Consider the following 115,343-nt stretch of genomic DNA (forward strand, 5'->3'; position numbering starts at 1 on the left):
GCCCTTCGTTAATGACAACCGGCGTGCCGATCTCCACGATATCGATAAACTCGGCGACTTCAGCCACCACTTGTTTTGCTTCCGGAATATTCACCAAATCCAATGCCAATTGAAGTTCCATATTGTCAATCTCTCCTTATGAGTGTATTGGTTAATAACTACACAATTATTGTAGAGTAGACAGTTTACTTTACGGAAGTACGTACTTATAAGTGAGATACTTACGTGGAAGTAAGTAATATGGAGGGACAAGGGTTAGTTGCTTCATTTTTTTCTGTTATGCATGCTGTCTCAATGCGGCTGGTAAAAAACAATTAAGCCTGTTTGTTCACTTTCGACTGACATCCGGCTGTGGTTTAATATAATTGTCAGGCCGGACAAAATGATCGGAAAGGAGGCTGAACGAATTGATTCAGAATATGGAGGTGGCATCCGCATAAGCGGGTGTCACGTTTAGGGGAGCCCTATATAGGGCTCCCCTTCATTTGAAAACTGGAGGAAACGCGATGTCATATTTAGGTCAACCAGCCGTTATCGTCGTCACTGGCGTCATGGCCTCTGGTAAGTCGACGGTAGCCCAGCTGCTAGCGGAGAAGTTTGAACGCGGGGTCCATTTGCGAGGGGACTCGTTTCGGAAAATGATAGTCAGGGGCAGAGAAGAAATGCTTCCGGATGCTTCGCTAGAGGCGGAGAGGCAGCTCGCATTACGGTATCAGCTATCCGCCTCCGCTGCCAGAACCTATGCTGAAGCCGGTTTTCATGTCGTTCTGCAGGACGTCATTCTCGGCCCGGCGCTGCACCAAATAACCGAAATGCTAAACGACCTTCCTGTCTTCGTTGTTGTACTGAACCCATCCGAGAATGCCATTAGCGCACGCGAGCAGATACGTGACAAAAAAGGCTACGGGGTATGGACCATCTACGAGCTGAACCGGCGGTTGACTATCGAAACGCCAAGGATCGGCCTGTGGCTGGATACCTCCGATTTATCTCCTGAAGAAACGGTTGAAGAGATTTGGAAGCGGATGTGGGACGAGGGGCAGATCCGTTAAAATAAACCCGGTATCATTCATGACAAGGCTTCCTGGTAAAAAACAATTAAGCCTGTTTATTCACTTCATTCCCGCCGTCAGCCATGGTTTAATATAGATGTCCGGCTGGACCAAATGATCGGAAAGGAGGCTGAACGAATTGATTCAGAATATGGAGGTGGCATCTGCGTAAGCGGATGCCACGTTAAGGGGAGCCCCGTATAGGGCTCCCCTTCATTTCATTTTACTCATAGATCACGGCTTTGATCTCGTCGCTATCGATATTGTTTTTGTCGTACCAGTAGAATCCCGTATCGATCTGCGGTTCAACCTTCTCCCCTTTGATGGCTGCCACAGCGGCTTTTACCGTCTCGTATCCGATGCCTACCGGATTTTGCGTGATGGCTCCCGCCATTGTCCCGTTCTTGATTGCGTCAATCTGTGCTTTTCCGGAATCGAATCCGACCACGATGATCTGACCTTCCTTTTTCATCTCCGTTACTGCGTTAATGACGCCAACCGCAGAACCTTCATTCGCCCCGAATATCCCTTTCAAATCCGGATGCGCCTGCATCATCGCCTTGGCCAGGTCTGTCGATTTCAGGTGATCCCCGCCTCCATATTGAATGTCAACAATCTCGATATTCGGATACTTCTCTTCGATCTGCTTCTTAAAACCGTCGCGGCGGCTAACCCCCGTTACGCTGGTCTGGTCATGGACCACCATGGCGATTTTGCCTTCATTTCCGATGAGCTCCGCCATTTTGTCTGCCGCAAGCGCGGATGCAGCCATATTGTCCGTCGATGCCGTCGTGACCGGAATGTCGCTTTCCACGCCCGAATCGAAGGCGATGACAGGGATGTTGTTTTCCTGGGCTTTTTTCAGATAAGGTATGGAGGCCTGGCTATCCAATGCGGCAAAGCCGATCGCGCTTGGTTTCTTGTCGAGTGCTGCCTGCAGCATTTCGATCTGCTTATCCACCTGGGATTCCGTCTCCGGTCCTTCAAAGGTAATCCGTACGCCAAGCTCTTCCCCTGCCTGCTCGGCACCCGCTTTTACCGCCTGCCAGAATTGGTGCTGAAAGCCTTTGGAAATGATCGGGATGTAGATTTCTCCTTCGGCTGCAGAACTGGAACCTGAACCCGATCCGCCCTCGCTTGGACTGTCGGTTCCTCCGGCAGCGTTATTGCCCGTTGAACCGCAAGCCGCCAGCATACTTGCAGTTAGCATGAGAATCAGAGCCAATACGGATAGCTTTTTCATAATCTTCATCTCCCCTTGTTTATCAAAATAGTACATCTATAGAACTTCCATCCATGGAAGCTTCTAACCCGTTAACATTCGGCTAACTTAGCGCGGAACGCAGCTCTAACAAAAGGCTTACGCTTTGCGTCTGCGCAAAATATCCGCATACACCGCGAGTATGATAACGAACCCTACGACAACGGTTTGCCACTCCTGCGGCACGGACAGAATGCGTAATCCATTCGTCAGCACACTCATGATCAAAGCTCCGATCACCGTACCGATGATGGTCCCCTTCCCTCCGCTGAGCGAAGTTCCCCCGATCACGACCGCCGCAATGGCTTCCAGCTCATACCCGGCACCCAGGGCCGGATTGGCCGAGTTCAGCCTCGATGCCATCATGACACCGGCCAAGCCGGTAAAAGCGCCGGTTAGGGTGTAAATGACGATTTTCCAGAAGCCCACATGGACGCCGGACAATCGGGTCGCCTCCTCGTTGCTGCCCAGTGCAAAGTTATACCGGCCGATAATGGTCTTCGATAAGATGAGGTAACCCACAACCGCCGCAATGAAGAAAATAACGACCGCATTCGGAATATCGAGGCCCGGTATCAACCAGCCCAGCACACTGCCTTGGGACACCTCGGCAAAGCTTTCCGCGTCGTTGAAATAGACCGGCTTGGCTCCGGAGATAATCAGTGCCAGTCCTTTGGCAATCATCATCATCGCCAGCGTTGCGATAAAAGGCGGGATCTTCATCTTCGCCACCGCCGTTCCGGACAGAAGCCCGCACAGCGCGCCCGTCAAGATGCCGCCAAGGATGCCGACAGGAACCGGTAATCCCCAGAAGGTGATGCATACGCCGGTCATAACACCGCTCAGCGTCATGACCGTCCCGACGGACAGATCAATGCCGCCGGTAATGATGACAAAGGTAGATCCCAAAGCCAGCACGCCGATCACCGCGGTCGAGAGAAGAATGCCCACGATATTGGAGAACTGAAAGAAATTGCTGGATGAGAACGTAAAGAATAGAATGAGAACGACCAGGCTGGCTAGAGCCAGCACTTGCTGCAGCGCACCCGATTTGATTTGAATGTTCATCTGCTTATTCCTCCTGACGTGTATGGATAACGGCTTACATTCTCGCTGTAGCCAGATGCATAATGCTTTCTTGGGTCGCCTCTTCATGTTCCAGCTCGCCTGTAATCCGGCCTTCACACATCACGAGAATCCGATGACTCATTCGAAGGATTTCAGGCAGCTCCGACGAGATCATGATGATTGATTTGCCCTGTGCCGTTAGATCGTTCAGCAAACGGTAGATTTCGCTCTTGGCCCCTACATCGATCCCGCGGGTCGGTTCGTCGAAGATCAGAATGTCGCAATCGCGGGTCAGCCATTTGCCGATGACGACTTTCTGCTGATTGCCGCCGGAGAGGTACTTTACTTCCTGGTCCACATGTGGTGTTTTGACCTTCAATCGCGACACTATTTCCTCTGCCTGCTCGCGAATCCTGGCCGTACTCATCCAGCCCCCGGGACACACGAAGTTACCGTATGACGCGATAGCCACATTGCTCTTCACATCCAGATCGACAACGCATCCATAGCGCTTACGATCCTCGGATAGATAGCCGATCCCTTGGCGCACCGCATCGTGGGGGCCCTTGATCGTTATCTTGCGGCCATGAACGTGGATCTCGCCGGATTGAATGCGGTCGGCACCGAAGATCGCCCGGGCAAGCTCGGTCCGCCCCGCGCCAACCAGCCCTGCAATGCCAAGGATTTCTCCCTTTTTCAGAGTGAAGTTAATGTCCTTCAAAGTTCGACCTTGATTCAGTCCTTTAACCTCCAATACCGTCTCACGTTCACCTGCGCTCCTCTCCGGCTTCGAGGTCTCGTAGATTTGCCGGCCAACCATCTTGGAAATAATGTCCTGGGTGGTAACTTCAGCTGTGGATACCGTATCGATGTACTGCCCGTCACGCATGACCGTAATGCGATCCGTAATTCGCTTGATCTCATCCATCCGATGGGAAATGTAAACGATTCCAACTCCGCCTTCTCGAAGCTGACGAATGATGCGAAACAAATCCTCAATCTCGGTTTCGCTTAAAGCCGCAGTAGGCTCATCCATGACCAGCACGTCGGCGCTATAAGACAATGCCTTGGCAATCTCCACCATCTGCTGCTTGGCAACCGTTAGTTCCGAAACCTTGATGGATGGGTCCATGTCCAGTCCCATCCGCTCGAACAGTTCCTTCACTTGTCGGTTTAGCGCCTGCTCATCCAGAAACAATCGGAGCTTTCGTCGCGGCTCCCGCCCGATGAATATATTCTGAGCAACTGTCAGATCGGGCGCCAAGTTCAATTCCTGATGGATCATGCTGATCCCCGCGTCTTGTGCCGCTTTCGGATTCGTTAAATCCACGGGCTGCCCCTTGTACGTGATCGTTCCTGCATCCTTCTGGTATACGCCGGTCAGGATTTTCATCATGGTTGATTTGCCAGCACCGTTCTCACCCATAAGCGCATGAACCTCACCGCGCAGCAGTTCAAATCGGCAGTTATTTAATGCAAGCACGCCCGGAAATCCCTTCGTGATTCCTTCCATCTGTATCAATACTTCGCTCAAAACCCCTCACCTCTCAAGCTGGCACCTTTTATGAATCATTGTACAAATCGTTCCCCTTGCGGAGGAATGGAATATTCTCTGATCGATGTTGAATAATCTATGATCTGTTAACAGGACCCCATAAAGGAAGAAGCTACTCTTCCACAAAGGGAAAGAGCAGCTTCTGGTTCTCCTCGGTATACATATTGTCTTTGTTGATGACTACGGAATCGGTGTACACGTTGCGTGACACCTTGTCTCCTTCGATGATGGATACGGCTGTTTTGATGCCTAAATAGCCGATGTTGAAGGGTTTCTGAACGATCGTGGCTTGCAGGACTCCCTCTTCGAGCAGCTTGACTTCCTTCACCGAGCTGTCGAATCCGACCAGCTTGACCTTGCCCCCCAGCCCCAGTTCTCGAATCGCTCTGCCTGCCCCCACCGTAGAAGGCTCATTCAGTCCCACGATTCCATTCAGGTCAGGCCTCTCCAGCAGCAGCTTCTTCGTGATTTCATAGGCTCTCTCCTCCTTGCCTTCGCTATAGTAAGTGCCCACAATTTCCGTGCCGCTGCGCGACTCCAAAATACTTCGGACCCCTTGTTCCCTCTCGATCTGCGTCGAGGTCCCCTGTACGAAACTGACGATAGCAACCTTGGCATCTGCCGGGAGTAATGAAGAGAGCTCTTTGCCTGCCTTCTGTCCAGCATTCACATTGTCGGTCGCGATCAAGCTCTGCGCATAATCACCATTAACGGCGGAATCAATCATAATTAGCGGGATGTCAGCCTTACGAATGGACTCTGCTACGGGAACAAGGCGGTTATAATCTCCAGCGGCCATGACAATCGCATCCGGCTTCTGTTTGATGGCTTCCTCCAGCAATTGGATCTGCAAGTCCACTTCGATTTCCTGGGTGGGTCCTACCACCGAGACATCCACACCGAATTCACGAGAAGCCGTGTTCACCCCTTCAATCAGTACCCGCCAGAATTCAATTTCATCCAGTGCTTTAACACCCACGATGATCTTCTTGGCACCAGGCTCTGCCTTGGACCATTGAAAGGCGACATAACCCAGGATTAGCACCGAAATCAGCAGCAGTAAAATATATCGCAGTCTCATGTACGACTTCATGGCACATCCCCCTCCAAGCTCCGCCATTCCTCCGGATGAACAGCTGGAATGAGCACCTTTACGCATGTCCCCGATCCGGGCTCGCTCGTATAGCTAAGGCCATATTCCGCTCCAAAATATAACTGAATCCGCTGGTGGACGTTCGCAATCCCAACGCTGTTTCTCGCTGGGTTGCCTTCTTTGGACGTTAGCAGAGTCTCAACCTTGGACTGATCCATGCCGATGCCGTCATCCCTGACTTGAAACTCGATCCGGTTATGTTGAAACTTCCCTGTAATCGTGACCGTTCCCGGACCTTCCTTGTTCTTGATGCCATGATAAATGGCATTCTCCACCAGCGGCTGCAGCAGCACCTTCAATGTCAGATACGGGTAAAGTTCGCGATCGATAGCCAGGGCAAAACGGATTTTGTCCTGGTATCGCATTTGTTGTATTTTTAAATAATTCGTTATATGTTCCACCTCGGTAGCAATCGGTATCATCTCCCTCCCTTTGCTGAGCGAAGCTCGAAACAACCTTGCTAAAGCCGATGTCATCAGAATCACCTCATCATGCTTCTTGCTTTCGGCCATCCATATGATGGAATCCAGCGTATTATAGAGAAAATGGGGATTGATTTGGGCTTGCAGGGCATTCAGCTCGCTTTTCCTCTTAATTTCCTGCTCTACCACGATCTGATCCATCAATTCCTTAACCTTCAGCACCATCACGTTGAAGCTGCGGGCCAGGCCGGAGATTTCCCTGGAATGCCCCACGGGAACCCGGATATCGAAATTCCCCTTCTCCACTTCCATCATTTTCTCTTGGAGTTTCTTGATGGGACGCGTCAGGTTCCGGGAGATGACAACGGAAAACAGCACGCCCACGCCAAGACATAACAACCCCGCTATAGCAAAAGAAAGCTGCATTTGCTTCTTATTGTCCACCAGCTCATTCTCATAAAAAACGCCAACGATTTTCCAGCCGAAATCCGTATCCTTGATGCTGTATATCCGGCTTGCCCCGCCCTCCTTCACGACAAATCCCCCTTGCTTGTCCGAAATTACCCGCTCTAATCTCTCCGTCTTCAAATTGCTGTAGAGCAGCTGCTGCTGCGGGTGATACACAATCCGGCCTTGACGGTCAATCACAAACACGTAACCCCGGTTCCCCAGATCCAGCTTGCTGAGCATATCGTTAATCACCTTGAAGTTGAGATCGATCAACAGAATGCCCAGCCCATTCGAAGGATTCACGCCGCTGAGCTCGCGGCTCAGTGATACGACCCAGCGGTACTCTCCCTTGATGACCGGCTGTACATGGGACGAGGAGATCACTGTCTGTCCCTTGTTTTCCTTCGCCTGCCGATACCAGGGCTGCTCCGATAACGCAATATAGGGATTCAGTTCGGCGTCCGCCCGATCGGAGATAAAGGTGTCGCCGGCTCCAAAAATATTAATCGACGCAATATCTTTGCGCGAAACCCGAATCGAGTGGAAATATTCCGATATCTTCGCTTTCAATATAGCCAGTTCCGCAGGCTGCAGTTCATCGGCCGAGGCCAGATATTCTCTGACGTTCGGATTGTTCATCGCTGCGAGCGAGATGTCCTTCATGCCCGTAATGTAGGTTTGGATATTCGCATTCACTTGATTGATCAGCTCGGAGGTATAACTCTCCGCCGTTTCGCGAACAGCCGATTCGGACAGCCGATAGGAGATGAAGATCAGCAGCAGCGCCGTAAACAGCACTAACATCACGAAGGAGCTGGCGATGCGGGATTGAATGGTTTTGATTCGCTGCGGTGCCTTCATGGCCATACCTCGTCTGACGCCATTTTATTTCGGTACTCGGTCGGGGTATCTCCGGTATGTTTCTTAAACAGCACGCTAAAATATTGTGGATCCTGATAACCGGTCTTTGCCGCAATTTCATAGGTTTTCATCGAGGAATGCTTCAGCAGTTCCTTTGCTTTTTCCATACGGACTTCCGTTACGTATTCAACGAAGGTTCTCCCGGTATGCGTTTTGAACAGAGCGCTGAAGTAACTCGTGCTCATGAAGATCCGGCTGCACACGGTCTTAATCGATAACTCCGGATCCTCGTAATGTCGCTGGATGAAATCGACCGCCTCCAGCATCTGGGAGCGGGTCAAGTCCTTTCTCGTCTTGGCAACGTCCCTTAGCGCCTGCTCGCACACCTCGTTTAACCAACCCTCGATCTCATCCAAGGACCGAAAAGAATGTAGATCGGATAGCAGACTTTTCTCTTTGCCGATCAACTCGTTCTCATTGCAGCCGATTTCCATCAAAGTTTGAAGAACCGCAAGCATCACTCGTACGATCCGAACATAACAGAGCTCGATTGAAATTGAAGCGCTTCCAAGTTCGCTGATCAACCGCCGGATGCACGTCTTTACTTCGGAGTCCGTACCAGCCCGGATCGCGGAGATTAGCGCTGACTCGGTTTCGATCCCATCCAGGAGAGGAGCGTCCCCCCGCTTTTCAAGATCCGTGATATGGACCACCTGATCGCGGCCGATCAGGAGCCGGTATTCCAATGCAGCCTCCGAAGCCCTGCAGGAATAACGGATGTCCTGAAGCTCACGGCAAATCGTTCCGATGCCCAGCGTGACCGTGAATTTCATGAACTGTTTCGTAGATCCGCGAATTCCCTCCGCCAGCTCCTGCGCCCGAGCGTGCAGCTCCTCCTCGCCGAAGCCCGACAGAATGGCCATAACCTTGTTCTCCTTGTACCGAAAAACGGCTGCACCGGGCTCACCCGCCAATAATTCCTGCATGATATTGTATAAGGCAAAAGCATACAGCTCATTATCGACGTGCTCTTCATCCGAACGAAGCTCATCCCTATCCGCTGCTATTGCGATATAAAGCGGCCCCGGAAGCGGAATATCAAAGTAAATCAGCTTGCTCTCGATCTCGGATCGCTTCATCGGCGATGACGCCAGTCGTTCGAGAAATCGTTCCTTAAGCAAGACCAAGCTCTCATTCAACTGATATTTGAGCCTCTTCAAGTGCTCCGTACGTCCGTGTTCCTCATCCATCTCCAGCTTGAGTTTATCAAGCATCTCCCTTAATTCCGCCGAGGTAACCGGTTTCATAATAAAATCCGTGACCTGCAGCTTCACCGCCTGCTGGGCATATTCGAAATCGTCAAACCCGGTCAGAATGATGATCTTCGTCTTAGGAAAACGTTCTGTAATATGGCGGGACAATTCCAGGCCATCCATGTACGGCATGTTGATGTCCGTTAACACCACATCAGGTGGTTGGCGGGTGACAGTCTCCAATGCATCCCTGCCGTTCTCGCAAACTCCGATGCATTCAAAGCCATGGTCCGCCCACTGAATCTGGTTTCGAATCCCTTCCCTTACAATCGGTTCGTCGTCCACAATAAGAATCGTATACAATCAAAGCTTCCCCCGTTCATAAGCAAATCCCATTTGCTTAGGTTCTATCGTGTTACGAGGTGAATATACAGGAAAAGCCCTTTGGCAAGCAACTGCCAAAGGGCTCCATGACTTCATATTTATTTGCGGGTGTTCATCCATGTAATGAAATTGTTCACCACAATATCGAGGAAACCGATGGTTGGCTCATGGATTAACTTGCCAGCCTCATCCATCTTCTCGTGTACCGCGCCGATGTATACTTCATTGTTCGGAAGCAGCGGCGAAGTAATGCCGACAGAAAACAGAATATCCCGGAGATGCTCTTGAGCGCGAACCGTTCCAAGCTGTCCCATCGACGCCCCCATAATCCATGAAGGCTTCCCGTTCATGACCTTATCAACGCGCGATAACCAATCGAGCGCGTTCTTGAGCACGCCCGGTATGGAGTAATTATACTCCGGTGTGATCCACAATACCGCATCGGCGGCAGCAATCCGCTCTTTGAAATCCTTAACAACCGCAGGAGGATCCAGCTCAATGTCTTGATCATAAAACGGAAGATCTCGAAGCCCCAAGATTTCAAACGCAATCTGATCCGAGTAGCGCTGCTTCAAATATTCCGCCAGTTTCATATTGTACGACTCTTTTCTAATGCTTCCTACAACGATTGCGACTTTCATGATACCCTCCAGTTCTATGCCTTCTAAGCATATTTCAATCTATTTTTAACAACTAATTTTTAGCCTAACACCATATTTTACCAATGTCAAAATATCCTTTGTCCTACTTCATCAACGAGAGCAGTTTACATACGCCGCGTTCCATATCTGCTCTTCTCTCTGGCGGCACGTACCGCATCAAGGACAGTGCGGCATATGGCACCTTGATTGCATGCGGATCTTCATACAGCCCGCTCCAATAGGCCGAATCCGTAATCGAAGCTTCCTCTGCAGCCTCAACTCTCTGATTCGATAGCGCTTGTGGCTTTAAACGGTTGAGTTTTATTTGCAGCCTGTGATTGTTTTGACCAAGCTTGGCAAGCTGAGCATATCCGAGCCGTTCCAGCTCAATCAATGCGTGGGCGTGGGTAATGCCATGCTCAAGCTCACCAGCAAAAAAGTAGTACTTCCCTTCAACGTGTTGATCCGGCAGCACATGATCCAACTCGGATAAAGCACGAATGGCCAGATCGGATGCATTCCGGTACGGCGGTATTTCCGAGAGTGAGATCTCCGATCGATCCAGCTTCGTATAATCATCAATTCCGTAATACCTGGCAAGCTTGTGTTCAACTGCTGCATCTTCCATCAGCTTAAGTAAACCTCGCACGATAGACGGCGTCAGTAAGTCCGGACGCTCACGCAATGCTTTCAGTCCCAAGACGGCCAGGGTTACCCCGTGTCCGGAGGTACTCAGATTCGTCAGGTTAGGCAGCAGTCCTTCAATAAATCGATTCATTAATTCAGGCTGCGCAGGTTCGGGAGGATAGGGTTCGAACCAATCTTCATGCTGACTGCGCAAGTGCCAGCAATTGGAAGCCAACCCCTGCAGTACATCTTGCGGCAGATCAAACTCCTTCTGCATGTAATAAGCCGCCAAATACGCTCCGCCAACATGTCCTTCAAACCAGCCAATCTCGCCGCCGCGGCTCAAGGCTGTAAGACCATCCTCCAAATACCGGTCACTAATGACCGAATTCACCTCCTTCCCTTCAATTGCACTTGGCAGATTCAGCCTGACTGCAATGTCTTTAGGAAAGCTTGTGATCTTTAGTCGGATGCTGTAACCATACATTCTAAAATGCAAACCATCCTCGGTATCCGAAACCATCATCCGCCGATCCAGAGTGGATCGAACCCGGTCCAGAAACCGTTCGTCGGTTACTCCATAAGTTATCTCCAGGGATGGTGCCAGCGCATACATCGAAATCGGAATCCATTTGCGCTTTGTTGATACAACAACGGCATGGGCTGTTCCTCCAATGACAAAAGCGAATTGCTCCGACTCCTTGGCGATCGTTAAACCGAGCGTCTTCTGCATCCATAATCTTGCGGCTATCGGATCCTCCACAGGTAATCCCACCTCCCGCAAATACAGGACGCCATAGGTGCCGTTCGGCGCCAGTACCCCTTCCTTCAGATCATCGTGCGCGATAAACTCAAGCAAGTTTCCATCGCCATCCTTGAAGTACACATTCACGCCGGAATCAAACCGCTCAACCACTTCACCATCAGGCCATTTCAACAAAGGTACCTGCTCTGCGAGCTTCTGGATCATGGATTCAAACTGGGAATAAGGCACTTCAAACGCGATATGGGCAGGAGCTATAGATTCATACGCTTCTTCAAATGCGAGTGTGAAATCCGGTGTAGGCTGGAATACGATCTCAACCTCGCTTTCGCTTGCAATCGGGAAATGAAGCAGTCCGTTGTAAAATTGTTTCACACCCTGAATGGAGACCGTTTTTAATTTCAATCCGGCAAAATGAGTGATCATGAGGTTTCAACCTCCTCTTTACCGCTGACCTTCTTTACCAGCTCCATAAAGATGGATAGCGCCTCTTTAGCCCGATAATCCAGCACAATCGTGCCTTCTGCCGCTTCGGATTCGTAAATGGTCCGCTGAGAACCGCCAATGGAGATCCATTCCGGACTATTAATTCCGTGCAAATTGCGTATGGTAGCTTGCATTTGCTGCAGTGAACTCACACCGACCGCCCCTCCCGCCGAGCTTACCGATAACACCGGTTTACCTGAGAAATGCATCTGTCCCAAATGATCCAAGGCGTTCTTCAAAACCCCACTCATTCCTCCGTGGTACTCCGGTGTCGTCAATATAATTCCATCCGCTTCCATTAACAGACGCTGCAGCTCGCGCACGCCAGCATGGCGGTTGAATATCTCGTCTGGTGAATAGAACGGGAGCGGTGTCTCATACAAGTTAAACAGCTTCACCTCCACGAACAACGTATTCATTTGCGCTTCCAAGGCTTTAGCCAGAACGGTGCTTGTTGCTTCCTTACGATTGCTGCCAGCTATAATCACAATCTTCATGGTACTGCCTCCCTTATGGATATCGAATGTTTTGTTAAGTCCATTGTAGAGGAGGCAAGCCATGGAAATCGTCAACATTTGGAGTGATTTTACGAGCAAAAGCTCTCATGCCTTCGGCTGAGAGCTTCTACAACTATAGTCTTAGATATGATCGTTATGTACGCCAAATACAGCAATCCTTATACGATTCCATGCTTGAGCGCATAAATGGCCGCCTGTGTCCGGTCGGCAACCCCCAGCTTATCGAGCAGATGGCTGACATGGGTTTTAACCGTCTTCTCGGTGATGTAAAGCGCTTCGCTGATTTCCCTGTTGTTCATACCCGATGCAATCAGCTGCAGTACCTCCTGCTCCCGGCGGGTAAGTTTATCCAACTGTGCTGCCTGTTCCTGATGGCCGGACCCGCTGGTCTCATCTGCTCCCGCTGGCGATGTAACATGCGTCATGAGCAGGCCTGCCGCATCCGGATGCAGTTCAACTTGGCCTTCATACACGCGCCTGATCGCAGCCACCAGATCCTCAGGCTCAATATCTTTAAGAAGATAGCCGCGTGCGCCTGCCCGAATGGCGGGCAAAACATGGTCATAATCGATAAACGAGGTCAGCACGATGACTTTAATGTGAGGCTGTTCTTTTGTTAACCGTGCGGTCGTATCGATTCCATTGAGGATTGGCATATTCAGATCCATTAATACGACATCGGGATTTAGATGTTTGGCCGTCTCCAGCGTCTCCTCGCCATTCGCGGCTTCGCCAACCATCTCGATATCCGGCTGCGTAGCCAGAAAAACCTGCAATCCCCGGCGTACCATGGCATGATCGTCAGCGATCAACAATCGGATCATCCGTTATCCCCCCCCTTCTCTGTTGATCTACCCCTTAAGGGCAGCGAAACCTCAATGATGGTTCCCTCTCTGTACACACTGTATAGACGGAATTGTCCTCCGAGCGATTCGGCCCGTTCCCGCATGCTCGACAACCCAATTGAATGCCGCGTCAGCTCGTTCAATCGTTGCTTGGTAATCCCGCGGCCATGATCTTCGATCCGAAGTTCAACTTCATTTTCCTGTAGAGTTAATACGACCGTTACTTCCTTCGTATCCGCATGCTTGCTTACATTGTTCAGCGCCTCTTGACCGATCCTCCACAAGGCTTCTTCCACGATCCGGGGCAGGTCCTGTATCCCGCTGATATGTGAACTTACATGAAGCTTCAATCGTTCGCCGTATTGTTTAAGGCCTGTCATAAGCCCTTCCTCAAGTCCGGGTGGGCGAAGCTGCATGATCAGTTCCCGCATTTCCTTAAGGGCGCTTTGCGATAAAAACTGTATATCATGGATGGTGTCCTGCAGCATGCTTTTCCGCTCATGCGGCTCCGCGGCAAGCATTCCCCCCACCCCCTTGGACATCATGACTAACGAGAACAGGGTTTGACTTACCGAGTCGTGCAGGTCTCGGGCTAGACGATTGCGTTCATCCATTCTTGCGAGCTCCCGCCGGTTCTCCTCCAGACGGATACGCTGAAGGGTCATGCCGATATGTTCAGCCAGTGCCTCGAGCACCTCCATATCCGCCCGGTACGCATCCCCGTAATGATCGTAGCCTATCAAAAGCAGTCCAAAAGAGGTATCTTCCGCAGCCGCCAGCGGAACCGCAACCGCTCGGGTGATGGAGGCTATCCATCCCTGTTCAACCAATAAATCCGCAAGCCGCTGCGCGTCTTCGGCACTGACCGAATCCGCAGAGACCTTTCCATTGCCAGACCGGATTCGTGCGGTTTCAGGAAGTGGAAATTGGGCATGGGGCAGCGTCGTCTGACCTCCGCTGTATAGGGCACGCAGTGTCATTTCGTTACCGATAGGTTCCAGTAATGCGGCAACATGCCAGTCAAAGTAACGTCCCATTAAACTCATGACTTGCTTCGTTAATTCGGCCCGGTTAACCGCCTGGGAAGCATAAGCACCGAGAGCACTGCTATATTCCCCAAGCCGGGCAAACAAATCCGCGCGGCGCTGCTCAGCTGCGTACAGCCGCATGCGCTCAATGGCGCTGCCGATTTGGTAGGCTACCGATTCCAGCAGTGCCAGTTCCTCTTTGGTGAAATGCAGCTTCCCGGGCGCAGCCACATTCAGTACGCCGAACCTGCGGCTGCCAGATCGCAGCGGAACGGTTGCATGGTGGGTTATGCCCTCTGTATCCCCCCATTGATACCGAACGGCGTTATCCAGACGCTTGCAATTCAAAATGTTCACCGCATTTTTCAAGCGTCCGTCATCGTAACGCTCCAGGCACCAGCAGCTGCCGCATCTCATCGGTTCGTTATCATCCCGGCTCAGGGCAGGCGGCAAATTCCGGCTGGCTACGAATTCATGCGTTCCCCGATCTTCCACCAGGAACAGCCAGCCGGTCGTAAGTCCCGTTAGCTCCAGCAGCTTGGCAATAACAACGTCCAGCATGGGAGCAAGCTCATTGGACTCGTTCAACGTTTCTGCGATCGTTTTCAGCGTAATTAACTCCTGAATATGCGGATCGTGATTGGACATACACGAAAGCTCCTTCTTTTTTGCATTCTGAAGTAACTATATTATATAATCCTGTCACACACCATCAAAATCCCCTATGAGCCCTTTGGGCTTTTCACAGATCATTCACCCCATGAATTTTGGTAAAAAACAATTAATATTGTTTTATCTCTTGCAAATTTCCACCTACATATGGCTTAATATAGAAGTCGGGGCCGACGAAATGAGCTGAAAGGAGGCTGATTGCAATGATTCAGATCCGTGAGGTGGTATTCGCGTAAAGCGAATATCCGTTAAATGGGAGCCCGCTGCGGGCTCCCTATATCTATTTTTAAATCCAAAAATCTAAAAACCCAAAAAAACCAATATCACGAAAGGAGGAGGGCAAGCATGATCAATGCAATTGTTTTGAAACTCAACGATAGCTTAAATATGTATACAGAAAGAGGAGGGCATCGATGGGCCATTACAAGAACGGAAGAGAAGTGCTTCCCCCCGAGCTGCTGCAGCAAATTCAACAGTATATAGATGGAGAATTACTCTACATACCGAAACAGAGCGAGCAAAGAGCCGGCTGGGGAGAGTTAAGCGGTTCCAAACAACGCATCGAAAGTCGAAATAAAGAAATGTATCGCGCTTACTGCAAAGGACGGTCCATTGAGGAATTGGAACGGACCTACTTCCTGTCTGGAGAAAGCGTGCGCAAGATCATAAGTAAACTTACCCGCGTAGGGACCTGAATCGATGAGATTTAACGGTCTGTACACGGATTAACATAGGACTGTTCCCCTGGGGCGCAGTCCTTTTCACGTTGTATTGCATTAAAACTCACTTGTATCTGGCTAAAAACGTCAGCGCTATTAAGCATATCGATAACAAAGCATAATGAAGACTTAAAAATGCTGATCTTTGCATCCGGGATAAGCCAAGTAAGGCATAAGTATCGGATATAAACCGTGACTTGAAAATACTATTACGGAAGACAGTAAAAAAGGAGAAAATGAGACATTGAGTTAAACTTATTTGACCACCGAGTTCTTTGCGTCAGCGAAAAAGAAACCACGAAGTAGTGGTTTGTCACAATGACTTTGAAAAGTCCAAAACAGGGTAAAATTGTTGTTTTATGAGCCAGCCTTGTTCGATTCAAATCAGTGATTTCAATAACATGACACAAACTACGATAAGCATTTGACTGAGTAAATGAGAAAAACTGAGCATAAGCCGATGAGGGCAGTTGCTCTGAAATGACTGTGTATACCTTTTTCATTTCAAAAACGACGAAATTAGTCAGTGAAAATATATTTAAAAGAAAATACGGCGACCCTTCCCAAGTCAATCTCGGGAGAAGATCGCCGCATATTAAACTCTCTTTCTATGTCTAATCTAACGGACATTGAATAGCAGTCCATTCTCTTGTTTAACTGAGACTATGTTTTCATTGGATGATAATTCTTAGTCTGATCCAATTTATTTTCTAACGATCTAATCTATTGATTTTTTTCGCAGTGACCTGACCTGGATATGAATCTTCTATAGAATTATATACAATCTCAATTTCCTCACCGACTGTAAACATAGCAGGATCTGTTCCAGTTACCCATAGTACATCTTTATACTTTTTTGACTCGATTAAGACGTTAGAATCTTCATGTAAATCCTCATTCTTCAACCCAGAAATGACTAGGATTTTTTTATTGTCTATATCAATCTCTTTAACAACACCAATTAATGTCTCATAATCAGAACTTGAACCATTACAAGCAGTTAGTAAGCATAAACATAAACATATTAAAAATGCTTTTTTTTTATACATAATTTCGCTCCCAGTTAGTATTACTTAGAAAAAGCTGATTTAATTTAATATGGCGTTCATTTGAAGCCGACTTAATACATTGCCAACATGTGAATATGTTCCATCCCCATTATATCTCCCTTTATGAACGCCTTTTAAAATCGAACTATAATAGATTGGTCCTCCACTATCTCCTGGGTTTGAACTGTAACTTGCACTTCTTAAACCTGTAAAATTCACACCTTCAATCGTGTAAGAAACAGATTTACTTTTCAGCACTCCACAAGAAACTGGATTGTTAGATGAAGAAGCGCCTGAAATACAAATCATCTCCCCAACAAATTCATTACTACTATTTTGAACAAGATCAAAATATCCTCCTCTTGAATTATTAGTGTACAGATTATTACTATATGTTAATGAAGATATACCAATTGCCGCTGCATCTACATTACCACCGTATATTCTTGCACCCATTGAGCCAACGTTATTTGTCCCTTGTTTAAAATTATTTCCAGTACTTCCACAATGTGCTGCCGTAATGATATATCCAGAACTTGTACTTGGATATTTGGCCATAAAGCCAAGCGTACAAAGACCACCATTAGCATTAGTAATGGAAGTACCGGCTTGAAGAGGATTATATCCCAAACTTCTATTTTGATCTCTAACTAATGAAGATTCTCTTATCAATAACATATCAGAATTAAACTCTTCTTCCAGCACTTTTCTTTTTTCTAAATCTAGATTTTTGACTCCTACTTCTACTTTCTGTTCTGGTAGATTTATCAATGTATCAGTTATTATCACTCCATTATGCTCTACATTTAATAGCGTTAGTAATCTTTCATTAAGTTTAATCAGTTCTTGCTCAGTATACTTAGTTATGAAAACGTTAATTAACGTGGGATCACCATAAATTTGTTTCAAATCAGATTCATACTTTGCTTTATCGTCCTCATTCTTAATTCCAACATTTAAGACTCCACCTAATTTTTGATCAATAAATACGATAGTATCATTTTCATAATTATTGGTGTGCAGGTAATTTTTCACCAAAGGCAACTTTTTTAATTGATGTTCAATACGTAACGATAGTTGCTCTTCCTCAACTCTTGTTAATTTAATACCAAATTTAGAATCATCCGTTTTGTCATTGTTAAACAGAATTATATTATCTTCGCTTAACTGAGTTTTCAATCCAAATTCTTCTCTGAATTTCAATTCATTTAAATAGCTATAGTAGGAATCAGTTTCGACTTCGTTTGCAATTACATTACCCGAAGAGAAAATAAGACTTATTATTACTATGAATGTAAAAGCTAAGTTTTTAATTTTCATGTTATTCTCCTTTATTTTAGATTTCAAAAATGTGTTTCGTTAGCAACCTTCTATCACTCTAAGGCAACCAAAAAATCCATACATATCATTTCCTTCCTAATTTTTACACTACACTATTAATGACTACTTAATTCAAGAGAAAGTTAAGGATAATTTTATTTTATTTTATTTTATTTTCAAAATTATGTATTTAATTCATTTAATTAAACACCAGAAAATGGGGATTAGGACTACTCCATTGGTGGCTCACTCTGGTTGCCAACACAAAAACACCTCCAAGGTGACACCCATATCTTACGACATGATTTGGCAGATTTCTCTTGAAGGTGTTTGGATTTATCTCGATTAAGAGGTCAGTCTCCTCTGAGGAGAGTACCTTTTTAGTTTGCTATGCCTTCTCCCCCGCGACATCCCAACGATGGCGAAATTTCTCCAATCGCGGATGAAGCTGCGGCGGCTCGGACAAGAGGATGAGCCTCAGCTTCACAATCCATTCCTCGAATGAAGAAAAAGATGCAAACACATTGGCCATCTCAGGTGTCAGTATAAGAAAATGGGGACTTCCGTATTTCTCTACCAGATGACGAAGCGCGGTATCAATCGGCGTGTATTTTTTCCGTTTCGACTCGAAGGGTTCAATCACAACCGATGATCCTTCATGCTCCTCTATCCATTCCTCAAGCTGTTTCTCCCGCTTGTAATAAGGGCTAACCGGCTCCTTGAACATCCGCCTGGCCGTCTCTTCATGCAGCGGATACAGCACCAATTTTACAAATGACCGTTCTTCTAAAATGGCAGCAGCCTGCTCCAAATCCTTCTGGATCTGCTCGAAGAGATCGTAGAATATTAAGGTCCCTTTGGTTGTCGGCTTCGGGGGCTCGTAACCGTAAGGAACATACTCCAAATTGCGCGGCATGATGGAACTTCACCTCTCTTTTACTCTGATGACTGGGATGAAAGCTTTGGTGGAACCCGATGCTGGGTAGCCTGCTCAAAGCCGTAAGCTAATTGGATCAGTACGTGCTCGCTATATGCCGTCCCGATGAACGTAATGCCCTGTGGTCCCTTCGTAATATAGCCTCCAGGTGCAATGACGCCATTCTCGGCATAACCGCCGGGAACGGTAACCGATGGATACCCTGCCCGGGCAGCCAAATCTGGTCCATATTCATTACCCAGAAACAGCAGGGCGTCCAGCTGATATGTCTGCAGAACATGGTCAATCCCTCTCGTTCCCGCCATTTCTTTATTCTTCTGCTTGCTCTCAAGATACTCTGCTTCGGTTAGCGTACCGCTCGTCTCCTCGGCCCAAATCAATGTCCCCTGTCCATATTTCAAGGCAGCATCGGCGTGTGCCTCATTATAAGCGATAACTTCAGCCAACGAATGAACCGGCAGAGACGCGTCTAGGTTCGCCAAATAATCATTGACATATTTCTTGAACTCATAGCGAAGGACATTGGCATCCCACTTGGTATCCTGGCAAGGCAGCTCCACCGGATCAATAATAGTGGCTCCTTGATCCCGCAGCACTTCAATGGCGGACTCTACAATTTTTAGTCTATCCCGATCCAGGTGGTTATAGTAGTATCGGGGAATCCCGATTCGAGCTTTCTTCAAAAACTTTGAATCCAGAAACTTCGTGTAGTCCTCAACCCTTTTTTGGGGATCTATCTGGGTCACTTCGTCCAAATCATCGGTTCCCGCGATCACGCTAAGCAGAATTGCGGCATCTTCCACCGTTCTGGTCATCGGACCGGCCGTATCCTGCGTATGGGTGATGGGGATGATACCTGACCGGCTTACCAGTCCGATCGTCGGCTTAATGCCAACCAGACTGTTCTGGCTGGAAGGGCTGATAATCGATCCGGATGTTTCCGTCCCGATGGCCGCTGCAGCCAAATTCGCCGCCACCGCAGCACCGGAGCCTGAGCTTGAACCTCCAATGAACATTTCGCCAGGGCCGTATGGATTTAACGTAAGTCCATGTCTTGATGAGTATCCGGCCCACATCGTCGATGACATGAAATTCGCCCACTCGGTCATATTGCTCTTACCCAAAATAACAGCACCCGCCTTACGCAGCTTCGCTGCAACAAAAGAGTCTTTCGTGGCAAACGAATCCGCAAGGGCGATGGAGCCGGCGCTCGTATGCAGCCGATCCCCGGTGTCGATATTGTCTTTGAGCAGGATGGGAATCCCGTGCAGCAATCCTCTTGCTCCCTGGTCTTTGCGCTCCCGATCCAACTCCCCGGCAATTTGCAGCGCTTCAGGGTTCACTTCAAGAACCGAACGAAGAATTCCATCGTATAACCCGATCCGCTCCAGATACAATTGAACTAGCTCAACTGAAGTCATCCAACCCTCTGCCATCGCCTGCTGCATATCCGAAATGGTTGCTTCCACAATCCATGTTTTTTTATCCATGATCATATATAGTCCCCCTGACTACTTATCTTTCTGACCTTACGGTAGGTGATGGGGATTAATGTTTCATATTTTAGCCTCCAGTCTGTTTATATCCTTATTTAATTCGGAATTCAGGAGCAAAATTCCTCTTATTATGCGTAATCCAAGCGGTACCTGTATGTTTCCGTCTTCCCTGATCTCTGCTTGCTATCTCTTTAATCGCCAACGAAACACAAAACGCGGACCAAGAATAGTTCTTGATCCGCTCCTGTCCCCATTCGAAATCTTCAACTTAAGGTACGATTCTACCGATACCATTGAGCCTGCTTGTTGAACATCTCGGCATAGTGGGCACCCTGCTCAATTAACTCCTCGTGTCTTCCCTCTTCGACGATTCTCCCATCCTTAAGGACAAGAATGCGGTCCGCATGTCTGCAGCTTCCCAATCGGTGGGATATGAATATGGCAGTTTTGCCATCGGTCATGGACATCAGATTCTCGAAAATGGCGGATTCCGTCAACGGGTCTACTGCTGCTGTCGGCTCGTCCAGATAAATCACTTCGAAATCCCGATAGAACGCCCGAGCGATCGCTACCTTCTGCCATTGGCCCTGAGACAGTTCACGCCCTCCCGAGAAACGCGTTCCAAGCTGGGTTGTAACACCATCCTGCAGCGAATCCGCAAGTGAGGTCATCGATGCCTTTTCCATGGCATCGTTCAATTGGTAATGCGCTTGGCGATCATCCGGATCAATCTCCCGCAGCGCTATGTTGGCCTCAAGGGTCAATTCATATCGGTAAAAATCTTGAAAGACCGCCGTTACTCTACTGCGAAAGCTCGCAGGATCATAATCCTGTATCGGGACGCCGTCATAACGCACGACGCCATGCGTCGGTTCATATAGTCCCAGCATAACTTTTACGAGGGTACTCTTCCCCGCACCGTTCTCACCGACAATCGCGATCTTCTCTCCGGGCTTGATGCGAATCGTCAAATCCTCAAGAACAGGCTGTTTCTGATTCGGATATCGAAATGTTACGCCTTCCACATCGATTCCTTCCCGTAAAGGCGTGTCCATCGGCAGGGCTTGATCCGTTTGCGGAACCGGCGTATCCAGAAATTCAAACAGTTCGTGGATGAACAAGCCGTCATGATAGATTTGCCCGATGTTCTGACTGATGTTTTGTATGGAATAACGGGTGTCCTGTACCGCTTGATAGAGCGCGACATAGCTGCCGATGGTTAGTTTGACGCGGGAGGCGATCCATATGAATACAGCTAAAATACTAAAAGAAAAAATCGTGACGGCCGATTCCACGATCAGGCGATTCTTCATATTTTTCCGTTCGACGCCCAGCATTTCATACGTATTCTTGAAATAGATGCCCCGCCATTTGTTCAATAAGTAGTCTTTAGCATGAAACAGCCGGATTTCCTTGGCCGCTTCCTTCGTCTGCAGCAGCTGGTTCATATACGCCGCCATCCTGGATGAAGCGGTCTGCTGATGGATCACCACGAATCGGGAAGTGCCCTCTTTCTTCTGGATGATCAGCAGTGGTATGATCAGAAGCAGCATGACAATAGGCAATATGTAATGAAAGCTAAACAATAGAATGAGCAAACCGACCAGCGTAATGACGCTCTGTGCAATCGAGAACATGTAGAACACCATGTTAATACCGCAGATATTCAGATTGCGCAGAGCCCGCTGCAGCTTGTCATAGCTTTCTGGAGATTCAAAGAATACGAACGGAAGCTTGCTTAACTTCTCAGATACCTGAAGGTTAAACCAGAAGGAGACATAAGCATTCATCTTTCGCTCGGTATACTTTTGAAGGGAAGCCAGCACAATGCCAATCAGCATAGCCATCAGTTGAAGAGCCAGCCAATATAATGCATTGATTGGAGCTTCGCCCCGAGTAAGAACGCCGGTAATGGCGTTTATGACTTGAGCTGTAACGTAAATCTGTGCTACAGGTAGAAAAGCTTGGAGTAAATATATCATCGTAGATCTAGTAAACATGCGTGGTGAGACACGGTACACCTGCTTCATAACCTCAAACATCAGGTTTGCATATTTCATGTTGTACAACCTTGAGCCTCCTTCGTCATTAAGCCGATTTGTTAAGGGCTGAAGGTTTTGCCTGCGGCAGCTGCTTGATCATTTGTTCAAAATGATGCAAGTAATTGGTTACGCTTTTGTTAATCACGATCTGCTCCTCAGATAAATAGAACGCCAACGGAAACCGGTTCACCTTAAACGAATCGATCAAAGCCCGATCAGCCCAGACCACCTGCAAATCCGTTAATCCGTTGGCACTGGCCATTTCAGCAGCCTCCTCGGCATCCTGGGCGTACAGAAACAACGTAATCGGAAGTTCCGGATGCGATGTCATGAACGTTTTGATGGCCCCGTATGTTTCCTTGCATGCATTGCAATGATTCATCGTGAACAGGAGGATTTTGGACTTATCGTCATACAGATTAAGGGGGTCCCCGTTCATACTCACATAGGTTGTTCGGGGAATCTGCATGCCGAGCTCTAGTCCCTCCTTCGGAACGGTCGGTTCCTCATCACCGCTTACGGCTGCCTGCGGCCTCAACTTCAACTCTCGAACATGCCGGTACAGCTTCATAACGAAGAAGGCCAAACTGAATATCAAGCCATATTGAATCACGAGTACAGTTGTAATCAAATCCATAGATTTTATTCTCCCCTCGCCTGTATGGAATCAAGAGTATAAACATTCAATGCGATTAACGAAATAGCGGCAATCCCGACGGAGGACAGCAAGGTGAGAACCGCCTCTTGGACCGGCATACTGAGTGGATTCACGGGTTCTGAAAAAAGCCAAATTAGCGCATTTAATAAACCTAAGCATGCAACTTTAACAACCGTATTCCTGCCGAGAGTCTCATTAGACCATGAGCCGAAGCAGCTGCATGTTATCACCTGTTTCTGCACGATCCTTGCTTGGTAAACAGCGTAGCCGAACCCTGCCAGCAAAATAAAAATCACAATTTGCGCAAGCATCCTGCTCCAGGAAAACAATAAACCTACCCCAGCTGCGATCTCAGCGGTGCAAATGAGAACAGCTACAATCGGTAAGTGACCTGCAGGCAGCTGCAGTCGTTCGATTGTCATCCTGAAATCCGCTAACGACAACAGTTTCGACACTCCCGAAAACACAAAAATCAAGCTCAGATACATTAGGCATAGCGCACTCATGGACACCGTTCATTCTCCTTCCCGACAACCAGGGAGACCAAGCCCCCATCCGATGACATTGATATCTTGCTAACACTGCTCGTTGCTGTTCTTCTTCGCTGTTCACTGTCTCTCTTTCATATTGCAATTGCAATGGACCCGTCATCATAATTGATACCTCACTCTTCAACGGTGATAAGAAACCAGAGGACCGGCGCTAAATATAAACAGCGGAACAAGGAGTTCCGCTGTTTATGCATGCGCTTTCATAAAATGTTAGCAACCGCAAGTATATCTCTCTTCGGAACCATTGCCGCAGTCCCATACCTCAAGACGAACGCCAAATTTATCACGTCCGCATTGCTCCGTTGTGTTACAGGAAGTATGACGAAGAATACACATAAATGTTCACCTCCTTTCAAGTCATGAAATTCATCCATATATATGAAAGGTGTTGCCGTGCTGAAGGATCGAGGTGTATTAAACGCTGGATGTAGGAGCTTTCATTTCATAAGCCGAAAACACTGTAAGCGGGTTCAATTCAGAAGTAGCGTAAGAGGAGCTTGTCCTAACTAACTAGCTTTCAAGATACTACAAATATACTATATTTGTAATTTATTACAAGGATAATATCTTACAGTAAAATAATAGAATATTATCCCTGAATAGAAAGAGGAGTCGACCGTGCAAATCCAGATCCGATTATCCAACCATCATCCGAAAGGCATCCAAGGATTACCCGGTAGCGTGATTGTGCCGGAGATCATTGTAATACCGACCACGCTTCGTAATTTTTACGTTTTGATGTCCGAAGTTAATCTGGATGTTCCCTTTGTCATACCTGTCCAGCAATTTACGGATGATGACGGAAACCATACATTTCAGAGCATTGAGGTCGGTCCGAACACCACATCAACGTTTTATATCAATGGCATGATTCAGGAAGGCCGAATATACACCCTCACGCCGGGATCACTAACCTTGTATTCTCCCGGCGATGTACTCCTGGCCGGCACGCCGATCTTGCTGGAGGTTTTATACCTCACCGTTCAGGTGGTGGCTTAACACACACAAAGACCCCCCACTCCATTTAGGCAGTGAGGGGTCTTTAGCATAATTAAATGACAACGCCTTTTTTGAGGATCACATTTGCATACAGCGCCTTTTCACCTGTTGACACGATGGCATAAGCATTCTTCGCCCGTTCATAGAACGAGAATCGCTCTACCTCATCAAATTCTATGGGAACGCTGTGAAACTGCTGAACGATCTCACGGTATTCACCCCAGATCGGAGTTTCCACGGTATCCCCAGGCGTCACAGCCATCAGCGCTACCGGGGACTCAACATACGTATCCAGCGGGAATAACGGCAATATCGCGTTTAATAACGCAGGAATCCCGTGTCCGTCTGCCCGGACCAACCGCTGGGCATGACTGGCTGCCGGAAAATTGGCATCACCGAGCACAATTTCATCCGCGTGACCCATCTCCATCAGAATCTTCAGCAGCTCAGGCGAGAGCAAATGAGATATGCCTTTTAGCATGGTATGACATCCTTTTTCATCAAATTAAGATGCAAAGATTAAATCTACGCCAGGAACGTCAGTCCCAGGAGTCGATGAACCTCACTGTTGTACCTGCTGCTGCTCAACAATGGTCTTGTAATGTTGGAATGCTGCCTCCCAATCCTCGTTGGACTCAGGCTCGTACCAGGCAAGCGGAAAAGACCGCTTGACGAGTTCTACTCCCTCTTCCCGAGTGCGCAATGTACCATTCGCCACAAATTGAACCAGCATATTCCCGATAGCACTTGCTTCGATCGGTCCGGCCCACACCGTACGGCCCATGGCATTGGCCGTATACCGGCATAACAGCTCGTTTTGTATGCCGCCGCCAACCATATGAAGCCCATCGTAATACTGTCCTGTAAGAACCTCCATCCGCTCAAGCACTTCACGGTATCTTAGGGCCAAGCTCTGCAGTATACACTGGACATACTCTCCGGTGCTATGCGGAATAGGTTGCCCTGTCTCCCGGCAGTAATCCCGAATTTCTGCCGTCATATCCGCCGGATTCATGAAGCGCAGGTCATCCGGGTTTATGAAGCTGCGGAACGATTCTGCAGCCTGCGCGAGTTCAACCAGCTCTGCAAAAGAATACGTTAATCCTTGATTCTCCCATTGACGCTTGCACTCCTGAAGTATCCAAAGGCCCATGATATTCTTCAGCAATTGAAAGGTTTGATAAGCTCCACCCTCATTGGAGAAGTCTGCTTCCAGCACGTCCGTATGGACAAGCGGCTCCGGAAGCTCGGTGCCAAGAAGCGACCAAGTTCCACATACAAGATAGGCAAAACGGGATGTGTTTGCCGGAACGGCTACCACGGCGGATTCCGTATCATGCGAAGCTACAGCAATCGCTTTAATCGCCGGAACGCCCAGCTCTTGCGCTACGGTATCCTGCAGCCTTCCAATCACGGTTCCCGGCTGTACGGGTTCAATGAACAGGGATGCGGGAAGCCCCAGTTCCTCCATTAACGGTTCATTCCACTTGCCTTCAGTAACATGGTATAGCTGAGTAGTGGTTGCCATAGTAAACTCGCACGCCTGGACCCCCGTCAGAAAATAGTTCAGAAGATCCGGAGTGAGCAGAAACTTATCCGCAATTTCCAGCATCGGGGATTTTGATTTCAGCATCGCATTTAACTGGAAGATCGTGTTAAACGGCATGAATTGCAGACCGGTTTCTTGAAACAGACGTTCTCTGCCGACCTGGTCGCAGGTTTCCTCCACCATGCCTTCCGTCCGCAGATCCCGGTAATGATAAGGAACTCCGATGAGCTCTCCATTACGGTCAATCAGTCCATAATCGACGCCCCATGAATCGATGCCATAACTGACCGGTTGATAGCCGGCCTGGAACGCTTTGCGGATGCCATGCTTAACCTCCTGCAGCAGCATCGGGAAATTCCAGTGCAAATGCTTTCCCATCTGGACGGGTATATTGGCAAAGCGGTGAATCTCGGTAATCTTCAGCGTGCCGGGTGATTCATGATCAGAAGAGGTGATCTCGCCCAGCAGCGCCCGGCCGCTGCTGGCCCCCAAGTCAAACGCAAGCACCGCAGATGATTTGCTCATAAGCCGCATCCTTTCTCACCTTTAGTACTATACCGATCCGAGTTTTGAACAACCGGATCTGTTCCACAATCTTTCTATTTCATCTTCTGCAGAAGCTGAATACGATAATCTTCGCTCTCCAGCGCAGCAATATCGTCCACTTCCTGGTCTGTCAGCGGCACCGGTGTGCCGGCTGCCTTGGCGCTCAGATAAATTTTGGCGCTCTCTTCAACTACCTGAGTTCGGTAATACGCTTCACGCAGATTCCGGCCAGTTGTGACCAGTCCGTGGTTCCCCAGCAGGATTGAACTGGCTGCAGTTACTTTCTCCGCGACGGCATCTGCCAGCAAATCCGTCGTAGGAATGATGTAAGGGATATAGGCCGTACGTCCAACCAATGCCGCCTGATCCGGGAACATCACCGGCAGTTCCTTCTCCACCAACGTAAAGGCAATGCAATGCGATGGATGCGTATGCACCATCGCCCCGATATCGGGGTTGCTGCGGTATCCATACAGATGCATCAGCACTTCGGAAGATGGTCGTAGACCTATATCGGTAATATCGCCGGTCGGGATATCCACTTCAATCCATTGCTCCGGTTCAATCTCCTCCAGCGCAAAACCGCTCGGGGACAAATACATTTTGTCCCCGGCTCTGGCGCTGATGTTTCCTCCCGGTCCTACAACGAGTCCACTGTCGACGATTTTTTTGGCATACTTGCAGAGCTCGTTTCTCGTGTCCATATTCAGCATGATGTCCTACTCCTCTCGATTGACCTTATTTATATAGAGGACCGAAGTTCTGACAAGCGCGGAAATCGGCGCTCTCCGGATCGGTCGTTCCAAACATCCCCCATGCACGCGGGCGGAACACCTCTTCGGCAGGTACATTATGCATGTTGACCGGAATACGCAGGACCGAAGCCAGGGTGATAAGATCCGCTCCGATATGTCCATAACTGATCACGCCATGGTTAGCCCCCCACTGGTTCATGACCTCATAAACGCTTGAGAACGCACCCTGTCCCGTAAGGTTCGGTACAAACCAGGTCGTTGGCCATGTTGGGTCGGTACGCTTGTCGAGCGTGTCGTGCACCTCCGCCGGCAGGTCCACGGAATAGCCTTCGGCGATTTGCAGGACGGGACCAAGCCCTTTTACCAAGTTTAGACGGAACATCGTCATCGGCATGCCGCCGCGCGTCAAGTAGTCGGTTGAGTAACCGCCGCCTCGGAAATACTCCAGGTTAGCCGGTCTCCATTGCGTGGCCTTCAGCGTGCGATCAACCTCTTCATCCGTGATCTCCCAGAATGGTTTCATAGCCGGTTTGCCGTCAATCTCCTGCTCGCCCGTTCCATCCAGTGCAGCCGAGCCGGAATTGATCAAATGCAGGATGCCGTTCTCCGCTTTGCCTTCAAGCTTATAGCCGGTCACCCGTTCCACCGAAGCCGGACTCCAGTACGTCCGTACATCCGCAAAAATCTGTGCCGTATTGGTTAACAGGTATCCGAACAGCATGCCGACTCCATTGAGGCTGTCATTCTCCGTTGCCACGATATAAGGCGAACGTCTGCCGTTCCAATCGAAGGAGGAATTGAGGATGGTCTCCAGGAAGTCACCGTTAGGGGAATGATCCGTCCACTGGCGCTGACCTTGGAATCCGGAAGCGATTGCGCTGTGGCCCTGAGCTTCCTCTTCGAAGCCAAGCTCCTTCAGACGCGGATTGCCGATCATCAAATCGCGGGTGATCAGCGTCATTTTGACGACGGTTTCCCACTCCAGATCCTTGCGCTCCCGGCTGTTCTGGAGATGATCCGGATTGTTATCCGCTCCTTCGGTACAGTTCTCCTTCACCCAAGCGAGCGCCTGCTTATACTCTTCAGGGTCATAAATGCCTTCTTCCAAGCGGCGCGTAAACTCGCTCATGTCCACATATTCATTCCGCATGCCCAGATACTCCTGGAAGAAGCTGTCGTCCACGATCGAGCCGGCGATGCCCATCGACACCGAGCCCATAGATAAATACGATTGTTCGCGCATATACGCAGCAGCCAAGCCGCTCCGTGCAAAACGCAGAAGCTTCTCTTGAACGTCATCCGGAATACGGGTATCCCCTTCATCCTGAACGTCTTCACCATAGATACCGAATGCAGGAAGCCCCTTCTGGGCATGGGCCGACAATACAGCGGCCAGGTAAACCGCCCCTGGACGTCCTGTTCCGTTGAAGCCCCATACAGCCTTCGGACGGGAAGGATCGGCATCCATCGTCTCGGTGCCGTAACACCAGCAAGGCGTAACGGTTATCGTCAGGCCGACCTCGGCATTCTTGAATTTTTTGGCGGCTGCAGTCGCTTCGGCAACACCACCAATGCACGTATCCGCAATCACGCATTCAACCGGCTCGCCGTTCGGATATTTGAGCTCCTTCGTCAACATCTCGGCGACAGCCTTAGCCAGATTCATGGTCTGTTCCTCGAGAGATTCCCGTACCCCTCTCCGTCTTCCATCTATCGTAGGGCGAATGCCGATTTTCGGAAATCCGTCCCGCCATCTGTAATCGTTTTCAATTGTCATGTGTGTTACGCCTCCCTATAAGGATTATGACATCATTGTAAGATTATTCGGTGCAAGAGATAACCCACTATTTTGTTATATCGAATCATAATTTCAGCAAGACAGTGAACCATTCCGAATAGCAGATGTAAACGATATCCGCATCGAAGGGCGTTTTGCATTATAATAGGTAGAGGATGTTGCTTTCCAGGAGGGACAAGAACGTGCCAAAGATCGAAATCTCGCATAGCAAAAGCGATCACTTCCGCTTCATCAAAAATCCGCAGCTGCTCTTTGCCGGGCAGGTCGTGGACGAGGACTTCTTTTATGGACCGCCGCAAATTCATGATTTCTGCGAGATCATCTATGTTGTAGAAGGACGCGGAGAATTCACTATTGCAGGAAAAGTATACGAACTCCACAAAGGCGATGTCGCGATTTATAACCCCGGCATTCCTCACGAGGAGAGATCTATCACGGACGGGCCTTTTAAGGTGATCTACTGCGGCGTGGATTCGCTTCACATTGAAGGGGTTCCCCAGGGCATGCTGCTCCCGGCTTATGTGGAGCCGGTCATATCCTGTGAGAAATACGCCTATAAAGTGGAGAGCTATCTTTCCGAGATCCTCCGTGAATGCGATTCTCAGGTGCTGGGGTATGAAACACTGAGCACCAACCTGCTGATGTCATTGATTACCGTGATCTATCGCATTGTGGACGTGAAGCACCAATTCCAGTCCTTGAAGGGCAAGAACGAAATTGCGCTGCGGACCAAACACTTTATCGACACCAATTATACCCAGAGCATCAGTCTCAAGGACATTGCCGATACGATGTATGTCAGTCAGCATTATTTATCGCATCTGTTCAAAAAAGAAGTCGGCGATTCCCCCTTCAATTACTTGATATCCCGCCGGATTGAAGAGGCCAAGCGCCTGCTGGCAGATTCCGAAATGCCGATACATGAGGTTGCTTCTCAAGTAGGTTACGGCAACGACAAGTACTTCTCGATGTTATTCAAGAAAATTACCGGACAAACGCCGAGTTCGTTCCGGGAACAGAGCAAAATGGGTACGGAGTAAGGGATTGCAATTTTATCTTTCCAGCAAAGCAGGCAGCCGTTGTGGTACGGCTGCCTGCTTTTTTAAATATGAACGGCATCCGCCTTCTATGTCGTCAAAAGTATGGGGCATGCTTGATTTTGATGGGACCGACCGCTTCGATCTTGCTCTGGCATCCCAGACGATATCCTTCTTCGATCTCCTCAGGATCCAAGCGTTGTTCTTCGGCCAGATTGGGCTCGGACAAATACTCGATTCCCTCCGCCACCATGCAGCGGCAGCGCGCACAAGTTCCTCTTTTGCAAAAAGAGTTCCAGTCCACGTCATTCCGTTCGGCCAGATCAAGCACTGTCATGCCAAGAACAGGCGCCACACTGCGGCGAACCTCGCGACCTGTTAGTTCAATGATCCGATCCGGTACGGCTTCGATCATCTCTTCCGGGATGGACGAGTTGTTGGCTTCGCTATTCCTACCCTTTTTGTTTTTCCAGAATTTAAACACGCGCGTTATCCCCCTATGCATGTAATCATCAGGTTATGTATAAAATCCTTCATTTATTATACCGGAAAGTTTAAAAAATCAACATGCTTACTCTTATCTATTCTATGACATTGACATCATGGAATTGGAACTCTATGAAAATTTTGCTATACTAGCGTATGCTAGACCTAATTCCATATTCTATGAAATCATTCTATTATTTAATGGATCGGAGGAAATACCAAAGCATGCTGCATAAACAAATAGGAAAAACAGCTGTCGCTGCCGTTCTTGCCTTATCCTTGCTCGGCACCGCACCCCATGTTGGTCAGGTATATGCTGAGCCTGCCATATCGGTAAAGCTGGATGATGTTACGCTAACCTTCGATGCGGCTCCGCGGGTAGACAAAGGGGTCACCTACGTTCCATTCCGGACGGTCGGTGAAGCGCTGGGCATTCAAATCACTTGGAATAGCAAGACGCAAACCGTAAAGGCCATCGGCAGTGTGAAAGGCCAATCGACTGAAGTGTTACTTCAGGTGGGAAGCACGACAGCAACGGTCAATGGAAAACAAGTGAAGCTTGCGGCCCCGCCGGTTCAACGGGAAGGCCGTGTACTGATCCCGCTTAGCTCGTTCAGCAGCCAATTCGGTGTCGATGTGGGCTGGAATCAGGCAACTCGCACGGTCTCCCTTGTATCGCCGCAGCGCGAGATGCATTTGAGAGCCTTCTATGCATTGCAATCTTTCCAAGAACGGGATCTTGTTGCATCTATGAATTCAGTCGCCTTTGGATGGAGCCGCATCGATCGTGAGGGTCAGTTCACGCTTCAAGGCGACGAGTACCGCCTGCCCGCTGCGGCCGGTGACGTTACGCCGCAATCGATGGTAGCAGATGCTGCGGACCAGAAGATTAAACCATACCTCATGGTCTACGCCTTGGATGGAAACGGCGAATTAACCAAAGTACTGAGCGATAGCAGCCTGCGCCAAAAGTCCATTGAAGGCATCACAGCCGCGGTAACGGAGAACGGCTTCGGCGGCGTCGTACTTGATTTTGAAGGGCTCGGTTTTAAACTGGATGTCGTAAACCAGCAGAAGCTGCTCAATGATTATGTCAAGCAATTAAAGGCAGCATTGCCGCATGACATTGCTCTGTCCTTAGCGGTGCCGCCATTGAACAGCGCCTATAAAGGCTATGATTACAAAACGCTTGCTTCCATCGCCGATGATCTCATCGTTATGGCTTATCAGTACAATCCGGTCGGAACCAAATCTCAGGTTCCCGAACCAAACAGTCTGGTGGACCAAGCGATCCAGTTGGCACTCCAAGCAGGTGTCCCGAAGCAGAAGCTTTTGCTTGGCATCAGCTTAAGCAGCGAAACAGCCACTTCCGTGGACGATAAGCTCGGTTTGGCCAAACGCTATGATCTGAAAGGCGCTGCTTTCTGGCGTCTTGGCTTGTTCCGTCTCTATAATAACGGGATGGAAGCAGCTGTGAATGCCTCTGTTGTTAAGGAGTAACCGAACAACCCCTGTGGGATTGACAAACTTATAGTAAGAAAAACTTCTATCGACGCTACTTTCACAGATGACAGACCGCAGTTAGTAGACGTTTTTCTTGCGATATCAGGAAGTCACAAGCTTCGAAGTTTATACTTTCTGATATCTAAAAAAAAGAAAGCCTGACAAGGACAACCCTTTGTCAGGCTTTCTGGTTATGTATTGAACCCTAAACTGCAATGTAATCCAATTAGCTTGCGCTTCCTACCAGCCTCGCATAATTTTCTTGACTCAACACACGACGTGCCGTGACATAACGTGGCTCGTAATATGAATCGCTAAGCTTGCTGATTCTGACTCCCTTGCTGCTGGAAGCATGCGCAAATTGTCCGTCACCAATGTAAACGCCTGCATGAGAAATTCCGCTGCCGCTTGTATTGAAGAATACCAAATCTCCAACCCGCAGATCTTCGCGATCTACATGTTCACCGGCTTGAGCCTGGCTTTGGGAAGTGCGTGGAAGATCCATATCGAAATTTCTAAACATGTACAGAATAAATCCGGAGCAATCAAACCCGCTAGTGGTCGTTCCGCCCCATTTGTATGGCGTTCCTACCAATTGCTTCACTTGATACTGAAAATTCGGTTGTTGATCAGCAAATGCTGATACGGCACCAGAAGAAAAAATAATTGCAGACCCTAGCAAAGTGATGACAAACTTCTTCAAAATATGTTCTCTCCTTCGATGCCTACGGAGTTAGCTAAGGGTTCGGTTGAAGGTTCCCTATACTCTCTATACAAGAGTAATTCACCCAAGACGGTTCCCCCGTTTTCCAAACGAAATTCGGCAAAATTCATTAACGTTTTGTAACCTTCTCTTAATATAGTATACAAGCAAGGATGCTGTCAATCATATCCTAAAAATCTATCGTTTTATGTTTGGAGCTGTCGTAAAGATGGTTAATTTCGTCCGACTATTTTTTAACCATCTCACACAGTCATGACAATTATGTAACTCTGCTTTCCTTCTCGAACTGCTTGTTACTCTCTTATTCTGTTCTCTTAAGCTGTTAATCTTTTATCTTTTGAACTTGGGAGTTTTACCCACCCAGCGGAGGTTTGAGGATAGCCGATCCTTTGGGAGTCCGTTTCTACCCTACCTATTCATTCCGGAAACGGACGGACAACAGAGCGGATAGCATCAAACCGGAGCGCCCTATGAGTCAAATCACGATGGCTGAAGCTTTGGCAGTCCGGGCAGCAATCAACCGTCTCATGAATCAATTGATGTCGGAACGCTTAAACAACAGCAGCACAATCATTGAAAAAGGGGAAACGGCGGAATATCCTGCACGCAGTGTGGATGCCATTACGGAAGAAATCGAAGCCGCCGCCGCGGATTACAGAAAGCTGGATTTGCTGATGGCAATCTCCAATACAACGCAAACCATTAGCTGGAACGGCGCCGACATGACCATCATGGAAGCGATCGAGCTGGCCAAACAGATCCGCAGCGATATCGGACAACTTGCTCATCTCGGCTCCCGTAAGAAGCTGGAGCGGCAGAGCAGCCGTGGCAGCGGAGATGGTGCCGTAACGCTGTTCAACGTCGCTTTATATGATCCGGAAGCTTATCAGGCGCAAGCGCGGAAGAAGGAACGCGAAGTAACCAAGCTCTCTTCACTGATTGAACATGCCAATCATACGTCCATGATTACGTTTGACGCATCCAAGTACATGGAATAGCGGCAGCCGCCGGCTCCAAGCCTGCAGGTCACCCCACGTGCGGGTTTGGAGCCGGCGGTTTCCGCCGGCATCGCGGGAAAGTGTGAGCAACCGCTTATTGTTTGTCGGATACAAACAAACCTAACCAGGAAACCAAAAACTCGCCTCCAGTGAAAACGGATGACGGCTTACGGTTCACGCCTATCACTTGTCACATGTTACGGACTTATAACGAAAAAAATGATCGCTCCGTTTCCCGCTCTCTATGAATAATTGGAAAGCCGCCCCCTGAAGGGCGGCTTTTGTCTAATTCGCTTAAGCTCGGTTAAAATGAAACTAAGTCGCCGATCCGAACGCTTATCTAACCTCTATTCCATCCTTTATCCTATCCGTAACGTTCTCTTTACACCTATGCTACTGGAACAAGGCCGCAGCTCCAACCAGACCAACATCGTCCCGAAGTCCTGCAGGAACGATCTCGTACGTGCCTAAATAGGATGGCATGACCAGCTTATCTGTCATTTCCCGCAGCTGCGGGAATAAAAGATCGCCTGCTCTGCTTACTCCCCCTCCAATCACGATGCGATCGGGGTTAAAACTGTGAATGACGTTAACCAGACCAAGCGCCATGTAATAAATAGCACGATCGATGACCTCCACTGCGACGGGGTCATAAAGACGTTTAGCCTCGAATACATGTTTAGCGTTCACTCCCACCTCGGCTGCGGCCAGTTCAGAAATTACGCTGGGCTGGGTGAGCATCCGCTGGGATGCTGCCTGGCCGATGGCCGTTCCTGAAGCAAATACCTCCCAGCAGCCGTGGCTCCCGCAATTGCACTGCGGACCGCTGGGATCAATGATATGATGTCCCAGTTCCCCAGCAAATGAACTGCTGCCCAGGAACAGCTTCCCATCCAGCACGATCCCTGAGCCGATACCGGTGCTTAGCGTCACGTACACCATGTTCGTCGACCCTCTTCCGGCACCTCTTACATACTCTCCCCATGCGGCTGCATTCGCGTCATTCAGCACCTGTACTTCCGTATAAAGATCACGTTCCATCCAGGCTTTGAGGGGGACATTCGTCCATTCCGGCAGATTCGTACCATGAATGACAATCCCCTCCCTACTGTTAACTGTTCCGGGTGAAGCCATCCCTACGCCTCGAAGAGGGTGGCCGTCCGACACGCTGCGGATCATGTTCGTAATTCTCGCGACCACTTCTTCAGCCGTACGCGCACCCGCTGTCTCCATTTGCTCCCGGTTCAGCAGCTGTCCTTCGGAATCAAAGAGCGCTGCCGCGATCTTCGTACCCCCAAGGTCAACGCCAACCACAAATTCTTGCTGTTTATTCCATACGGTTTGCAATTTTTGTTCACCTGTTTCCGATAGGTTTGCTACTTCTATTGATGTATGCTCTCAGCCAGCGATCGCAGCTCGACCGGATCGATGGGCTTCAGCCCTGATCGACCGTACCGAACAGCTGAGCCGAAATGGACCTCGCTCACACCGGTCCGGTCGATAAAATCGTGTATGATTTCCCACTTCAGACCATTGCCGGCCAATATTTTAAGTTCACTGCCTGCCGTTTGTTCTACAAGCTCCCGAATTCTCGGGATGGCCTGCGGTGCAGGCTGCGGTCCTCCTGACGTTAGGACACGGGTAACCGACGGGTATTTCTGCAATGTACGCAGTCCTTCAAACTGATCCTTCAGTTCATCAAAAGCCCGGTGGAACGTGACTTGCATATCTCCTGTCCATTCCAGCATTTTGACCAAGGAGTCCTCGTCAATCTTCCCTTCCGGAGTCAGCATGCCAAGCACAACGCCAGCTGCACCTGCCTTGCGGATCGCCTTAACCTCCGCCATCATGGTAGCTATATCATGTTCGTTGTACACAAAGGATCTGCTATGTGGTCTGACCATGACATGAACAGGAATCTGAACGGCTTTCACAACCTCTTCAACAAGCCCGATTCCCGGCGTAAGCCCGCCTTCGGTTATCGCCGTGATCAATTCCAGACGGTCCGCGCCATTCTTCTCTGCTGTGATGGCATCATCCACGCATGTTGCGATTATTTCAAGCAGCATCGTCGTCACTCCTTACTGAAGTTGATTCTTTATGCATGGAGAAACTGCTTCTCCACATAATCGGCGAGCAATCTTGCACCATAGCCGGTAGCCCCCGCTGCGGAGTGGGGGAATTCCCTTTTATACTGGACCGTGCCCGCCATATCGATGTGCACCCATTTCATGGAATCCGCCACAAAATGACGGATAAACAGCGCAGCCGTTATAGCGCCTGCCAAAGTTGACGTACCCACATTTTTCAGATCGGCATAATCGCTTCTGAGATCCGATTCATACTCGTCCATCAGCGGCATAGGCCATAGGCGCTCTCCGTTACGCTCACCGATCTCAACCAAATCGGCCGTAATCTGTTGATCGCCCCAGATGCCCGCAATCTCCAAGCCCAGTGCGGCTCCGACATTACCGGTAAGGGTTGCGATATCAATCACCTTATCTGCGCCAAGTTTCGCTGCATGCAGCAGCGCATCCGCAATGATCAATCTCCCCTCCCCATCCGTATTCGCTACCTGAACGCTTAAACCATTCGGATAATGAACAACGGAAGAAGGAAGCATTGCATCCGGTCCCGATAAATTATCCGCAACGGCTATAAGCGCCGTTACGCGTACCGGAGCTTTTTGCGATACCAGAATATCCATTGCACCCACGACGGCTGCAGCGCCTCCCATATCCATACGTGCATCGCTGATGTCTCGGCCGATTTTGACGTTCATCCCGCCCATATCAAAGGTTACGCCTTTGCCAATGAGCACAATATGAGGACTTTCCTTCTCGGAATCCACCCCATTATAGGAAATCTCAATCATGGCAGGCTCGTATTTGCTGCCAGCACCCACAGCGATCAGACCGTTCATTTGCCGATCATGGAGCTCTTGTCCGCGATACGCATGAAGCTGAACGGGTGCCTTCTTGAAACGATCCTCGACAACCGCAACAAACGCCTCCGGATTTAGCGTTTCCGGTGATTCATTCACCAGGTCTCGGGTGAGCTGTGTCCCTACGATTCGGATTTCTGCCGTCTGGATGATGGCTTCCATCTCTACACGGGAAAGCCCCTGCCAATCTTCCTGTCGAAGATTTAGGGACAGAACTTGCAGATTGGCCGTAACCCCACGATGCTTATTGAATTGATACAATCCATACATCCAGCCTTCAACCCACGCCTGGAGTTCTTCTTCTATAGATATCCGGGAAGCAGCCCCACCATCACGGGCTGAAGCTCGGATCAGCGCTGCACTTGATTTGTTTTCCTTGAGCAGTGCTCTCGCAGCGGATGCGCCTGTTCTGCGCACTTGCTCCAAGGTAAGGTTCGAGCGCTGCCCCATTCCAACAACGAGATCGTCCGCTTCTTGATCAGAGCGGCCATAGAACCAAGTCAGCTTCATGCTATGCTTTCGAGATTCCGTTAAACGGAAATGAGACTCCTCGCCCTCATAAACCACATAAATCGAAGTATCTGCCAATGAAGCTTCATCTATTGTGATATTCATATCGAGACATTCCCTCCTGTATAAGAGAATCAACGCTGTTAAGCATTTTTCATGATTTCTTCGTCATATAAATGACATGCCACCTGATGGCCCGGCTCCACCTCACGATAAACCGGCGTAATCTGTTTGCACACTTCCATGCAGGATGGACAGCGTGTATGGAAGCGGCAGCCTGTCGGCGGATTCACCGGACTCGGCAGATCTCCCTTCAGAATGATCCGTTCCTTCTTCTGCTTCGGATCCGGAACAGGTACCGAGGACAGCAGGGCTTGCGTATAAGGGTGCAGTGGGCGGTCGTAAAGCGTATCTTTATCGGCCGTCTCCACGAGCGCGCCCAGATACATGACACCAATCCGATCGCTGATATGCTCAACCACGCTGAGATCATGGGAGATGAACAGATAAGTCAGGCCGTATTCCTCCTGAAGATCCTGCAGCAGGTTCAGCACCTGCGATTGGATGGAAACATCCAGCGCTGATACTGGTTCGTCGGCTACGATCAGATTCGGACGCACGGACAGCGCTCTGGCAATGCCGATCCGCTGCCGCTGACCGCCGCTGAACTCATGGGCAAAGCGTTCGGCGTGGAAGCTGTTCAATCCGACCGTTTCCAGCAGCTCGCAAGCCAGTTTGTCCCGCTCTTTGGTGCTCAGCTTGGTATGAATGAGCAAGGGCTCCGCGACCAGTTCTTTGACCTTCATTCTTGGATTTAGGGAAGCGTATGGATCCTGGAAGACCATCTGCATGTCTTTGCGCAGCGGGCGCATCTGATTCTCATTGTATCCGCTAATATCCGTTCCGTTAAACAGAACCTCGCCGCTATTCGGCGTCAGCAGACGGGTCACCAGGCGACCGGTCGTCGATTTTCCGCAGCCGCTTTCGCCAACCAGACTGAAGGTCTCGCCCTTATGGATCGCGAAGGAGATTCCATCCACGGCACGAAGCTGCTTGGACGTACCGAAGAATCCTTTTTTCACCGTGAATGATTTCTGCAAATTCTTTACTTCTAATAGAGGTGTTTCTTTCATGCGGTTTCTCCTCCCTTCGAGTGACCTTCCTGTGTCAGCCAGCAGCGGCTCTTGCGATGTTCTTCATGTGCGACAGGGAGAAGCTCCGGCTCCTGGGAGAGGCACTGCTCCATCACGAACGGACACCGCGGGGCAAACTTGCAGCCTTTCGGCATGTTCCGCAGATCCGGCACATTCCCTGGAATGGATTCCAAACGGCGCACCTTTTGTCTAAGCTTGGGCACTGAATTTATGAGTCCTTTGGTGTACGGATGCTGAGGATTCTCGAACAGCTCTTCAACCGTCGCCTCTTCCACGACTCTGCCTGCGTACATGACAACCACCCGGTCGCACATTTCGGCCACGACGCCAAGATCATGGGTAATAAGCAGCATGCCCATTTCCTGCTCGGTCTTCAGTCGATTCATCAGATCCAGGATCTGAGCCTGAATCGTGACGTCAAGGGCGGTGGTCGGCTCGTCGGCAATCAGCAGCTTCGGATTGCAGGACATCGCCATCGCAATCATGACCCGCTGTCGCATACCGCCGGACAATTGGTGCGGATAGTCATCCACAACTTCATCAGCCCGCGGAATACCCACGAGTTTGAGCGAGTCGATGGCATGCTGCCGCGCTTTCTTGCGGCTATAGCCCAAGTGCAGCATGATGGATTCCTCCAGCTGTTTCCCGATACGAAGGACGGGATTCAGCGATGTCATCGGCTCTTGGAAGATCATGGCCAGCTCGTTTCCACGATAGCGGCGCATTTCTTTTTCCGACATTTGTACGAGATCCTTACCCTCAAAGCTTACCGAGCCCCCGGATATTCTGCCGGGCGTATCTTTAAGGAGCCTCATGATGGACAGGGAGGTCACGCTTTTGCCGCATCCGGATTCACCCACGAGTCCAAGCACTTCGCCTTTATTGATGTGAAAATCGACCCCTGCTACGGCAAGCACCGATGAGCCATCGCGTTTGAACTCGGTTTTGAGGCCTTTTACTTCAAGCAATGTTTGCGTCACGATCTATCCCCCCTATTAGTTTTTCGTTTTCGGATCAAGGGCATCATTCAGTCCGTCACCGATCAGATTGAATGCTAGCACGGTCAGGAATATCAGAAGTCCCGGGTAGTACACGATATGCGGTGCAATACTTAAGTAATCGCGCCCCATACTGAGCATGGCGCCCCAGTCCGGTTCCGTCGGCTTGGCACCGAGTCCGAGGAAGCTTAACGAAGAAGCAGCCAGAATGGCGCCGCCGATTCTCATCGACACGTTGACAATGATGCTGGGAACCGTCTCAGGAAAAATATGCTTCCATATAATCCGGTTATGTTTGGCGCCCATGGACCGTGCTGCCTCTACATATAAAGACTCCTTCGCGGAGAGTGTTACGCTTCGGATGATTCTGGCAAACGACGGGGTGCCGAAGACCGCCACGGCGATGACCACATTCGATAAGCCTGGTCCCAGAATCGCTACGATACCGATCGCAAGCAGCAGATCGGGGAAGGAGAACATGACGTCACTGCCTCGCATGATAAGACGGTCGATCCAGCCGCCATAGTACCCGCTGATCAGTCCGAGAATCGTACCGAGAATTGCGGATATAAATACGGCGCTTAAGCTGACCACCATGGTCAACCTTGTTCCGTCAATCAAGCGGCTCAGAATATCACGACCGTACTCATCCGTACCTGCCCAATGGGCAGCCGACGGGCCTTGCATCATCGCATCATAGTTCGGCTCATTCGGAGGATACGGAACGATTTGCGGACCGATCACCGCCAGCACTAGTAGTAACAAGATAAATCCGCTTGATATAACAGCAAGCTTTTGTTTCATGAATTTAGACGTGAACGCTTTAAATTTGCCAGTTGCCTGACTCTTCGCAAGCGTATCCTCCGGTACGGAGGAATTGACCGTCACTGTTGAATTGTCGCTCATGGGTTCCCCCTCCTATTTCGATGCATACCGGATTTTTGGATTCAGTACACCGTACAATAAATCGACAATCAGGTTAATCAGAATAAATTCGGCTGCAAACAGCAGTAATAGCGCTTGAATGACGGTATAATCACGGAACGCGATCGAGTCTACCAGGAGTCGCCCCATGCCAGGAATACTGAATACCGTCTCAACCATAACTGAGCCGCCCAGCAAAAATCCGAACTGCAGTCCCGCTACGGTCACGACCTGAATCAGGGAGTTGCGCAGTGCGTGTCTTCCGACTACAACGAATTCCCGCAGACCCTTCGCGCGTCCCGTCCGGACATAATCCTCACGCATCGTCTCCAGCATCGATGTACGGGAGTACCTTGCCAGCATGGACATAATTCCGGCCCCCAGCGTAAAGGAAGGCAGAATGTAGGACTGCCAGCTGTCGACACCGCCTGTCGGGAACCAGCCCAGCTCAACGGAGAAAATTTGAATAAGTACAAGACCAAGCCAGAAACCTGGCAGGGAAATACCGGATATCGCCGTCAACATCCCGATATAGTCCGGCCATTTTCCGCGGTTGACGGCAGATACGATACCAATGATCAGACCAATGACCAGTGCCCAGCCAAGGCTGGTAAAGGTCAGGACAATCGTCGGGAAAAAGCGGCTTTCCAACATGTCCGTCACCGGCAAACCGGAAGTAACGGATACACCCAAGTCACCCTTCAACAGATCACCCATGTAGTTCACATACTGCTGCCATAGCGGCAAGTTTAAGCCTAGCTGCTCTCGAATCCCGTTGATCTCCTCAAGGGTGGCATCCTTACCTGCAACAAGTCGTGCCGGATCTCCAGGAATAAGGTGAATGAACATAAATACAAGAATAGATACAACGAACAACAGCGGGATAACACCCAGCAGCCTCTGAATTGCATATCTTCCCAAAGGATGTGCCTCCTTTCAACATGCCAGCTTTTAAAATACGATGGGCCGCTTCCTTATTGATTCAAGAGGCGGCCCACCACAAGGTATACGTTTAGCAAGCTCTTCGCTGCCTGATTATTTGACTTCTGCGTTAATCACGCTGATCGATCCGTCCGGAAGAGCTTTAACGCCTTCAAGATAAGCTCTCTTGCCGGTGATGACCTGATCGACCCCGAGGAATGCCCAAGGAGCGTCTTCCCAGATTTGTTTTTGGATGTTTGCATAGATTTCTTTTGCATCTTCAGCTTTTACGGATGCGTTGGCATCCTTGATCCATTGGTCTACATTGTCGTTCTTGTAGTAAGCCGTATTGGAACCGGCCGGCGGGAAGAATTCGCTGCTGAACAGACCTTTTGTCGCACCGTCAGCATCACCTGACGAAGGGGACCAGCTTACATACCACATTTGAATTTTTGCGTTTTCCGGCGTAGCCGAGTTAATCTGATCAGACAGGGTAGCACCCTCCATCGATTTCGGTTCAACTTTGATTCCGACAAGCGCCAGCTGCTGCTGAATGAACTGCATGCCTTTTACCGTTTCGGAATCGTTTTCTCCCCAAATCTCAGCTTCGAATCCATCTGGATAGCCTGCTTCCGCCAAGAGGGATTTGGCTTTCTCCGGATCATACTCATAACCGGATTGCTCAGCGTAATACTGCGTCATGGAGGACATGGAAGAGTTCAGCTTCGAGCCCAGTCCGGATTTAACTACTTTAATGTAAGCATCTTTATCGATAGCATAGTTGATGGCTTGACGAACCTTCAGATCGTCATAAGGTTTCTTCATGGTGTTAAGCGTAATATAACGAACGATGGTGGAATCGGTCTTATCAATGACGATATTGGAATCGCCTTCTACTTCAGAGACTTGCTCGGTAGGCATTGGATAGATGAAATCCGCTTCGCCCGTCTTCAGCATCGCGATCCGGGAACCGTTCTCCGGTACCGGTTTGAACGTAATGCTGTCTACCTTCGGAAGACCTTCTTGCCAGTAATCTTCATTCTTTACAACAACAAGGCGGTCACCTTGAATCCATTCCTTGAACTTGTATGCCGCCGTACCTACAGGGTTCTTCGTGATGTCGGCACTTTCTTTAAGCGCTTTCGGGCTGATCATCAACGCCATTGCGGTTTTGTTCAAGAAAGCGTTGTACGGCTGGCTAAGGGTGATGACAACCGTGTGGTCATCCGGAGTTTTAACATCGGCGACGGTAGAGAAGCTTTTACGCATTCTAAGATTGTTCTTTTCATCCATGATGCGATCCAGGTTGACTTTTACAGCTTCTGCATTGAAATCCGTTCCATCATGGAACTTTACGTTCTGGCGCAGATTGAATGTGTAGGTCAAACCGTCTTCACTGATCTTGTAGTCTTCAGCCAGCACAGGAACAAGTTCCATCTTCTCGTTGAAGCCCATCAAACCTTCGTACATCGTGCGTGCACCGGAAATGGAGTGCGTGTCTCCGGCATTGTGAGGGTCAAGCGTAATGAAGTTGGCGTTAATCGCAATGACAACATCTTTGTTATCTTTTGTCACCGGCTTACTCTCGCCGCCGCCTTCACTTGCCCCTTTGCCGCTTCCGCTGTTTCCGCCGCAGCCTGCCGCAACAATCGTAAATGCGAGCAGCAGCATGAGCAGTGACCATGTTCTACCTTTGAATCTCATTGTTTTACTCCCCCTTTGATGTAGTGAATATCTATAGATTCACTCGCCACGTCAGCATATAACATCCTGCCGATCGCCTTGAGTTCCTCACAGCTTAAACATTCCATTCATACACCGCGCGTCGCTTCCCAACCAGCGTACCGCCATCATTGAAAATCTCATTCGGAACAAGCGCATACAAGCGGTCGATCGTAGCCTGATCGCTGTAGCCGAGACGCTCCAGGATGGAAGCGATGATGCAAGGCCATACTTGCTCGGAGCCATCGGATACTTTAAGCGAGATCGCCAAGCGTTCTTTCCGAAGTCCGATGCCATACACACCCTTAGCGCCGCCCTTGGCTGCCAGATTGTGGTCCCGGAGCAAGGCGGAGCACACAAACTTCGTGTCTGCAATGATATCCGGATACTCATTCATCAGCTTTGCCATTCTGGCAGCTGCATCCGCCGTCTCCGCGTCCTTGATCAAATCCGGGCAGGCCAGCTTAAGGAAAGCGTATCCGATACGGTCCAGCGGGAGCGCAAAAATGGGAAGCCCACAGCCATCAATGCCTTGCGGAATCGAGGAAACCGGAACTTCGGCAAAATAAGCCAGCGTCTCGATGATCTCTTGCTGAACCGGATGCTCCGGCTTATAATACGTGCTCTCGTCCCAGCCCATATGCTTACACAAAGCAATCAAGCCGCTGTGCTTACCCGAGCAGTTATGGAAGATCCGCCGCTTGTCCTCATGATCTCGATGGCGCTGCGCCTTGGCATCCTCGTTCAATGGATAAGTTGCGCAGCAGTGTAGCGTTTCTTCCTGAATCCCGGTTTTCTTCAAAATAGATTCCAAGGCATCAATGTGGAAGCGTTCGCCCCGGTGGGAAGCGGCAAACAAGGCCGTTTCTTCCCCCGTAAGTCCGTACACCTCGTCAATCCGGCGTTTCATTACCGGTATTGCTTGGAATGGTTTAGCCGCCGATCTCAGAAAGGTCATATGATGCGGATCACCCGCTGCATAAACCACCTTTCCGTTCTCGTCTACAACGCTGATCGCTCCGTAGTGAATGTTCTCCAGTACGTTTCCGCGATATTCCTCTACCAATGGCACAAATCCCATGATTTTGCTCCCCCGATCTCCAGTTGTATTAATTCAATCGAAAATAACGATCCTGTGCGACAAGTCCCGACCCTATGATGACCCCATGTTCGTGAAGCTCGGAGCGGACAATCGTGAAGGAATCCTGAAGCGGTTCCCAGATATACTGTGAGTAGCACAGGTCGGTGATCTCTTCATATACTTCAGGAAACTTGTCCAGAATCTCACCACTCAATATGACGCTGTCCGGATTGTACATGCTGACGACGTTATTAATCGTAATCGCCATATACGCGAGTGCCCTATCGATTAAATAGGTCGCCCATCGTGTTCCAGCCCGTCTTTCCGCGAACAGTTCCTCAATCGTACGAACAGGCTTAATCTTGCTGGCTTCCGACAACAAAGACGGTATATTGATATAAGTTTGGAGGCAACCGGCTTTTCCGCAGTCACACATCATACCTTCAGGATCAACGGTCGTGTGTCCGATTTCCCCCGCGCTATTGGTCACCCCGCGGTAAATCTCCCCTTCCAGGATCAGCGCTGAGCCTACGCCATTACCGAACCCAAGGAGAACCGTCCGGTTGGAGCCGTATGCCGAGCCTTTAAGCTGCTCTGCCAACGCCTTTACCTTCAGCTCATTGTCTACGACCGCTTGAAGCCCGGTTAATTCCTTGAGCCTCTCGGCAAGCCTCACATTCTTCCAACCAAGCTGTACCGAGAAATTAACCACTCCGGCATCAACATCGATGATGCCCGGCAGTCCAACGCCAATGCCCACCACCCGCCTGCGATCGATATCGCATTCCGCGATGAGTTCTTCAATGGTGTCTGCAATTCGAGCCACCGTGGCTTCGGCTGTATCCTCCGACGATCTCGGAAAACTTCCGCTGCACAATACATTTCCCTGAACATCGATGAAGCCAATATGGGCTTGATGGCGATCGAGCTCAACGCCAATCGAGATGACCGCCGTATCCAGCAGTCTTATTAAGGAAGACTTTCTTCCGCGTCCCGCCGAGGCTTGTTCTTCCGTTTCGTGAACGTACCCTTCTTCCGTCAGCTCTGACACGATCCGACTGACCGTTGTCGGACTCATTCCCGTCTGTTTGGCAATAGCTGCTCTTGAAATCGGCTGTTCGTTCTTGATGATTTGGAATACTGTGAGTCTGTTCTGCCGCTTCATAAAGTCTTGATCATGCTTTTTCATGAAGACATCCCCTATTTAATTTCACCAGTAGATTAATTAGATCATTTTTCCAAATAAAACGATCCGAAATCATCAAAAAACCGTGATTATTATCAAATTTATTATTTTTATTCTCCAGTGATATTAATAATAAAACGTGTTTTGTAAATGTGTCAATATATATGACACATTTAAATTAATATTTTTTTGCTTCTGGAAATGTAAGTGTTTCAATCTTTTGCGAAAGAAATTCATTCTCGTACATACATACAGATGACCGCGCTTCGTGCACAACATGACATCAACTTAACACGAAGTCTCCTAAAATGTAGATAACAACGTCGTTCCACCTCATAAATAAAGCCATCTGAGGAAAGAATGATTGGGGCATTCTTCATCTCGGATGGCTTCAAAAGGAGGAAATCTATGATATTTCCGGTATTGTCCCAGGTCTTTAGTTGCTTCCCGGCATGATCCGCCTAAAACGAATTAAACCACCCGAGAAATAAATTCGAGGTGACCCTCAAATGATCCCGGATGGCTTATGTATAGAGAACACGCATTTTGATTATCATGAAGCAGGTTAACGCTCAATTTTCCAACTAATTATCTTAGCCGCCTTTATTTGTTTACTAGTCTTCTATCTTTAATTAATCTTTTAATCTCTTATCTCTTTATCTTTAATCTTTTGATCTTTCCCACCAGCGGAGGTTTGAGGATAGCAGATCCTTTGGGAGTCCGTTTCTACCTTACCATTTCATTCTGGAAACGGACGGACAACAGAGCGGATAGCCTCAAACCGGAGCGCACGGAGTCCGTTTCTACCTTACTTATTCCATTCAGGAAACGGACGGACAACAGAGCGGATAGCCTCAAACCGGAGCGAACCAAACCGGAGCGACCTACTTGTTTTTGTAATATTCAACCGCTTTATCAAAATAATGCTTCTGGTCTTCCGGCAGATCCTCAAAATAGAAAATGGCCGCAACCGGACAAGCCGCTTCGCAAGCCCCGCAGGAAATACAAATATCGGTATCGATATAGAACTGGTCATCTCCTTCTTCTATGCAATCCACAGGGCAAACGTCAACGCATTCTCCCGCTTTCTCTTCAATACAAGCTGAGCCAATAACATACATCCGTATTCCACCTTCCGTAGTGTAATAATCTTTCAAATATTCGACTGGCTATCATTGCAAAAAGCTCAAACTTCATCAATTCCTTAGTTTTCTATACTTTTTATACTAAAATATATCATAATTATGTGGTTAATCATGCCAATTGTCAATAAACCGCGTGATGATAGCCTCAAAACAGCCATTCCGGTTGACTTATAGAAAGTAAAGACATAAGATGAGACATATTGCTTTTTAACCTTTTTTGTTAAAAAAGAAAGCATTCATCGAGAAACAAGGCGGTGATTATAGTGGATCAAGAAGTCGCATACAGTACTCGCGAGTATATCATGCAAATGTTAAAAATAAATGGTGAACTCAGCACAAAATCCATTACCGAGGCACTGGGCATAACAGGGATGGCCGTTCGGCGCCATCTGGAGAGCTTGAAGAGCGAGGGTTACATCACCTATCGAACCGTGAAACAACCGATGGGAAGACCCGTCTCCTTATATAGTCTTACGGAATCCGCCGAAGATTTTTTCCCTAAGAACTATCATGCACTTGCACTCGATCTGCTGAACGAGCTGCAGGACGAGGCCGGTGATGAAATGATTTCACGGCTGTTCGACAAGCGTAAGGATACATTGCTGAACAAGTACACGCCTACGGTGAAAGCCGATGCGCTCGAAGATCGAGTTGCAGCCCTGGCCCAGGTTCAGAATGACAACGGATATATGGTGGATTACAAAAAAGTCAACGAAGAAGAATATCTCCTCGAAGAACTGAACTGCCCCATATCCCAAGTAGCCAACCGGTACCAACACGCATGCCGCTGTGAGCTTGACCTGTTTCAATCCTTGCTGGAGGCGGATGTGGAACGTACCGAGTGCCTTGCCAAGGGTGACAAAAAATGCGTCTACCGTATTCGAAAACAAACCGAAGCCAAACAAACATAATATCTGTTATTGCCACTTCAGGCTCCTTCCATACAGGAAGGGGCCTTTTTTTGTTAAGAGATAAGAAAGTATAAACTTCAGAGGCTTACCCACCTTATCTCGCAAGAAAAACTTCCGCTATATGCGGTCTGTCTTCTGAGAAAGTACGTCGATAGACGTTTTTCTTATTGTACTTGTCCTATCTTATTCTCTTAAATTGCAAGACATGTACAATTCTTTGAATTATTTCAGCACCAGCAGTCGATCATCCTGATCGGAGGGCACCCCACGGCCATCGGTATTGTTGGTAATGACATAAGTTTTGCCATCATGGACTTTGACGTCTCTTAATCGGCCTTCCCCCTCCAATACCAACTCAAGTGAGGCATTCTCCGGCTGAAATCGGTACAGCTTCTGGCCGCGAAGGGTGGCCACGTACATGTGATCCTCCTCATCAAAAGCGATGCCTGATGGAGCAATAGCCGTTTCACTGCTGTGGTAGAGCGGGGATTTCATTCCCTCTTGCTGTTCATCTCCAATAATCTCGGGCCAGCCGTAATTGCTGCCAGCCGTGATCTCATTAATCTCATCATGTCCGCCGGGTGTGCCGGACGGTCCATGCTCTGAGCTGTAGAACTCACCTTCCGAATTCCAAGCCAACCCCTGCGAATTCCGATGCCCTAACGTATAGACATAAGAGCCTGCAGTGGGATTATCCGCCGGGACCTTGCCATCCAGCGTCAATCGCAATATTTTGCCTGCTAGACTTTCCTGGTTTTGCGCAAGCTCTCCTTCACCTGAATCTCCCGTTGTTACGTAGAGCATCTCGTCGGGTCCGATCGCAATTCTGCCGCCGTTATGTACGTTAGAGCCGGGAATGCGCTCAAGAAAGACATGCGACTCTGTCCATTGATTCCCCTCCTGCTTTAGAAGGACCAACCGGTTCATGACTTTTCCATCCTGATTATAGGTGTGGTAGGCGAAGGCCTTGCCGGAATTTTGAAAATCAGGGGCTAACGCAAAGCCCAGAAATCCGCCTTCTCCTTGATGAGCGACCGGCTTCTCGGTATGTACCGACTGTCTGGTAAAAGTGCCGTCCTGGATCTGAACGATATTTCCTTCCCGCTCGCTAATATAAATCGTATCGCCGTCAAAATCGATAGACCAAGGTGTCCTCAACTGCTCTGCAAGCACTTGATAAGCGGAATCATTTTTTTCCTCCCGATGATCTTCCTGCCTCCCTTCTTCCTTAGAAGGAGAAGACTGTGTACAGGCAGTAATAAGCAGCAAAGCTGCAATTAAAGTTGCCCCAACCACCATTCGTTTCAAAATCCAGCACCTCCCGGGTAATTTTATAGCTCCGGTGTCATCATCTGGATGCCTTGCTCCATGTCCAGCAAGGAACGCAACACAATATCCTCATCGCTAAACGATTCGATCTGGCTGCCTGCTACATAACGGGTCTCATGTCCTCGTCCGGTAATAATGATCCTGTCCTCGTCACCTGCCAATTCCACAGCTCGTTGAATGGCTTCTTTACGATTCAGGATCACCTCCCAATTCCCCGCTTCATGCGAGGTTAAGCCACCCAGCATCTCAGCCATAATCTGCTCCGGATCCTCCGAGAACGAATTGTCTGTCGTGAACAATACATAATCCGAATACGAAGCTGCAATGTCCGCCATGAGCGGACGTTTCAAGCGATCTCTTTCGCCCCGGCAGCCCATCACGCATATCATTTTTCCTGAAGTGATTTCTTTGGCGGATTGCAAAGTTGCCTTAAGTCCACCTGGATTATGCGCATAATCCACAACCACGTGAAATCTTCGTCCTGTTTCTATTTCTTGAAATCGTCCATGAACCCCTGCAAATTGGTGAAGACTTCTACGGATTTCTTCAAGCGTTACCCCTTCCAGCAAACAAGTGGTCATGGCAGCAAGTGCGTTATACACATTGTGAACACCATGCACCTTCAGACTGAAGTCGCCGTGTCCCCATGGCGTTTCTACATGGAATGTGCAACCTTCACGCATGTTTTGAATTTGTGTTGCCCGAACATCAGCCTCGTTACGAATGCCATAAGTTACGATCTGTGCGGATGTACGTTTTGCATAATAGGACGATGCTTCATCATCCGCATTCAGGACTGCCTTCTTCAGCATATCACGGTTACTGTTACCGATCTGGGCGAACAAAAGCTCCTTCGTATTGCGATAGCCCTCCATATTCTGGTGGAAGTCCAGATGATCATGCGTTAAATTCGTAAAGACCACGGTCTGAAAATCGCATCCGCGCACTCTCCCCATATCCAATCCGTGCGAAGACACTTCCAACACGGCATAGGCCCCGCCATGAGTGACCATCGTGTGAAAATAACGCTGCAGTTGGATCGTATCCGGCGTGGTATTCAGCGTCTTCTCCATATGATCTCCGATCTTCATGTAAAGTGTGCCAATAATGCCCGTTTTGCGGTGAGCGTCATTAAGTATTTTTTCTACCATATGGGTTGTCGTTGTCTTGCCGTTCGTCCCGGTAATTCCGATCAGCTTCAAAAAAAGCGTTTGCGAGAATCGGCAGAATTCTTCGGGTATCCGGTACCGTTATACGCGTTACGTTTCCTGGAAGCACTGGCAGCTCCCGCTCAGCTACAATGGCAACTGCGCCGTTGCTTATCGCATGCCGGGCATAATCATGGCCGTCCACGTGAAAGCCCGGAACACAGACAAACAGGCCTCCAGGCCGAATCTCTCTTGAATCTGTATCCAAGTTCGTGATATCCACGGAAGTACTGCCCGTTATCGTCTTAAGTATCAGCTGATCCGTCAGTGATTTCAGAATCATGTCAGGTTCCTCATCTCGTGATGTAATCAAAATCCCATGGTCAGTGGCAGTATGATATATAAGATGTAGAATTTACGACGATGTATCGTTTTAACCAGTATTTCTTATTAACCTAACCAAGCAAAGGCATTCTGAAACTGAAAAAGGAGGATTCCGTGATGATCAAGCTCGATCGTGCGCACAGGGAGCAGTGCGCACGATGTCTACTAACCCTCCCATATACTGGAACCTCCATTTGGCTCCTGCGTATTTAACATCAAGGGGTTGATCTTATGTTTTACTAATACTCTATGCTCTGATCATAACGGTCAACGTTCTGATCGTTTTGTTCGGCTTGTATGTCTTCAATCATCCAGATAATGATTGGTTACGAATGTTCAATGGAATTCCTGAGGATGTAGAACAAGATGATATTGATTTATTGAAAATTAAATTCAGGGCTGTAATCGCAATAATAGTCGGTCTGATCATGGGTTCGTTTTCGGTATTGCAGGTCATCGTTACACATATTGGGTAGGGAGGTAAATCATTTGTTTCCAATGCTAGTTGGTGTGATACTGAAATAGACGATCATGACATTTTAAAGGTGCAAGCACTTGGAATTTTAATTCCAACAAATTCATTTGAAATGAGGTAAATATATCATGAGAAAGATTAACTGGCCCGGACGAACCAAGTTAGAAAATTCATCTGGTAACGCCTCTCTGGTTCTGGATGTAATTCTCTATATCCCTCGTTGGATAATGAGGCTTTTTTAGTGGAGGGTATTCGCTCCATCACCTTGTCCGGTTGCAATCGGGAATCACTTAAAGAATGTGATGACTGGAAGTCTTAACCATGTTACGCTGGAAGTAAGCGGTTGCAACACCAATGTTGCCAGATGTTAATGCAGCCTGCCAATAAAGGATGTGTACAGAGGATCCGCTACGCTACTCCATATCTGCTTGAAAGGAGAACCATCGATGGGACCGTTCACTGACGATTTGCTTCAAAATAAAGTCGTATTGATCACGGGAGGCGCCACGGGGCTGGGGCGTGCCATGGGGGAGAAATTCGCCCAGCTTGGCGCCAAACTCGCCATCTGCGGACGCCGTGAGGAAGTTCTGCAGCAAACGGCCGAAGAATTAAGACAGCAGGGCTGTGAGGTATGGTACAAGAGCTGCGATGTACGGGACCCTGCACAGATCTCGGAACTTGTTGAAGCGGCAGAGCAGCATTACGGAGGCATTGATGTGCTTGTCAACAATGCAGCCGGGAATTTTATCAGCCCCACGGAGCGTCTCTCCCCTCGGGCTGTAGATGCCGTGCTGAACATTGTGCTGCACGGCACCTTCTACGCAACCCTTGAAGTCGGCAAACGCTGGATTGAACAGGGCAAAAGCGGAACGATGCTCAACATCGTCACAACATATGCCTCGACAGGCTCTGGCTACGTGGTCCCTTCGGCAGCTGCAAAAGCGGGCGTGCTTGCGCTGACACGGTCCCTCGCGGTGGAATGGGCTCCTTACGGCATCCGTCAGGTAGCGATCGCCCCGGGTCCGTTCCCGACCGAAGGCGCCTGGTCAAGATTATCGCCCACACCGGAACTGGAACAGAAAATGATCGACCGCATCCCCCTGAAGCGCGTAGGGGACGCAGAAGAACTGGCCAATCTCGCCGCGTATCTCATTTCCGATTATGCCGGTTATATTAATGGTGACGTGATCACCATCGATGGCGGCGAATGGCTGAGGGGTGCGGGGCAATTCAACGACTTGGCGGAAGTGACCCATGAGCAATGGGACCGTCTGGCCGAACTGACACGCAAAGGCAAATAACCTCATATTTAAGAAAGACATCTATCGACGTACTTTTACTACAGCAGACAGACTGCCTTTAGAGGTTTATCGAAATTTTCAGCTTCACTGAAAACTTATACATTCCATAATCTTATAAAAGCCCCAAGCCGTGAGCATGTCATAACTGCTCCCGCTTGGGGCTATCCGGTATCCTGTGTTTCCTATGTTATTCGTTAACTCTCATAGGTATCGACCAGCAGGGCATACACGATACCTGGCCCGTGAACGCCAATCGTAAGATCATTCTCGATATCGGCGGAACGGCTCGGACCCGAGATGAAGTGGATTCCCGCCGGCAGCTGCTCGCGTCCGGACTGATCGAACTGAACCAGAATCTCGCCTAGTCGGGTAACCATCCGCTCTACGGGGATGATAGCCATCAACACGGTCGGTAGCAGGCTGACGGATCTGCCTTTATGCGGGGCCGATTTCACCGTAATCGAACCGGTATAAGCCGCTGCGTAATCCGCCATGACGACGCCAAAATCAGCCCTGGCCGCTACAGCCCTCCAGTCCGTGTCCGCTGCATCATTCCAGGAGAGAACAAGAGCCTCCGGCAGGCTCTCCTCCAGCCCCAGGCGGTCCAGTGCCTCTTCCTGCTGACGAAGAATCGTAGCCGCACTCATCTCCTTCGCTTTGTCCCTGATAAACCGGCTGACCTCTTCGCGATTGCTCAGCCTTACCACATGGCCCCCGGCCGCTTCAAAGTTGGCGGTAAACTGTGTAATCCTCTCCTCAAGCGGCCACTCAAATTCATTCCAGAAGTCGGGGGCACCGCGGAAAGGGTGTTCCGGGGCGGTGCGAACCCGGTCTCTCCCCAGCTTCGCGGCGATTCCATCCATGAACTGCTCCTGCTTCTTGCGAGACTGTTCTTCAAGACGGTTCAGCCAGCTGCGATCAGTTTCGTTAGTCATGTGCATTCTCCCCCTTTCCGGACTTCTGCTGCTGAAGCCGCTCCTTCAATCGGTTTGCGATTTCAGGGTCCATCGACCCGGAGGTTCTGCGAATATCCTGCTCCATCTCCGACCATCGGTCACGGAAGGATTCCTTAGGGAGACTCGGCGTTACCCTGTACGAATTCCACCCCTTCAAAGGACCGATCCTCGTTCGGATCTCCCCGCCTCGCACCACCAATTTCTGCCCCCACTTTCCGAGGGATACCACACTACGGTAACGCTTGGCATTCCCCATAATCGCCGAGAAGCCCTTCATTCCCATCGCTTCCAGCTTGTCACCGCGCCCAGCTTCAATCTTCCGGCGGCGCAGGGAAACTAGCATATCATGCAGCGGAATCTTCACGGGGCATGCTTCATAACAGGCCCCGCACAGGCTGGATGCGTTGGCGATATCGTCCCATTCCGCGACATTCTTGTTCAAGGCCGGCGTTAATACGGCACCGATGGGGCCGCTATATGTGCCTCCATAGGCGTGCCCGCCAATATGGCGATATACCGGACAAGCATTCAGGCATGCGCCGCAGCGTATGCAGTTGAGCAGCTCCTGAAATTCGGGGTCGCCGAGCTGGAGAGAACGTCCGTTATCGATGATGATAATATGCATTTCGTCCGGTCCATCGGCATCCAATTCTCTCTTCGGACCACTGATTCCAGACATGTAGACTGTCAGCTTCTGACCGGTCGCCGAGCGCGGCAGCAAGGTAGCCATCACTTCGAGATCCGCCCATGACGGGATAATCCGCTCCATGCCCATCAGGGTAATCTGTGTCTTGGGCACCGTCGTCACCATGCGGGCATTGCCCTCATTCTCAAACAATACCATCGAGCCTGTCTCGGCGATCGCAAAATTACAACCCGTCATGCCAATGTCCGCTTCTAGGAATTTCTCGCGCAGCTTCATGCGGACAAAGCCCGCCATAATCGCCGTATCGGGCGGCAGCGTTTCGCCTGCCTCTGCGGACAACAGCTCCGCGATCTGATAACGGTTCTTATGGATGGCAGGAATGATGATATGAGATGGCGTTTCATCCGCAAGCTGAATAATATACTCACCGAGATCCGTTTCGACGGCCTCCACCCCGATCGAGTCGAGCGCCTTGTTCAGATGCAGCTCCTCGGACACCATCGATTTTGATTTTACGACGGACTTGGCCGCCTTATGCTCCGCAATCTGCAAGGAGATCGTGACCGCTTCTTCCGCCGTCTCCGCAAAATGGACATGGGCTCCGTTCGCCCTGGCCTGTTCAGCAAACTCATTCAAATAGTAATCCAAGTGCGCAATGGTATGGAGCCGAATTTGGCGTCCTCGTTCCCTCCACGCATCCCAGTTGCCATGTTCCTCCGACGCAAGCTTTTTGCCAAGCCGCAACCGCTCTGTCGTAAACTTCACCGCATTGCGCAAAAAATCGTTATTAAGGGCGTAGCCTGCACGCTCCTTAACTGTCTGTGCTTTCGATTCAGCTGTGCTCATGTACACTCATCCCCTCATACAGAAGCTCGGCCAAATGTTTAACCTGAACCTTCTCGCCCCGGTGACGCAGATTGCCGGCAATATTCATGAGGCAGGCCATATCGAGACCGACAAGCACGGACGCCTCGGTCTCCAGCACATGATCGCTTTTCTCTGTCACCATGGCCCCCGAAATGTCCGCCATTTTCACGGCAAACGTTCCACCGAACCCGCAGCAATCCTCGGCAAAAGGCAAGGGAACAAGCTCCAGCCCCTTGACGTGGCTGAGCAGTTTCATCGGTTGCTCCTTAACGCCGAGCAGGCGGCTTCCGTGACAGGAAGGATGATAGGTTACCTTTTGCGGATAAACGGCGCCTACATCGGTCACGCCCAGCACGTCAACAAGGAATTGCGTAAACTCATAGCATTTGGATTGAAGCGCTTTCGCTTTATCCAGGTATATGGGATCGTCCTTGAACAAATCCGGATAATGATGAATCATATACGTGCAGGAGCCGGAAGGGGACACAACGAAGTCGCTATCGTCAAAAGCGTCCAGAATCGTCTTGGCACTTATGCGTGCATCATCCCAATAACCACTGTTATAGGCCGGTTGGCCGCAGCAAGTCTGGATTTCGGGGAATTCCAGCTGCACGCCGTACCTTGCCAGCAATCTTGCCATCGATTCAGCTACCCGCGGGAACAAGGCGTCGCTGAGACAAGTGACAAACAATGAAATCTTCAACCTCTTCACCCCGCTAATCATCAGGATATGGACCGAAGAATCGGCCTCTAGCAAGAACCCCCCGGAACGGGGGGATTCCATGTGATACGTTATAGTAGTTTGCTCTACACAGATTCGATCTTGATGCCCAATGCTCGATAAGGTGCCGCTTCCTCTTCCTTCAAGCTGCGATCGGTAATGATCAGATTCACTTGGGAGAGATCGGCAACCTGCGCAAAAGCCTGCGTGCCGAATTTGCTGGCATCGGCGAGCAGAATGGTCTCATCCGTCATTCCGATCATTTTATGCTTGATTCTCGCTTGAAGCTCATTGGATTCGCTAAGGCCCCGCTCGATGTGCACACCCTTGCATGACAGAAAGGCTTTATCCACGTAGTATGCATCCAGCGAGCGTTCTGCGAGCGGACCGACAAAGGACAGGGAGCGATGAGCCAGAATGCCGCCTGTGGAGATCACCTGAACCCTCTCCTTGGTGCTCAGCTCAGCAGCCACCTTTATCGAATTCGTCAGCACGGTAATCGGAATATCCGGTATGATTTTCGCCATGTACCAAGCCGTAGAGCTTGCATCCAGCAGGATGCGATCATTCGGATGGATTCGCTTGACCGCTTCCTCCGCGATTCGCTGCTTCTCCAGCGCATGCATGATTTCCCGCTCAGCATACGGTATTTCCGGCTGCGACCGCTGAATTTCCGGTTGATCCTTCACGCTAACCGCTCCGCCATGGGAACGGCGCAGGCGCCCTGCCTGCTCCAGCCTGTCAAGATCGCGGCGAATCGTTTCTTCCGTTACACCGCAGAGCTGACTCAGCTCGGAGACTCGGATGCTCCCTCTTTCGTTGACCAACTGTACTATTTTCTCATATCGTTCTGCAACCAGCATCATACCGCCCATCCTTACTGTTCATATATTCTATCGCTTCCCGGTCCGCTGACCGAACACTCCGTAAGCTTCCTCCCATAAGGGAGTTTCCTTCGGCTCATAAGTCTTGACCGGGAAGGACTCTCTAATGACTGCGCGTGCTTCCCATATATCGGATAGCTCGCCTTGAGCGATCCATTGCACGGCCATATTGCCGATAGCACTGCCCTCTGCGGGACCTGCCCAAACGGGCTTCCCTATCGCATTCGCAGTCCACTGACATAATGTTTCATTATGAATGCCACCACCTACCATATGCAAGCCCTGAAATTTTTGCCCGGACAATTCCTCAGTCAACTCCAGCACATAACGGTATTGCATAGCCAGACTCTCCATTATGCAGCGCACAAGAGCACTTATCCCCTGCGGAACGCTCTGGTTCGTGCGGGCCGCATATTCCACTACCCGCTTCGGCATATCACCTGCAGGGAGGAATACAGGATCATCGGGATCAATGAAACAAGCAAATGCTGGCACCGCATCCGCCATATTAACCAATTCGGGGTAGGAGTACGTTAACCCTTCCCGTCCCCAGGTCCGCTGGCATTCCTGCAGAATCCAAAGTCCCATGATGTTCTTGAGCAGCCGGTACGTACCGTACGCTCCTCCCTCATTCGTGAAGTTCAGCTCTCTGGCCCGTTCATGTATGACAGGCTGGTCGACTTCGGTTCCCATCAGCGACCAGGTACCACAGCTTAAGTAAGCAAATGATCGTTCCAGTGCCGGAACCGCGACAACGGCGGAAGCCGTATCATGCTCTGCAACCGTATAGAGCGGAATGGATGGAATCCCCAGCTCCTCTGTTACGGATGACCTCAAAGCCCCAACAAGCGTACCGGGTTGAACAACAGGATGAAATAACTTAGGAGGGATATTTAATGATTTCAAGAGATGATCATCCCAGCTGGCCAAAAGCGGGTTAAACAGCTGCGTTGTGGTAGCATTCGTAAATTCATTCGCCAGTTCGCCGGTCAAGAAGTATCGCAGCAAATCGGGAATCATTAGAAAACGCTTGGCCTCTTGAAGCAGGTAGGGCTTCTGCCGTTGCAATGAAGCCAGCTGATAGATTGTGTTAAACGAGAGGAACTGAATCCCCGTCCGATCGAAGATCTCGGCAGGCGGCACATCCCGGAAGACCTGTTCCATCACGCCATCCGTACGTGTGTCCCGATAATGATACGGATTCATGAGCAGCTCCCCGCTCCGATCCAGGAGTCCATAATCCACCGCCCAGGAATCAATGCCGATGCTCGACGGCAAGTTATGCTGTCCCTTCAACCGGAGCAAGCCCTGCTTCATCTCGTGGTAGATCCGTAATATATCCCATTGGAAACGGTCGCCGATTCGAACCGGATCGTTCGGGAACCGGTGGATTTCCGTTACGTCGATGGTTCGGCCATTCCATTGACCCAGCATAGCCCTGCCACTGCTTGCGCCCAAATCAAATGCAAGAATGCTCAACGCTCCCCAGCCTCCTTGTCAGATCAAAATCAACGATTCGGGCACCAACCCGAGGGTACTCCGTCTTCTCATCCTTACGAACGCTTCAGCAATACATCCTGCTCATACTGTTTCACTTCGGACAGCCACTCTTCTCTGATGGGTACACCCATTCGTTCGCAGTAATAATCCCACACCGCTCCAAACGGATAGGACTTAAACTCTTCCGATATCGCCAGGCGGGTCGTGTAATCGCCTTCAAGTTCAGCCTGCTTCAGCCTATCGATGGGTTCCAGCTTGGCACGCAGCAGTGCCTTTATCGTATTGCGTGTGCCAATAACCCACGCCGCGATGCGGTTAATGCTGGCATCAAAAAAGTCCAGTCCGATATGGGTAACTTCCAGCAGGTTATTGCGAACCAGCTCGCGTCCAATCTCGATCAGTTCATCATCCATGATGACAACATGGTCGCTGTCCCAGCGCATTGGCCGGCTGACATGGAGAAGAAGTCCATCGGTGAAAAGAGCAAGCGACGACAGTTTGCCGGCAATGCTCTCGGTTGGGTGGAAGTGGCCCGCATCCAGGCAGATCAGCTTGTTGTTTCGAATGCCGTACCCCATATAAAACTCGTGGGAACCCACAACATAAGCCTCAGAGCCTAGTCCGAACAGCTTGCTCTCGACGGCATCGAGGTTCCATTGCGGATTCATTTCTTCAGCAAAAATCTCATCCAGCGCATCCTTCAGCCGCTGCCTCGGCGCCATTCGGTCTACCGGCATATCCTTGTATCCATCCGGAACCCAGATATTCGTTACACAGGTTTGACCCAGCTGTTCCCCGAAGTAAGCCCCGATTCTTCGCGACGCCTTGCAATGCTCAATCCAAAATTGACGGATTGCTTGATCGGCATGACTCAGCGTAAATCCATCCTTCGATTTGTCGTGGGAGAAGCAGGTCGGATTAAAATCGAGGCCAATGCCTTGCTCCTTGGCCCAATCCACCCAAGACTGGAAGTGCCTCGGCTCGAGCTGATCCAAATCAACGGACTCGTCGGTATCCGCGTAGATTGCATGAAGGTTCACTTTGTGGGATCCCGGAATGAGCGACATCGCTTTTTCCAGATCGGCCCGCAGCTGATCCGGCGTACCTGCAGCCCCGGGATATTCCCCAGTCACGGAGATGCCCCCGGATAGCTTCTGATCGCGGAACAGAAATCCTCGGACATCATCTCCTTGCCAGCAGTGGATGGAGATTTTGATGCGCTCAAGTTCCGTCAAGATTTCGTCCACGTTGATGCCATGCTGCCCATAGAGCTTTTTAGCTTCTTCAAAGTTCCTTGCAACATCCTGCCTCATCACATATCCTCCCGTATGATGGATAGCCGGGTCATATTAGACCCAGCGCCCCATCTTAATAAGAAACCTTGATTCCTTGCGGTAGATGTGTCATACCTTCATTCGATTAACGAGTAAATGCAGCAGGTACTCCGCCGTCAATCGTCAGCATGCAGCCGGTCGTCTTCGAAGATCTTGATGATGCAAAGTAAGCGATGCCTTCGGCAATATCCTGCGGATAGATGTTGACAAGAAGCGTTGTGCGTTTACGATAATGCTCTTCCAGCTGATCGGGTTCAATCCCGTAAGCTGCTGCCCGCTCGTTTCTCCAGTTCGAATTCCAGATCGCGGAACCTTGCAGAATGGCGTCCGGCAGAATGGTGTTGACTCGAATGCCGTATTCTCCGCCTTCAGCAGCAATGCAGCGCGCCAGATGAGCCTCCAGTGCTTTTACAGAGCTGTATGCGGTCACGTTCTTGCCGGCATAGACGGAATTCTTCGATCCGACAAACACCATGCTTCCGCCAACGCCCTGTGTCTTCATCAACGAGAAGGCTTCCCGCGCAACCAGGAAATAACCTGTGCCCAGCACGTTCATGTTCAGGTTCCATTCCTTCAACGATGTCTCGTCAAACGGGCTGGATGTTGCAAGGCCCGCATTGTTGACGATAATATCAACACCGCCATAAGTGATGGAAGTTTCTCGATAGGCGCGCTTCACCGCCTCTTCGTCGGTTACATCCATCTTAACAGCAAATGCCCGATTCTCCCCGTGTTTTGCGTTGATCTCCTCGGCAACCTGCTGCGCCCCTTCCAGGTTCAAATCCGCCAAAACGACATGCGCACCTTCTGCTACTAGCCTGCGGGCTGTGGCACTTCCGATACCGCCTGCTCCCCCGGTAATAAAAGCGATCTGGCGGGAAAACTCCGCCTCAGCCGGTGCAAGACTCAATTTATACAACTCAAGCGGCCAATACTCCACGTTGTAGGATTCATTTTCACTCAGGGATACAAAATTGCCCAGGGCCGTCGCACCGCGCATGACCGCAATCGCCCGATGATACAGGGCGCCGCTGACTTGCGACATCGCCCAGCTCTTGCCCGTGTTGATCATTCCGATGCCAGGAATAAGAATGACGCGCGGAGCCGCCTCGAACATGACGTCCCCTTCATGATGGTTGCGTTCAAAATAAGCTTTATACTGCTCTTTGTAAGCAGCAATCCCATCGATAAGCTTTGCCTTAAGACCTTCCACATCTTCGGCGTCAGGTGTCCAGTCGATGAAGAGAGGAACTACCTTGGTATGAACCAGATGATCGGGGCAAGCTGCGCCTACCTGGGACAGCTTCGGCGAATCGGCACCGCCGACAAAGTCCAGTACATCATCTTGATCGTCGAAGGAGAGGATCATTTTCTTCACGTCGCTGACGGCGCCGCGAACAGCAGGCATCACTTTGGCAGCGATGCTGCGACGCACTTCCGATGCAAGCGGTGTATGCTTCCGGCCGCCGAACAGCTTGTCGTTATCTACTCGAGCTTCGATGAAAGCTTCCGCTTCACTAATGATACGAATCGTTTGCGCGTAACAGGCTTCCGATGTATCGCCCCATGTGACAAGCCCATGCTTCTCCATCAATACCAGCTCGGCCTTCGGATTAGCCAACACCCCTTCGGCAATCATCTTCGACAAGGTAAATCCGGGACGAACGTAAGGAACCCACACAAATCGGTCGCCAAAGATCTCCCGTGCTAATTCTTTGCCGTTATGGGCGCAGCATAAGCTGATAATGGCATCCGGGTGGGTATGGTCCACATGCTGAAACGGCAAGAACGCATGCAGCAGCGTTTCAATGGATGCGCGCGGGTGTTTCGCATCGACCATGCAATGCCCCAGATAAGCCACCATTTCCTCATCCGACATCGAATCCCTTTCGAATAACGGCCGAATATCCTCCATGCGCAAGCCTGTGAAATTGCCCGATTTCATGGTAGCCAGATCGGAACCGCTGCCTTTCACGTACATAACCTCTATGTCTTTGCCGCGAAAATCCTGAATCGTTGTTTTGCTGGATGTGTTGCCGCCGCCCCAGTTGCATACGCGCCGGTCGGAACCGATCAAATTCGAACGGTAGACGAGCTCATCCAATGTATGTTGTGCCTGCTGTGCCTTTGACTGTTCCCATAAGCTTTGAACCATGAAGCTTCCCCTCCGATTGACCCTATGAATTTGCTTTCATTTGTTTCCCATAATATCACGCCCGTTTATCTTTGAATAGTGTATTTTCAAAAATAAACAAAGATTCATATGCGTTTATTCAGAATTCCATCTTATAAATCTGTTGCAAACAAAAAAAAAGCCCTGCCAGAGTTATCTCTAGACAAAAGCTGCTAAATTACAATCTAAAGATGGGTCTGAGCCTGCGGCTGCCATTTGATCCGCCTTCGCAATTCCTTCCATTAAGGCATCACGAAAGGCGATTTCATCCTCATTGACATAACCCATAAATACAATTTCCGAAATGTCCTTATGGTTGAAAAAGATATTTGAATCTGCGGTAAGATTAACACTTGCTTCATCCCCGGCTTTAGTCCAGCCCAGAAATCATTCCGGGGTACAGGGTTCTGTTACATCCCCAGCCCGTTAAAGTCACCCCCATTCTCCTGTAAATTATAAACAATTCATCATTACGGAGAGGGTGTCATTCATATGAATCAACTTGCACGTGAAACGACGAACTGGGCGTTCAAGCTGTATAAGCAGGAGACTTGGCTTTTGCTGACAGGGCTGCTCGGGTTTTTGTTAGCCGGAATATGCGGGATATGGGTATTGCTGAATGGAGGGTCTGTCTCGCCGGATGGAGATATCTCCAAAGCGTTTTCCTTCAACGCGGCTCTGGGGATCTTCATCGTATCAACCGCAATCATTTTGCCGGTTTCCGGTATGAGGCCACGAAGCAAATCGTTCTACCGCTGGTGCTATATTCCGCTCGTTCTGTTCTCCTACTTCGCCGAAACCGTTCAAAATTTCCGCGGTGTCGATCCGCGATTCGTTCAAAACGGCTCGACCTTTGATTATGTCATCTCGACTATTTTCCCTGCCGTTGCGATGCTGCTTGTCGTGTTCTACCTGGCCCTTGGCGCCCAATACTTCCGCAAGCATGTAATGGAAGCCCATCCGGAACTCGGACTCGGCATTCGTTATGCCATGATCGCGGTGCTGGTATCTTTTGCTGCCGGCATATGGATCTCCATCAATGCGGGACGCTTTACCGGGATCGGCGGCAATATCATCTGGCTGCACGGACTTGGGTTTCATGCGCTGCAAGCGATCCCTTTTGTGGCGTGGCTGTCCATGAGGAAATCCGTCAATCCTGCAGTTAAACCGATCCTCATCCATATTAGCGGTCTGGCATATTTGCTCGGATTAATCGCCATCGGATGGCAGACGGTTCTTGGATACTCCATCGCTGAATGGTCCTTGCTTCCAATTCTGGCGGGCAGCTGTTTTCTCGTCGCATTCACGCCAGTTATATGGCTGCTCAGTCAGACCAATGCAACCGCTGAACCTGTCCACCATGCCCAATCCACACGTAATGTATAAGACTTGCATAAGAAAAACGGCTATCGACGAACTTTCTCAGAAGACAGACCGCGTTTATAGGATGTTTTTCTTGCGATATCAGGAAGGCCCATGCTTCGAAGTTTATACTTTCTGATATCTAAAGAAAAACGACTATCGACGAACTTTCTCAGAAGACACACCGCGTTTATAAGATGTTTTTCTTGGAGATATCGGGAAGGTCCATGCTTCGAAGTTTATACTTTCTGATATCTAAAGAAAAACGACTATCGACGAACATTCTCAGAAGACACACCGCGTTTATATGATGTTTTTCTTGCGAGATATCGGGAAGGTCCATGCTTCGAAGTTTATACTTTCTGATATCTAAAAAAAAAAGACAGTACTGGGATATTCCCACCTGTCTCTTCTATAAAAACACTGCGCCCGTGATCTAAATTCCTTGACGTTTAGATAAACAAGAACGGAATGAGGAACAACAGCGCTATGGCTTCCCAAGCAAACACATTGCCTCCCCAGCCGTATCCACCGTATGCACCGTAGCCACCGCCGTAGCCGTAAGGTCCAAATGCGGACGTTTGCGCACCGCTTTTAGCTGACTTCGAAGACTTTTTGCCCTTTTTACCTTTTGTGGACAATGTATATACGGATGGGTTCGCAAATTCGAGTTCAAGGCCTCGATCATGTACACCGCGAATAGTCCCCACGACTTCTGTTCCATCACGCATGACAGCGCAAACGGTTTTGCCGACGTAACCTCTGCATCCTTCTGCCGAAATTGGTATTGGTTGCACTTATTTTCCCCCTCCCCAGCGTTTGTGTATTATATTCCGCCTGGGGAGAAGACGGCAGAGATAGGTGTCCACATCTCCAAAAATCCGCCATTTAACCTCACTTAATCGCGCTAGCTTTTCGGTAGGCTCTAATCATTAAATCTTCGTCAACCGCGCCTTGAAACCGCTCAGATATCAGACCGTCCGGCGAGATGACGTAGGTGGTCGGATAGGCTACCACCTCGTACCGTCTGGTGCTTGCTCCGTTCGGGTCGTATAGGACAGGAAAGGTTAAACCGTTCTGCTCGACAAAAGACTGTACCTCACTCATGCTATTTTCCAGATGCGTCATATTTACAGCTAGTATTATCACGTTCTCATCCTGATGTTTATCGTAAAAATCCTGCATATAAGGCATTTCTACCTTGCAAGGCGGACACCAGGATGCCCAAAAGTTCAGAAGAACCGTTTGCCCACGATAATCGGACAGTTTGATCCCCTGCCCTTCCCGATTCATCAGCGTAAAATCCGGTGCGCGAAGCCCGGGCTTCAACCCTTCAGCAACGGCTTCGGGATTGTTTTTGTCATTCGGCGATACGAGTGCTTCTCGTTCGCTGACCGAGGTGGAAGCGAAGTCATAGATTGCCCACACGAAAAGAGCGCCTATGATGAGTTGCACCGCTCCATTTCTCCCTAATCCCAGGGTAAGAAAACGGGTGAGAGGAGAATGGAATTGAAGCCAGCTCATCGTCAGCAATGTACCGAATAATAGCATATAGAATAAGGAAGAGTTTAGACCAGCCCCGTCCGCCCACAACCACTGAAATACATACCCGGCCCATCCGCTCGCGAATGCCGACAACAGAGCGGACTTCAGCAGTAGACCTGAATCTTTTCTATTCTTGTTCCAGCGCAGAGCTATGTAGATCAGGGATAAAACGACCCCAATCCATATTCCCTTCGTTCCGCCCGTCATGTAAATAAGCGAGGTCGGATGCTGCAAGGTGCGGATCGGATCGAACATCAGCATCCCGAATTTCCATGAAATAAAACCGATGATAAGTACAGATAAATAGGTGTCCAGGATCCATTCCCGCTCCGGCATCTGACGCAAACGAATTCGAAGCGCAGCGAAACCAGCCGCCGCGCAGATCAGAAAAATCACAATGTCGGCCCTCACCATAAAAGGACCTATCGGAATTATACTCAAATGCGAACCTCCTATGGTCGGCAAAGCAATTGTAAGCATCGCTATTACCCTCCGGGGTATAACCCCATCATAGTAGATTCCCTCTCTAATGTAAACTCAAGCGGAGCACTTTTTAAGAGAAGGACCGAATCCGGTCAATGGAACTCCACAGCAACGCCATTTCAGTATGTGTTTTTCCGCCGATGACAATCTCTTTTCGTTTCAGTTCCTGGCCGCCCATATATTTATAAAAATGCTCAGCCTTATTGCCTTCCAACACCCAGACCAATAATGAACGATATCCTCTAACTTGCAGAAGTTCCTTCAGCCTCGCAAACAGCTGCTTCCCCCAGCCCTTCCCCTGAAGCTCTTCCAAAAGATAGATCGCGTAAAGTTCTCCTTCATGAGAAATCTTCTGCTCTCGCTCCGTGCCGTAAGACATGAACCCGTATACCTCGCCATCTTCATCTGCAATGACCAGCAGTTGTTCGTCCTCCGGCATATTGGCAAGCTTCCAGCGCCAGCCTTCTATCCGATCCGCAGCAGACAAATTTTCTAAGAAGCTATCATCCACGATTCCTTTATACGTCGTTTTCCAGCTATTCACGTGGACGTTAGCGATGCCTGCAACATCATGTTCATTTGCGTGTCTAATATGCATAAACTTCCTCTTCCTCCTGCTCATATCTTAATCTCTATGTATTCGCGGACACGATTCTGCGATCCTCTTTTTTTATGAACGCTTCATCCCTGATGACGCAATGCCCATTCCCGTCATACATATATCGAGATCGGTACTCCGAGCAGCTACCTATGGAAGGAGCGCATCTTGATGAATAAAGCATTGATACGGCTTGAAGATATCGGACCGGGCGGCTGGTATGAGACGGAGGAACAACAGGCGAAGCTGCTGGTCATCGCACAGTTCCTGCATCATCAACAGATCCCCTTTCACCTGGCCGTCATTCCGCGATATGTCGATCCGGTGCACCGTGTGGATCGATCGATAGATGATCTGCATGATGAAGTTTCCCTTCGGTTTGCAAGACTGCTACGAAGGATGGTAGCCCTTGGAGCCTCGCTAGGTATTCATGGATATACGCATCAGTACGGGGAATCGGTAAGCGGCGACGGATTCGAATTTGCTTATCCCGAATGTTGCGCCAATTGTCCTCCGGATGATCCGCCCGAGGCGCTCCATTCGCTCCGGCAGCTGCAGCAATCCTATGCTTATCAGCAGGTACAACGGGCTCATAAGATGTTTCAAGCGGCTGGTCTTACAGCGGTCTGGTATGAAACTCCCCACTATACCGCTTCATCTGTCCAGCGGCATATTATTGAGATCTGTAACGGCATCCTCTATGAATCTCCGCCTTCCAGCCCGGATGCAAGGAGAGCCGCACTCCAGCACACCCCGGACGATCCGATGACAAACGGAACGATCTACGTTCCCACTCCGCTTTATTATGTGGCAGGTGACAAGATCGAGGAAGAAGTCACTCGTATGGAACGGACATTACAGGATTTCACAGGCGATGGTGAACTGGCCTCGTTCTTCTACCACCCCTATCTCGAATTCCCCTATATCCGTTTCCTTGCTAACGGCACTGTACATTATGAAGAGCATTCGCCGCTTAGAAGAATCATTCAGTCCTTCAATAGGGAGCGTAAATCGTTTGTGACCATAACCTCAATCTTGCCCTTCATACCGGATTTCAGGGAAACCCGATGGCAGGACAGGATGACCATGAAACTCCCTAAGTTTCTGCACGCCACGAGAAAAGAGCAGCCGGATCGATGGATCGTCCGGGACGAGGCCAACAACTTATGGTACGACGCTTCTTTTGGGGTCTTGTCCCCCATTAAAATCCATAATGGGATACAGTATATACGCCCGCTGTTGGCAGGCTGGCCGCTTTACCCCGGTGGAACTGCGATGGCAGGCGATTATGATGGAGATGGCAGCGTCGATGCGGCTGTATGGCATGCGGAGCTGGGGATCTGTGAGGTTGCCTTGGGTTCAGGCAGCCGTTTAGTACCATCGGGTCATTGGCTCTGTGAATTTGGAGCCGTGGACTGGAAAGCTCTTACGGGGGATTTGGACGGGGACGGCAGACATGATTTATTTCTATGGGACCCTGTCACAGGAAAAGCCGCCATTGCTTATGGCTCCGGGTGTCATTTTTATTCTCCCCTCATTCAGCATGAGGTTTCCGTACAGGGTGAAGGCGTGATTCCCTCCATAGGAGATGTGAATGGCGATGGACTGGATGACCTGGTTGTGTGGAACTCCGACTCAGGCACATGCCAGGTCTGGTTAAGCAGCGGAAAACAGCTCGTGGACGCCGGAAATTGGTATTCTGACAAAGATTCTATCGGTTCACCCATATCTGTGATGTTAGGTGACGTGGATGGGGATGGGCTGAAAGATTTGATTCTCGTTGAACATATCGCAGGGAGATGGCTCGTTCTCTATAGCTCGGGAACCGCCTTCGGGCGGCAGGAAGAACGGTTTGGGCCTTGGGTTGCCGGTGAATCAATGACACCTCTCATTGGCGATCTAACGGGCAATGGCCGTGTCAGTCTGCTGGCATGGTCTCCGAATCGGCTCGGCGGAACCTTGGACGCCGCCATCAATTCCAGGGACCGGACAATCGGATAAGGACATGATATACTTCTATACAACATAATCAGGTTTATTCAGAACTCCCGTAATATGCGGTCTGTCTTCTGAGAAAGTACGTCGATGGAAATGATTCTTATAAGTTCTCATCTCTATACTTATTTCTATGTTCGGAGGAGAAGTCATGTCATCCAAAAGCGAAAACCATACCAACAGCAATACAGCCAGTCCATCCCCCTCAGTCAAAATTGTGAAACCCAAGCTCCCCAAACAGCTTGAGCCTATGATTCTATCCGATGCCGGCGTTGACGATGAATCCTCGTTCATTCAATCCACTTGTCAGGACGAGACCCTGTCTTATATTTCAGCCGACAAGGTTCAATTCGATCAAATGATATTCCATAACGTTACGTTCCAGCACGTCACGCTCCACCATGCCGAACTAACGGATCTGGTATTTAACCATTGCGACTTGTCCAATGTAGATCTCAGTGAGGCCATTATGTACCGCGTACAATTCAATCATTGCAAAATTCTGGGGCTCGACTTGACGGCAGCCACCATCCGTAATGTCGTGTTCGATCATTGCACGGGCGACTACGCTACGTTCCGTTTTGCTAACATGAAGCAGGTGTCATTCCAATCCACCTCCCTCGTAAAGTCGGATTTTTATCATTCCGAATTAAGCAAGGTGGAATTTGTGGATTGTCAGATCGACCAATCGCAGTTCTCCGGTACGAAGCTTGCGGGGATCGACTTAAGCCGAACCGATTTCCATAATATTGGCGTGACCCTGGAGGATCTTCAAGGATGCATCATTTCACCGCATCAAGCTATCCCGTTAACCAAAATATTCGGTCTTGTCGTCAAAGAATGACCGTAAGTTATATGTGCCTAAATCATCGAGTTCGTTCGTTTATATGGAGAACGTATCCGTGCATAGCATAAAGCGGCTTACTCCGAGGTCCGCTTGGACCTTTCGGGTTAAGCCGCTTTTTAGATCATCCTGTTATTGATCAAGAGTATACTTCTGCAAATCCAGCGGCAGTGGTGCCGGGATGTCACAGGTGCTGACCATCTCATAGCGCTTGCCTTCATCGGAAGCATCATGGAATCCCCACATAGCTTCAAGCACATGGTAGGCAAGCTCGCCACTCGCACGGTGAGCTCTCCCGCTGCGGATAGCATAGGCCATATCCGCTGGGCCGATCCCTCTTGTATTCTCGTTATACCCCGGAAGCAATGGTTCTTCCGTCCACTCGGTTTCTCCGGTCAACCGATATTGAACCGAGCCGCCAAAGCCGTTGGGATCTGGGACGAGCATTGTACCCTTGGTGCCGTAGATTTCAATATTAGGAAGCGTGCTCCCTCCAAATACATCAAAACTCGTAATCAGCGTGCCAATCGCACCGTTATGAAACTCCATAAGTCCAGCCACGTGAGTAGGAATGTCCACCTGAATCTTCTGACCCTGTTTCTTCTCACTGGTAATCGTCCGTTCCGTAAGGGCCGTTCCGGTCATGCCGCTAATACGGCGGATGGGTCCCAGCAGCTGAACCAGCGCTGTCAGGTAGTAAGGCCCCATGTCAAACATCGGACCACCGCCAGCGGCATAATAAAATTCCGGATCAGGATGCCAATGCTCGTGTCCGCGGCTCATCATAAATGCGGTCGCTGCAATCGGCTTGCCGATGCGTCCGTCTTTAATGAGTTTCAGTGCCGTTTGGATACCGGCTCCAAGGAATGTCTCAGGAGCGCATCCGACAAGCAGCCCTTTGGACGCAGCCATATCCAGCACCGCCTTACCCTCTTCTCGGGTCACGCCAAGCGGCTTTTCCACGTACACATGCTTGCCGGCTTGCAGTGCATCCAGCATAATTTGCGCGTGAAGTGCAGGTATCGTCAGATTAATGACCAGCTCAATCTCCGGATCTGCAAGCAGTTCCTCGGTAGTGTATACATTCGGGATATTATACTTGGCAGCCTGTTCCTCGGCACGCGCACGATCGATATCCGCACAAGCCGTCAGCTCCAGGATATCGAACTTATGGCAGTTTTCCATATATATGCCGCTGATTTTTCCGCAGCCGATGATGCCAACCTTTACTTTCTTCATGATCCAAGTCTCCTTCTGCCTTATTGGCTGTCTCCCATGCCTGTGTAGCTTTGACCTTCCGTAAACACAGTCATGTCCGAACCTGAATACAACGCTTTGCCTTCAGCAGCCCAGAGCAATCCCCTGCGTATCATTTCCTTTACCTGCGGCATATCGACGATATCCGCATGATGGCCGAGGGAATTGTAATAGACCCGTCCATATCCCCAGCGCTTCGTCCACGCCACCGGCATGTCGACCGCTTTGTTAAGCAGGTGCGGTCCGGCCGCAACCGGAAAACGAGTGGTTGCCAGCACTTCAACGGCCGGATCCACATGCAGATAATACTGCTCGGAGGCCACCGTGAAATCCTGCATTCCTGCTACCAGCGGACTGGAGCTCGATTTAATCTCAACCCGGTATTTCACGCCGTCGTTGCCTGGATGCGCAACCCAGTTTCCTCCTGTCATGAACTGCCAATCCACATTGTTGCGGAACGAATCACACATACCGCCGTGGCAGCCCGCCAAACCGGTTCCCTTCTGTACGGCAAGCGATACGTTCTCCACCTGCTCCTTCGATATTTCGCCCATCGTCCATACCGGCACGATCAGATCCAAGGCTTGAAGCTTCTCTGCATCATTAAAAGCATCCAGCGTGCCGGATACTTCTACCTCATATTGCTCATCCCGAAGCAATTCCGCGAAAATGCCGGCAACCTGCTCGGGTTCATGTCCGTCCCAGCCGCCCCATACAATTAAAGCCTTTTTCATGATGATAGCACTCCTTTTTTATGTGTCCGGCCAAGATCGGCCGAATGACTTGATTACATTTCCGACAGCTGCACCCAGCGGCGCTCTGCAATGGATTTATCCACGGCTTCCAGCACTGCCTGGCATTTCACGCCATCCTCGAAATTGGGCATAGGCTGCCTTCCCTCGGATATAGCGGTCGACAGCTCCAGAATTTCATGCGTAAAGGTGTGCTCGAAACCAATCGTATGTCCCGGAGGCCACCATGCTTCCATATAATCGTGAACGGGATCGGTTGCGAGTACGCGGCGGAAGCCCTGAACATCCTCAGCGTCGGATGTAAAGTAAACCTCCAGCTCATTCATCCGTTCAAAATCGAATTTAACACTGCCCAAGCTGCCGTTGATCTCGAAGGAGTTGGTGCTGCGGTGACCCGCAGCAAAGCGAGTCGCCTCAAAACTGCCCAGCGCCCCGTTCTCAAAGCGGGTCATGAACAGCGTAGCGTCATCTACCGTCACTTTCCCCATGGGACCGCCTGTGCTTCCTTTTGCGCTTAACCCGGTCATCTCGCTGGCAATAGGACGCTCCTTGATAAAGGTTTCACTCATTCCAATCACTTCCTGCATATCGCCGACCAGATAATGGGCGAGATCGATCAGGTGAGCACCAAGATCCCCGTGCGATCCGGATCCAGCCACTTCCTTCTGCAGCCTCCATACCAGCGGAAACTGCGGGTCCATGATCCAATCCTGCAAAAACCAGGCGCGAAAATGATAGATCTGACCCAATCTTCCACCTTCAATCAGCTTCTTGGCCAGTCTTACGGCTGGTGAAAATCTATAGTTAAATCCGACCATATGGGTGACTCCCGCTTCTTCCGCTGCCTGCAGCATCTCTCTGGCGTCCGCCAGGGTCAAAGCAAGCGGCTTCTCGCAAAATATATGCTTGCCCGCCTTGGCCGCGGCAATGGCAATCTCCTTATGGGCATCGCTTGGAGCATTGATATCGATCAGATCGATATCTTCCCGATGGACAAGCTCCTTCCAATCGGTAACGCTTTCACTCCAGCCCAGCTGAACCGCCGCTGCTTGAACGGCCGACACATTACGGCCGCAGATTGCTACCATTTCTGGCTTCAGCGCCTCTGGAAAAAACATCGGGAGGCTCCGGTACGCATTGCTGTGGGCTTTACCCATAAATTTATAACCAATCATGCCGATACGTAATTGTTTCATCCTTCATTCCTCCTTAAATAAGGGTTCATTGATTTCGATGAAGCGAAGATGCACGGATTACCAGGCGAGTTGGAAGTTGGCGATGGAGAACTGCGTTCGTTACGTTACCTGCTGGCAAATCGGAGGCTTCCAGCATCCGAAGCACATGCTCCGCTGCAAGGCATCCCAGCTCATAAAACGGAACTCTCACGCTGGTAAGCGGCGGAGTACACAGCTCGGCGGCATCCGAATCGTCATACCCGACAAAGGCAGGCATTCGTTCTTCTGAAATGCCTAATGCCCGCAGTCCCTGCTGAAGTCCAATCGCCATGCGGTCATTGGCGGCAAATACGGCTTCAATCCGGTCCAACTTCCCGGCGATTAACTCGGCTGCGGCATAACCGCTTTTACGGCTGAAGTTGCCTTCGAACAGCAAGGATTCATCCAGCACGATTCCCGCTTCATTCAGTGCCCGGGCGTACCCCTTCAACCGGTCGCGACTGTTGGAATACTGAGGCGGCCCATTCAGAAAAGCAATCTTCCGGAATCCCTGCTGCGTCAAGTGATGAACCGCTTGATAGCTTCCATCCACATGATCGGCATCCATAACGTGAAACGCCTCACCGTCAAAGTATTGATTAATCAGGCAATAGGGTTGATTCGCTTCACTCAGCTGTTTGATGGCCGCACGTTCGCCTTCATCATCCCGGGCGCCCAGAATAATGCAGGCATCAACTTTCTGGGTTCGGAACAGGTTCAAGTAGTCCATCGAACCGCCGGGCTCGCGGAACAGCATCAACAGGTCATATTGACTCTCCAACGCCTTACTGCCAATACCGCTCAATATTTCGGAAAAATAGTAAGCGGAGAATATACGAGCCTTCGGCAGATAGGGCATGACGACGCCCAGGTTACCGCTTCTTCGACGGGCAAAACTTCGGGCAAGCGCACTCGGGGTATACCCGAGCTGATCCGCCGCTTCCAGCACCCGCTGCTTGGTCTCCTCCTTGATTGGTCCGACCCCGTTCAGTACACGGGATACCGTTGCTTCCGAAACGCCGGCAAGCTGTGCAACTTCTTTACGACTAGCGATATTCATCAAGCCTCCTGCAATTTATGTACGCGCGTACATTTTCTCATGGAGCCTTTCTGTTGTCAACCGCCTTGATCTAATTTCATGTATAATAGGGCGCCAAGAAACGCTGCTGCGGTTCTCCATGATCCTGATGCCGATCAATCCTCGGCGGGACCATCATGCTTCTGCGATAGTCTCATACTGCTTCTAGTATTAGAGCGTCCGCATCGATTATCCTTGGTTGCGAACGTTCTTTTTCTGTCCTCCTGATATCCTCCGATTTCATGCAGCAAAATTGTTCTTGCACCATCATTTGAGATATGCAATAATCATCTCCAGACACTTATTAAACTCGTTTAAAAAGGTAGAAAGTGGTGATGACAACGCGCAAAGAAGCTTTACCCACACCGCAATCCATGAAATACGCCGTGCGGCGCGCGCTCCGCTCTTCCCTGCTGGAGCTCGGCAGTGGAACCAAAGCGGAGCTAAGTGATCGGCTCGGCATCAGCTTTCCTACAGTGAGCAAAGTTCTGGAACAGATGGCGCAGGAAGGCGAGGTCATCCTGCTCGGACTGGATGAGTCCAGTGGCGGCAGGCGTGCAAACCGCTACGCTTTTAACCCGGACTATATGCTGGGTCTCGCCGTTTATTATGAGAAGGAGCAGAGCGTATATACCATTTTTAATTGGAACGGCGATCTGATCGAACGGAAAGCTGAAGACGGCATACTCCAGCTTGGACCGGAAGTGCTGGCTTCCCAGCTAGGAAGCTGGATCCATCGTTATCCGAAGATCCGCTCGATTGCGGTCGGCATGCCGGCTGCGGTGCGAGATGGCGTCATTTTTCACGTCCCGTTGTACGGGACATTTCAGGATTACGACCTCAAATCTTACCTGGAGAACCTGTTTTCCATTCCTGTCATCGTGGAGAATGACATGAATGCGGCCGTGCTTGGCTATCAGAATTTGAGCCGCTCGGAGGAAGCTTCCCTGGTATACGTGTATCTGGGACATAATGGTCCGGGGGCGGGACTGCTGATCAACGGAAACGTCGTTCGGGGCAGGTCGTTCTTCACGGGCGAGATCGGCTATGTACCGATGAGCAAGGACAACAATTTTCATGATGTATTGGACCGTAAAAGTTCCGTCATGAGCAGTCTCATCGAGCCGGATGAGGAGCAAATCGATGCGTTAAGCCGATTAAGCGCCGCCTTCACCGCGATTCTCAATCCGGATGCCATTCTGTGGTGTGAGCATAACCTTCTGCCCTCCACCCTGCTCTCCGTTAGAGACCGGGCTTCCGCCTACGTACCGGAGCGGCATCTGCCCGAAATGCTGCTTCGCGAGTGGGAACATGACTATATAGCCGGCCTGCAACGGCTTGCTCTGGATATGATGATATCCGATACAAGTGCAATGTAAAATTCAACGATGACGATTGGGGAATAACCGTGAATACAGACCTTCAAACGAAAGCAAAACCTAAATTCAGCAAAGACTACACCCTTCATTTGGCAACCATCTTTCTCGGCTTTATCATTTTCGGAATATCGGAAAATATAAAGGGACCCGCCATTCCAAGAATTCAATTCGACTTCAACCTGGATGAAATGCAGATCGGTACCTTGCTATCGCTGAACGCGCTCGGGTACTTGATTGCCTGCTCTTTCACCGCGCTGTTAACCCGGAAGATCGGGATCAAGTGGGTCAGCATGGCTGCCTTCGGTTCGATGGCTCTCTCGGGTGTGTTCATCTTCCTATCGCACAGCTACCCAATGTTTACCGCGTCCTACTTCTTCATGTACATTGGAAACGGTATGCTGGAGATCGGCCTCGCCATATTGGCGGCCCGGATCTTTGTGCGAAACACAGGCACCATGATGAACCTGTCCCATTTCTTCTACGGAATTAGCTCAACCGTGGCACCAATGATTGCATCCGGCCTCATGACCGTAAGCGTGTTTAATTACACGCTGGACTGGCGGGGTATGTATCTGGCCATGCTGATGTTATCCGTACTGCCGATGATCCCGGCACTCATGAGTAAGTTTCCCGGGGACGATCTATCCGAAACGGAACGAACTCCTCTCAAGTTATTAGTTAAAGATCCTGCGCTGTGGCTGGTCGTCATGATTCTTTCCTTCGGTGTTGTATCGGAGATGGCCGTTGGCGGTTGGCTCGTAAACTTTCTTGAAAAATCGTACAAATGGGAACCTACGGCTGCAGCCGGGATGCTGTCCGCCTTCTTCCTCTGCTTCTCGGCAGCACGCCTGCTGCTTGGCCCGATAACGGATCGGATCGGCTTCACGCTGTCCATCATCATCCTGTCCGCGCTGACCGGAGTATGTACATTTGTCGCAATCTTTGGCGGGGAATCCTATGCCTTCCTGTTTGCGGCTGCCGGCATTGGAATTGCTCCGATTTATCCGACGGTCATGGCTCTAATTGCCAAAAGATATCCGAACGAGAGCGACACTGCGATTACGTTCATCGTCACCATGATGGGAATCGGCAGCGTTATCGGCAATTACGCGATCGGAGCGATCACGAACGGATTCAAGCAAATGTACGGCAGCGGAACAGAGCTCGGTTTGCTGCGCGGGCTGCAGGCCGGCTATGGCTTCATCGGATTGTGTGCCATCCTATGCTCACTCTTCGGCATCATTCTGTACCGTTATTTAAAAGTTCGTAAGCAATTGGTTTAATCCTTTAATTCTCTTTGAACATTAAAGGGAGCCCTCTCATGAGTACGAGAGGGCTCCCTTTTATTCATTAATAACGTTTGTCTGCCCACACCCTCATTAACCCAAGTCGGGTTGATCAACAAGTTCGATGCTTGCTGTTTCAGCATGATGCAGCTCAAACACCAAGATCTCATTGCGCCCCTGCTTCAGCAGCGGTCCAGGCAGATAAAGTGCTGCTTGCGGTCCTTGTTCCCAGTAACGCCCCAGGTTAAATCCATTAACCCAGACGACCCCTTTTCCCCATCCGTCCAAGCGGATAAACGTATCGCCAATGTCATCCACCGAGAATTCACCCCGATAGAAGGTAGGGCGATCCCGCTGTTCAAACGGACCCGCAAGCGGTTGAAACGGTGCCGCATTCGGATTCTCAAGCGGCAAAGGATAGATGCTCCAGTCATACAGGAACTGGTTGTTCATCCGGACTCCCTCAGTGATTCCTTTATAGTCCTTCAGCTTCGGGCCGTAATTGATACGCCCCATATTCTCGACAACGATCTCAAGTCGAGCCCCGGCTGCCGGAACATCGATCTGCAGGGCTTGGGGATTCCAGCGTTCAACCGTTCCCTGATACTTACCGTCCAGGAATACCTGTGCCCGGTCATGCACCTCTTGCAGATACAGCGATTCTCCTTGACGAGGTCCGGAGATATCCGTTGCGTAAACGATGAAGCCATAACTTTGACCCAGCAGTTCCATCGGAACAGGTGTCGTACGTTTCACCGGATCAGATAGAACTGACAGATGCTCTAGCAAGTCGGCATAATGCGTCATGCGAACCGATCCATAGCTATTTTTCTTGACGGACTGAGGCAGACTTGGGAAATCCGAGAGCTCTTTCCCCTGATGCTTCGCAATCGCGCTGCGAATGGCCTCGTATTTAGCTGTTACATCCCCACACTCCGAAATAGGGGCATCATAATCGTAGCTAGTTATCGTGGGCTCATACTTCTCGTGAAAATTCGCCCCATTATAAAATCCGAAATTCGTTCCGCCATGAAACATGTAGAAGTTCACGGATGCATTCAAGTCCAGCATCTCCTTGAACACGGAGGCGGCATCTTCCGCGTCCCGGGTATGATGCGGTTTCAGCCAATGATCAAACCATCCATTCCAGTATTCCATGCACATCAGAGGGTCTTCCGCACGATATTCCCGCAGTTTAGCAAAAGCCTCCTCGGTTCTTGAACCGAAATTGACGGTGGCAAGCACGCCCGGAACGGTTCCGCCTTGCAGCATGCCGTCCGTGGGACCATCCGAAGTGAACAGCAATACGTCTACGCCCCGCTTGATCAAGCCATCCTTCAGATACTCCAGATAAGCCGTATCATTTCCGTAGCTCCCGTACTCGTTCTCGATTTGCATGGCAATTACCGGACCTCCATTGGAGGTTAATAACGGAACCAGACGCGGAATCAGTTCATCATAATAACGGTCAACCTTCTCCAGATACACCGGGTCCATGCACCGCAGGTGGATATCCGGATACTGCAGCAGCCAGGACGGAAGCCCGCCAAATTCCCATTCTGCGCATATGTAAGGGCTTGGCCGAAGGATCACATGCAGCCCGAGATCACCGGCGATTTGGACGAATCTCTCCAAGTCGGCGATGCCATCAAACGTAAAATGTCCTTCCTTGGGTTCATGCAAATTCCACGGAATATAGCTTTCCACGGTGTTCAATCCACAGCTTTTCAGCTTCATCAGCCTGTCTTCCCAATATTCCGGTACGATCCGAAAATAATGTACGGCACCCGACAGAATCTGGATCGGCTCATCCCCGAGCACGAACTGTTGATTAACCGCTTTCAATTGAGCTTTCATATCCTGTTTCCTCCCTGCTCGTATCATTTCGCTTTCTATTATCATCATCTATCAAAAGCTCGTGCTGCTCAATCTCCAAATGGATCATCCTTTATACCTTTTGTGCCGAATATTCAGAATCGCAAGCTCCTATTATGATAATATATATGGCATAATCACTGGAATTTTCGATGCCAAAGGAGCCGACCCATATGGATATCGCTTTTCGCTTTCCTAATATGATTCACACCCTTCAAGTAACAGGATGCCTTTTTGATTCCCATCCACCCGGATGGAGTTATCCGAGGCATCATCATCATCTGTTCGAGCTGCTGTACTGTCTGGAAGGCGAGGTCCTGCAGGAAATTCATCGGGAGTCCTTTACGCTGCGGCAAGGGGAATGGCTTTTGATCAAATCCGGAGTGCCCCATCAAACCTCCAATCTGGCGAGCGGGCCGTATGGATACTTCAACGTTCATTTTGATCTCGATGATCAGGAAATTAGGAGTTTATTGTCCGCCGCCCCTTACCGTCACATTCGCCAGCAGGAAAGCGAGCACAGCAATCTGAATGCATACGTTCAAGAGCTGGAGGGAATCGTTCGGCGCAGTCAGCCGGCAGCCCATTCGCTTCACCCGGAGAACCCGAGAGCTGAATACAATCTTACCTTTGAAGACAGGCTGCTGCTCCAGTCCTATACATTGCTCATCATCCACGATGTACTCTCACTTCTGAAGATACAGGATGAAGTCAAGCTGCCTTCGTCGACACAGGCTGCAGCAGGCTCGCATAAACCGTCTTCCTTGCATGCTGCCGATGCGGCGCATGCCATTGAAGAAAAATTATCATCAGGACTCACAGAGGAGATCTCTGTCGCAGCGGTATCCAAAGAGCTTAATTTAAGCCGCAGCCAATGCAGCAAGCTGTTTCGCCAGGTTTACGGAATATCGCCAAGACAATATATCAGCCGTCAAAAGCTCACCCTAGCCAAGGAACTGCTGGTCACGACCCATCTGCCAATGACGGCGATCGCAGACAAACTCGGTTTTCGCTCAGCAAGCCATTTTTCAAGACAATTCCGCCGCTGGACTGGGCAGTCGCCAACCGAATACCGTCCCAGACACTAAATAGTGGAATTTGATTAATTTTAGTAAGTTACTTGACAATTAACAGCATTATTGAGTATGATACAATCTATAGTTTAAGCTATACAAAAGTTAGTTGATAACAATTAAAAACAAGGAGCTGTTACCATTCATGCGTAGTTATTCTTCTACGGGTACATTTATTATTCGGGTTATCCTGGGGGTCATCTTTTTGGCTCACGGTTTGGATAAATTCCAGAGCGGCATCGGAAATATCGAGGGCTTTTTCGCAAGTTTGGGTATCCCCGCATTCATGGCAACCGTTGTGGCCATTATCGAAATTGTGGGTGGTATTGCACTGATTATCGGTTTGGGAACAAGGATTGCCTCCCTTGTTCTTGGCGTCGTGCTTGTCGTTGCTATTTTTCAGGCCAAGCTGGGCATGGGCTTCCTAAATGGCTATGAATTGGATATAGCGCTGCTCGCAATGGCTGTCCACCTTGCCCTTAGCGGCAGCAGCCTGCTGTCAGTTGATTCATTGTTTAGCAAGAAGAACAAAGCCTAAAGCAAACGCAAAGGCTCGCCGTTAATCCCAGGCGCGACGACCTCATTTAAGAAAAACGTCTATCGACGTACTCTCAAAGAGGACAGACCGCGTTTAGCGGTAGTTTTTCTTGCGATATCAGGCAGCAGATCCTTCGAAGTTTCTATATCTTAAAAAAAGCCGTACCTGACGATCAGTCTCCCATGATCCTGATCCAGGTACGGCTCTTTTTATAACATGTTATGAAAAGTTGCTGCCGCCCGTTTCTGCCTCTAAAGCCGAATTCCTTTGCAATCTCAGGAGCGTAAACGACAACCCTGCGGATATCGCAATACAGATTGAACCTGCAATGTACACGTGGAAGTTACCCCATACTAAAAAAGCCTGCTCCCACGATCCATCCATGAGAGCAGGCCTGACTATAATTTGCTATGAAGCGCTACTAGCCAACTGGCCAACGGTCTTGCCCCGGATAAGGGCATCGCTTGTCTTTCAGCTTTGCAGTGATCTGTACGATGCAGCCGCACAGCGTGCACGTCGTGTTCCCCTGCAGCTTTGGACAAGAGAAGCACGCACGCAGTCGGGCGTCATACTCACCATCCGACACGCACCGGTCAGACGCAAACATGGGAGATGATAGGACGCGTGTAATTTGTTCATCGTTAACCTGGTAATCGTCATGACAACCTTTACACCGATTATCCGCCATCACCTTCGTTTATCCTGCCGTGATCTCGAGAACGGTAACGGACATCGGTGCAAGCTTCGCACGCAGAACGTCGCGTTCCTGTTCAAATGCATGGAATGTTGTTGGCCTCAGGGTCTCCGGCGATTCAAAGGTGTTATGAGCGTCCAGCGAATCGGAGGCAAGCTGCTGGCCTACGATCTTAGACACCTCACCGTTTAATCCCCGAAGCTGAATCGTCACGTCACTTTGCTCCGTGTGGCTCACATTACACAGGCTCACATGGATTTTGCCAGCTTGATCCTTCGAGGCCGTTACGGATACTTGCGGAATCTTCTCGCCGTCCATCTCGTAATCGACGCCGCTGTAATTGGTTGCCAAACGTTCTGCATCCTGATGCACTTTATACATATCAAACACATGATAGGTCGGAGTCAGGATCATCTTCTCGCCTTCGGTCAAAACGACGGACTGAAGGACATTGACAACCTGAGCAATGTTCGCCATGACCACCCGATCATTATGCTCGTGGAAGATATTCAGCGTTAACCCCGCCACCAAGGCATCACGGATCGTATTCTGCTGATACAGGAAGCCCGGGTTGGTGCCAGGCTCTACATCAAACCAGGTCCCCCACTCGTCTACAATGAGGCCGATCCGCTTGTTAGGATCATACTGGTCCATGATCGCCGAGTGTCTGGTAATCAATTCATCCATATGAAGCGCCTTCTTCATCGTGGTGAACCATTCCTGTTCGCTGAAACCGGTAGCAGGTCCTTTACCGGTCCAGAATTCGCCCGGAATCGTGTAATAGTGAAGACTGATGGCATCCATAAACGGATGAGCTTCTCTCATCACGGTTTCCATCCAGCGGTAATCATCGACGTTCGGGCCGCAGGCAATCTTGTAGATCTTGTTATCGCCATAGTTGCGAACATAAGTCTGATAGCGTCTGTACAGGTCCGCATAATATTCTGGCCGCATATTGCCTCCGCAGCCCCAGTTCTCGTTCCCAACGCCAAAATATTTCACGTTCCAAGGCTTCACGCGGCCATTCTCCTGACGCCACGCAGCCATCGGCGACACGCCATCGAAGGTCATATATTCAACCCATTCCGACATCTCCTGCACGGTACCGCTGCCGACATTGCCGGATATGTAAGGTTCGCAACCCAAGAGCTCGCAAAGACGCAGGAATTCGTGCGTGCCAAAATGGTTGTTCTCTACAACGCCGCCCCAGTGCGTATTGACCATTTGCTTCCGATTCTCACGCGGACCGACGCCGTCCTTCCAGTGGTACTCGTCAGCAAAACAACCGCCGGGCCAGCGCAGCACCGGTATGTTAAGCTGTTTCAGCGCCTCCAGCACATCATTGCGGATCCCCTCCGTATTCGGAATCGGTGAATCCTCACCCACCCATATGCCCTCATAAATGCAGCGGCCCAGATGCTCGGAGAAATGACCATAAATATTGCGATTGATTTTACCTTTGGATACATCCGAATGAATGGTAATAACATGACTCATGACTTATTCCGCTCCTCGCTCTTTTTTGTAGATGTTTATATGAAATGGTTTAACATTCTTTAAAACAATGATATCGGCCAAACTGGATTCCGTCAACCCGCAATTTAAACGCTTTCACGAAATAGCCCTATTTTTCGCCAAAAAAAAGACCGGCTCAAAGTCGATCTTGCGATCGGGCTCTGAGCCAGTCACTGTTCAACGCGTCGCCCGAATTAAAAATTCCCGGGTCCGCTCTGCCTTCGGTTGGTTAAATATTTGATCCGGCGTGCCGGATTCGACGACCTGTCCGTTATCCATAAAGATAATTCGGTCTGCCACTTCTTTGGCAAAACTCATCTCATGCGTTACGATCACCATCGTCATATGCTCCTCGGCCAGCTGCTTGATGACCGCCAGCACCTCGCCTGTCAGCTCGGGATCCAGCGCCGATGTCGGTTCATCAAACAGCATGATGTCCGGATTCATCATCAGCGCTCTCGCAATGGCCACGCGCTGCTTCTGCCCGCCCGACAAATTTCCAGGATATACATCCGCTTTATCAGATAAACCGACCTTCTGCAGAAGCGCTGCGCTGTTTAACCTAACTTCTTCCTTCGATTGTTTCTTCACATGTTTAGGTGCCAGCCCCAGATTCTCCTGTACCGTGAGATGAGGAAACAGGTTGAAATGCTGGAAAACCATACCCATCCGGGCTGTGATCGCTTTGATCTGCGGCGGGCTGACATACACGCCATCCTTTACGAGATATTGATCCTGCAGCTTGATCGATCCGCCATTGATCTCCTCCAGATGCACCAGGCTCCGGAGCATGGTGCTTTTACCCGAGCCGGAAGGTCCGATGACGGCAATCAGTTCATTCTTCTGTATCTCAAAGCTGACGTCCTTCAGCACGTCCAGCTGGCCGAAGGATTTTTTTACATGGGTTACTTCGATAATTGCCATTATACGACAGTCCTTCTATTCATATTTAAATCGGCGTTCCAGAAACTTAAATAACATGGTTAACACTAGCGTCATCAGTAGATAAATAACACCCGCGATGAAAAACGGCATAATCGTGACATCACGATTGACCGCCGTATAGGCGAAGTGCAGCAGCTCCGGAACCGCCACGGCATACAGCAGCGCCGTATCTTTCACTAGCGTAATGGATTCGTTGGATACCGCCGGCAGGGCTACGCGAAACATTTGGGGCAGAATCACTTTCGTGGTCGTTTGCCAGCGGTTTAGGCCCAGCACCTTGGACGCTTCATATTGACCCTTATCAATCGCCAAAAGGCCTCCCCGGAAGATTTCCGCAAAATAAGCAGCATAGTTTAGCACAAAAGCCAAGCTTGCGGCTACAAAACGGTCTAAAACGAGATACTCGCCGATTACGGGCAGCACCGGCAGCCCGAAGCAAAAGAACAGCAGCTGCAGCAGCAGCGGCGTACCCCGAAAAACATAAATATAGGCATTGGCCAACCAAGCCAGCGGCTTGATTGCGCTTCGAACCATTAACGTGAACACAAACCCGAGCGGGATGGAGACCAGGATGGCAATTAAAAACAACAGGATCGTTGTCTGTGCGCCCTCCAGCATCGGTTTGCCGATTTGAACGATGTAATCCATACTCATATACTCTTAACTCCTAATGGAAAAACTTCTTGAGATGCTTGAAGTTCTTCAAAGATATCGTAGACCCATAGCAGGGAACACAAAACCGGAGCCTTTGGTCAAAGTCCGGTTTCTTGGAATACCTATGGAAGGATGAATAACCATCCTTGTGGAACATCCTACTTCAACACTTTGTTTTCGCCAAACCATTTCTCGGAAATCTTGGCTGCCGTACCATCGGCATTCATATCGTCCAGTGCTTTTTGCAGACTTTGAAGCAGCTCCTCGTTGCCTTTCTTAACTCCAATGCCGTACTGCTCCGGTGCCAGGGATTCCTCGAGAATCTTGTACGTTCCCTCTTCCTTGGACATGAAGTATTTCATCACGACTTCGTCTATGATCACAGCCTCTACGCGTCCATTCTTCAGATCGCTCAGAGCCAGCATATTGTCAGGAAATTCGTTGATCTTCACCTGCGTGTGAATCTCGTGGGCACTTAACGCATCAGCAGCTGAGGATAGCGACTGCAAACCGACCTGTTTGCCTGCCAAATCGCTGATCGAAGTTATATCCGAATCTGCCAGCACGGCGACGACCTGGCTATTCTCCAGATAAGGCTTAGTGAACAACACCTTCTCCTTGCGCTCATCAGTAATGGTATAGCCGTTCCATATCAAATCAATACGGCCGCTGCTAAGCTCGGACTCCTTCGATTTCCAGTCGATGGGTTGAAACTTGATTTCCTTGCCCATCTTCTCGGCGGCTGCACGAGCATAATCGATATCAAAGCCGACAATTTCATTGCTCTCGTCACGAAAACCCATGGGCGCGAACTTGTCGTCAATCCCGACAACCAGCTCATTGCCATCGCTTGCTGAGCTTGAACAGCCGACTACGGTTAATAAAAGCATGAAGCCTGCTAATACGGATGCTATCTTTTTCACCAAAAAATCCCCCTCGTAGACATTAAACGCAGCCATATTCAGGATGTATAGGAATCCGTTTCATATGCGAACTGCTTTTTCACTTTAATACGTTATCAAGACTCCATGATACCATATTAGCAGAGAAGAGTCGATAGTTTCATAGAATGGCCAATTTTCCATTCGACAAGAAATTTATGTATTTTCATCCTATTTTAAGGTTACTTTAAGGATGATTTCAGTTTAGCGGGAAAGAATGATGGACTGTAAGACCAACATCAAGAAAGGCGGTAAACAACAATGACAACCCACTTGAAGTCAGTGAAGCGGCTGGTGCTTGTCGCCATCGCTGTAGTCATGGGCCTCGCTTATCTTCCCGTCTCGGTCTCAGCTGAACCGATTGGACAGCTAACAGAATCACCGGCTGTTCCTTCGACCAAAGACGAACGCGGGCAACATAAACCCGGTCATATGTTCAAGGCAATCTCCCAATTTCTGAAGCTGGAACCGCAAGTTCTTCAGGATAAACTCAAAACCTCGACACTCGCGGAAATAGCCAAGGAACAAGGTGTATCTAGAGATGCCATGAAAGCCAAGATCGTTGAGCTGTTGAAGGATAAAATCGCCTCGCATCCGAAGCAGCTGGGTAAATCCATCGATTACTCCGCTGCCGCAGACAAGCTGCTTGACGCCAAAGGCGGATGGCATAAGCAGCGAATGCATCATCGTCATGGCCGATTAATCTCGGATAGCGCCGAGCTGGCCAAGCTTCTGAAGACGACGCCGGAAGCACTCAAGCAGTCGCTCCAATCCGGAAAATCATTGGCTCAGATCGCGAAGGAGCAAGGCGTGCCCGTCCAGTCCGTCATTGATCAACAAGTCCAAGCACTTACCAAGCGCCTGGATCAGAAGTTGACCGAAGGCAAACTGACGAAGGAAGAATACGAGGAGCGCAAATCCAAAATTGCTCCGTTCGTCAGCGATGTGGTGAATGGTAAACTCAAGCCGATGAAACACAGTCAGTAAAGTGCCCGCTTGCGCTTGACCCTGTTGTCATTGGACAGCACAAAAGCCGCTCCAGCGGTTAGGAATAACCAATGGAGCGGCTCTTTATTTTCATCCGTTTATTCTATTTATCATCCATTTAAGGCACGTATTGTTGGATCATCTTCACAACGACGCCATCTTCGACGGTGATATGAAATGGAAACCATTTCATATCTACGATATCATCCTTTCTGTAGATGTCCGTGAATTTGTCCAGACTTACCAACTGGTTCCAGGAAATCTGGGCATCCTCATACCGTCCGGTATGATCGTACAACTGAAGCAGCACTTCTGCATCTTCTGCCACAGGAAGTTCAATCTGTTCTTCCGTATCATTTACGATATAATAGCCGTCCAGAGCTTCCGTCATCTCAGGGTCCTGTTCCCGTTCGCGGAATACCTGATTCGCTTCCTCTCCCTCATACCATTCAATCGGATCTACTTGTAGATAGACCTTGCCGTCTCTAATCTCAAGCCCGTTGATGTAGACAGCTTCCTGATTCGAAGCTTTCGGAACCGGCTCATAATTGTTGCCTGAGGCTACGCCAACGGTTGTCATCATGATCAGTACAAGCAGCATCATTGCTCCCAATTTCCAAGCCGACTTCTTCATCTTCTCATCGCTCCCTCTTCATCCTTCTATTAAATAGATTCAGCTCGTGAACCCGACATAGCGTATATTAAACATCATTAACCCAATTCCTGGATATTTGAAACGTATATGTATTTTATCATTCATATCTTTATTATACGGACCCATTTGGTAAAATGGATGTCAATTCGATGTAAATTCATTACAATATTTCAATCTTCGTAAGCGCTTAAAGACGGCGATATTGAATTATATTGTAATTATGGATGAATAAGGGAAAATCAACAATAAAAAAACAAGCCCTCCCCACTGATTCCTCAGTGGATGGTCAGGCTTGTTGATACTCATCCAGATATTATTGATTGAATGCTTCAGTCAGAACAGGAACGATCTGCGATTTGCGGGAAACCACGCCTTTAAGCAGAGCCTTGTTCTCCGACAGAGACACATTGTATGCTTTCTCAACGGCTTTGGACTCTTTACCGAGTGCAAGAGCGATTGAATCGTTGTTCAGAATATCTGTCACGACGAAGACGAACAGATCAAGGTTTTTGTCAGCGATAATCCCTTGAATCGCATCTTCGAGTTCGGCTTGACGGGACAATACATCATTGGTATCAACCGCGTTAACCTGTGCGATTTCCACTTTAGCTCCGCCCATTTGGAATTCCTTGGCATCCAGGGAGATCAATTGCGCGATGGTTTTGTCGCTCAGATCGGCGCCTGCCTTGAGCATCTCGAGCCCATAGCTGTCTGCATCCACGCCAGCGATCTCAGCCAGCTCGCGAGCTGCTGCGATATCTTCGTCCGTGCAGGTTGGGGATTTGAACAACAAGGAGTCCGAGATGATGGCGGACAGCATCAGGCCAGCAATTTCTTTACGAACGGCTACGCCTTTTTCCTTGTAAATCTTGTTCAGAATGGTGGCTGTGCAGCCAACAGGCTCAGCACGGTAGTATAACGGGTGACTTGTCTCAAAATTCGCGATACGGTGATGATCGATAACCTCAATTACGCGAACCTGATCAATGTCGCTTGCACTTTGCTGACGCTCGTTATGATCCACGAGAATAACGTCTTGGGCTTCATTCGCAACCGTCTCAACGAACCGCGGCGCTTCTACCTTAAAGTAATCGAGCGCATATTGCGTTTCACCGTTAACGTCACCAAGACGTACGGGCTCGGCGGAAAGGCCAAGCTGGTTCTTCAAATCAGCATAAGCAATAGCAGAGCAGATCGTGTCCGTATCCGGATTTTTGTGTCCAAAAATTAATGTTTTTGCCATATATAATGCCCCTCTCGCAACATAAATTTCATCGTTTATATCGATAAACAGATGATCACCTATCTGATTATATCGTTAAATTCTACTTATTCCAATTCCTTTACAGAGATTATTTTTAGGTCGTATTTATACCAATACAATTTCCGGTTCCGGAACGAATCCAAAATGGTTGTTAATCGACTCCGAGATCAGATTCATCAAGTACAGAATGTCGGTTGCCTTGGCATGCTTCTGGTTCAGAATCATGTTACCGTGATGCGGAGAAATGATCGCGCCGCCATATTCGGTTCCTTTCATATTCAGCTGATCCACGAGCGAGCCGACGGCTACCCCATAATCATAATTATTTTTGAATACGGAACCGCAGGACGGGTAATCGAAATGGCGTTTACTCGTCCGGTACTTGATGATGTCAAGCATTGACTGCGGCGTCTCGATTCCTCTTCCTGCCAATGCGTGCACCTCGCCCAGGAAGAATGAGAAAAAGGACGGCAAGGATGATGGATGGCTGCCGCGGGTCTTCCATTCTGTAAGCAGTTCGGACGTCATGCTGATCTGCTCCTCCGAGCTGACCGGAATATTGAGATCGGCGCCTACTATGATCCAAGGGTGCTGCTGGAAGATGGATTGCTTGTATGCAAATAAACAGTCCGCCACGGAAATGGACTGTACCTTTAAGCTCGAATCCATTGTATCGATATAATAAACCGTGTCCAGAATATCGCAGATTTGGCGCGCATTATATTTGGCGTTCATATAGATGCCGGCCCCTACGCAGCCTGGCAGCAAAAAAGTAAAGTCGAGCAAATCCGTCCCCCCCATTAAACCCATCAAGGACAGTAGCGACATGGGCGCGCCGGATGAAACGTACCATTTATCTCCTGACACCCGAAGATCCACCAGGTTTTTGAGCGATATAAACACCAGATCATGGTTCGGTTCATCCGGGAACAGGATATTGGAGCCCATCCCGAAGATGTACCATGGCATCCCGCGTTTCCTGCAGTCCTGCAGCAGATCCGCCAGGTCATTTGCCGTTTCAGGCATGGCCAGATAATTGGCTGAACCGCCGATCCCATACGTAGAAAAAGCAGACAGCTCCACATTGCGCTTGCACAATCGGTCGATAGCAGATGTATGTAAAGTCATCGTAGACATGTCACTCCCTATTCTTCACATTAGGCACAACATTCCTTACTAAATGTGGGGATGTTACATCATTATGATCCAACTACTTGGGTGGTGTCAAACTGGAGTGGAATCCTGGCTAAATAGCAAAAAATCCCTGGATTACAGCCATTAGACCGTAACCAAGGGATTCATTCATGATCTCTTTATTCGTGCCCAGGGTTTATTCAAGGAAATCCTTGAGACGTTTGCTGCGGCTCGGATGACGCAATTTACGAAGCGCCTTCGCCTCAATCTGCCTGATGCGTTCACGGGTAACGCCGAACACCTGCCCTACTTCCTCCAGAGTGCGGGTCCGACCATCCTCAAGTCCAAAGCGCAGCCGGAGCACATTCTCTTCACGCTCGGTGAGCGTATCCAGCACTTCCTCCAGCTGTTCCTTCAGCAGCTCAAACGCCGCGGCATCTGCCGGAGCCAATGCGTCCTGATCCTCAATGAAATCACCTAGGTTGGAGTCGCTCTCCTCGCCGACCGGCGTTTCCAGGGACACAGGTTCTTGGGATACCTTCTGGATCTCACGTACTTTTTCCGGCGTGATATCCATCTCTTTACCGATTTCTTCTGGTGTCGGTTCGCGCCCCAGCTCCTGAAGGAGCTGCCTGGAGACACGGACGAGCTTATTAATCGTCTCTACCATATGCACCGGAATCCGGATCGTTCTTGCTTGGTCAGCGATCGAGCGGGTTATCGCCTGGCGTATCCACCAGGTGGCATACGTACTAAACTTAAAGCCCTTGGAGTAATCGAACTTCTCCACCGCTTTGATCAGGCCCATATTGCCTTCTTGTATCAGATCAAGGAACTGCATTCCCCGACCAGCATAGCGTCTTGCTATACTTACAACGAGACGAAGATTCGCTTCGGCCAAACGGCGTTTCGCTTCTTCGTCTCCCTCCTCTATTCGTTTGGACAGTTCCACTTCTTCATCGGCTGTAAGGAGGGGAACCCGACCGATTTCTTTCAGGTACATGCGAACCGGATCGCTAATCTTGATGCCTGGTGGAAGTGAGAGATCGTCATGAACCGAAAAATCCTCTGTCGGAGAATTAGCCGCTTTCTCTGTATCCGTAACCTCTCGTTCCAATGCAAAATCCGCACTTTGACGGTTCTCCATTCTATGCCCCCCTGTTGACAATCCCATATTTTCATGCTAATCTAGCATTAGGTTATTATGACATTAAGCCAATAGTTATTTATCCTTCATTCTAGCATATTTTTTACACTATATCAACTTCTAATATATTCTAGTTCATCTCACCCGATCTCACCCTGAGATCGGGTTTTTTATGCTCCAAATCTGCCTTATGGAACTAGTCATTGCCTCTTCGAACAAGTACAAGTTCATCGTCTTACACTACATATGCTACGTTTATTTAAGCTGATCTAGTACAGCTTTCGTTTGCTGATTCAACGATTTCACATCGGGAGACTTCGCGGGCTCATCGCTCAGCTGATATTTGTGCTTTAGTTCAAGCGTTGCCCTCACCCGGTCGTTCAGCATCTCCTCCGGGATTACGCCGCTATCAACAGCCTTGGTCAATGCTTGAATGACCGCTTCTTCTAATGCATATTCATGTCCAATCAGAATCATGTTGCTCCCTGCGACGACGGACTTCACGGAAGCCTCCCCTACGTCCGTGCTGCCGGAAATAGCCCCCATTGTCATATCATCCGTTATAACGACACCTTTAAACCCCATTTCTTCCCTTAACAAATCGTTAATGACGGGTTTCGAATAGGAAGATGGCGTATCCGGATCAATGCCCTTCATCAGCAGATGCGCAACCATGACCACATCGGCCCCTTCATCAATCGCTTGTTGAAAAGGTACCAGCTCCACTTCATGCAGACGCTTTAGATCATGGTCAACAACAGGCAGACCGAGATGGGAATCGACCGAAGTATCGCCATGCCCAGGAAAATGCTTCACTACAGGAACGACACCATTCTTCTGTATCCCCTTCATGGAGGCGACCCCCTGCGCACTTACGGTTTCTGCTGTGGTGCCAAAGGCTCGATCGCCGATAACCGGATTGTTCGGGTTGCTATGAATATCCAGCACCGGGGCAAAAACCATATTGAGTCCGACTCCCGACACCTTTTGCGCGATAAGACCACCAACACGATTGGTCAGTGCAAGATCCCCGTTGCTTCCGATTTTGCCGCTTGACGGCAGCTTCACATATTCATCGGGAAAACGGGTAACCCGTCCACCCTCCTCATCAATACTCAGCCATAGCGGCACAGGATTCACGGCATTTGCCTTCTTCAGCTCATTCAATAGGTCTACTGACTGCTGTACGCTATCGATATTATCCTTAAAAAGGATAAATCCGCCTACATGGTAATCCTCCAGCAATCTGCGCGAGGTATCATCCAAGGCAGTCCCTTCAATTCCAACCAGCACCAGCTGGCCGATCTTCTCCTTGACGGTCATGCTATTCAGAAGCTCAGCTACCGCATCTTCAGGCTCGTTCTCAGGCAATTTCCCGTCCTCGCCTTCGTTGTCCGTGCTGCCTGATGAAGACGTTGACCCGTCTTCATTATCTGGAGAAGGAGTCTGCGGCTCCTGCACTTGCTCCGAAGGCGAAGCTCCTGGTCCGTTGTCCCCAGGGTTGCTTGGTTCGGCTTCGCCCCGACAACCTGCCACAGCCAATAGCAAGATGACAACCAGCATCGTTAAGCACATCCATTTTGTCCTACGCTTCAACTTGTCACCTTCCTTCAAATTCACACTATTATATTCGTCCTCTGTTCCACAGAGTCCTTCCATCATAACATGATTTCCTTACAGCCCAAACCAAGCCTAAGCTGCCCGCCTAAGAAAGAAAAAAGAGCCGCATCGACAACGGCCCTTCTTCGCCTATTTAAGCAGTCCAAGCTTACGGGCTTGCTCCTCGGTTAATATAAACTGCTCCGTGTCCCATACTTCATCCTCATCCGTTCTTCCGAACATCAGCATGATATCTTCCCATATATTCTTTTGCATCGCCTCAGCTTGCGTGATAATCACTTTCATGTGAACGTCATTCCTTTCCTTGGAATCATCTCCTACTACATATACAACCATCACAGGTCGTATAGAATCGAAAAACAAACAAAAGCCTGCAGATAGTATCTGCAGGCAGGAACTGTACTATAACTAGGAATAAGCAGGATGATATTTAATCCACGACATCGCAATGGTGCCCTCGCCGGCATGGATGCCCGCAACGGGAATAAAGGTCATAATTTCGGTTTTCAACGCCGGATGGGCCCCGCTAATTTCCTTCTGGATTTCTTCGGCCTCTTCTACGTTGTTTGCGTGCATGATGCAGACCTTTTTAATTTTCTGTAAATCCAGTTTCATAAGTTCCAGCATTCTCTGCTTGGCCTTCTTGAACGTTCGGATCTTCTCTTCCACAATGACTTTGCCTTCATCAAAACGCAGCAGCAGATGAATGCGGAGCAGATTGCTGAGAAGAAGCTGGGTGCCGGATACCCGACCGCTGCTGTGAAGCCGGTGCAGGCTTGCCGGAATAAGGTAGAACGACATGTTTTGCACCATGGACTGGATTTTATCTTTTATCATCTGCACGGTATCCCCTTGGCTATGCCAGTGAATCCCGGACATGATCATTTCGCGTACCGGAAACGCTCCCGCTTGAGAATCGATGCCAACCACGGGTACCTCGGCAATCTCTGCTGCCTGCATAGATGAATTCAATGTTCCGCTGAGCTCGGATGAACAGTGAATGGCGATAATATCATCATACTTCACTTTCAGGGATTCATATAATTCGATGAATTCACCGATTGGAGGTTGTGAACTGCTGACTTTCGGTTCATCTTTCATTCTTTCATAAAAGGTCTCTGCCGAGATGTCAATTCCTTCCCTGTACGCCTCCTGTCCAAGTATCAACCTCAAAGGTACAATATAAATATGATTTTCCTTGGCGAATTCAGGATCGATTGTACTCGTGCTGTCGGTTACCCAAGCTATGGATCTCATTATCGTGTTCACGTCTCGCTTTCGTGTAGTAAGAAGTAGGAAAGGAAGCGATTTAAGCCTCTAAATTCATCATATCTTACCCTTACAGCGCATTGCAAACGAAAGGAATGTGATTTCATATCCTACACATAGGTTCGCCACACAAAAGCCTTATTTTCGCTCTGCGTTATACCCCTTTTCTCCAAAAGGTTCCAGCTGTTCAATCCAATATGCCTCCCGTTTGCTGACCGCGTCCTTCAGATCATAGAACGGATCTTGCTTCGGCTCAATCGTCTCCAGAATCTCGAAGACAAAAGCATCCTCACCATACTCATTCCATTCCCGCTGAAGCGTCTTATTGTAGCTTGTTCCCATCTGCAGCTCGAATCGTTTGCCGTTCATGGTCTTCAAGTTATTCGTTCCGGCAACAAATACCTTGCCGTTCTTTGTGTTTCGAATTTGATACACGCCTGCTTCAATCTTGATTTCCTTATACATTTGATTTAGTTCCTGTCTGCGGTTCATGGCGTTAAAACCTCCTAATCTTAGCGTTTATGTCGTTAACCAGTACTGGCTTCCATCATCCGTGCGATTCAAAAAACCATATTCGATCAAATATCGGCGAATGGTCACATAATCGGGATTGTCTCTTCCGATCGTATCGTTGATTTCCTGTTCGGAATACAAGACATCCGGTTTAAAACGGGCAGCGATTTCTCGTAAAACGACGTACTTTTGTTTCTCTTTGAGCTTAAATGTCTTCAGCGGGCCATCGGTCCCTTCGGGAAACACCTTGGCCAGGATCGCTTGCCTCTCTTCTTCCGTAACATTGTAGCGCTCATCCACCATTTTGGCCTGCTTTGGAATTTCCACGAATGCCGGTGCATGGTCATCCTTCTCCTTCAGCAGCTCCATTAAAGTCAGCAGCACCTTGGACTGTCTTTCCTTCTCCTTCAGGGCAAACCGGTGATTGCGAATCGTCGATGCACTGCCTATGCCGAGCTCCTGTTGTACCTCTTTATCGTTCTTGCCTTGGTAGAAGAGCTGCAGCAATCGATTCTGATGCTCGGTCAGTCCAGTCAGCTTCTTATCGAGGCCAGAAAAATACTGAAATACGGAGCCATGCTCCCGGCGGATATGAACCGTCATGTATCGTTCTGACTCATATAACACATCTTGGTCCGGGTAGATGATCCCTTTCTCAATCGTCTTGCCACACAGGAGGCATACCCATACGGGCCCTTCGTCGATATAGCCTTGTTTAAGTTCATCTATAGAAGCATTCCAGAAACGCTCGTTCGGATCCATTGCAAACACCACTTTTCAATTAGTTATTTATATAGACATTTTATATTTTTGTCTATGATATGTCAATCACCCTCCACCTCGATATAATATTTCTTCCTCCCTTATGTGGAACCTGCTAGAATAGAGGTTGCTGCTGTAAAATTTAGGGGGTATCATCATGGGTTTCATTCAACAGTCGGCAAAAGAAATGCATTCTTGGCCGCGTAACATCAAGCTGTTTTTTCTAGCTAACGTGTTGTATCAGATCGGTACCGGCATGTTTAGCGTGCTCTACAATTTGTACATACAAGGCCTTGGATATAATGACTCCATGAATGGAACAGTGGTCAGTATTCAATCCCTGGCCACGGCACTGATGTTCATTCCGATTGGCCTGATCGGAGACCGTGGCAGCCGCAAACGAATCCTCGTCCTTGGGGCGTTGTTAAGCGGTGCAGGACTGATCGCGCGCTCTTTTCTTGAAAGCGAGTTCAGCTTGCTTGGTCTTGCAATATATACCGGTTTATTCGCATCCTTTTTTCAGGTGCTGGCTATCCCCTTTCTAGCGGAAAACACGGCGAAAGCGGCTCGCATGCGGATCTTTAGCATCCACGCCTCGCTTGTTCTTGCTTCTCAAGTGCTCGGAAGCATGGGAGGCGGATTCTTGGCGGATGCCCTGCAGGCCGTTGGTATGAACAAGGTCGGCAGCTTGAAAACCGCGCTTTTCATAGGCGGCCTGGCAACCTTTGCGGCGTTTATCCCGCTTTTGTTCACAACCGATCAGAAGGCCGAGGAGATACAGGCACTGGATGCACCGCTTACTGATCATCAACCAGCTCAGGCAGGAGGAGCTGTTAACACCTCCGGTTTGGGGGATTACAAAGTCATCGGTCAGTTCGCGCTTGCCCAATTGTTAATCGGCCTGGGATCAGGGCTTGTCGTGCCTTATTTGAATTTATATTTTACCAACCGCTTCTCGGTATCGTTATCGGCAGTCGGAATTCTGATATCACTCGGACAAGTCATGACAATCGTATCGATGCTGATCGGACCTACACTGGTGAATCGGGTGGGAGCCGTCAGGGCCGTGGTGCTCTTTCAAGTCCTATCCTTGCCCTTCCTGCTGTTAACCGGGTTTACGAACGTACTCCTCATCGCATCGGTCGGCTTCCTGTTCCGCCAAGCCCTGATGAATGCCGCCAATCCGATACAGTCCTCTATTCTGATCGACCGCGTACCGGATCACCGAAGAGGAATCGCCAATTCGGTCACGCAAACAGCCTTCATGCTGGGCTGGGCTACCATGGGACCCGTACAATCTAAACTCGTCACCACTTACGGCAGCTATTGGGGATATGCGATCACATTTTGTATTACCGGAACGCTATATGTTGTATCTTCGTTTCTATACTACCGAATGTTCCGTGAGCGAAAGAGCAGCAGCCTCTCCTCCTCTGATACTACCGCTACTCTCTAACCTCAACCCGCAGAGGTTTCACATGTAGCGGAACAGCCCCATTGGCTACAGCCATGATCCGGGCCTGAAAGCTTCCCTTATTCCGGAAGACAGGCCCCATATCGGATTGTCCACCTCAACGGAGATCCGGTATTGTTGATTCCCGTCATCATACCATTCGTTTACATCGGCTGTTCCGGTGAACCACCGGGGAAATCGAAACTGCAAAAGCCCCTCATAAAACCTCCGCTCCCCCATTGAATGCGAATTTCGCTGTTAGTCCCCGCGGATATCCGGAAATCGACCGCCAAGTGCTGTTTATTCCCTAAATAATCCACGACACGGCTGCGCTGTGTATTATAGATCATCGTGGCATCAAACCACCTCTAAATACCCGGAAAATCAAAGCGGCGACACCACGTCATCCGTTTCTCTTCCCCATTCATCCGAGTAAGCATAATTCTCAATCACAAACGGGATCCTTTTCCCTAATTCGGAAACACAGCTTATCCATATCCGTCTTGATAGCAAGTTCAACATAGATCGGATTTCTCTTTATGTGCTTTAGCTCCCCTTGGAAAGTCCTTTAAGTCTTCAGCCGGACACCTCTGCTCTCTATGCGACAACATTCAGTTTACATTCAGCCGCGTTTAAGAAAGATATCAGGAACGATTGATAGGATAGATTTCGTAAGCAAACAAGCAAACGAATGATCGAGAGAAACGAGGTGGAATCATGACGACCCCATTGAAATACCGGAACGAGCTGAAATTTTTTGTGAATATTCACCAGTACCAAATCATCCGTCAACGATTGAGAAATCTGGTGACCTACGATCAGCATGCAGGACTCGGCGGGGAATATCACATTCGAAGTTTGTACTTTGATGATATCAACAACAAAGCGTTATACGAGAAGCTGGCTGGGGTTCGGGACCGGGTGAAATACCGCATCCGCATCTACAACGTAACCGACGACACCATTCATTTTGAGAAAAAAATCAAATTCCGGGATTACATCGCCAAGCTGAAGGAGCCGCTTACAAGGGAGCTGGTTGATCAGATCATGGCCGGTCAATACGAATGCCTCTATCAACCAGACAAGCCATTGATGATGGAGCTGTATCACGAGATGAAGCATAAGCTGATGCGGCCCAAGGTCATTGTCGATTATGTCCGGGAGCCGTATGTCTGTCCTAACGGAAATGTCCGGATTACGTTTGATAAGGAGCTTCGAACCGGCCTGCACTCCACGGATCTGTTCAATCGGAATCTGCTGCCCATCCGGGCGATCGATGAGAATCTGATCATACTGGAAGTCAAATATGACGAGTATATCCCGGATTACATCAAAATCGCGCTGCAGCTGGAAGGACTGGGCCGTCAATCGGCCTCCAAGTACGTGATGTGCCGCAAATTTCTGAAATATAACACATGGGAGGATCAATAATTCATGAACACCACATCTACATCAAGCAGTACGAGCACCACCAATTTTTCGGATATCATCAAAAACTCCGTCATGGAAAACTTCGTATCCGATATCAGCATCGCCAAAATCCTGATTACGCTGTCCGTTTCTTTCGTTATCGGGCTATTTATTTATCTGCTCTATAAAAGAGTCTTCAGCGGCGTGCTGTATTCCAAAAGCTTTAATGTGTCTCTGATCGGGATGACCATGATCACGGCCGTTGTCATCATTGCCATTAACTCAAATCTCGTGCTCTCGCTCGGTATGGTCGGCGCACTCTCCATCGTCCGTTTCCGTACGCCCATCAAGGATCCAACCGATCTGATCTTCCTGTTCTGGGCCGCGGTTGCCGGGATCGTAACCGGAGCCGGGTTCTACACGCTGGCAGCCATCGGCTCCATCGCAGTCGGTCTTATCCTGTTCTTCTTCATTAAAAAAGCAACAGTGAATACGCCTTATCTGCTCGTGATTCATTGCGATAATGAGCAGAGCGAGCAATCCGTAAAAGAACAAATCGGTCAAGCCGTGAAGCGTTATAATCTGAAGCAAAAAACCGTGACGCCAGGCAGCATTGAACTGACACTGGAAGTAAGGCTGCGTGACGCCGAAGGCCAGTTCGTAAACAAGCTGTCCCAGCTCCCGGGTGTCCATAACGCGGTACTGATCAGTTACAGTGGCGACTATGTATCCTAAGTCAGGCGGTGGGCAGAGATGAAAAAGATAAGAATGACGGTCCTGCTGGCCCTTGTGCTGACCATATTCCTCCTGATCTCAGGCTGCCAATGGACACGCACAGCTGCCGAAACGGTAAGCAGCACGGAGAGTGATGCCCAGCAGGAGCAAATCGATTCAACGGTTTTTCCGAAGGATAAAGTCATAGATGTTAAAATCACGATGGACGAAGCGGATTTTCAGAATATGCTGGACAATGCCAGCGCCGAAGAATATAAAGAAGCATCCGTCAATTACAACGGCATACAATTTGATCATGTCGGCATTCGCACCAAAGGCAATTTAAGCCTGCGCAGCGTGGTCAATTCCGACTCCGACCGTTACAGCTTCAAAATATCCTTTGACGAATACCTCAATCAAACCTTGAATGGAATCAGTAAAATCAATCTGAACAACAACTACAGCGACGCCTCGTATATGCGGGAATTCCTCACCTACGAGCTGGCGGATTCCGTCGGACTGCCAACACCCGGCTTCTCTTACGTCAATGTATACGTTAACGATGAATTATGGGGGTTCTATCTCGCAATTGAACAGATTGGCGACTCCTATCTGGAGCGTCATTTCGATCATTCGTACGGCGCGTTGTACAAGGCTGAGATGACCGGCGCTGGCAGCGATCTGACTTGGCTTGGCAATGACCCTGATTCCTATACCGGACTTGTCATGAAATCCAAATCATCCAACGATGATGTATTGATCGATATGCTGGATGAGCTCAATAACGGCTCCGATTATGAGAAGGTGCTGGATGTGGATAATGTACTTAAGTACGTTGCCTTAAATGTCGTTGCTTCCAATATGGACAGCTACCTGGGGATGAACAAACAGAACTACTACCTGTATGAGAACAATGGCATCTTCTCTGTCCTGCCTTGGGATTATAATATGGCATTCGGAGGATTTGGGGGCTCCAGCATCCTCATTGACGAGCCAACCCAGGGAGCCTTGGCGGAACGGCCCCTGATTGCCAAACTGCTCGAGGTTGACAAATATAAGGAGCGCTATCACGCCATCCTCTCGGAGATGCTGGAAGGCTACATGCAGCAGGAAACATTCAATGAGCGGGTGGCGCAATTACAAGACTTAATTTCCGAACACGTAAAGAAAGACCCAAGACCCTTCTATTCCTATGAGGATTACGAGCAATCCATCCCGACATTGACCTCATTCGTGGAAGAGTCAACGGATAATATCCAGCAGCAGTTGGATGGAACGATCCCTTCCGCAGGCGATGGAAGCGGCAGCGGCGGCATGAGCCCCGGGGGTGGTGGCGGCATGCGACCTGGTGGTGGCGGCGGACTGGTACCTGGCGGAAATAACAGTACGCCGCAGCCTAATTCGAATGGAGGCACCCAGGGAAACACTACTGATACTGATAATGGCACGAGCACGACACCGGGTGGAGATGGCGGCAGCGGGACGAATGGAAATGGGATGCTTCCCCCTAACGACACCCCGGCCGGAGGCACCTCTGCCGGGAAAACGCCCGCCAACAGCAACGGTGCTGCGCCTGAACCTTCTGGCGACGCGTCGGGAAGTAGCGCAGATGCTACCTCAGGCAAAGCTGAAGGAGGCCCTGATCCTGACACCGTACCTACAGGGGATGAACCCTCCTTGTCAGTCGTATCAGCTGTCGGATCGAGCGCAAGCCCCCCTTCTGCTGGAAATCAATCAACCATGCCTCAGGACCCCGGCCAGAATGGTCAAGGCCAGATGCCGGATTTCCCTCAGGGGCAAATGGGGAACGGATTCGGCGGCGAGTTTGGCGGTCAAATGCAGGGAGGCCGGGGAATGGGCCGGCCGGGCGATTGGTCAAACGGGGCTGCCGAGGAACAAGGCAGTGCCAAGGAGGCCCTGTACGCCGGAGTATCCATCGTGCTGCTTCTTCTCTCTTGTCTCTTGGTAACGCTGTATAAACGTAAAAGACTGTAATCATCCAACAAGGGGCAGTTCCAAAGGTCGATACCTTTGGAACTGCCCCTTTAAATCCCATCGTTCGAGCTTATGATCGATGAATTACACCAATTATACTATGAACCACGTGATCATGATTGGCGCTCCGATAAGGATCATGCCCAGCGCCATGACAATCCTCGTCGTATTTCTAGACAGCTTGTGCTGGGTCGCGGTTGAACGATACCAACCGCTGAACTGCAGGCGATTCCGGTAAAGCACAAGAAACAACAGTACATTCCCCACGAACAGGAACAGGAAATATAGTCCGTTCAAAGGTATCCAGGCATTCAGTATTTCATGTTCAATGTTGCCCAGAACCGTTACAAAGATCATCATTATGATCATCATACGTATCATTTCGAGAATGGATGAGGCCAATTTGGTCATAACACTTACTCCCTTTTCAATCATGCTGGTTTTGACATTACTATTTTTCCATTATACAGCAAAAGGTGAGATCGAGATATGCCAAAGGACGATATGGTCATGAAGAACCATACCGTCCGTTTTTTTCCTCAGCCATGATGCTATTCAATGGGACTCGAGCTCTGCTTGTTGATCGTGTACGGATTGTTTTCTGATAAAGTATGAATCCAGCTTCCGACTGACCAACAAGGACAGCACGATAAAGGCAAGGACACCGAACAATTTAAAAGGTTCCGCAATAAAATCGGACAGGTTGGCACCGATGTAAGAGACACAGAACACCATAATGCCCTTGCCCAAGGTTACAGCCATCAGATAGGACATCAGGTTCATTCTAGCTAGCCCGGCGGCTACGTTGACCGCTACAAACGGCCCTACGGGGAGTATGCCAAGCAGGAAAACGTAACTGAAACCGTTGCGCTGAATCCAGCGCATACCACGCTGAACTTTAGGTTTATTCGCCCAGCGTTCGATCAGTGCTGTACCGGATATTTTGCGCACGATGAGAAAGGTCGTTAAGCATCCTGCCACCATGCCGATCCAAGAGTAAAGAAACCCGGCCCACAGCCCATACACCGCCGCATTCACACCTACAATCACGATCGTGGGCATCGGTGGAATGAAGGATTTCAGAAAAGTCAGAAGGATGCCCGGCAGAGGGCCTAATGCTCTAAATTGTTCTAATAACCATTCCAGATTGCTCTCTGTAAAGTAAGACATGATGTCCAAGTAGCCAATCAATGACTTCACCCATTTCTGCTAAGTATTGCCGACTAGCTGACCTGAAGCACCTGATTCAGCTGAGCCAGATGGTGGTTGTCGTGCCAGATGAAATCCCGCATAAATTGCGCTACCTCAAAGGGATGCCCGTCCCCGTCCGTGTACCGCAGCTCATATGACGTTTCAGGCAGGGCTTCGATCGCCCGAATCAGCTTCTCCCTTGCGATTATCGTCTGATCCACCAGCGCTTCTGTTGATAACGTCTTGGCATATTGCCTCGACTGTTCATTGAAAGTATCATAATCCATATGCCGTACGGTCAATGCATCCCCTGTAGAAATTTTGGCAATGGCTTCATTGTAAAAATACTCATCCCAGCGCATGATATGGCACACCACATCACGTACGGCCCATTTCCCCTCTGCAATCGGGGTGCTCCAGAATCCCTCTTCCTGTTCCGCGAATTCTTTCACTTTGCCGATCCATGCGGAATACTCATTCAGCAGCTGCTGTTTGTCACTCATACTCATTCTCCTTGTCCATATAAGATTTAATATAGGCGTCCAGTCGATCCTCCGGCCAGTGATACATCTTGAGCAGCTCCTCATAAGGATCGCCTGTGATATGTAACAGCTTCGCAAAGGCAGGCTCCGTCTTGTAACCCGACCTCTTCAGCTCGATGATGCCTTGTCTTGCAGTTTCACCGAGTCGCTTCAAAAGCTTGTATTCCACAATCATATGACGGTAACCATTCTGCTTCGTCGAAGGTATTGGCTGTGCAAAAATCTCAAATTCCCACCCCTTATACTCAAAACGAGCCACCGTTCGATCCACGTTGTTGACCATACGGGATGAGCATGTGAAATTCGAAACAAGTTCACTATAATGCGTCGTGAGCTTTCGCTCAAAACGGGCAAAATCCGTCACATGGCATATGATATCGAGATCGCTTGAAGCGATGTCAATCCCAATAGGGATCGTACCCACCAATATCGGGTTGCAGGGTTTCAAATGATTCCATAGTCTAAGCTCGTCTATAACCATGGCTGCTTGCTTCTGTTTAGCAGAGCCTAGTTGTAAGTACTCCAAATTAAGAAAATCCATATGTTCTTGCATGTCTGCCACCACCTGCATTACTGCTCTGAACTTTCAGGCTAGCGCTCGGTCCACGTCGTCCGAACATAACCCAGCTTCATGCCAATCGATTCCATATTACGATGGCTCTGCGATAAGAAGGCACATTGGGAGGCAATCAGATCGCATCCTGCAAGCTTCGCATCCTGTATTCTCCTGCGAAGCAGCTCCTGCTGCAAGCCCTGTCTACGATGCTCCGGGAGTGTTGCAGCAAATGTTAGTGACGCTGTCGATTGATTTACATACATGACGCCAGCTGCAGCCGGTTCATCTTCGACATAAGCGATATAGAAGCTCCATCCCGGGCGTGAATACAATACACGATTATTCGCGGCTACAGATGGAATTCCTTGATCAGGCAATCCTGTTCCACGACAATGAACTTTAGCATAATCCTCAAATTCATCTTTGTCTATTGTTCTGATCACAATTCCATTACCTTGCACCCCCTTCATCTCTTGCGGGTTCATATACATGGAATTATGAAAAGCAGATTGATAGAATCCGCGATCGGCAAGCGCAGTCAGGACTTCCTGATTCACCAGGCCGGGTACGATCTCAAACTGGAATTTGCGGTCCCTCGATCGATAAAAGTCGATGATATCGTCCAAGTTATTCAGATCCTCTGAACGCAGTCCTTTCACCGTGTTAAAAGAAAGCCAAGGCATCGTCTTACTGTACAAGCACAGTACATGGCCGAAGCGCTTCATTTCGACCCCTTCGGGATTTCCGGTCCGACCTTCGATTGCTTTCATTCGATCCAACATATAATCCGTTTCCGAATCCTGAATTCGATGGATAAGTTCCTCAGATGGAAGATGCCGCATATGGCCTCCTATGTATTATGATTAGTAATTGGAAAAATAGAGCCCGAAGATCGTTTACTGATGCTTCAGGCTCTTACTTGCTGTGTATGTTTTATTTCGCGTTGCCTGGCAAATCGCAAGATCCGTCGGCACACATGCCGTCGCTGCTGTCGGAGTCATTCACCATCACTAGCGGATTCGCTTCACGATAAGCCTTATCCAGGGCGTCCGTGAACACTTCCAGCGGCTGCGCACCGGACACGGCGTATTTGCCTCCCAGTACGAAGAATGGCACTCCCCGAATCCCCAAATTTGTTGCAGCGGATTCATCTGCCCTTACTTCCGATTGGAAATCGTCACTCTCGAGCGCAGCCACTGCCTGATCCCGCTCCAGGCCGACTTCAGCCGCCAGATCAGCCAACCGATTCTTATCACCAAGATTCTCGCCGTCTGTAAAGTGTGCACGGAACAACCGCTCCGTCATTTCTTTCATTTTACCATGCCCGGATGCAAAATGAACCAGGCGGTGAGCATCAAATGAATTGGCCGGGATGACGCGATCCATATGATAAGTAAGCCCGACGCTTGCCGCTTGCTGGGTCACGTTGCCGTTCGCAGCCTTAGCCTGTTCGATACTCATGCCGTATTTGGATGCCAATATCTCATCCATGGAAACCCCGGTCTTATACGATGCACTGGGATCCAGCTCAAAGCTGCGGTATACCACCTCAACCTGATCTTTATTAGGGAATTGCTCCAAAGCCGATTCGAAACGGCGTTTACCAATATAACAGAACGGACACATAAAATCCGACCATATTTCAACTTTCATTCTTTACGCCTCCTAGCGAGTATGAATACTGACTTACTTATTGTAACCCGCTTTCAGCATGACATCAACACCTCACATGAATACGGAGAGGTCTTACATGGATGTTCCAAGATACCGAGTACAAGCACGCCTGTTATCTAAGCGGGTTCCTGTTCTCCAGTAATCTGGTTAGAATCCAATCACTCACAACCTCAAAGCCTTGATTTCCCTTCAGGGAACTATTCATTACCAGATCCGCATGCCAGCGGGTAGGCTCAACATTCCATGACGATTACATCGTATTTGCCATTATGGACGGCGTGATCATAATCCTCGGTCAGACGCTCGATATCGACGGCATCCGGATGGTTAAAATCCTCAAAAATTTGATTCGTGAAGGGTGCCTTGGACAGTACCCAATTTTGGACAGACTTATCCCGTTGGTGATTCATTTCTTTTTTAGGCTCTGTTATCCTTGATTGTTGATTTCTGGCCAAAAGAAAAACCGCCCTATCAATCATACGGCGGTAAATTCTGAACTAACGTTTTCCGTTATCAATGACTCGCGGTACGGTCTTCCCCCAGTCTGTAACGGCAAAGTGCACTTTATCCCTCATACGCTTGCATCAAAGTTTTTATGTCAATTTTACTCTTCGTTTGGAGCAATGCTTTCATAACTCTTTCTGATTTTTCTGGATCTGGGTCGCTTACCATCTCGGTTAGATTGGAAGGAATAATTTGCCACGACACGCCATACTTATCTTTTAGCCAACCGCAGTTTTGAGCCTTTTCATCTCCGCCTTCGGAGAGTTTTTCCCAAAAATAGTCCAATTCATCTTGATCTTCACAGTTCACGATAAATGATATTGCCTCTGTGAATTTGAAATACGGACCGCCATTTAAGGCTACGAATTCTTGCCCGTCCAGCTGAAATTCCACAGTCATTACGGTTCCTTCTGGTATCCCGTGATTATCTTTGCCATGGTGAGTGATTCTTCCTATCTTCGAATTTTTAAAAATAGAAGTGTACAACTCTGCCGCCTGTTCGGCTTGTGTATCGAACCACAAGTTTGGCGTGATTTTTTGGATTTTGTTATTCATAATTTTTACCTCCTTAATATTCAAGCGTTTTAGTAGGTTTATATACAATACAAATTAGCATAAAAAATGAGCCATGGTTTCTTTCAAATTGCTATGTTTAAAAAGTTACAGATGTAAAAATTAAGCATATCACAAATAAACTAATCTGCCCGTTAACGGAACGAGGCCACCGATCGTATTCCTGCGGCAGTTGAGAGCTATTTGATGCTAACTCCGCACATTCGCAAAATATACACCAGGCTCATAGGGATGATCGTCATATTTTTTATAAAAAAAAGGATTGCATTGTAAGCAGATTCATTATCATACGATTCGATACCGAGAAGCGACATGATCCAGGGAACCGTCCCTTGGTTTAAACCAAAATTCCATCCACAAGGGAGTCTTTTTTTGGAAGCCTTCGGCTTCGGATATACATCGTTTAGAAAAGACACTCCAGATAGTCGACTTTTAGCCCTTCGATTTTCTTCATCATTTCAATGAGCGGCAACATTACTTTAACGTCCGCGGTGTCGTTAGGCAGAATAATGGAGAACAAGACAATCGGCCCTTTGGGATTTGGACGAACCCGGCGTACTCTCACACAAGGCAGACCGCGATAACAAAAAAAACAGACAGCAAACCGCCGCCTGTCACTTATATTTTTTCCAATCCATCTCGCTGTGTTCCAGTAGATACTCAAAATCATTATCACGCCGCTTCTGTTCAGCCTTGCGCACAGCTTCCCGTTCCTGCCTTTCCTGCTCAAGCCGCTCGGCTTCATTGGCTTTCAAGGATTCGGTCGTTGCCTTCAACTTCGCCAGAACTTGAGGGTCCAGCATATCCTTTAACGTTGCGGGTTTATCGGCAGCTTCAGTTCGCGGCAATGGGGATGTTTTTTTCTTTTTTGCCATGATGTTCACCTCGATTTCCACATCATTATATCATCTTATGTACGGTCTGGCATCTATATATGTTGGGAATAACCACGAAAAAAAAGAGAGCCTATCGGCTCTCCTTCCCATTATGCATACTTTACTTTGAGGGCGATCGATGGGACTTGAACCCACGAATGCCGGAGCCACAATCCGGTGCGTTAACCCCTTCGCCACGACCGCCAAGATAATGAGTGTTTCATATTCTCGAGAATACATTTTAGCAGACATCAATCCATTTAGCAAATTGTAATTTTTTACAGTTCATTCTTGATTTCAACGGAAAGAACGTACTATACTTACTTGAACTCCAACATCTGAGAATAGGGCCCTTTTTCGATACAATATGATTTAAGCATAGGAGGTAAGACATCGATGATCTATCATATTGATTATGTCTCAGAGGGATTACATGTCAAGGGGTATCTGGGTCTGCCGCCGCAATTGCCCCGTTCAAGCACCCATGAGATGTCCGAAGCGGTCGATGCCATACCCGGCGTAACGGTAGTCGGCACGCTTGCATGCTCATTGAATAAGGACACTGTCCCGGAAGGATCCTTCAGGTCAACTGAACCTAAGCTGCCACTGGTCCTGTATTGCCGCGGCGGCATTGGACGGGTTGGGGCGGTAAGGTTAAAATGGGTCGAAGAATTCGCAGCGCAAGGATATGCGGTGTTTGCTCCAGCCTATCGTGGGAATGAAAGCAGCGAGGGCAGGGATGAATTCGGCGGTGCCGATACGATGGACGTGATCTCCGCAATCGAATGGCTATCGCGCATTTCATGGATAGATAACAAACGTATTCATCTGTTAGGCTTTTCCCGCGGGGCGATCAATGCTGCCGTGGCAGCCGCCCTGTCGTCGCATGTATCCAAAATGATTCTCTGGAGCGGCGTCTCCGACCTGGCCCAAACCTACGAGGAACGAATCGATCTGCGCAGAATGATGAAACGCATCATTGGCGGTACGCCAACCAAGTTTCCGGAACGATACCTTCTCCGGTCTCCGATCCATTATGCGGACCGAATCCGATGTCCGGTCCTGATTGTCCATGGGACGCGGGACGAGCAGGTCCTGGTGGAACATAGTTACCGGATGCTGGACAAGCTTCAAGAGCAGGGACATCAGCCGGAAGCCCATCTGTACGAAGGTCTTGGGCATCATTTCCCGCCGCCGCAGCATGCAGCGGCGATCAACCGGATGTTCGACTGGTTGAAGAAATAAGTAGAAGTTGAGGAGCGCTCCTCACTTCTACTTATCTCTCTCCAAGCGCGTGTTGATTGGCATTGCTTCCAACTAGTCGTGCCCAGCAACCGTCTCAATCCAGTATTTACACGTTCCGTTCGCAATGGAACTTAATTCACCGTGATTCCATTCAATGATGCAACGGGAAGCCAGGTTGGATTCATCACAGGTCAGAAGGACCCGGCTTATGTTTTTGTCATAGGCTTCCTTGACCAACTCCGCCAGCAGCCGCTTGCCATATCCTTTTCCACGCTCCGACGGCCTGATGACATACCCGATATGTCCCCCTAGCTCTAGCAGATTCTCATTCAGTCGGTGTCTCAGCTTACCGTATCCTACAGGCTTGTCGTTATCGTATAACCAATATATCGTCTGGGGAACATACTCATCCGGAAGATCGATGCCTCTCGCCATTTCGTAATTGCGCTGCACCTTAGAGGCGAACTCTTCCATGCCTCCGCTATTTAGACCATTAACGAAGCCATTCCCGCCCTGGCCGATTTCCTGGACCATAAGCAGCAGGCTTTCATCCTCCTTCACCTGCAGCTCCCTTATCACTAATGCCATGCCTATTCCTCCACTTGAAAGATTGAATCTACAATGACAGGCAGCTGATCCCGTAAGGATACGGCTCCGAATACGGATCTGGCGTGAATCCCTTGATCCCCGAATACATCAAGCATCAAGTCCGAGAATCCATTCAATACCTTATGATGCTCCTCATAGTCGGTTGTCGCGTTAACGAAGCCTTGAACCTTGACCACGCGCTTTACTTTATCAAGTGATCCCAGGCCTTCTCTCAATACGGCCAGGACTTCAATTCCGGTCAGGCGAGCATATTCATAGCCCTGTTCTGTTGTGTAATGTTCGCCCAATTTGCCCCTTGGCTGTCCTGAGGGTCCTTTCCCTGAAACATACATCAATCCGTTAACAACGACATAGTTGGCATACTTCGCTGCTGGCGAGCCTGCTTTAGGTAGGCTGATGCCCAGCTGCTTCAGACGTTCCTCCGCACGATCGGTCATATGATCCCTCCTACAGGAAAAATATTCTATGTAAATTCCAACTATTGTATCACGGAATGACCTTTTTACAAGTAAAAAAAGACCAACCTCACTCATCGAGGCTGGTCTTGAATTCAACATATCTGATGTTTTAGATCCGGAACGAATAATAAGCATAACGTTCCGCATTATGAATGGCCTGCCATACGTCCGTCGTCTCGGCGCCCGGATACCAGTAGGCATAACCGGCAATATGGTATTTGGCCGCCATGAGATGTTTCATGGATAAAGAACGGGACTCCTCGGTCCATATGCGATGCGGAATGCCACTGCTGCTATAAGTTGCTTCATACTGCGCCACGCTGGCATTCCATGTTAATGAAGCCTTGTTCAGGCGAATACGATGTCCTTGCTCGGCCAAACTAATGTCCTCCGAGGATACCGACGAAGCGGTCTTCCAATCCCTCGTGTACAGCGGATACGCGATGATGCTCTTCTTAGCCGGAACTTGAGTCAGCAGCTTGCGCAGCGCGGATTCACTCCAAGGGACCGAGGAAACCGAGCCTGCTATTGGCGAACCACCCCAGTGCTGGTCATAACTCATGAGCACCATATAGTCCACCTGAGTGCCAAGCGCTGCGTAATCGAATGCAGCCGTCCAATCCGTATTCAGATCAGGTGAAACATCGATGGATAATTTAGCTCCTAGCTGCCTCATCTCTATGGATAATTGCGTAATAAAGGCCGTCAGATTCTGACGATCCTGTGGCATGACGTTCTCAAAATCAATATTGATCCCATCCAATCGATACCGGGAGACATTCGCTGTAATACTGTCAACGACAGACTTCCGGGACTGTGCGCTGCTTAAAACTTGATGAGTTCCTTCCGCATTCCCGCGGTTCCCCACCATTGCCCACACCTGCCGGCTGTTGTTATGAACCCAATTCAACAGCTCCTTGTCGGTATGGTCCGTCAGCTTGCCGTTAGCTTCCATGTAGTACCAGCGCGGTACCAGAACATTCAATCCGGCCCGTTTGGCATAGGAGATGTATTGATTCGTTGTACCGTTATATAACCAGCCCATATGAATATTTGCAGGCGTCTGGAGGTTCATCTGGGACAGCACATTTCCCGACTGCAGGACCCGATCTAGCAGCATAGCCGTTTCCTCACGGGTGATCGCGTCCTGCGGCCTGAACTGTCCCTTACTCCCCTGCAGCCAGCCTGTATCGGTCGCTTTGCCAACCGCATGCCAAGCCCATTCCGCGATGGAAGCAGAATCCGTGTATTGGCCAGCTGTATTTCCGTTCATATATCCATTTTCTTTCATGGCACGAATCACCATCACAGCAGCCTCTTGCCTTGTTATGGAAGCATTCGGGTAGAACCGGTAACCGTTCCCCTCAACAATGGACAAATTAAGTCCCGCGTGAACCCAGCCATAATACCATGCTGATTGGGAAACATCCCGAAACGCGGACAAATCATTCTGAACGGGCTCCATCTTGAGCATTCTGGCAACCATGGCAATGAATTCGGCCCGGGTAACCGGATTTCGCGGCAAAAAAGCTCCTGTGCCATCCCCGCTTACGATACCTTTCTTGGCCAGACGCTGGATCGCGTCTTTTGCAAAGCTTGCCGAGATATCGTGAAAATCGGTCGGGCTAGGAGCTTGAGCCGCTGATGCCTGAAGAAGGCCAAAAAGCGATGTAAAGGACAACAGCAAACAAAGTGACAGGAAATATTTCTTCAAAGGGACGCCTCGATTCTATTCTATCAATCTGATACCATCAGCATATCAGATGATCATAGAATCAGGCATTATTCATTTCTTGGTAATATTCGCTTCCGGTATCGTATTAACAGGATAAAATGACCGCACCGATCCCTTCTACGACAAGGGAATCCCGGGTTAGACGCCTAATATGCTCTTCGCCTAGCAGAATCTTCCATTTGCCCAGCTCAGGTAAAGCCAGAGAGGACTCTTTCCGTGCTGCATAATAGAGCACATAAATATGTTTCTCTGGATCACCGCCCGCATGATCACGAAGCGTGAAAGCAACAGTATGCTCGGGACATGGTTCAAACTGAAGATGCTTACGGATCGAAGCGACATCCTTCAATCTGAATGCCGGATGTTTCTTGCGGAGCTGAACGAGCCGTTGAATGTATTTCACTCCATCCTGGTGCTCCGATGCCATACCCCAATCCAGCCGATTTACTTCATCACTAGCATTATAGCTGTTCTCCACTCCATTCTTGGAGCGATAATACTCTTGACCAGCATGCAGAAAAGGGATGCCTTGACTGGTCAGAATCATCGCCGATGACAGCCGGTGCATATCGCGACGTATGGCATCATTTTCCCCTTCCGTGGACAGCATTATTTTGTCCCATAAGGTATGGTTATCATGACACTCTACATAATTTACGCACTGATCCGGCTCGGAAGCGAATGACTTGATATCTTTGGAATACGGAATACCACCGACGATGCCTTGCTTCACCTTGTCTTCATATCCATCTCCGCCGCTCACAAAGCCTCTATAATCAAACTGGAAGATGTCCCCTTTGACCGCATCGCGGAATCCGTCGTTAAAATGAGCGATGCGCGGCATCACGGGTGCCTGCTGCTGATTCGCTCGCTTCTTCTCATCCAGCTCGGTATTCATAACCCAACCTTCACCGATCGTGATGATACTCAGATCAATTTCGTCCAGGCGCGCCCGGATTTCATTCATCGTCTCCACATCCAGCAAACCCATGAGATCAAAGCGAAAACCGTCGATCCGGTACTCCTTCACCCAATGCAGGACGGATTCCACAATGAATTTCCGCATCATCGGACGCTCGGATGCCGTGTCGTTTCCACACCCGGATCCGTTGGAGAATTTGCCGTCCTTCGTATAACGCAGATAATATCCGGGGACCAGCTTCGTGAAATTGATCAGATACCCGTCATATACATGGTTATACACCACATCCATGATGACCCGAAGGCCATGATCGTGGAATGTCTGAATCAACTGCTTCAATTCACGAATCCGAACCTCAGGCACATACGGATCCGTAGCATACGAGCCTTCGGGAGCATTGTAGTTCTTCGGGTCGTATCCCCAATTGTACTGCGGCTCATGAAGCCTGGTTTCGTCCACGCTTTCCGTTGCAAAATCATAGATCGGGAGCAGCTCCACATGCGTGGCTCCAAGCTCGACAATATGATCAAGCCCTGTGCGAATCCCTCCCGGACCTCGGGTACCTGTCTCCGCCAGGCCTGCAAACTTGCCTTTATGCTTCACTCCGCTGCCTTGATGAATGGTGTAATCACGAACATGCAGTTCATAGATTACGGCATCCAGAGGACTATGAAATGGCGGTTTGTCTTCTGTCCAGTGTTCTGGATCAGTCGAGGCCATGTCCAAGATATAAGCACGATCCCCATTGACGCCTACGGCAGCAGCGTAGGGGTCGACAGCTTCGTTCCATTGATCCCCGATAAGGACCTGGTAGGTGTAGAACATCCCTTGAAGATTTTCTCCTACTTTCAGCAGCCAAGTTCCCTTCACATCACGCGTCATCGCGATTCGCCGGGCTTCTACTGCATGCCAATCCGGATAGAGCATAACGTATGCCTCACTAGCCGTCGGTGCCCACAGGCGAAAGATGGACTCTTGAGCTTGGTAAGTTAGCCCCAGGTCCGTTCCATCATAATAAAAAAGCTTGTCAAATTCCTTATCAAAGACGGAGACTCCCCCGGTGACCGCGGGATCTCCGTAGTGAATAACAGCATTGCTTTCTTTTTGTACCGACAAGATGTTCACTCCTCATGTATGCTTCCTATCCAATTGCAGCCGTTCAACTTCTTCTTCCGTAATGGTACGGGTACCATATCGGGCTTCCTCGTAAAGCTCGATCAAGGATTGTGGAATACGATCCTTCCTTCCGTCCCATTCCTTAAGATCGCTTTCGGTTTCCCGCGGTGTTAGCGATGCTTTCCAATGATAGCCTTCCCTGATACTTCGGGAAAGTATCATCCGATACATTTGGCGAATTTTCTCATTCAGGTGCTCTGATCCTTCTCCTGCTCGAAACTTTCCGCCGATACGCATACCGGACAACAGCCGTTTTAGTCGTTTGGATGCCGGGTCATGTTCAATATTCTCCACTTCATCCTCATAACCTAGTGAGGGCTGAATGTTCTGTCTGTTCATCATCCTGTTCATCCATGCAGAGAATCTTCGGTACAGCTTAGGCAGTACTTTGCCAAACCTGAACAGAACATACAAAATCCCGATCCCGATAGCGGTGAACACGCCATAGATCAGCACTTGCTCCAATACCTTCATCCATGGGCTCGGCGGCTTGGTTTCCTCATCGAGGAATGGGATTTCAGGCGGTGGCTCCGACATCGAAGGCGGCTCCGGGGCCTGCTGCGCTCCGGAGCCGAACCATCCGGAGATCCATGCAGCGATCCCTCGCGCCATATCAGAGACCCATTGCTGCAGCTGCGGAAGAAAAGCGACCACCGCGACCAGAAGCAGCAATACGATGATAAACCAGCGATTGTAGCGCAGAACTCGCCGTTCCAATACGGGTTGATCATTGCCTGGCAGTGTTTCATCCAACACCAACTGCCGATTGACAATCAACAGGGTTAATCCTAACGCCGCTGCCCCCATCCAGGTCAGAGATGAAATGCCACCCTGAAATGAATCCATGAAACTTAACATAAAACTGCTGACCCCGTACAAAATCAAACCTATTAAGAAATATGTCCCCGGAAACATCAAATTCCAGCTTACCTGCTCCATTCGGCTTCCGCGATAACTGGCAATAAATATCAGAGGGATGAAATAAGCAAGGGTCAAATCAACGCCTATAAATGCGATGGATACCGTAATGGAAATCAGGCTAGCCCATAAGGTTGCCTTAAACTGACGATCCAGCTTGAACCATCGCGCACCTGTATAGCCAAGTAAGTACCCGCCAAATACTAGGGCAGGCCATACCCAGCGGTACGATTCAGGCAGCAGATAGAAAGCCGGAATAAAGAGTACCGGAAAATAGAGTACGCATTCCACGAATCCCTGCAAAAAAGCCTTTATAAATCCAGTACCTCGTGAAGTCACGCAGACACCTCCTTTGCAGGAGACGGCACATCACCGAGGGGAAATACCTGAATCGTGTGCCCCTGGTCCCGAAATCGCTGAAACATCTCTTCAAGCCTGGGGCTGACATAAGTGCTCAAAATGAGGATATCCCTTACCTCTTCATGTCGGGATAGTTCATGGGCCAGATAATCATGAAAAGAAGCCTTGCGCGTCAGCTCCAGTCTCGCCAGCATTTCGAAGATCAGCTGCTGCTGCGTCATGCCGCCTGCAACGGGGACGAATGCTTCATCGGTTGAATCCTCGCCAAGCGTTCCGTTCGTCCCCATTCCGATCTCCATTCCCTGTGACAATAGATGAGCTGTAATGCCAGCCGCCAGGCGGATGCCATACTCGATCGGCTCCGGCCGCGTCGCTTTGCTCCACATCTGCTCATGATCCTCTATATTCAGATAAATCAAGAGTCGGCTGTCAGCTGTGGTATCCCGCCTGTGGACCTGTAGGGTGCCCGTCCGAGCGGTCGCTTTCCATTGAATATCCTTCAGCGGATCGCCGTCGCGATATTCACGCACGCCCGATATCAGGAAAGGATCCTCCAAGATCCATCTTCGGACCAGCATTTCGCCCATCCAAGTCTGGACCGGGAGGGCCATGTCCGACACATCCATCGGCATCGGATACACGATAATGCCACCGGACAACGTCTTACTCTCCACAATCGACTCCATTCCGACCAGATCCCCCGTCGTCATTGATACGGTGCCCAGCTTATACAGGCCTCTACGCTTAGCGGTAATCCGATGTCTGCGAAGGATCTTGGTCCAAGGCAGAAGACTGAAGAAGCTCTTATGGTTCTGATTGAATTGCCCCTCACTGATATCCAGGTTCAATTGGTTATCAAATGCCAGGCCCGAACGAAATTGGGATTCTACCCTTAACCAGGGTACAGGCAATGCTTTGCGGTTCTCAATGATTTCGATCAATTCCACGGAATCTCCCTCATAGCAGGTAGACACCTTGAAGGAACGGCTGTAGTTCAGCCTTTTCAATGCCATCCGTTTGAAAAGCTTGCCCTGCACGACTACGACCAAAGCGGCGATTAACAATATCCAGTAGGCTCCCATAGCAATCCGCCCCTACGACGAAATGCCTTCTTCTGTCGGTACGGAAACCTGCTGCAGCAACCGTTCGATCACTTCTTCCGCCGCGGCAGCACCGCCGCGGCTGTGGAGCGTCCCGCGAAGCTTCAACCGATGCGCCCATGTCGGGACAGCCAAATCCTTCACATCATCAGGGGTAACAAACTCCCTGCCCTTCAGGATAGCTTGTACCTGCACAGCCTTCAATAAGGCTTGGCAGCCCCTTGGGCTTACCCCGGAGGCAACCACTTCATCCCGTCTCGATTGCTCCGAAAGCGCAACGATATAGGATAACATCTCATCGCTGACATGTACTTTGCTGACGATATGTCTGGCTTGTACAATCCGCTCAGATGTTGCAATTGCCATTAGTGACTCCAAGGGTTGATCATCTTTAAATCGCTTCAGAATATTCACGCTCTCCTCCGAAGTAGGGTATCCCATATTCAGTTTGAACAGAAAGCGGTCCAACTGTGCCTCCGGCAGCGGAAATGTTCCTTGCTGTTCCAACGGATTCTGCGTCGCGATGACCAGAAACGGTTCTTCCAACTGATGGGTTACCCCGTCAATGCTGATCTGGCGTTCCTCCATGCACTCCAATAGACTGGACTGCGTACGGGGTGTCGCCCGGTTAATTTCATCGGCTAGAAGGATATTCGTGAACAAAGGACCCGGACGGAATTCAAACGTCGTGGATTGTTGATTATAGAAGTAAATGCCGCTCAGATCCGTCGGCAGCAAATCCGGCGTAAACTGCACCCTCTTAAACGTGCAATCAATCGACTTCGAGATGGATTTGGCCAGCAATGTCTTGCCTGTACCCGGCACGTCCTCCAACAGAACATGACCTGAAGTAACCATGGCAATAAACAGTCTGTCAATCAGCTTCTCTTTACCTACCATAACTTTGGAAACGTTTGCTCGAATGTCATCGGCAAGACGGCGAACGCCATGATAATCTATAGTAATTGTAACCACTCCTTATGTAGTTTAACTTTACAACAAAGTTCGTCATGACATCCCATAATTCCTGTTATTCGGGACAAAATAAGACCGATTGCATAATATACCGCCTTCTCCTTCTGTTACCATGAAGGTATATCCCGATCCCCTGTGCTTCCGATACGCCAAGAAGCTGTCCAAGGACAGCTTCCGAGAATGCACCCTTATTGCGACACGCCCGATATTTGAAGATCTATTCTGTCGTCCGTTCTTCCCGGGAAGCCGGATCCGTCCTGCTTTCAGGAATCAATAGTTTAGTCAGCTCCGCCTCAGCCTGCTCGCGACTATCGATCCGGATATCGATATAATGCCTAACTTCAGGCGGTCGGGTATAAAACGGCTCCAGAGATGCATTCCATAGCTTATAGTCCGGATGCCCACGGAAGCCGATCAGGTGATCCTTAATGCCGCTCCAGCGGACGAGGAATATATATTCATCCCGGTTCTCTACACACTTGTTAAGCTCATGGCTTACATATCCCTTTTTCGATAACAGAACGCCGGAAGCTTCCCGAAAAGCACTTTCAAACTCGCTTGCCAGCCCTGGCTTGATATAAAGTATCGCTGATTCCAGTATCATATCGCATCCCCCTCTTCGATATCCATCCGATCAACGGTAAGAAGTAACGCTTGTTATTTGGCAGCGCCATACTAGGAAAACAAGTAGGTGCAGTCAAGTATATGCTGATATAATGAGAAGCATGAATATACTTATAAGGATGAGACAAACATGGCATTCGGCATCTCGAGACAGGAACTGCAGCAATGGAAGCAGAAGGTCGCACAAGGAGACATCGCTTTTTTGACCCATTATTGGTATGACAAGCGGTTTCCGGAGTTCCATACCGTAACCAAAGTAGGCTGCTCGAACATCCAGCGCCTTGAGGACTGGTGTGTATCCAACGGACTTAATCCGGAATATATCCATTATCGCCTGCCTTACCCGCACTTTGATCTGATCGGTCCCAAGCAAACCGAATTACTGCAAAAGTACAGGCTCGAAGAGCATATCACCCGATTCGGTCTGTAAATGCCTATCGGCGTACTTTTTTAGGACAGACCACATATAGCGGAACTAACCCGCCTTGATCCACGGCCGTTCTCGCTCATGCCGTGCCTGATCAGGCGGGTTTTTTAGAATACTTTATCAACTGAATCGTTCCGAGGTTTTCTAATGGTTCTGTTCTATTTCTATACCATCATGTAACAGCTTCGCTAGTCATCTTCTTTAATGTCTTGTTAATCCAGATCGCAGCCGTCGCGCCTTCCCCCATCGCCACGGTGGTTAATTCGGAATGGACGCCCAGGTCACCGGCCGCCCAGAGTAATTCGACACTCGTCATTTTGGACCTTGGATCGGTCTTGACATGACGATTGTGCTCCAGCTCTGCCCCCAGTTGCTCGGCCAATTCGGAATAGATCATATTCCCGCCAAAAGATATGAACCCCCGCTCCGCGGGCACGATGCTCCCATCCTCAAGCATGACGGCTGATAGGATGCCGCCCTCCTCACGAATTTCTGACACCTTTTTCTC

General features: G+C 49.4%; 109 protein-coding genes, 1 tRNA gene, 1 pseudogene and 1 riboswitch (2 of these 112 only partly in view). Of the genes and pseudogenes, 22 read left to right on the forward strand and 89 right to left on the reverse strand.

Annotation, left to right across the window (positions count from 1 at the left end):
- A protein-coding gene (gene hxlA, locus NYE54_RS20710) for a 3-hexulose-6-phosphate synthase (RefSeq protein WP_339265881.1) crosses the window boundary here: on the reverse strand, positions 1-121 show its 5' portion. It extends 512 nt beyond the left edge of the window; only the first 121 of its 633 coding nucleotides appear in the window; the start codon lies at positions 119-121; its stop codon lies beyond the left edge, outside the window.
- A 385-nt stretch (positions 122-506) separates the two neighbouring features.
- Between hxlA and NYE54_RS20715 the strand changes: the two genes are divergently transcribed.
- The gene (locus NYE54_RS20715; protein ID WP_339265883.1) at positions 507-1,052 is read left to right on the forward strand and encodes an AAA family ATPase; all 546 of its coding nucleotides are present in this window, start codon (positions 507-509) and stop codon (positions 1,050-1,052) included.
- Positions 1,053-1,275: 223 nt separating this feature from the next.
- Here the strand turns inward: NYE54_RS20715 and NYE54_RS20720 are convergent, their stop codons facing one another.
- The 11 genes from NYE54_RS20720 to NYE54_RS20770 all read right to left on the reverse strand — a co-directional run bounded on the left by NYE54_RS20720 (position 1,276) and on the right by NYE54_RS20770 (position 15,015).
- Positions 1,276-2,304: an ABC transporter substrate-binding protein gene (locus NYE54_RS20720; protein ID WP_339273587.1), complete on the reverse strand. Its 1,029-nt coding sequence runs from the start codon at positions 2,302-2,304 to the stop codon at positions 1,276-1,278.
- A 108-nt stretch (positions 2,305-2,412) separates the two neighbouring features.
- Positions 2,413-3,381 carry an ABC transporter permease gene (locus NYE54_RS20725; RefSeq protein WP_076321977.1) on the reverse strand — a complete coding sequence of 323 codons (969 nt, stop codon included), beginning with the start codon at positions 3,379-3,381 and terminating at the stop codon, positions 2,413-2,415.
- A 34-nt stretch (positions 3,382-3,415) separates the two neighbouring features.
- The gene (locus NYE54_RS20730; protein ID WP_339265886.1) at positions 3,416-4,915 is read right to left on the reverse strand and encodes a sugar ABC transporter ATP-binding protein; all 1,500 of its coding nucleotides are present in this window, start codon (positions 4,913-4,915) and stop codon (positions 3,416-3,418) included.
- Between the two features lie 133 nt (positions 4,916-5,048).
- A complete protein-coding gene (locus NYE54_RS20735; RefSeq protein ID WP_339265888.1) occupies positions 5,049-6,029 on the reverse strand; it encodes a substrate-binding domain-containing protein in 981 nt (326 codons plus the stop codon).
- A complete protein-coding gene (locus NYE54_RS20740) occupies positions 6,026-7,822 on the reverse strand; it encodes a sensor histidine kinase (protein WP_339265890.1) in 1,797 nt (598 codons plus the stop codon). Before NYE54_RS20740 ends, NYE54_RS20735 begins: the two co-directional genes overlap by 4 nt.
- Positions 7,819-9,438, reverse strand: a complete 1,620-nt coding sequence (locus NYE54_RS20745) for a response regulator transcription factor (protein WP_339265891.1) — start codon at positions 9,436-9,438, stop codon at positions 7,819-7,821. Before NYE54_RS20745 ends, NYE54_RS20740 begins: the two co-directional genes overlap by 4 nt.
- A gap of 119 nt (positions 9,439-9,557) precedes the next feature.
- Positions 9,558-10,100: an NAD(P)H-dependent oxidoreductase gene (locus NYE54_RS20750; protein ID WP_339265893.1), complete on the reverse strand. Its 543-nt coding sequence runs from the start codon at positions 10,098-10,100 to the stop codon at positions 9,558-9,560.
- Positions 10,101-10,203: 103 nt separating this feature from the next.
- Complete coding sequence (locus NYE54_RS20755; protein ID WP_339265895.1) at positions 10,204-11,916, reverse strand: VOC family protein; 1,713 nt, start codon at positions 11,914-11,916, stop codon at positions 10,204-10,206.
- Positions 11,913-12,473, reverse strand: a complete 561-nt coding sequence (locus NYE54_RS20760; RefSeq protein ID WP_098746458.1) for an NADPH-dependent FMN reductase — start codon at positions 12,471-12,473, stop codon at positions 11,913-11,915. The genes NYE54_RS20755 and NYE54_RS20760 overlap by 4 nt, the downstream gene beginning before the upstream one ends.
- 179 nt (positions 12,474-12,652) lie before the next feature.
- On the reverse strand, positions 12,653-13,318 hold the full coding sequence (locus NYE54_RS20765) for a response regulator transcription factor (RefSeq protein ID WP_339265898.1): 666 nt from the start codon (positions 13,316-13,318) through the stop codon (positions 12,653-12,655).
- Positions 13,315-15,015, reverse strand: a complete 1,701-nt coding sequence (locus NYE54_RS20770; protein WP_339265899.1) for a GAF domain-containing sensor histidine kinase — start codon at positions 15,013-15,015, stop codon at positions 13,315-13,317. The genes NYE54_RS20765 and NYE54_RS20770 overlap by 4 nt, the downstream gene beginning before the upstream one ends.
- A gap of 437 nt (positions 15,016-15,452) precedes the next feature.
- Here NYE54_RS20770 and NYE54_RS20775 point away from each other — a divergent pair, with 437 nt between their 5' ends.
- Positions 15,453-15,734 carry a CD3324 family protein gene (locus NYE54_RS20775; protein WP_006211013.1) on the forward strand — a complete coding sequence of 94 codons (282 nt, stop codon included), beginning with the start codon at positions 15,453-15,455 and terminating at the stop codon, positions 15,732-15,734.
- A gap of 734 nt (positions 15,735-16,468) precedes the next feature.
- On the opposite strand, the gene NYE54_RS20780 is transcribed toward NYE54_RS20775, so the two are convergent.
- The 7 genes from NYE54_RS20780 to NYE54_RS20810 form a co-directional block, all read right to left on the reverse strand.
- Positions 16,469-16,807 (reverse strand): DUF3221 domain-containing protein, encoded by a 339-nt coding sequence (locus NYE54_RS20780; RefSeq protein ID WP_339265901.1) that lies wholly within the window; start codon positions 16,805-16,807, stop codon positions 16,469-16,471.
- Positions 16,808-16,846: 39 nt separating this feature from the next.
- On the reverse strand, positions 16,847-18,127 hold the full coding sequence (locus NYE54_RS20785) for a S1 family peptidase (protein WP_339265903.1): 1,281 nt from the start codon (positions 18,125-18,127) through the stop codon (positions 16,847-16,849).
- Between the two features lie 388 nt (positions 18,128-18,515).
- Positions 18,516-19,043, reverse strand: coding sequence for a hypothetical protein (locus NYE54_RS20790; protein ID WP_339265905.1), 528 nt, complete (start codon positions 19,041-19,043; stop codon positions 18,516-18,518).
- Between the two features lie 20 nt (positions 19,044-19,063).
- On the reverse strand, positions 19,064-20,560 hold the full coding sequence (locus NYE54_RS20795; protein ID WP_339265907.1) for an amidase family protein: 1,497 nt from the start codon (positions 20,558-20,560) through the stop codon (positions 19,064-19,066).
- Between the two features lie 281 nt (positions 20,561-20,841).
- Complete coding sequence (locus tag NYE54_RS20800) at positions 20,842-22,620, reverse strand: ABC transporter ATP-binding protein (protein WP_339273589.1); 1,779 nt, start codon at positions 22,618-22,620, stop codon at positions 20,842-20,844.
- A gap of 28 nt (positions 22,621-22,648) precedes the next feature.
- Entirely contained in the window at positions 22,649-23,239 is a 591-nt protein-coding gene (locus tag NYE54_RS20805) for a hypothetical protein (protein WP_215154040.1), read from the reverse strand.
- Positions 23,240-23,244: 5 nt separating this feature from the next.
- Entirely contained in the window at positions 23,245-23,766 is a 522-nt protein-coding gene (locus NYE54_RS20810; RefSeq protein WP_339273591.1) for a MauE/DoxX family redox-associated membrane protein, read from the reverse strand.
- A gap of 663 nt (positions 23,767-24,429) precedes the next feature.
- Here NYE54_RS20810 and NYE54_RS20815 point away from each other — a divergent pair.
- Positions 24,430-24,810, forward strand: a complete 381-nt coding sequence (locus NYE54_RS20815; RefSeq protein WP_339265910.1) for a DUF4183 domain-containing protein — start codon at positions 24,430-24,432, stop codon at positions 24,808-24,810.
- Between the two features lie 52 nt (positions 24,811-24,862).
- Here the strand turns inward: NYE54_RS20815 and fucU are convergent, their stop codons facing one another.
- The 4 genes from fucU to NYE54_RS20835 all read right to left on the reverse strand — a co-directional run bounded on the left by fucU (position 24,863) and on the right by NYE54_RS20835 (position 29,437).
- On the reverse strand, positions 24,863-25,291 hold the full coding sequence (fucU, locus tag NYE54_RS20820; protein WP_339265912.1) for an L-fucose mutarotase: 429 nt from the start codon (positions 25,289-25,291) through the stop codon (positions 24,863-24,865).
- 81 nt (positions 25,292-25,372) lie between these two features.
- Positions 25,373-26,884 carry a rhamnulokinase family protein gene (locus NYE54_RS20825; RefSeq protein WP_339265914.1) on the reverse strand — a complete coding sequence of 504 codons (1,512 nt, stop codon included), beginning with the start codon at positions 26,882-26,884 and terminating at the stop codon, positions 25,373-25,375.
- A 74-nt stretch (positions 26,885-26,958) separates the two neighbouring features.
- The gene (locus tag NYE54_RS20830) at positions 26,959-27,618 is read right to left on the reverse strand and encodes a class II aldolase/adducin family protein (RefSeq protein WP_339265916.1); all 660 of its coding nucleotides are present in this window, start codon (positions 27,616-27,618) and stop codon (positions 26,959-26,961) included.
- Positions 27,619-27,643: 25 nt separating this feature from the next.
- Positions 27,644-29,437: an L-fucose isomerase gene (locus NYE54_RS20835; RefSeq protein WP_339265918.1), complete on the reverse strand. Its 1,794-nt coding sequence runs from the start codon at positions 29,435-29,437 to the stop codon at positions 27,644-27,646.
- 203 nt (positions 29,438-29,640) lie between these two features.
- On the opposite strand from NYE54_RS20835, the gene NYE54_RS20840 reads away from it, so the two are divergent.
- Positions 29,641-30,498 carry an AraC family transcriptional regulator gene (locus NYE54_RS20840; protein WP_339265920.1) on the forward strand — a complete coding sequence of 286 codons (858 nt, stop codon included), beginning with the start codon at positions 29,641-29,643 and terminating at the stop codon, positions 30,496-30,498.
- A 94-nt stretch (positions 30,499-30,592) separates the two neighbouring features.
- Here the strand turns inward: NYE54_RS20840 and NYE54_RS20845 are convergent, their stop codons facing one another.
- Positions 30,593-30,979, reverse strand: a complete 387-nt coding sequence (locus tag NYE54_RS20845) for a 2Fe-2S iron-sulfur cluster-binding protein (RefSeq protein ID WP_339265922.1) — start codon at positions 30,977-30,979, stop codon at positions 30,593-30,595.
- Positions 30,980-31,206: 227 nt separating this feature from the next.
- Between NYE54_RS20845 and NYE54_RS20850 the strand changes: the two genes are divergently transcribed.
- Positions 31,207-32,481 (forward strand): stalk domain-containing protein, encoded by a 1,275-nt coding sequence (locus NYE54_RS20850; protein ID WP_339265924.1) that lies wholly within the window; start codon positions 31,207-31,209, stop codon positions 32,479-32,481.
- A gap of 229 nt (positions 32,482-32,710) precedes the next feature.
- Here NYE54_RS20850 and NYE54_RS20855 read toward each other — a convergent pair whose 3' ends face one another.
- The gene (locus NYE54_RS20855) at positions 32,711-33,187 is read right to left on the reverse strand and encodes a C40 family peptidase (protein WP_076321999.1); all 477 of its coding nucleotides are present in this window, start codon (positions 33,185-33,187) and stop codon (positions 32,711-32,713) included.
- A gap of 3 nt (positions 33,188-33,190) precedes the next feature.
- Positions 33,191-33,320, reverse strand: a riboswitch (cyclic di-AMP (ydaO/yuaA leader).
- 358 nt (positions 33,321-33,678) lie between these two features.
- Between NYE54_RS20855 and NYE54_RS20860 the strand changes: the two genes are divergently transcribed.
- On the forward strand, positions 33,679-34,206 hold the full coding sequence (locus NYE54_RS20860; protein WP_339265926.1) for a hypothetical protein: 528 nt from the start codon (positions 33,679-33,681) through the stop codon (positions 34,204-34,206).
- Between the two features lie 393 nt (positions 34,207-34,599).
- On the opposite strand, the gene NYE54_RS20865 is transcribed toward NYE54_RS20860, so the two are convergent.
- The 11 genes from NYE54_RS20865 to NYE54_RS20915 form a co-directional block, all read right to left on the reverse strand.
- On the reverse strand, positions 34,600-35,553 hold the full coding sequence (locus NYE54_RS20865) for an ROK family protein (RefSeq protein WP_339265927.1): 954 nt from the start codon (positions 35,551-35,553) through the stop codon (positions 34,600-34,602).
- A gap of 35 nt (positions 35,554-35,588) precedes the next feature.
- On the reverse strand, positions 35,589-36,275 hold the full coding sequence (locus NYE54_RS20870; protein WP_339265929.1) for a copper homeostasis protein CutC: 687 nt from the start codon (positions 36,273-36,275) through the stop codon (positions 35,589-35,591).
- Between the two features lie 29 nt (positions 36,276-36,304).
- Positions 36,305-37,765 carry a leucyl aminopeptidase family protein gene (locus NYE54_RS20875; RefSeq protein WP_339265931.1) on the reverse strand — a complete coding sequence of 487 codons (1,461 nt, stop codon included), beginning with the start codon at positions 37,763-37,765 and terminating at the stop codon, positions 36,305-36,307.
- A gap of 38 nt (positions 37,766-37,803) precedes the next feature.
- The gene (locus NYE54_RS20880; RefSeq protein WP_194543399.1) at positions 37,804-38,793 is read right to left on the reverse strand and encodes a dipeptide ABC transporter ATP-binding protein; all 990 of its coding nucleotides are present in this window, start codon (positions 38,791-38,793) and stop codon (positions 37,804-37,806) included.
- On the reverse strand, positions 38,790-39,794 hold the full coding sequence (locus NYE54_RS20885; RefSeq protein WP_339265934.1) for an ABC transporter ATP-binding protein: 1,005 nt from the start codon (positions 39,792-39,794) through the stop codon (positions 38,790-38,792). The genes NYE54_RS20880 and NYE54_RS20885 overlap by 4 nt, the downstream gene beginning before the upstream one ends.
- 15 nt (positions 39,795-39,809) lie before the next feature.
- A complete protein-coding gene (locus NYE54_RS20890) occupies positions 39,810-40,718 on the reverse strand; it encodes an ABC transporter permease subunit (RefSeq protein WP_339265936.1) in 909 nt (302 codons plus the stop codon).
- A gap of 12 nt (positions 40,719-40,730) precedes the next feature.
- Positions 40,731-41,657 carry an ABC transporter permease subunit gene (locus NYE54_RS20895; protein WP_076322007.1) on the reverse strand — a complete coding sequence of 309 codons (927 nt, stop codon included), beginning with the start codon at positions 41,655-41,657 and terminating at the stop codon, positions 40,731-40,733.
- A 114-nt stretch (positions 41,658-41,771) separates the two neighbouring features.
- On the reverse strand, positions 41,772-43,361 hold the full coding sequence (locus NYE54_RS20900) for a glutathione ABC transporter substrate-binding protein (RefSeq protein WP_339265938.1): 1,590 nt from the start codon (positions 43,359-43,361) through the stop codon (positions 41,772-41,774).
- Positions 43,362-43,455: 94 nt separating this feature from the next.
- Positions 43,456-44,460 carry an asparaginase gene (locus tag NYE54_RS20905; RefSeq protein ID WP_339265940.1) on the reverse strand — a complete coding sequence of 335 codons (1,005 nt, stop codon included), beginning with the start codon at positions 44,458-44,460 and terminating at the stop codon, positions 43,456-43,458.
- Positions 44,461-44,488: 28 nt separating this feature from the next.
- Positions 44,489-45,649 (reverse strand): ROK family transcriptional regulator, encoded by a 1,161-nt coding sequence (locus NYE54_RS20910; protein WP_339265941.1) that lies wholly within the window; start codon positions 45,647-45,649, stop codon positions 44,489-44,491.
- A gap of 881 nt (positions 45,650-46,530) precedes the next feature.
- The gene (locus NYE54_RS20915) at positions 46,531-46,767 is read right to left on the reverse strand and encodes a 4Fe-4S binding protein (RefSeq protein ID WP_015736133.1); all 237 of its coding nucleotides are present in this window, start codon (positions 46,765-46,767) and stop codon (positions 46,531-46,533) included.
- A 287-nt stretch (positions 46,768-47,054) separates the two neighbouring features.
- Between NYE54_RS20915 and NYE54_RS20920 the strand changes: the two genes are divergently transcribed.
- Complete coding sequence (locus NYE54_RS20920; protein WP_076322011.1) at positions 47,055-47,702, forward strand: metalloregulator ArsR/SmtB family transcription factor; 648 nt, start codon at positions 47,055-47,057, stop codon at positions 47,700-47,702.
- Positions 47,703-47,924: 222 nt separating this feature from the next.
- Here NYE54_RS20920 and NYE54_RS20925 read toward each other — a convergent pair whose 3' ends face one another.
- The 3 genes from NYE54_RS20925 to NYE54_RS20935 are packed head-to-tail and all read right to left on the reverse strand — an operon-like array spanning position 47,925 to position 50,522.
- On the reverse strand, positions 47,925-49,001 hold the full coding sequence (locus tag NYE54_RS20925) for a PQQ-dependent sugar dehydrogenase (protein ID WP_339273593.1): 1,077 nt from the start codon (positions 48,999-49,001) through the stop codon (positions 47,925-47,927).
- A 32-nt stretch (positions 49,002-49,033) separates the two neighbouring features.
- Positions 49,034-50,233 (reverse strand): UDP-N-acetylmuramoyl-L-alanyl-D-glutamate--2,6-diaminopimelate ligase, encoded by a 1,200-nt coding sequence (locus NYE54_RS20930; protein WP_339265944.1) that lies wholly within the window; start codon positions 50,231-50,233, stop codon positions 49,034-49,036.
- Positions 50,163-50,522: a Mur ligase domain-containing protein gene (locus tag NYE54_RS20935; RefSeq protein WP_339265946.1), complete on the reverse strand. Its 360-nt coding sequence runs from the start codon at positions 50,520-50,522 to the stop codon at positions 50,163-50,165. Before NYE54_RS20935 ends, NYE54_RS20930 begins: the two co-directional genes overlap by 71 nt.
- Positions 50,523-51,484: 962 nt before the next feature.
- Between NYE54_RS20935 and NYE54_RS20940 the strand changes: the two genes are divergently transcribed.
- Positions 51,485-52,339, forward strand: coding sequence for an SDR family oxidoreductase (locus NYE54_RS20940; RefSeq protein ID WP_339265948.1), 855 nt, complete (start codon positions 51,485-51,487; stop codon positions 52,337-52,339).
- 194 nt (positions 52,340-52,533) lie between these two features.
- Here the strand turns inward: NYE54_RS20940 and NYE54_RS20945 are convergent, their stop codons facing one another.
- The 8 genes from NYE54_RS20945 to NYE54_RS20980 form a co-directional block, all read right to left on the reverse strand.
- Entirely contained in the window at positions 52,534-53,274 is a 741-nt protein-coding gene (locus NYE54_RS20945; protein WP_076322015.1) for a lactate utilization protein, read from the reverse strand.
- Positions 53,267-54,787: a LutB/LldF family L-lactate oxidation iron-sulfur protein gene (locus tag NYE54_RS20950; protein ID WP_076322016.1), complete on the reverse strand. Its 1,521-nt coding sequence runs from the start codon at positions 54,785-54,787 to the stop codon at positions 53,267-53,269. The genes NYE54_RS20945 and NYE54_RS20950 overlap by 8 nt, the downstream gene beginning before the upstream one ends.
- Complete coding sequence (locus NYE54_RS20955) at positions 54,774-55,511, reverse strand: (Fe-S)-binding protein (RefSeq protein WP_339265951.1); 738 nt, start codon at positions 55,509-55,511, stop codon at positions 54,774-54,776. The genes NYE54_RS20950 and NYE54_RS20955 overlap by 14 nt, the downstream gene beginning before the upstream one ends.
- Positions 55,512-55,615: 104 nt before the next feature.
- Positions 55,616-56,392 (reverse strand): DeoR/GlpR family DNA-binding transcription regulator, encoded by a 777-nt coding sequence (locus tag NYE54_RS20960; protein WP_076322195.1) that lies wholly within the window; start codon positions 56,390-56,392, stop codon positions 55,616-55,618.
- A gap of 30 nt (positions 56,393-56,422) precedes the next feature.
- Positions 56,423-57,892, reverse strand: coding sequence for a rhamnulokinase family protein (locus NYE54_RS20965; protein ID WP_339265953.1), 1,470 nt, complete (start codon positions 57,890-57,892; stop codon positions 56,423-56,425).
- Positions 57,893-57,966: 74 nt separating this feature from the next.
- Positions 57,967-59,226, reverse strand: coding sequence for an L-rhamnose isomerase (gene rhaA / locus NYE54_RS20970; RefSeq protein WP_339265955.1), 1,260 nt, complete (start codon positions 59,224-59,226; stop codon positions 57,967-57,969).
- Between the two features lie 106 nt (positions 59,227-59,332).
- The gene (locus tag NYE54_RS20975) at positions 59,333-61,402 is read right to left on the reverse strand and encodes a bifunctional aldolase/short-chain dehydrogenase (RefSeq protein ID WP_339265956.1); all 2,070 of its coding nucleotides are present in this window, start codon (positions 61,400-61,402) and stop codon (positions 59,333-59,335) included.
- A 177-nt stretch (positions 61,403-61,579) separates the two neighbouring features.
- A complete protein-coding gene (locus tag NYE54_RS20980) occupies positions 61,580-61,804 on the reverse strand; it encodes a DUF4176 domain-containing protein (RefSeq protein WP_339273595.1) in 225 nt (74 codons plus the stop codon).
- Positions 61,805-61,912: 108 nt separating this feature from the next.
- Here NYE54_RS20980 and NYE54_RS20985 point away from each other — a divergent pair, with 108 nt between their 5' ends.
- Positions 61,913-62,806 carry a hypothetical protein gene (locus NYE54_RS20985; RefSeq protein WP_339265958.1) on the forward strand — a complete coding sequence of 298 codons (894 nt, stop codon included), beginning with the start codon at positions 61,913-61,915 and terminating at the stop codon, positions 62,804-62,806.
- 428 nt (positions 62,807-63,234) lie between these two features.
- Here the strand turns inward: NYE54_RS20985 and NYE54_RS20990 are convergent, their stop codons facing one another.
- The 3 genes from NYE54_RS20990 to NYE54_RS21000 form a co-directional block, all read right to left on the reverse strand.
- Positions 63,235-63,579, reverse strand: a complete 345-nt coding sequence (locus NYE54_RS20990; RefSeq protein WP_339265960.1) for a hypothetical protein — start codon at positions 63,577-63,579, stop codon at positions 63,235-63,237.
- A 97-nt stretch (positions 63,580-63,676) separates the two neighbouring features.
- Positions 63,677-64,768 (reverse strand): TlpA disulfide reductase family protein, encoded by a 1,092-nt coding sequence (locus tag NYE54_RS20995; RefSeq protein WP_339265962.1) that lies wholly within the window; start codon positions 64,766-64,768, stop codon positions 63,677-63,679.
- 112 nt (positions 64,769-64,880) lie between these two features.
- The gene (locus NYE54_RS21000) at positions 64,881-65,408 is read right to left on the reverse strand and encodes a GNAT family N-acetyltransferase (RefSeq protein WP_339265964.1); all 528 of its coding nucleotides are present in this window, start codon (positions 65,406-65,408) and stop codon (positions 64,881-64,883) included.
- A 171-nt stretch (positions 65,409-65,579) separates the two neighbouring features.
- On the opposite strand from NYE54_RS21000, the gene NYE54_RS21005 reads away from it, so the two are divergent.
- Complete coding sequence (locus NYE54_RS21005; protein ID WP_339265965.1) at positions 65,580-67,409, forward strand: DUF2334 domain-containing protein; 1,830 nt, start codon at positions 65,580-65,582, stop codon at positions 67,407-67,409.
- A 145-nt stretch (positions 67,410-67,554) separates the two neighbouring features.
- Positions 67,555-68,247 (forward strand): pentapeptide repeat-containing protein, encoded by a 693-nt coding sequence (locus NYE54_RS21010; RefSeq protein ID WP_339265967.1) that lies wholly within the window; start codon positions 67,555-67,557, stop codon positions 68,245-68,247.
- 132 nt (positions 68,248-68,379) lie between these two features.
- Here NYE54_RS21010 and NYE54_RS21015 read toward each other — a convergent pair whose 3' ends face one another.
- From NYE54_RS21015 to NYE54_RS21030, 4 genes are read right to left on the reverse strand one after another with little or no spacing between them, the layout of a single operon-like run.
- On the reverse strand, positions 68,380-69,486 hold the full coding sequence (locus NYE54_RS21015) for a Gfo/Idh/MocA family oxidoreductase (RefSeq protein ID WP_339265969.1): 1,107 nt from the start codon (positions 69,484-69,486) through the stop codon (positions 68,380-68,382).
- 20 nt (positions 69,487-69,506) lie between these two features.
- Positions 69,507-70,238, reverse strand: coding sequence for a ThuA domain-containing protein (locus NYE54_RS21020; protein WP_339265971.1), 732 nt, complete (start codon positions 70,236-70,238; stop codon positions 69,507-69,509).
- A 53-nt stretch (positions 70,239-70,291) separates the two neighbouring features.
- Positions 70,292-71,452, reverse strand: a complete 1,161-nt coding sequence (locus NYE54_RS21025) for a Gfo/Idh/MocA family oxidoreductase (RefSeq protein WP_339265973.1) — start codon at positions 71,450-71,452, stop codon at positions 70,292-70,294.
- A gap of 25 nt (positions 71,453-71,477) precedes the next feature.
- Positions 71,478-72,530: a LacI family DNA-binding transcriptional regulator gene (locus tag NYE54_RS21030; protein WP_339265975.1), complete on the reverse strand. Its 1,053-nt coding sequence runs from the start codon at positions 72,528-72,530 to the stop codon at positions 71,478-71,480.
- A 353-nt stretch (positions 72,531-72,883) separates the two neighbouring features.
- Here NYE54_RS21030 and NYE54_RS21035 point away from each other — a divergent pair, with 353 nt between their 5' ends.
- Together NYE54_RS21035 and NYE54_RS21040 are read left to right on the forward strand one after the other, a co-directional pair.
- Positions 72,884-73,927 carry an ROK family protein gene (locus tag NYE54_RS21035; RefSeq protein WP_339265977.1) on the forward strand — a complete coding sequence of 348 codons (1,044 nt, stop codon included), beginning with the start codon at positions 72,884-72,886 and terminating at the stop codon, positions 73,925-73,927.
- A 29-nt stretch (positions 73,928-73,956) separates the two neighbouring features.
- Entirely contained in the window at positions 73,957-75,210 is a 1,254-nt protein-coding gene (locus NYE54_RS21040; RefSeq protein WP_076322031.1) for an MFS transporter, read from the forward strand.
- A 96-nt stretch (positions 75,211-75,306) separates the two neighbouring features.
- On the opposite strand, the gene NYE54_RS21045 is transcribed toward NYE54_RS21040, so the two are convergent.
- Positions 75,307-77,070 (reverse strand): beta-galactosidase family protein, encoded by a 1,764-nt coding sequence (locus NYE54_RS21045; protein WP_339265980.1) that lies wholly within the window; start codon positions 77,068-77,070, stop codon positions 75,307-75,309.
- 191 nt (positions 77,071-77,261) lie between these two features.
- Here NYE54_RS21045 and NYE54_RS21050 point away from each other — a divergent pair, with 191 nt between their 5' ends.
- Positions 77,262-78,176, forward strand: coding sequence for an AraC family transcriptional regulator (locus NYE54_RS21050; RefSeq protein ID WP_339265981.1), 915 nt, complete (start codon positions 77,262-77,264; stop codon positions 78,174-78,176).
- A 130-nt stretch (positions 78,177-78,306) separates the two neighbouring features.
- On the forward strand, positions 78,307-78,699 hold the full coding sequence (locus NYE54_RS21055) for a DoxX family protein (protein WP_215153961.1): 393 nt from the start codon (positions 78,307-78,309) through the stop codon (positions 78,697-78,699).
- A 421-nt stretch (positions 78,700-79,120) separates the two neighbouring features.
- On the opposite strand, the gene NYE54_RS21060 is transcribed toward NYE54_RS21055, so the two are convergent.
- The 5 genes from NYE54_RS21060 to NYE54_RS21080 form a co-directional block, all read right to left on the reverse strand.
- Positions 79,121-79,387 carry a hypothetical protein gene (locus tag NYE54_RS21060; RefSeq protein ID WP_339265984.1) on the reverse strand — a complete coding sequence of 89 codons (267 nt, stop codon included), beginning with the start codon at positions 79,385-79,387 and terminating at the stop codon, positions 79,121-79,123.
- A 9-nt stretch (positions 79,388-79,396) separates the two neighbouring features.
- Entirely contained in the window at positions 79,397-80,890 is a 1,494-nt protein-coding gene (locus NYE54_RS21065; RefSeq protein WP_339265986.1) for an alpha-N-arabinofuranosidase, read from the reverse strand.
- A 195-nt stretch (positions 80,891-81,085) separates the two neighbouring features.
- Positions 81,086-81,832, reverse strand: a complete 747-nt coding sequence (locus tag NYE54_RS21070; protein WP_339265988.1) for an amino acid ABC transporter ATP-binding protein — start codon at positions 81,830-81,832, stop codon at positions 81,086-81,088.
- 15 nt (positions 81,833-81,847) lie between these two features.
- Positions 81,848-82,507: an amino acid ABC transporter permease gene (locus NYE54_RS21075; protein ID WP_076322039.1), complete on the reverse strand. Its 660-nt coding sequence runs from the start codon at positions 82,505-82,507 to the stop codon at positions 81,848-81,850.
- Between the two features lie 158 nt (positions 82,508-82,665).
- Positions 82,666-83,430, reverse strand: a complete 765-nt coding sequence (locus NYE54_RS21080; RefSeq protein WP_339265990.1) for an amino acid ABC transporter substrate-binding protein — start codon at positions 83,428-83,430, stop codon at positions 82,666-82,668.
- 279 nt (positions 83,431-83,709) lie between these two features.
- Here NYE54_RS21080 and NYE54_RS21085 point away from each other — a divergent pair, with 279 nt between their 5' ends.
- Positions 83,710-84,435 carry a hypothetical protein gene (locus NYE54_RS21085; protein WP_339265991.1) on the forward strand — a complete coding sequence of 242 codons (726 nt, stop codon included), beginning with the start codon at positions 83,710-83,712 and terminating at the stop codon, positions 84,433-84,435.
- 118 nt (positions 84,436-84,553) lie between these two features.
- On the opposite strand, the gene NYE54_RS21090 is transcribed toward NYE54_RS21085, so the two are convergent.
- The 9 genes from NYE54_RS21090 to NYE54_RS21130 all read right to left on the reverse strand — a co-directional run bounded on the left by NYE54_RS21090 (position 84,554) and on the right by NYE54_RS21130 (position 92,799).
- Complete coding sequence (locus NYE54_RS21090) at positions 84,554-85,069, reverse strand: hypothetical protein (protein WP_339265993.1); 516 nt, start codon at positions 85,067-85,069, stop codon at positions 84,554-84,556.
- A 334-nt stretch (positions 85,070-85,403) separates the two neighbouring features.
- On the reverse strand, positions 85,404-86,333 hold the full coding sequence (locus NYE54_RS21095; protein ID WP_339265995.1) for a manganese-dependent inorganic pyrophosphatase: 930 nt from the start codon (positions 86,331-86,333) through the stop codon (positions 85,404-85,406).
- Between the two features lie 126 nt (positions 86,334-86,459).
- The gene (locus NYE54_RS21100) at positions 86,460-87,482 is read right to left on the reverse strand and encodes an FAD-binding protein (RefSeq protein ID WP_339265996.1); all 1,023 of its coding nucleotides are present in this window, start codon (positions 87,480-87,482) and stop codon (positions 86,460-86,462) included.
- 202 nt (positions 87,483-87,684) lie between these two features.
- Complete coding sequence (rpoD, locus tag NYE54_RS21105) at positions 87,685-88,635, reverse strand: RNA polymerase sigma factor RpoD (protein WP_076322045.1); 951 nt, start codon at positions 88,633-88,635, stop codon at positions 87,685-87,687.
- A gap of 255 nt (positions 88,636-88,890) precedes the next feature.
- Positions 88,891-90,231, reverse strand: a complete 1,341-nt coding sequence (gene nagZ / locus NYE54_RS21110; protein ID WP_339265998.1) for a beta-N-acetylhexosaminidase — start codon at positions 90,229-90,231, stop codon at positions 88,891-88,893.
- Between the two features lie 153 nt (positions 90,232-90,384).
- On the reverse strand, positions 90,385-90,540 hold the full coding sequence (locus NYE54_RS21115; protein WP_321178501.1) for a hypothetical protein: 156 nt from the start codon (positions 90,538-90,540) through the stop codon (positions 90,385-90,387).
- 123 nt (positions 90,541-90,663) lie between these two features.
- Complete coding sequence (locus tag NYE54_RS21120; protein ID WP_213644287.1) at positions 90,664-91,512, reverse strand: DegV family protein; 849 nt, start codon at positions 91,510-91,512, stop codon at positions 90,664-90,666.
- Between the two features lie 150 nt (positions 91,513-91,662).
- A complete protein-coding gene (locus NYE54_RS21125) occupies positions 91,663-92,016 on the reverse strand; it encodes a GIY-YIG nuclease family protein (RefSeq protein ID WP_076322047.1) in 354 nt (117 codons plus the stop codon).
- Positions 92,017-92,043: 27 nt separating this feature from the next.
- Entirely contained in the window at positions 92,044-92,799 is a 756-nt protein-coding gene (locus tag NYE54_RS21130) for a DUF2087 domain-containing protein (RefSeq protein ID WP_339266005.1), read from the reverse strand.
- 157 nt (positions 92,800-92,956) lie between these two features.
- Here NYE54_RS21130 and NYE54_RS21135 point away from each other — a divergent pair, with 157 nt between their 5' ends.
- Positions 92,957-94,255 carry an MFS transporter gene (locus NYE54_RS21135; RefSeq protein WP_339266007.1) on the forward strand — a complete coding sequence of 433 codons (1,299 nt, stop codon included), beginning with the start codon at positions 92,957-92,959 and terminating at the stop codon, positions 94,253-94,255.
- 45 nt (positions 94,256-94,300) lie between these two features.
- Here the strand turns inward: NYE54_RS21135 and NYE54_RS21140 are convergent.
- Positions 94,301-94,602, reverse strand: a pseudogene (locus tag NYE54_RS21140) (DUF4166 domain-containing protein).
- Positions 94,603-94,969: 367 nt separating this feature from the next.
- Here NYE54_RS21140 and NYE54_RS21145 point away from each other — a divergent pair.
- Genes NYE54_RS21145 through NYE54_RS21155 form a run of 3 tightly spaced genes read left to right on the forward strand, consistent with a single transcriptional unit; the run spans position 94,970 to position 98,371 of the window.
- Complete coding sequence (locus NYE54_RS21145) at positions 94,970-95,683, forward strand: polyphosphate polymerase domain-containing protein (RefSeq protein WP_339266009.1); 714 nt, start codon at positions 94,970-94,972, stop codon at positions 95,681-95,683.
- Positions 95,684-95,686: 3 nt separating this feature from the next.
- On the forward strand, positions 95,687-96,397 hold the full coding sequence (locus tag NYE54_RS21150; protein WP_339266011.1) for a DUF4956 domain-containing protein: 711 nt from the start codon (positions 95,687-95,689) through the stop codon (positions 96,395-96,397).
- A gap of 18 nt (positions 96,398-96,415) precedes the next feature.
- Positions 96,416-98,371 carry a CotH kinase family protein gene (locus NYE54_RS21155; protein ID WP_339266013.1) on the forward strand — a complete coding sequence of 652 codons (1,956 nt, stop codon included), beginning with the start codon at positions 96,416-96,418 and terminating at the stop codon, positions 98,369-98,371.
- 93 nt (positions 98,372-98,464) lie between these two features.
- On the opposite strand, the gene NYE54_RS21160 is transcribed toward NYE54_RS21155, so the two are convergent.
- The 10 genes from NYE54_RS21160 to NYE54_RS21205 form a co-directional block, all read right to left on the reverse strand.
- Positions 98,465-98,782 (reverse strand): hypothetical protein, encoded by a 318-nt coding sequence (locus tag NYE54_RS21160; RefSeq protein WP_339266015.1) that lies wholly within the window; start codon positions 98,780-98,782, stop codon positions 98,465-98,467.
- 144 nt (positions 98,783-98,926) lie between these two features.
- Positions 98,927-99,571, reverse strand: a complete 645-nt coding sequence (locus tag NYE54_RS21165; protein ID WP_339266016.1) for a TVP38/TMEM64 family protein — start codon at positions 99,569-99,571, stop codon at positions 98,927-98,929.
- Between the two features lie 23 nt (positions 99,572-99,594).
- A complete protein-coding gene (locus tag NYE54_RS21170; RefSeq protein ID WP_339266017.1) occupies positions 99,595-100,065 on the reverse strand; it encodes a DinB family protein in 471 nt (156 codons plus the stop codon).
- Positions 100,058-100,657, reverse strand: coding sequence for a DUF4269 domain-containing protein (locus NYE54_RS21175; RefSeq protein WP_339266019.1), 600 nt, complete (start codon positions 100,655-100,657; stop codon positions 100,058-100,060). Before NYE54_RS21175 ends, NYE54_RS21170 begins: the two co-directional genes overlap by 8 nt.
- A gap of 38 nt (positions 100,658-100,695) precedes the next feature.
- Positions 100,696-101,502: a GNAT family N-acetyltransferase gene (locus NYE54_RS21180; RefSeq protein ID WP_339266020.1), complete on the reverse strand. Its 807-nt coding sequence runs from the start codon at positions 101,500-101,502 to the stop codon at positions 100,696-100,698.
- A gap of 91 nt (positions 101,503-101,593) precedes the next feature.
- Positions 101,594-102,313 carry a DsbA family oxidoreductase gene (locus tag NYE54_RS21185; RefSeq protein WP_339266022.1) on the reverse strand — a complete coding sequence of 240 codons (720 nt, stop codon included), beginning with the start codon at positions 102,311-102,313 and terminating at the stop codon, positions 101,594-101,596.
- Between the two features lie 254 nt (positions 102,314-102,567).
- Positions 102,568-102,789 carry a hypothetical protein gene (locus NYE54_RS21190; protein WP_339266024.1) on the reverse strand — a complete coding sequence of 74 codons (222 nt, stop codon included), beginning with the start codon at positions 102,787-102,789 and terminating at the stop codon, positions 102,568-102,570.
- 109 nt (positions 102,790-102,898) lie between these two features.
- Positions 102,899-103,393, reverse strand: a complete 495-nt coding sequence (locus NYE54_RS21195; protein WP_339266025.1) for a VOC family protein — start codon at positions 103,391-103,393, stop codon at positions 102,899-102,901.
- Positions 103,394-104,025: 632 nt separating this feature from the next.
- Complete coding sequence (locus NYE54_RS21200) at positions 104,026-104,286, reverse strand: YqkE family protein (protein ID WP_339266027.1); 261 nt, start codon at positions 104,284-104,286, stop codon at positions 104,026-104,028.
- Positions 104,287-104,417: 131 nt separating this feature from the next.
- A tRNA-His gene (locus tag NYE54_RS21205) sits at positions 104,418-104,490 on the reverse strand.
- A 192-nt stretch (positions 104,491-104,682) separates the two neighbouring features.
- Here NYE54_RS21205 and NYE54_RS21210 point away from each other — a divergent pair.
- Positions 104,683-105,531 carry an alpha/beta fold hydrolase gene (locus NYE54_RS21210; RefSeq protein WP_339266028.1) on the forward strand — a complete coding sequence of 283 codons (849 nt, stop codon included), beginning with the start codon at positions 104,683-104,685 and terminating at the stop codon, positions 105,529-105,531.
- Positions 105,532-105,603: 72 nt separating this feature from the next.
- Here NYE54_RS21210 and NYE54_RS21215 read toward each other — a convergent pair whose 3' ends face one another.
- From NYE54_RS21215 to NYE54_RS21250, 8 genes are all read right to left on the reverse strand, one after another.
- Positions 105,604-106,119: a GNAT family N-acetyltransferase gene (locus NYE54_RS21215; RefSeq protein WP_339266030.1), complete on the reverse strand. Its 516-nt coding sequence runs from the start codon at positions 106,117-106,119 to the stop codon at positions 105,604-105,606.
- Between the two features lie 2 nt (positions 106,120-106,121).
- Positions 106,122-106,577 (reverse strand): RidA family protein, encoded by a 456-nt coding sequence (locus NYE54_RS21220; RefSeq protein WP_339266032.1) that lies wholly within the window; start codon positions 106,575-106,577, stop codon positions 106,122-106,124.
- Positions 106,578-106,707: 130 nt separating this feature from the next.
- Positions 106,708-108,312 carry an S-layer homology domain-containing protein gene (locus NYE54_RS21225; RefSeq protein WP_339266034.1) on the reverse strand — a complete coding sequence of 535 codons (1,605 nt, stop codon included), beginning with the start codon at positions 108,310-108,312 and terminating at the stop codon, positions 106,708-106,710.
- A gap of 106 nt (positions 108,313-108,418) precedes the next feature.
- Positions 108,419-110,371, reverse strand: coding sequence for a type I pullulanase (gene pulA, locus NYE54_RS21230; RefSeq protein WP_339266036.1), 1,953 nt, complete (start codon positions 110,369-110,371; stop codon positions 108,419-108,421).
- A gap of 12 nt (positions 110,372-110,383) precedes the next feature.
- Positions 110,384-111,688 carry a DUF4129 domain-containing protein gene (locus NYE54_RS21235; RefSeq protein ID WP_339266037.1) on the reverse strand — a complete coding sequence of 435 codons (1,305 nt, stop codon included), beginning with the start codon at positions 111,686-111,688 and terminating at the stop codon, positions 110,384-110,386.
- Positions 111,685-112,791 (reverse strand): DUF58 domain-containing protein, encoded by a 1,107-nt coding sequence (locus tag NYE54_RS21240; RefSeq protein ID WP_339266039.1) that lies wholly within the window; start codon positions 112,789-112,791, stop codon positions 111,685-111,687. The genes NYE54_RS21235 and NYE54_RS21240 overlap by 4 nt, the downstream gene beginning before the upstream one ends.
- 12 nt (positions 112,792-112,803) lie before the next feature.
- The gene (locus tag NYE54_RS21245; RefSeq protein WP_339266040.1) at positions 112,804-113,784 is read right to left on the reverse strand and encodes a MoxR family ATPase; all 981 of its coding nucleotides are present in this window, start codon (positions 113,782-113,784) and stop codon (positions 112,804-112,806) included.
- Positions 113,785-114,001: 217 nt separating this feature from the next.
- Positions 114,002-114,388: an antibiotic biosynthesis monooxygenase gene (locus NYE54_RS21250; RefSeq protein ID WP_339266041.1), complete on the reverse strand. Its 387-nt coding sequence runs from the start codon at positions 114,386-114,388 to the stop codon at positions 114,002-114,004.
- A gap of 150 nt (positions 114,389-114,538) precedes the next feature.
- On the opposite strand from NYE54_RS21250, the gene NYE54_RS21255 reads away from it, so the two are divergent.
- On the forward strand, positions 114,539-114,838 hold the full coding sequence (locus NYE54_RS21255; protein WP_076322071.1) for a hypothetical protein: 300 nt from the start codon (positions 114,539-114,541) through the stop codon (positions 114,836-114,838).
- 169 nt (positions 114,839-115,007) lie between these two features.
- Here NYE54_RS21255 and NYE54_RS21260 read toward each other — a convergent pair whose 3' ends face one another.
- Positions 115,008-115,343, reverse strand: the 3' portion of a protein-coding gene (locus NYE54_RS21260; RefSeq protein ID WP_339266043.1) for an NAD(P)/FAD-dependent oxidoreductase. The gene runs 597 nt beyond the window's last position; the window shows 336 of its 933 coding nt (coding positions 598-933); the start codon falls outside the window, past its right edge; it ends in the stop codon at positions 115,008-115,010.

Source organism: Paenibacillus sp. FSL K6-1330, from assembly GCF_037976825.1.
Lineage (GTDB): Bacteria > Bacillota > Bacilli > Paenibacillales > Paenibacillaceae > Paenibacillus_AQ.

Coding starts and splice junctions, on each gene's coding strand:
- NYE54_RS20715 (WP_339265883.1), top strand. CDS start 507: ATGTCATATTTAGGTCAACCAGCCGTTATCGTCGTCACTGGCGTCATG.
- NYE54_RS20720 (WP_339273587.1), bottom strand. CDS start 2,304: ATGAAGATTATGAAAAAGCTATCCGTATTGGCTCTGATTCTCATGCTA.
- NYE54_RS20725 (WP_076321977.1), bottom strand. CDS start 3,381: ATGAACATTCAAATCAAATCGGGTGCGCTGCAGCAAGTGCTGGCTCTA.
- NYE54_RS20735 (WP_339265888.1), bottom strand. CDS start 6,029: ATGAAGTCGTACATGAGACTGCGATATATTTTACTGCTGCTGATTTCG.
- NYE54_RS20740 (WP_339265890.1), bottom strand. CDS start 7,822: ATGAAGGCACCGCAGCGAATCAAAACCATTCAATCCCGCATCGCCAGC.
- NYE54_RS20750 (WP_339265893.1), bottom strand. CDS start 10,100: ATGAAAGTCGCAATCGTTGTAGGAAGCATTAGAAAAGAGTCGTACAAT.
- NYE54_RS20755 (WP_339265895.1), bottom strand. CDS start 11,916: ATGATCACTCATTTTGCCGGATTGAAATTAAAAACGGTCTCCATTCAG.
- NYE54_RS20760 (WP_098746458.1), bottom strand. CDS start 12,473: ATGAAGATTGTGATTATAGCTGGCAGCAATCGTAAGGAAGCAACAAGC.
- NYE54_RS20765 (WP_339265898.1), bottom strand. CDS start 13,318: ATGATCCGATTGTTGATCGCTGACGATCATGCCATGGTACGCCGGGGA.
- NYE54_RS20770 (WP_339265899.1), bottom strand. CDS start 15,015: ATGTCCAATCACGATCCGCATATTCAGGAGTTAATTACGCTGAAAACG.
- NYE54_RS20775 (WP_006211013.1), top strand. CDS start 15,453: ATGGGCCATTACAAGAACGGAAGAGAAGTGCTTCCCCCCGAGCTGCTG.
- NYE54_RS20780 (WP_339265901.1), bottom strand. CDS start 16,807: ATGTATAAAAAAAAAGCATTTTTAATATGTTTATGTTTATGCTTACTA.
- NYE54_RS20785 (WP_339265903.1), bottom strand. CDS start 18,127: ATGAAAATTAAAAACTTAGCTTTTACATTCATAGTAATAATAAGTCTT.
- NYE54_RS20790 (WP_339265905.1), bottom strand. CDS start 19,043: ATGCCGCGCAATTTGGAGTATGTTCCTTACGGTTACGAGCCCCCGAAG.
- NYE54_RS20795 (WP_339265907.1), bottom strand. CDS start 20,560: ATGATCATGGATAAAAAAACATGGATTGTGGAAGCAACCATTTCGGAT.
- NYE54_RS20800 (WP_339273589.1), bottom strand. CDS start 22,620: ATGAAATATGCAAACCTGATGTTTGAGGTTATGAAGCAGGTGTACCGT.
- NYE54_RS20805 (WP_215154040.1), bottom strand. CDS start 23,239: ATGGATTTGATTACAACTGTACTCGTGATTCAATATGGCTTGATATTC.
- NYE54_RS20810 (WP_339273591.1), bottom strand. CDS start 23,766: ATGAGTGCGCTATGCCTAATGTATCTGAGCTTGATTTTTGTGTTTTCG.
- fucU (WP_339265912.1), bottom strand. CDS start 25,291: ATGCTAAAAGGCATATCTCATTTGCTCTCGCCTGAGCTGCTGAAGATT.
- NYE54_RS20825 (WP_339265914.1), bottom strand. CDS start 26,884: ATGAGCAAATCATCTGCGGTGCTTGCGTTTGACTTGGGGGCCAGCAGC.
- NYE54_RS20830 (WP_339265916.1), bottom strand. CDS start 27,618: ATGCTGAATATGGACACGAGAAACGAGCTCTGCAAGTATGCCAAAAAA.
- NYE54_RS20835 (WP_339265918.1), bottom strand. CDS start 29,437: ATGACAATTGAAAACGATTACAGATGGCGGGACGGATTTCCGAAAATC.
- NYE54_RS20850 (WP_339265924.1), top strand. CDS start 31,207: ATGCTGCATAAACAAATAGGAAAAACAGCTGTCGCTGCCGTTCTTGCC.
- NYE54_RS20860 (WP_339265926.1), top strand. CDS start 33,679: ATGAGTCAAATCACGATGGCTGAAGCTTTGGCAGTCCGGGCAGCAATC.
- NYE54_RS20870 (WP_339265929.1), bottom strand. CDS start 36,275: ATGCTGCTTGAAATAATCGCAACATGCGTGGATGATGCCATCACAGCA.
- NYE54_RS20875 (WP_339265931.1), bottom strand. CDS start 37,765: ATGAATATCACAATAGATGAAGCTTCATTGGCAGATACTTCGATTTAT.
- NYE54_RS20880 (WP_194543399.1), bottom strand. CDS start 38,793: ATGAAAGAAACACCTCTATTAGAAGTAAAGAATTTGCAGAAATCATTC.
- NYE54_RS20890 (WP_339265936.1), bottom strand. CDS start 40,718: ATGAGCGACAATTCAACAGTGACGGTCAATTCCTCCGTACCGGAGGAT.
- NYE54_RS20900 (WP_339265938.1), bottom strand. CDS start 43,361: ATGAGATTCAAAGGTAGAACATGGTCACTGCTCATGCTGCTGCTCGCA.
- NYE54_RS20905 (WP_339265940.1), bottom strand. CDS start 44,460: ATGGGATTTGTGCCATTGGTAGAGGAATATCGCGGAAACGTACTGGAG.
- NYE54_RS20910 (WP_339265941.1), bottom strand. CDS start 45,649: ATGAAAAAGCATGATCAAGACTTTATGAAGCGGCAGAACAGACTCACA.
- NYE54_RS20915 (WP_015736133.1), bottom strand. CDS start 46,767: ATGTATGTTATTGGCTCAGCTTGTATTGAAGAGAAAGCGGGAGAATGC.
- NYE54_RS20925 (WP_339273593.1), bottom strand. CDS start 49,001: ATGGTGGTTGGGGCAACTTTAATTGCAGCTTTGCTGCTTATTACTGCC.
- NYE54_RS20935 (WP_339265946.1), bottom strand. CDS start 50,522: ATGATTCTGAAATCACTGACGGATCAGCTGATACTTAAGACGATAACG.
- NYE54_RS20940 (WP_339265948.1), top strand. CDS start 51,485: ATGGGACCGTTCACTGACGATTTGCTTCAAAATAAAGTCGTATTGATC.
- NYE54_RS20945 (WP_076322015.1), bottom strand. CDS start 53,274: ATGACTAACGAAACTGATCGCAGCTGGCTGAACCGTCTTGAAGAACAG.
- NYE54_RS20950 (WP_076322016.1), bottom strand. CDS start 54,787: ATGAGCACAGCTGAATCGAAAGCACAGACAGTTAAGGAGCGTGCAGGC.
- NYE54_RS20960 (WP_076322195.1), bottom strand. CDS start 56,392: ATGCTGGTTGCAGAACGATATGAGAAAATAGTACAGTTGGTCAACGAA.
- rhaA (WP_339265955.1), bottom strand. CDS start 59,226: ATGAGGCAGGATGTTGCAAGGAACTTTGAAGAAGCTAAAAAGCTCTAT.
- NYE54_RS20975 (WP_339265956.1), bottom strand. CDS start 61,402: ATGGTTCAAAGCTTATGGGAACAGTCAAAGGCACAGCAGGCACAACAT.
- NYE54_RS20985 (WP_339265958.1), top strand. CDS start 61,913: ATGAATCAACTTGCACGTGAAACGACGAACTGGGCGTTCAAGCTGTAT.
- NYE54_RS21000 (WP_339265964.1), bottom strand. CDS start 65,408: ATGCATATTAGACACGCAAATGAACATGATGTTGCAGGCATCGCTAAC.
- NYE54_RS21005 (WP_339265965.1), top strand. CDS start 65,580: ATGAATAAAGCATTGATACGGCTTGAAGATATCGGACCGGGCGGCTGG.
- NYE54_RS21010 (WP_339265967.1), top strand. CDS start 67,555: ATGTCATCCAAAAGCGAAAACCATACCAACAGCAATACAGCCAGTCCA.
- NYE54_RS21015 (WP_339265969.1), bottom strand. CDS start 69,486: ATGAAGAAAGTAAAGGTTGGCATCATCGGCTGCGGAAAAATCAGCGGC.
- NYE54_RS21020 (WP_339265971.1), bottom strand. CDS start 70,238: ATGAAAAAGGCTTTAATTGTATGGGGCGGCTGGGACGGACATGAACCC.
- NYE54_RS21025 (WP_339265973.1), bottom strand. CDS start 71,452: ATGAAACAATTACGTATCGGCATGATTGGTTATAAATTTATGGGTAAA.
- NYE54_RS21030 (WP_339265975.1), bottom strand. CDS start 72,530: ATGAATATCGCTAGTCGTAAAGAAGTTGCACAGCTTGCCGGCGTTTCG.
- NYE54_RS21035 (WP_339265977.1), top strand. CDS start 72,884: ATGACAACGCGCAAAGAAGCTTTACCCACACCGCAATCCATGAAATAC.
- NYE54_RS21045 (WP_339265980.1), bottom strand. CDS start 77,070: ATGAAAGCTCAATTGAAAGCGGTTAATCAACAGTTCGTGCTCGGGGAT.
- NYE54_RS21050 (WP_339265981.1), top strand. CDS start 77,262: ATGGATATCGCTTTTCGCTTTCCTAATATGATTCACACCCTTCAAGTA.
- NYE54_RS21055 (WP_215153961.1), top strand. CDS start 78,307: ATGCGTAGTTATTCTTCTACGGGTACATTTATTATTCGGGTTATCCTG.
- NYE54_RS21060 (WP_339265984.1), bottom strand. CDS start 79,387: ATGGCGGATAATCGGTGTAAAGGTTGTCATGACGATTACCAGGTTAAC.
- NYE54_RS21065 (WP_339265986.1), bottom strand. CDS start 80,890: ATGAGTCATGTTATTACCATTCATTCGGATGTATCCAAAGGTAAAATC.
- NYE54_RS21070 (WP_339265988.1), bottom strand. CDS start 81,832: ATGGCAATTATCGAAGTAACCCATGTAAAAAAATCCTTCGGCCAGCTG.
- NYE54_RS21075 (WP_076322039.1), bottom strand. CDS start 82,507: ATGAGTATGGATTACATCGTTCAAATCGGCAAACCGATGCTGGAGGGC.
- NYE54_RS21085 (WP_339265991.1), top strand. CDS start 83,710: ATGACAACCCACTTGAAGTCAGTGAAGCGGCTGGTGCTTGTCGCCATC.
- NYE54_RS21090 (WP_339265993.1), bottom strand. CDS start 85,069: ATGAAGAAGTCGGCTTGGAAATTGGGAGCAATGATGCTGCTTGTACTG.
- NYE54_RS21095 (WP_339265995.1), bottom strand. CDS start 86,333: ATGGCAAAAACATTAATTTTTGGACACAAAAATCCGGATACGGACACG.
- NYE54_RS21100 (WP_339265996.1), bottom strand. CDS start 87,482: ATGACTTTACATACATCTGCTATCGACCGATTGTGCAAGCGCAATGTG.
- rpoD (WP_076322045.1), bottom strand. CDS start 88,635: ATGGAGAACCGTCAAAGTGCGGATTTTGCATTGGAACGAGAGGTTACG.
- NYE54_RS21115 (WP_321178501.1), bottom strand. CDS start 90,540: ATGAAAGTGATTATCACGCAAGCTGAGGCGATGCAAAAGAATATATGG.
- NYE54_RS21120 (WP_213644287.1), bottom strand. CDS start 91,512: ATGAGATCCATAGCTTGGGTAACCGACAGCACGAGTACAATCGATCCT.
- NYE54_RS21125 (WP_076322047.1), bottom strand. CDS start 92,016: ATGAACCGCAGACAGGAACTAAATCAAATGTATAAGGAAATCAAGATT.
- NYE54_RS21130 (WP_339266005.1), bottom strand. CDS start 92,799: ATGGATCCGAACGAGCGTTTCTGGAATGCTTCTATAGATGAACTTAAA.
- NYE54_RS21135 (WP_339266007.1), top strand. CDS start 92,957: ATGGGTTTCATTCAACAGTCGGCAAAAGAAATGCATTCTTGGCCGCGT.
- NYE54_RS21145 (WP_339266009.1), top strand. CDS start 94,970: ATGACGACCCCATTGAAATACCGGAACGAGCTGAAATTTTTTGTGAAT.
- NYE54_RS21150 (WP_339266011.1), top strand. CDS start 95,687: ATGAACACCACATCTACATCAAGCAGTACGAGCACCACCAATTTTTCG.
- NYE54_RS21155 (WP_339266013.1), top strand. CDS start 96,416: ATGAAAAAGATAAGAATGACGGTCCTGCTGGCCCTTGTGCTGACCATA.
- NYE54_RS21160 (WP_339266015.1), bottom strand. CDS start 98,782: ATGACCAAATTGGCCTCATCCATTCTCGAAATGATACGTATGATGATC.
- NYE54_RS21170 (WP_339266017.1), bottom strand. CDS start 100,065: ATGAGTGACAAACAGCAGCTGCTGAATGAGTATTCCGCATGGATCGGC.
- NYE54_RS21175 (WP_339266019.1), bottom strand. CDS start 100,657: ATGCAAGAACATATGGATTTTCTTAATTTGGAGTACTTACAACTAGGC.
- NYE54_RS21180 (WP_339266020.1), bottom strand. CDS start 101,502: ATGCGGCATCTTCCATCTGAGGAACTTATCCATCGAATTCAGGATTCG.
- NYE54_RS21185 (WP_339266022.1), bottom strand. CDS start 102,313: ATGAAAGTTGAAATATGGTCGGATTTTATGTGTCCGTTCTGTTATATT.
- NYE54_RS21195 (WP_339266025.1), bottom strand. CDS start 103,393: ATGAATAACAAAATCCAAAAAATCACGCCAAACTTGTGGTTCGATACA.
- NYE54_RS21200 (WP_339266027.1), bottom strand. CDS start 104,286: ATGGCAAAAAAGAAAAAAACATCCCCATTGCCGCGAACTGAAGCTGCC.
- NYE54_RS21210 (WP_339266028.1), top strand. CDS start 104,683: ATGATCTATCATATTGATTATGTCTCAGAGGGATTACATGTCAAGGGG.
- NYE54_RS21215 (WP_339266030.1), bottom strand. CDS start 106,119: ATGGCATTAGTGATAAGGGAGCTGCAGGTGAAGGAGGATGAAAGCCTG.
- NYE54_RS21220 (WP_339266032.1), bottom strand. CDS start 106,577: ATGACCGATCGTGCGGAGGAACGTCTGAAGCAGCTGGGCATCAGCCTA.
- NYE54_RS21240 (WP_339266039.1), bottom strand. CDS start 112,791: ATGGGAGCCTACTGGATATTGTTAATCGCCGCTTTGGTCGTAGTCGTG.
- NYE54_RS21250 (WP_339266041.1), bottom strand. CDS start 114,388: ATGATACTGGAATCAGCGATACTTTATATCAAGCCAGGGCTGGCAAGC.
- NYE54_RS21255 (WP_076322071.1), top strand. CDS start 114,539: ATGGCATTCGGCATCTCGAGACAGGAACTGCAGCAATGGAAGCAGAAG.